This window comes from Citrobacter tructae (assembly GCF_004684345.1).
GTDB lineage: Bacteria > Pseudomonadota > Gammaproteobacteria > Enterobacterales > Enterobacteriaceae > Citrobacter > Citrobacter tructae.
Window position 1 is genome coordinate 2,812,557 of sequence record NZ_CP038469.1, and the last position, 115,343, is coordinate 2,927,899.

Here is a 115,343-nt window from a genome sequence, read left to right on the forward strand (position 1 = left end):
TGAAAAAGAGTTTTCGCATTATGTGGTGCTGGCCAACTAATTGGGGTTGGTAATGAATTCCCGGCTCCCTATAATGGCCAGAACATAAGGCTGCATCCCTTGATGAAATGATGCAGCCTATCTTACCGCTGTAATTCAGGAGAAATCATGAGCAAGACTATCGCGACGGAAAATGCACCAGCAGCAATCGGCCCATACGTTCAGGGTGTTGACCTGGGTAGCATGATTATCACTTCCGGTCAGATCCCGGTCGATCCAAAAACCGGTGCCGTATCGGAAGACGTGTCCGCTCAGGCGCGTCAGTCGCTGGAAAACGTTAAAGCTATCGTAGAAGCAGCAGGCCTGAAAGTGGGCGATATCGTAAAAACCACCGTCTTCGTTAAAGACCTGAACGATTTCGCAACCGTCAACGCCACCTACGAAGCGTTCTTCACCGAGCACAACGCCACCTTCCCTGCACGCTCTTGCGTGGAAGTGGCCCGTCTGCCGAAAGACGTGAAAATCGAGATTGAAGCGATCGCCGTTCGTCGCTAAGCAATAAAAAATCCGGGCGCAAAAGCCCGGATTTTTGTCACGGCATGGTAATCACAGCACACCAAACAGTTTCGGCAGAAACAGCGAAATCGCCGGAATATACGTCACCAGCATCAACACCAGGAACAGCACCGCATAGAACGGCAGCATCGCCTTCACCACCTGCTCAATCTTCTGCTTACTTACCGCACTGGCCACAAACAGCACCGATCCTACCGGCGGCGTAATCAGCCCGATCCCTAAGTTAACCAGTATGATCATGCCAAAATGGACCGGATCAATACCGAGCGCATTGGTCACCGGTAGCAGGACCGGCGTCAGGATCAGGATCAACGGCGCCATGTCCATCAACGTTCCGATCAGCAGCAGCATGATGTTAATGCACATCAGGATGACGTATTTGTTATCCGAGATGCTGGTGAAGGCTTCGGTGATGCGCATCGGCAACTGCATATAGGTCATCACCGCGCCGAACGCGGCGGCAAAGCCTATGAGAATCATCACGATGGTGACCGTTTTCACCGTACGGAACATCAGCTTTGGCAGCTCGGACCATTTATAGTCACGATAGATAAACATGGTGACAAAGAAGGCCCACAGGCAGGCAATCGCCGCAGATTCAGTCGCGGTGAAGATACCTGACAAAATCCCCCCCATGATGATGACGACCGTCATCAGGCCCCACAGCGTATCGACAAAAATCTTCAACGCCTGGCGAAATGGTACACGCACCCCTTTTGGATAACCGCGCTTATGTGCAAACGCCACACACATCACCATCAGGCTAAAACTTAACAGCAGGCCCGGCAGGATCCCGGCAATGAACAGCGCGGCGATAGATACCGTACCGCCGGTTGCCAGTGAGTAAATAACCGAGTTATGGCTGGGCGGCGTAAGAATCGCCTGTACCGATCCACTTGCGGTCACTGCCGCCGCAAAGTCACGCGGGTAGCCTTTTTTGTCCATCTCCGGGATCATCACCGAACCAATAGAAGCCGTGTCTGCCACAGACGATCCCGAAATCGCACCAAAAAAGGTAGAGGCCACAATGTTCACCAGCGATAATCCACCGCGAATAAAGCCCACGAAAATGTAGGCAAAATTCACCAGCCGACGCGCAATCCCCCCTTCGGCCATAATCGCCCCAGCCAGAATAAAGAACGGGATCGCCAGCAATGAAAATTTGTTCACCCCGCTGGTCAGTTGGATCATCACCGCTTCCAGCGGGATATCAATGTACCAGGCACCAATAATCGCGCTAATACCCACCGCGTACGCTACCGGGACCCCAATCGCCAGCATAATGCCGAGCGTAAAGACGAGAATAAATGCATCCATCTGCTTTCCTTTCTGAAATGGGGGCGGTAACTAGCTGGTCGAGCCCAGCATGACAACAGGACGTTGGTACTGCGGGCCACGGCAGATCTTCTCAACAATAAAAAGCAGCGTGATGGCAGAGCCAATCGGTAACGGCAGATAGTTTTGTCCGGCGCTTAACAGCGGGAATTCCGCCACCGGCTGTTCCCACAGCTCAAGGCACAGCGTGGTGCCGTACCAGAGAATGAACAGACTTATTGCCGTCAGCATGATATCGGCGACAATAAAGCAGTAACGGCGGGCGGTTTCACCCAGACGATCGGTCACCATGCTTACCGCGATATGTGAACCCGCACGGTAACTCACCGCTGCACCAATAAAGGTGAATGTCACCATACAGAGAATAGCGACGGGCTCAGGCCAGGACAGAGCATTATTCAGGACATAACGTGCAAATATCCCAATCGGGATAATGGCGACCATCACTAATAATGCCACACCGGCCACCCACATTGAGACCCGGTAAAAAAAATCCATTACCGATGAATAGTATTCACCCATAATCACCACCTCGAGTTAATCAAAAGGCTCAGGTAGATGGTGTGAACCATCCACCAGATGAACTACTTCACATCCTGAATACGTTTGATCAAGTCTTGGTGATCTTTACCGTAATTATCTCTTACTGACTGCGTAGCTTTATAGAAATAACCGGTATCGATATCGTGGAACTGAACACCATTGGCTTTCATGGTCTCCAGCGATTTCGCATTATAGGCTTCCCACAACTTACGCTGTTCTATCTGCGCTTCTTTCGCGAGTTTAATAATGAGATCCTGGTCTTCTTTTTTCAATTTATCCCATTTCGATTTCGAGAACAGGAATAACTCAGGAATAATAAAATGTTTGCTCCAGGTGTAGTTTTTAACCACCGGCAAATAGTTGTGCGCCACAAACGTTGGTGGGTTATTTTCCGTGCCATCAATAACGCCGGTCTGCATGCCGCTAAACACTTCGCTGACGCCCATCACAATGGAGTTAGCACCCATCGCTTTTAGGGTATCCAGCGCTATCGGACTCGCCTGAACGCGAATTTTCATGCCGTGTAAATCTTCCGGTTTCACCACCGGATTCTTGGTGATCAGGTTACGCGTTCCGGCATCCATCCAGCCGAGGAACACCAGTCGTGATTTGGTATTGGCCGTCAGACGGTCGCCAATCTCCTGACCGATCATACCGTCGAGAACCTTATGCATATGGTCCTCATCGCGGAAAATATATGGCAGGGTAAACACGTTAATTTCAGGGAGTATGGCTGCTACCGGAGTCATTGAAACACGGATAATATCGATGGCACCTAATTGTGCCTGCTCAATCATCTGTTTTTCGTCACCTAATACACCACCGGGAAAAGTTTTAATCTCCAGGCGTCCATCAGTCGCTGCACTGAGTTTTTCCCCCATGTGCTTCACGGCAACAACATTAGGATAATCAGCAGGATGCACATCGGCGGCGCGAAAGGTCTGGGCTAACGTAGCATGACTGGCCAGCAAGACTGACGCGCCAATACATAGACTTAACAGGTTCTTTGTCAGTTTCATTTGTCTTTCTCCAGAAGTTCATAATTTCCATTAATAGAAATGGCTTGCAGAGCAAATGACTGCCGGAAATAAAAATAGGCAGCGAGAAACTTTCTTAACGACGTTACCTGCGCAGACTAACTGGTGTAACAATTTATTTCGATGACTATCTTCACAAAAAGAAACCAACACCAATATTTTTTAGCACGCTGTTTCATTTTTGCAACAGAGATCGTTTTCCTGATAAAAAAACAACGCAAAGCAGGAGGTTTAGTACTAATACCCCCGGTTTGCATTTCAATAAAAATAAAACAGCAATAATACGAGGGAATATCTTCGAATGAAAAAGAGAAATGCAGGATGGTGCTAACACCATCCTGTTGAGGAGTTTACTGGTTATTGCCAGCCGTAACGGCGGCTATAAAAACCTTTCACTAATTGTGTCAATGTCATGTAACCCGCCAGAATCGCAATCAGCCACGGGAAGTAACTCAGCGGCAGTGCCTGCAATTGCAGGTAGCTGGCCAGCGGGGAGAATGGCAGCGCAATCCCCACCACCATCACCACCAGCGTCATCAGCATTAACGGCCATGCGGCGCGGCTCTGGATAAACGGCACGCGGCGGGTACGGATCATATGCACAATCAGCGTTTGCGACAGCAGGCCCACCACGAACCAGCCCGACTGGAACAACGTCTGATGCTCTGGCGTATTGGCATGGAAGACAAACCACATCAGGCAAAAGGTCAGAATGTCGAAGATCGAGCTAATCGGCCCAAAGAACAGCATAAAACGCCCCAGTTCGGTAGGGTTCCAGCGTTGTGGTTTTTTGATCTGCTCTTCATCGACGTTATCAAACGGAATCGCCACCTGGGATACATCGTACAGCAGGTTCTGGATCAGTAAGTGCAACGGCAGCATCGGCAAGAAAGGCAGAAATGCGCTCGCCACCAGCACGCTAAAAACGTTACCGAAGTTGGAACTGGCCGTCATTTTGATGTACTTCAGCATGTTCGAGAAGGTACGACGCCCCTCGATCACCCCTTCTTCCAGCACCATCAGGCTTTTTTCCAGCAGGATGATATCCGCCGCTTCACGGGCAATATCGACCGCGCCATCAACGGAGATACCAATGTCCGCCGCGCGCAATGCCGGAGCGTCATTGATGCCATCGCCCATAAAGCCCACCACATGGCCTTCGTGCTTGAGTAGCGTGACAATACGCTCTTTGTGCATTGGCGTCAGGCGGGCAAACAGCGTGGTGCGCTGGGCCAGTGTTGCCAGCTCATCGTCACTCAACCCTTCAATGTGGCTACCAATCACCACTTCACCTGCGTCCAGACCGACTTCATGACACACCTTCGCCGCCACCAGCTCACTATCGCCAGTGAGGATTTTTACCGTAATACCGCTAGCCTTCAGCGCCTTCAGCGCCGGTGCGGTGGTCTCTTTCGGCGGATCGAGGAACGCAATATACCCTTCGAGGATCAGGTCGGACTCATCAATACGCTGATAATCTCCCTCACGTGCGGGCAGGTATTTGGTCGCTACCGCCACCACGCGCAGCCCCTGACGGTTCAGCGTATCGGTAACGCGTTTAACCCGACGCAGCATATTGTCGTCCAGAGGAACAATCTCACCATTGTGGCGTACCTGGGTGCAGACGTTGAGGATTTCCTGCAACGCCCCTTTACACACCAGTTGATGCACATCAGTAGCTTCTGCCACTACCACGGACATGCGGCGGCGTTCGAAATCAAACGGGATCTCATCGATTTTCTGCCAGCGGGTCGAGAGCTGGCGCGCTGACTCTTCATCCACGCCTTCTAGCACCGCAGTATCCAGCAGGTTTTTCAGCCCAGTCTGGTAATGGCTGTTCAACCAGGCTGAATGCAGTACATGCTCGCTGGGCTTACCGGAGATATCAGTGTGATTCTCCAGCACTATTTTATCCTGGGTCAGCGTACCGGTTTTATCGGTGCACAGAATGTCCATCGCGCCAAAGTTCTGGATGGCATCGAGGTGCTTAACGATGACTTTTTGTTTCGACAGTTTCACCGCCCCGCGAGCCAGCGTTGAGGTGACGATCATCGGCAACATTTCCGGCGTTAAGCCTACCGCCACGGATAGGGCAAACAGAGCAGCTTCCCACCAGTCGCCTTTGGTATAGCCGTTGATGATCAGCACAATCGGCGCCATCACCAGCATAAAACGGATAAGCAGCATGCTGACGCGGCTGATCCCTTTCTGAAACGCATTCGGCTCGCTTTCCTGCTCGGACACACGACCTGCCAGCTGTCCAAACCAGGTGTTGGCACCGGTAGAAATGACGATCGCCTGCGCCGTACCGCTCACCACGTTGGTGCCCATAAAGCACAGGGTATCGCACTCCAGCGGGTTGTTTTGCTGCGGGTCGCGGCTGGTCGACACTTTCTCAACCGGCAGCGATTCACCGGTCAGCGACGCCTGCGCCACAAACAGATCGCGCGCCTGAACAATGCGTAAATCCGCCGGGATCATATCGCCTGCCGCCAGCTTGATGATGTCGCCGGGCACAAGTTGGTCGATTGGCAACTCAACCCAGCCATTTTCCCCGGTCTCATTGATGACTCTCAGGACCGTGGCGGTGTTACTGACCATCGCTTTTAGCGCATCCGCCGCTTTGGTTGAACGCGCCTCCTGGACAAAGTTCAGCAGCGTCGAGATGACGACCATCAGCGCAATCACGCCTGCGGCAAACAGATCCTCGGTGGCATAGGAAATCCCACCCAGAATGGTGAGCAGAATATTAAACGGGTTACGGTAACAAACCCACAGATGTACCCACCACGGCGACGGTTTCTGCGCCGGTAGCAGGTTTTCGCCATGCTTCTCACGGGCACTCTCCACTTCTGCGGCGTTCAAGCCCTCAGGGTGCGTACCAAAGGTTTTCCACAGCGCCTCTTCGTTCATTAGCGCCATCTTCAGGCAATGTTCGCTCAAAGAAGGTGGAATCGGCGTGCTGGCAACGGTCTGGGCGTTCGGCAGCGGATCGCGGTGCACCAGCCGATGTGGTAAATGGCGGTTTAGCCGGGCAAACAGCTGGCGAGTAATATTTTTGAACATAGGTAGTCCCTCTGCACCAGTATAAACAGGCGCAGTAAATCCTTCAGGCGTAGCAAATCCTTGCCTGATAGCAATAATAAAACCATAACAGGGACGTCAGAACGTCACTGTCTTACGTCTCCGGTAAGACAGTGAAAACAGGCTTACCGGAAAGAGTTATTTCTCCGTTTCGGGAGAGGGGTGGGATCGGGATCCATACAGCCTCCGGTAAGTGAATGAGTTGCGCGGCGCATTATACGCAGAAAACCATAAGGTTCGTGGCAATTATGGCGGTATGATACAGCACAGTAACTAAACAAAACATATACCAGACTTTGCCCATTGCACAGCGCTTGAGTAAAGTTACTCTCTTACATAAGACTGAATGTGCACGACGGGAAAACAGGATGCAAAATCGGCTGACTATTAAAGACATCGCCCGCTTAAGCGGCGTGGGAAAATCAACCGTTTCCCGCGTCCTCAATAACGAAAGCGGCGTCAGCGAACGCACCCGCGAACGGGTTGAAGCGGTGATGAATCAGCACGGTTTTTCCCCTTCCCGCTCTGCCCGTGCCATGCGTGGGCAAAGTGACAAAGTGGTCGCCATTATCGTCACGCGCCTGGACTCGCTTTCCGAGAATCTGGCCGTACAAACCATGCTACCCGCCTTCTACGATCAGGGTTACGATCCCATTATGATGGAAAGCCAGTTCTCGCCTGCGCTGGTAGAAGAACATTTGGGTATGCTCAAACGCCGCAATATTGACGGCGTGGTGCTGTTTGGTTTTACCGGTATTACCGAAGCGATGATCTCCTCCTGGCAGGACTCTCTGGTGCTACTGGCAAGAGATGCCAAAGGCTTTGCCTCCGTCTGTTATGACGATGAGGGCGCAATCCATACCCTGATGCAGCGTTTGTACGACCGTGAACACCGCCATATCAGTTTCCTTGGCGTTCCCCATAGCGACGTTACCACCGGCAAGCGCCGCCATGAAGCCTATCTGGCCTTCTGCAAGAAACACAAACTGCATCCTGTAGCCGCTCTGCCGGGCCTCGCCATGAAGCAGGGTTATGAGCATGCTGCCGATGTCATTACGCCGGAAACAACGGCCTTAGTCTGCGCGACGGATACCCTTGCCCTTGGGGTCAGCAAATATTTGCAGGAGCAGCGGATTGAACATCTGCAACTGGCGAGCGTCGGCAGCACACCACTGATGAAATTCCTCCATCCGGAAATTGTCACCGTCGATCCCGGTTATGCCGAAGCCGGTCGCCAAGCGGCTTTACAGCTGATCGAGCAGATTAATGGCCGCAGCGAACTCCGGCAAATCGTCATTCCTGCCACTTTGTCCTGATCGCTTTTTGCACGGTAATTTGTGATCTTCGCTGCGTTTCGGGAACGTTCCCATTTTTAAAAAATCTCCGAAGATATACTCTGGCGCCAGGTCAACAACAGGGCTTAATAATGAGCAAAATAAAACAAGCAGACATCGATCGGCTGATTGAGCTGGTGGGCGGGCGCGATAATATCGCCACGGTGAGTCATTGCATCACGCGCCTGCGTTTTGTGCTGAATCAGCCTGCGAACGCCAGGCCGAAAGAGATCGAACAGTTGCCGATGGTCAAAGGCTGCTTCACCAACGCCGGGCAGTTCCAGGTGGTGATTGGTACCGAGGTGGGCGATTACTACAAAGCGCTGCTGGCGACCACCGGGCAGGCCAGTGCCGACAAAGAGCAGGCGAAAAAAGCCGCGCGGCAGAACATGAAGTGGCACGAACAGCTGATCTCCCACTTCGCGGAGATCTTCTTCCCGCTGCTGCCTGCGCTGATTAGCGGCGGTTTGATCTTAGGGTTTCGTAACGTGATCGGCGATCTGCCGATGAGCAACGGCCAGACGCTGGCGCAGATGTATCCCTCACTGAAAACGCTTTATGACTTTCTGTGGCTGATTGGCGAGGCGATCTTCTTCTATCTGCCGGTCGGGATCTGTTGGTCGGCGGTGAAGAAAATGGGCGGTACGCCGATCCTCGGTATTGTACTCGGCGTCACGCTGGTTTCACCGCAGTTGATGAACGCCTACCTGCTGGGCCAGCAAGTGCCGGAAGTATGGAACTTCGGCCTGTTTACTATCGAAAAAGTGGGTTATCAGGCACAAGTCATTCCAGCTCTGCTGGCAGGTCTGGCGCTTGGATTGATTGAAACACGCCTGAAACGCATCGTCCCGGACTACCTGTATCTGGTGGTGGTTCCGGTATGCTCACTGATCCTCGCGGTGTTCCTCGCCCATGCGTTTATTGGTCCGTTTGGCCGCTGGATTGGCGACGGTGTCGCCTTTGCTGTGCGTCATCTGATGACCGGCAGCTTTGCTCCAATTGGTGCAGCGTTGTTTGGCTTCCTGTATGCCCCGCTGGTGATTACCGGCGTGCATCAGACCACGCTGGCTATCGACATGCAGATGATTCAGAGCATGGGCGGCACGCCGGTATGGCCGTTAATTGCACTGTCGAATATTGCCCAAGCCTCTGCGGTGGTCGGCATTATTATCTCCAGTCGCAAACACAACGAACGTGAAATCTCCGTTCCGGCGGCGATCTCCGCCTATCTCGGAGTCACTGAACCGGCAATGTACGGCATCAACCTGAAATACCGCTTCCCGATGCTGTGCGCGATGATCGGTTCCGGTCTCGCCGGGCTGCTGTGCGGACTGAACGGCGTAATGGCGAACGGGATTGGCGTCGGCGGTTTGCCGGGCATCCTCTCCATCCAGCCAACTTACTGGCAGGTATTTGGTATGGCGATGGTCATCGCGATTGTTATCCCGATGGTGCTGACCTCATTCGTCTACCAGCGTAAATACCGTCAGGGCACATTACAGATTGTCTGACTTTTTTCGGGGCGCAGTTGCGCCCCATCGCATTTGCAGGAAACCACAATGACTATTCCACACTGGTGGCAAAACGGCGTTATTTATCAGATTTACCCCAAGAGCTTTCAGGACACTACCGGCAGCGGCACCGGCGATTTACGCGGTGTAACAAAGCGCCTCGACTACCTGAAAAAATTGGGCGTCGATGCGATATGGCTGACCCCTTTCTACATTTCGCCACAGGTTGATAACGGCTACGACGTCGCTGATTACACGTCCGTAGACCCGGCCTACGGTACGCTGGAAGACTTCGACGAACTGGTGGCGCAGGCGAAAGCGCGCGGCATCCGTATTATTCTGGATATGGTGTTTAACCACACCTCAACCCAGCATGCCTGGTTTCGCGAGGCGCTGGATAAAGAGAGTCCGTATCGTCAGTTTTATCTCTGGCGCGACGGCACACCAGATACCAGCCCAAATAACTGGCGGTCCAAATTTGGCGGGAGCGCCTGGGGCTGGCACGCCGAAAGCGAGCAGTATTATCTGCACCTCTTTGCCCCGGAGCAGGCCGACCTGAACTGGGAAAATCCGGCGGTACGCGCCGAGCTGAAAAAAGTGTGCGAGTTCTGGGCCGATCGCGGCGTGGACGGCTTGCGCCTCGACGTGGTGAATCTTATCTCCAAGGATCAGGCGTTCCCGAACGATCCTGACGGCGATGGACGCTGTTTTTACACCGACGGTCCACGCGTGCATGAATTTTTGCGCGAGATGAACCGCGACGTATTCACCCCACGCAACCTGATGACGGTAGGCGAAATGTCTTCCACCACGCTGGAAAATTGCCAGCAGTACGCCGCGCTGGACGGCAGCGAACTGTCAATGACCTTTAATTTCCACCATTTGAAAGTCGATTACCCTAATGGTGAAAAGTGGTCGTTAGCCAAACCGGATTATGTGACGCTGAAAACCCTGTTCCGCCACTGGCAGCAGGGAATGCACAATCAGGCCTGGAACGCGCTGTTCTGGTGTAACCACGACCAGCCGCGCATCGTTTCACGCTTTGGCGATGAAGGACAATACCGCGCGCCTGCTGCCAAAATGCTGGCGATGGTGCTGCACGGGATGCAGGGTACGCCTTATATTTATCAGGGCGAAGAGATTGGCATGACCAACCCGCATTTCCGCCAAATCACCGATTATCGCGATGTTGAAAGTCATAACATGTTTGCCGAACTGAACGGTCAGGGGCGCGATGCCGACGAATTGCTGGCAATCCTCGCCAGTAAATCCCGCGATAACAGCCGCACCCCGATGCAGTGGGATGCCAGCAAACACGCGGGCTTCACCCAAGGTGAGCCGTGGATTAATCTGTGTGACAACGCGGCGGATATCAACGTGGCGGCAGCGCTGAGCGATGCCGACTCGGTGTTCTATACCTATCAGAAGCTGATCGCCTTACGCAAAACCGAACCGGTTATCACCTGGGGCGACTACCAGGATTTGCTACCGGACTGCCCGCATGTCTGGTGCTATCAGCGCGAGTGGCAAGGGCAGCGGCTGCTGGTCGTTGCCAACCTGAGCAACACCTTCCAGCCCTGGCAACCGACTCATACCGACGGCAGCTGGCAGGTGCTGATGCACAACTATGCCGAGGTCGCCAGACAACCGGGTGACATGACGTTGCGTCCATTTGAAGCAGTCTGGTGGCTGCAAAAATAGCTTGCAATTGGCGTCAGGCCCGGTGCGTGTAGCGTTGCCGGGCTTCACTGCTGACACTGCATTTACCCTACTGTTTTTGTTGAATAATTAATCAGAATTTTCTAACTACAATTTACAATCGCTGTACTGCCCGTCATCTGTACGCTCCAGTTTTTACTTTGCGCTACATCAATAAAATCGTAAACATCCTTGATGCAAATCACTACATATAGAACTTAAAATGCACGCCGACCCAACATGTTGTATTTATCGTCTACAATTGCTACAACATCATTTCCCTCGGTAACGGTGGAAATGTGGATAAATAGGGTCTGGATTACGGGAAGTCATTGGCCAGATAGATGAATAAACCAATGCGCGCTTCCCAACCTCTGTGGATAACCTGTTCTTATAAATATGGAGTGATCATGACACCGCATGTGATGAAACGAGATGGCTGTAAAGTGCCGTTTAAATCAGAGCGCATCAAAGAAGCCATTCTGCGTGCAGCTAAAGCAGCGGGAGTCGATGACGCAGATTACTGTGCCACCGTCGCAGAAGTCGTTAGCAGCCAGATGAATGAGCGCAGCAAGGTCGATATCAACGAGATTCAGACAGCTGTGGAAAACCAGCTGATGTCTGGTCCGTACAAACAACTCGCCCGCGCGTACATCGAATATCGCCACGACCGTGATATCCAGCGTGAAAAACGTGGCCGTCTGAACCAGGAAATTCGTGGTCTGGTTGAGCAAACCAACTCCGCGCTGCTGAACGAAAACGCCAACAAAGACAGCAAAGTGATCCCGACCCAGCGCGACCTGCTGGCCGGTATTGTCGCCAAGCACTATGCGCGCCAGCACCTGCTGCCGCGTGATGTGGTACAGGCGCACGAGCGCGGTGATATTCACTATCACGATCTCGATTACTCGCCGTTCTTCCCGATGTTCAACTGCATGCTGATCGACCTGAAAGGCATGCTGACGCAGGGCTTTAAGATGGGTAACGCGGAGATTGAGCCGCCAAAATCCATCTCCACCGCAACCGCCGTCACTGCACAAATCATCGCGCAGGTTGCCAGCCACATTTATGGCGGCACCACCATTAACCGTATTGACGAAGTTCTCGCGCCGTTCGTCACCGAGAGCTTTAACAAGCACCGTAAAACCGCTGAAGAGTGGCAGATCCCGGACGCCGACGGTTATGCGCATTCCCGTACCGAGAAAGAGTGCTACGACGCATTCCAGTCCCTCGAGTATGAAGTGAATACCCTGCATACCGCCAACGGTCAGACACCGTTCGTCACCTTCGGTTTTGGCTTGGGTACCAGTTGGGAATCGCGTTTGATCCAGCAGTCCATTCTGCGTAACCGTATTGCGGGTCTGGGTAAAAATCGTAAAACCGCAGTCTTCCCGAAACTGGTGTTCGCGATTCGTGACGGTCTTAACCACAAGTTTGGCGATCCGAACTACGACATCAAACAGCTGGCGCTGGAGTGCGCGAGCAAGCGTATGTATCCGGACATCCTGAACTACGATCAGGTGGTTAAAGTCACCGGCTCATTCAAAACGCCAATGGGCTGCCGCAGCTTCCTGGGTGTATGGGAAAACGAGAACGGCGAACAGGTTCACGATGGCCGTAACAACCTCGGTGTGATTAGCCTCAACCTGCCGCGCATCGCACTGGAAGCGCACGGCGATGAAGCCACCTTCTGGAAACTGCTCGACGATCGCCTGGTACTGGCGCGTAAAGCGCTGATGACCCGCATCGCGCGTCTGGAAGGTGTGAAAGCCCGCGTTGCACCGATCCTGTATATGGAAGGTGCCTGCGGCGTGCGTCTGAAAGCCGACGATGACGTGTCTGAAATCTTTAAAAATGGCCGCGCGTCAATTTCACTGGGTTACATCGGTATTCACGAGACCATCAATGCGCTATGTGGCGACAAGCACATGTACGACAGCGAACAGCTGCGCGCCAAAGGTATCGCCATTGTGGAACGTCTGCGTCAGGCTGTCGATCAGTGGAAAGACGAGACCGGCTACGGCTTTAGCCTGTACAGCACGCCGAGCGAAAACCTGTGCGACCGCTTCTGCCGTTTGGATACCGCCGAATTTGGCGTGGTACCGGGAGTAACCGACAAGGGTTACTACACCAACAGTTTCCACCTCGACGTGGAGAAAAAGGTTAACCCGTACGACAAAATCGATTTCGAAGCGCCGTACCCGCCACTGGCGAGCGGGGGTTTCATTTGCTATGGCGAATACCCGAACATTCAGCACAACTTGAAAGCGCTGGAAGACGTCTGGGATTACAGCTATCAGCATGTGCCGTATTACGGAACCAACACGCCAATCGATGAGTGCTACGAGTGCGGCTTTACCGGTGAGTTCGAGTGCACCAGCAAAGGCTTTACTTGCCCGAAATGCGGTAACCACGACGCCGCGCGCGTGTCAGTTACCCGTCGCGTATGCGGTTATTTAGGCAGCCCAGACGCACGTCCGTTTAACGCCGGTAAGCAGGAAGAAGTGAAGCGCCGCGTGAAGCATTTAGGTAATGGGCAGATAGGTTAATCACCTACCACGTTAACGCCCGGTGGCGCTACGCTTACCGGGCATGGTTACAAGCTATGAACTTTCACCAATACTACCCCGTCGATATCGTCAACGGCCCCGGCACTCGCTGCACCCTGTTTGTCTCCGGGTGTGTGCATGAATGCCCTGGCTGCTATAACAAAAGCACCTGGCGGCTGAATTCGGGCCAGCCATTTACCGCTGAGATGGAAGACAAGATCATTGCCGATCTGAACGACACGCGCATCCCTCGTCAGGGGATCTCGCTCTCCGGCGGCGATCCGCTGCATCCGCAAAACGTACCGGAAATATTGCAACTGGTGCAGCGAATTCATGCAGAGTGCCCAGGGAAAGACATCTGGGTATGGACCGGCTATAAGCTCGATGAACTCAACGCCGCGCAAATGCAGGTGGTGGATCTCATCAACGTGCTGGTCGATGGCAAATACGTGCAGGATCTCAAAGACCCTGCGCTCATCTGGCGCGGCAGCAGCAACCAAGTTGTGCATCACTTGCGTTAATTTCTCAGGCGGATGACGTTCTGTTTTCCGCCTCTCAAAAACGACTCACACACTCCATCGCAACCGTTTTGAACTCGGTAAAACTCTGACATGCGCAGAGCCGCGTCATGGCACGCTCGCGCAGGAAGGTGACAAAAATATCGTAGATCGCCATCGCTTCTTCATACTCGCTTTTACTGATGGCGAGCAGGAAGATCACGTGCGCCGTTTCATCTCCCCAGGCGATGCCCTGCGGGGCGAGCACCGTGTAGACCACCGTTTTTTTAGCCAGCAAACCGAGGGCGTGCGGCAGGGCGATGCTGTCACCCAGCATGGTGCTGACGATGGCCTCGCGCTCAACGACCGAGTCGAGAAATTCCGTATCGACAAAGCCTTCATCCTGTAACTGGTGGCATAGGGTGTTGAACAGCGTCTGTTGATCCATGTGTTCGTCGACAATTCGAAAATGCGCGGCATCGAAGAATTTGTTCAGCATCCATGGACGGGTTCTGTCCACAAGCACCAGCTTACCAATTTGCTCCAGTTGATAGTCGGTGGGAAACGGTGCAATCATCACCACGGGCTTATCTTTTTCATTAATCCGCGCGGTAGAAATCACGAAATCCTCGCTGATGGAATCACGTTGCTCGTAGTCGCGCAGCGTCACGGTGCCCACGATCTCAATCTGCGGATATTTACGCGCCAGCACTGCTTCAATCATTCGCACCATGGCGTTCCCCGCGTCGCAAACCAGTAATACGCGAGGCTGTCGCTGGTAACCGATGTTGTAACTACGTTCCAGCCCAACGCCAATGTGCAAAACGAGAAAACCGATCTCATTTTCGCTAATGGTATACGGCGTATATTTCCCCCATCCTGAAACGGCGGCCAGGGTCATATCCCACGCCATCGGGTAGTGCTGTTTAATATTTTCCAGCAGCGGATTGGGGATCATTATCTGGTAACGCACTCGGGTGATCATCGTCTTAATATGCGTCAGTAGGTCGGCATGTAACTGTTTGTCATTCAACAGGTTGTAGTTGTACTGGGTGTTGATAAAACGCAGAATGTAGTTGACCAGCGCTTCATCATCATCGGCATTGATGGCGCTGGGCGCAATCTCCTGCACCTGGCGGGCGGCAATATGCACCTTCAGCCAGTTTTCCTCGAAAACAGAAAGCGGTTTACCTGCCAGCCGGTGCAATACCGCCGCGATTTCCCGCGTGGCCTGGCACACCTCGCTCTCCACTTCTTCTGCGACGAACTCCGGCAGCGGGTAGCCCTCGCTAATCCGACGCACCGCCACCGCACAATATAAGCGCAGAAAGAGCTCGCCCTCATCGGTCAGGCTGATATGAAAACGGGAAAAAATATCCTGTAAAACAGGTTGCAACTGCTGCGGTACACCAGCATTGTGCGCCTCTTCCATTACCAGCGGATGGGAAGGATCTTGCTGCGCCAGCGTCCACAGCAGATCGGTCAGACAGGCGCGGATCGCCATTTCACTGCCAAACAGCTTCATTCCATGTCGGGGGCGAGTTTCCAGCGTCAGCCGATACCGTTGCAGGTGCTCACGCACTTCCGCCATGTCGTTTTGCAGCGTCGCGCGGCTGATGAACCATTCATCAGCTAAATCTTCCAGCTTCAGCGAAAAGGCCGATGTCAGAAAACGGACCACCAGCCAGTACACCCGCTCCTGGCTGGTACGCGGGATGCGCAGCAACCGCTCGGGCTGCTGCGTTTGCAAGGCGTGGTAACTTGCCGGGTCGTCAATTTTAAGCTGATAACCGTTGCCCCGGCTGAGGACAAACTGCGCGCCATACGGGGCGAGTAGCGCATTCAGCGCGGTAATATCCGCCCTGACCGTGCGTGTGGAAACCGACAACCGCTGCGCCAGCTCATCCTGCGGCAGCGCCTCGTTTTGCAGCATGTCAAACAGCTGTGCTAAACGTTGGTTGGGGAATCGCACGTCTTTTTCCTCATCAGTCAGTTAGCCTACACAGACTCGGGTCATCGCCATCAGTTGGCGTACGTCGTCCGGGCGAGTGTTACCATTCACCTTATCAATAATAGAACTATAAATGTGAGGAATGATTTTACTCACGCCGGCATCAAGGGCAATCTGCAAAATCTCAGCAAAGTTTTCCAGGTCAATGCCGCCCGTCGGCTCCAACCAGAAGTCATGACGCGCGCAGGCTTGCGCGACCGCGATGTATTCATCACGGCATTTTAGACCGCCCATCGGGAAGTATTTAATTGAGCTGCCCCCCATGTCTTTGAGCATCGCAATCGCAGTTTCTACCGGCACAATGCCGTCCGGCGTCTGGCTACTCAGCGGGCCAGTGGATATTTTCACCATGCCCGGCGTGCCGGTTGGCGAGACCAGACCATTGACCACCGTGTCCTGCTGGCCCAGCAACGCACGGCTGGTTGCCACGCCGGTAAACACCTGATTGACATGCTGTGGCTGCACCTGACGGGAGATTTCACTGACCATCGCCGACTGGTTCGGGTCGCCCGCCCCCAGCCCCACGGAGAGCGCGTTATCGATGAGCGCTGCGTATTCACGCATATCCGCCACCGCGCTTTCAACGCTCGCATAATTTTTGGAGAGCACGCCGACCAGCACGTGTCCTTCTGCCGCCGTGTAAATATCCCGGGCGTTCTCTTTTGTGCCAGCCAGCACGTTCAGGCAGACGCGATCGCGATAAAAATTAGGGGTCAGTTTCATGCTTTTTTCTCCTGTTGAGTCACTTCACCAATCCGACGCGCCACAATCTCCAACTGCGCGCGATCGACGCTACGCACATCCGCCTCGATAATGCCTTCGTTGGCTTTGTAACCACGGAAGTAAATCGCGTACTCCCCCTGTTTCAGTGCTTCGACCAGTTCACCCGTGGCGATACCGGTTACCGCTTCATCAAACTTAATTTCGGTACGCGCAATGTCACGTCCTGCGCTATCCCATACCACGCGAGCGCTGACGCCATTAAAGGTATTCAGTGCATTAATAAACGGCGTCATTTTCTCGACCATCTCCGCACCGCTTTCTTTCTGCGCACTCAGGTACAGTTCGATGGCGCAGGTCAGGCCAAGAATGCCTTCTTTACCAACCTTCATCGCCCGGCCAATGCCCGCCGTCTGGCGCTTCACCCACTCAACATATTGCGTTTTGCCAATCACCAGACCGCTGGTTGGCCCTTCAATCGCCTTGGCACCGCTATAAATCACCAGGTCCGCCCCCACGCGGTAGTAACACTGCAAATCTTCCTCCGCCGCTGCATCCACAATCAGCGGTAGATTATGCGTACGCGCGACCACCGCAGCCTGTTCCACGCTGAGCATGCTTTTCTGTACGCAATGGTGAGATTTGATATATAAAATGGCCGCCGTTCGCGGCGAAATGGCCGCAGCCAACTGTGCCGCAGAGCATTCGTTAGCGTAACCCGCTTCCACTAACTTGCCGCCGCCGAGCGCCACCATTGTGCCAACCGGTGCGCCAAAGTTGACGTTGTGACCTTTGGGTAGCACGATTTCGTTATTGTCGATTGGCGTTACATGCAGATTTTCCAGCAGCCAGTCGCTGTCTTTCACCAGCACTGCCGCCACCGACAGGGCAATCCCCGCCGAGGCACAGGAAACAACCGTTGCCCCTTCAACCTCAAGTAACTTCGCGATGTAGTCTCCGGTTTTATTGACCAGATCTTTCATTTCGAAGTACTGATTCATCCCCGCCATCGCGGCCTCAACGACTTCTGGTCGCGGCGTGGAAACGCCGAGCGCCGTCATGCGGCCTGATGTGTTAATTACCTGTTTTAAATCATATTTCTCAAAAATCGAAGGCATGTTCTGCGCTCCCTTGTTCGGTCATATAGCCCTTGCCCGCACGTATTGCGGCAAGCGGCACCAGCAGTTGTTCAGCCTGCAGGCTGTCGTTTTCTGCATCTACCAGCACGGTTGGCTGGCGCTTAAGCGTAAAGAGGGTCAGATCAGCATCCAGACCGACCTGTAGCCGGCCTTTATGTTTCAGGCGCAAACCGTCGGCGGCATTGGCGGTCACACACTCAATGACCTGTGGTAGCGACATGCCTATGGCGAGAAATTTCGACATCACGTTCGCCAGGGAATGCACCGGCCCGCTGATGCGGTTGCGGCAGTAAATGTCGGAGCTGATGGTGTGCGGCAAAATGCCCAGGCCGATAGCGCGTTTCGCCACCGCAAAGCTCAGGCTGGCAGTGCCATGCCCAACATCCAGACGCACGCCGCGAGCAAGTGCCCGTGTTACCGAGGCCCGCAACTCGCCTTCTGGCGTCAGAATGCGGTTCGGTTTGCCGTTGTAACAGTGGGTAATGATGTCGCCCGACGCCAGGCGTTCGGCGATCTCATCCAGATCCGGCGGGTTGTTACCAATGTGTACCATCAGCGGCAAATCACCATTCTCTGCTTGCATCGTTTTGGCACAATCCAGCGGTGTGATGCCGTTTTCACCGACCACGCTGCTGCTCATTCGCGCCTTCAGACCGACGATAAAATCAGGATGGCGTTGCACTGCCTGCCGCACCGCGTCGGCATCAATGTTGGCCATGTTGGCCAACTCGTTTTGCGCAATCAGCCCAACGCGGGAAATATTCAGCAGAGCATAAACATCAGTGGCCGCTTCGCGGGTTAAGGTATAGAAATCATCTATATCGTTCGCACCGGTGCTGCCGGCATCCACCACCGTAGTCACGCCGGTGGCAATGCCGATGCTGTCAGGCTGGTCATGATAAATCGGGGATTTCGGGTAGCAGTGGACGTGAGAATCAATCCACCCAGCGCTCACAAAACACTCACCGCGTAAATCGACGGTTTTCACCGCTGGAGCGGTAATCTCGCCCAGCGCCGCAATTTTGCCGTCCTTGACAGCAATATCGCTCACCGTATCGTCAACCAGACGCGCATGGCGCAGGAGTAAATCAAACATTTCTCTCTCCTTTTGCCGGATGGCTGCATAACCGCCTTATCCGGCCAACAAAGCAACGCTTAGTTAATCGCAATCGGGAAGATCGAACCGAGGATCATAGCGCCGAGGATCGCGCCGCCGGTGATCGGTTTCTGCCACAGGTAAAACAGCAGCGCACCCGCCAGAGAACCGATTCCGATAGGAATAGAAGCTGTCATCGCGCTGAGAATAATCAAGGGTCCGAGGAAGCGACCGGAGGCGTTACCGGCCCCCATCATTACGTCCGCACCGTAGGTCGAGTCGCTCTGATTGATGGTGAACTTACGCGCCAGGATGATGACGTAACCAATCGCCAGGCCAATCACCAGACCGGTAACCAGCGAGGCTGCGAAGTTAGCGACCGGGAAGATAATGCCCGCACCCAGCAGCAGCGCCGGAACGCCTAAGCCAACACCGGTCTGAATCGCCCCGCCAATATCCAAAATTCCCACCAGCGAACCTTCAATAATGCGGGCAAACAGGAAGCTTGCACCAAATGCCGCCACCGCCCCGTAGGAGCCGGTATCCATACCCGCCTTCAGCATCGCCACAAAAGCAACTTCGTTAAATGCGCCAATACCGTACAGGTAGTACATGTGCGTTCCGGCAAATACGCCGGAGGATAGCAGGCCAACGAAGATCGGAAACGACCAGTCGGCAAACCAAAAACCTTTATTCTGTTCCATGATGGCCTCCGTTATTTACCGCTGAGTGAGTTGTGGATCAGTTCCAGCCAGTTCGGCACGGTCAGATGGAAGGATTCGATCATCTTCATGTCGAAGCCGCGGAAGAAACCGCTCAGGACAAACAGCGCGACAATAGCCACCATCATCACTTTGGTGACGTGGTTCCAGCCGCTCTCTTCAACACCTTTGCCGATCAGAATACCGAGTACCAGACCCGGTACGGCGTTGCCCATAATCAACTGCGCTGCGCCGCCAAAGACGGTCGCCCAGAAGCCTGATTTCTTACCGGCATCGATCGCCGCCAACCAGAAGATCACCGGCATCACGGTGTTGACCAGCAGGTTTGCCGCTGGCACCAGCACTTTGACGGCGGTAACCTGCAGCGCAGCCGGTACGGATGAGGCGGTCAGGTTTAGGAAGGTGACGACAATCATGCCAATGACGCCACAGGCAATCGCCATGCGCTTAGGATCGTGCAGCGTTTCACCGACATTGCGATTTTTAATCATCAACGCGGCCGCGCCCCAGTTGGGGATGATGCGGTGGTCAACGTCCTGCGTGAACGCACCCGCCGCAACGGAGGAAGCCCAGGCGTTAAAGAAGAAGCCCAGGCCGAATGAGAAGTGAGAAGCCGGATCCCCTTCACAGGAATTCAGTTCCCCCAGGGTTCGAAACGCGCCCATCCCCTGAGAGGTAGGCGCATGAAACATGCGTGCAGCCCCAGCGCCGACACCTACGCCGACCAGGCCGCCGATGATGAGCGATTTTATTAATATTATCAGGAACATAATTATGCCTTTTAATAGAGAATCAGCGTTGCGTAACGAAATCCACCTTGTCGAGATTGATGGCAGTCACGTTGACGGTCACATCCAGCTCCACGCTAAAGGTGCGTCTTTCGCGGCGCAAAAAGAGGAATAAAAACGCCTCTTTACGCACCGTTTCACGCGCTTGAACAACCTGCACATCCTGTGGCTCAATACGCAGTAAGATGTGCGGCGATGCTTTCATCACCGCTGCCTGAACGTGGTTCAGGGCATCGGCAAAGGCGCGCGCTTTGGCGTCACCTTTGCCAGTGACTCTCACCGTGGTGGTGAATTGCTCTTTCATGCTTAAGCGCCGTGTTTCTTTTGCCACGCCTGCACCAGGCGCTCGCCGAGCTCTTCTTTGTCCATAAAGCCGAACCCCAGCACGTTGCAGCCTTCGTTGATGGCCGTCACGCCTTCATCAACCGAGCGCATGCCGTATTTGGCTTTGTAGCCATACTTGGTTTGCGCGGTGATGGCGCCTGCGCCGCCGCTGCCACAAAACGAGATACCAAAGGTGGCATTTTCCGCTTTCATCACGTCACCCAGTTTCATATCTGCCGCCACGCCCGGTACCACGACCGCACGTCCACCGGCTTTCTCGACGCCTGCAGCCACTTTCTGGCCTTTACCCAGACGATCGCCAATTACGACTGTAATCTGTTCCATCTTGTGCTCCTTAAAGGTTGTCTTTCGCGACTTCGAAATGCACCGACAGCAGCCAGGCCTCTTCCTCGGGAAGATTGCCAAACTGCGCTACGACGTCGCGGGCAAGCGCCATTGATTCGGCTGAAATTTCATCAAATAAGCTGGCATCGACTTCGGGTAATGGTTCGCCCGTCACCGAGCGGTGCGCCATAGCGCGAACATGCGATGTCAGCATTTGTTCCTGTACGGCATTGGGAATGATGTGGCGTGCGCGCAACAAGGCATACACCTGTGCCAGCATGCGTTCAGCCAGTTCACCAGACGGTGTCACCGGTTCCCCCATGTCATTCATTACAGCTCCGTTATTCACTCGTCTTACCCCACTAATGGCTCTGAGGGTAAATTAGCGGTGGAGGTTAAAAGTTTGTAGCGAGTTGTTTTCCACTTCGAAGTGGAAAGGGGCGCAGTGATAGTGATCTGTGCCGCAAAAAGGGGTGAATTGACGATTTTTCAGCGGAATAACGTGATGGGGATCGCACGAGATAGCAGGAGAACCGCAAGCGGCAGGAATAACAGGTTGGCGTTAAAAGTTAAAAAATGTGATGGGGATAGCGTTTGCTTATGGGAGGTTGCGGTACAGGATGGCGACGCTGGCGCATCATATGCGGCCTACGGACTACGCAGGCCGCATAAATAAATTAACGATACTTCTTATGGTAAGCGTTGCGCGTGGTTTTTAGCTCTTCCGCAGCGGCTTTCGCCTCTTTGACTTTACCTTCGTTCGCCAGTTTTAACGCACCATCGATCTGACCGATCAGCGTGTCAAAACCGTGGCGGAAATCCTTCATCTCCGGGCTGTCCGGGGATTTGCTTTCCAGCTTCGGTGGTGTGCCCTTTTGGGCGTCTAGCGCGGCTGCACGCATTTTGGTTAACGCGCCCTTCAGTTCAACTGCGTTATCCGTTTTTTCCACGATTTTCAGGTTGTCGTTGAGGATCCCCATATCGTCTTCGAGGTCGGTAGCAAAGACATTTGCCGAACACAGCACGAGAGAGGACACCGCCAGCATAGCGAGTAACTTTTTACGCATTGCTTACTTCCTTTTATTATTATCGACGTTTATGGCGCGGCAGGTCGCGCCACTTCAAATCTACTGCCCGGCGATTTTCATCTCCGGCAACAGTACGGAACCACACTGTATATTACTGCGCGTTTCAATATCGTTACCCACGGTGACAATATTGCGCCACATATCTTTCAAATTACCGGCGATGGTGATTTCACTCACCGGATACTGAATTTCACCATTTTCGACCCAGAAGCCAGCCGCGCCGCGCGAATAGTCGCCGGTAATACCACTCACGCCCTGCCCCATCAGCTCGGTCACTACCAGGCCTGTGCCCATCTCTTTGAGCAACTGCTCGAAGCTTAGACCTTGTCCCGGAATTCGCCAGTTGTGAATACCGCCAGCATGGCCGGTGCTCTTCAGCCCCAGCTTACGGGCAGAATAATTAGTCAGCAGCCACTGGGTCAGCACACCGTCTTTGATAATGTCGCGACGTTCAGTCCGTACGCCTTCGCTGTCGAACGGCGAAGACGCCAGTCCTTTCAGCAGGTGCGGATGTTCTTCAATGGTCAGCCATTCCGGCAGAATTTGTTTACCCAGCGAATCCAGCAGGAAAGTGGATTTGCGATACACCGATCCACCGGCAATCGCGCCAACCAGGTGTCCGAACAATCCGTTCGCCACTTCATTGGCGAAAATAACCGGCGCCTTCATGGTGGAAAGTTTACGCGGAGACAAGCGGGATAAGGTACGACGCGCACAGTCAGCGCCAACCCACTCCGGCGTTTGCAGATCGCCGATTGCGCGACCAATGGTGTAGGCGTAATCGCGTTCCATGTCGCCATTTTCTTCCGCGATAACACAACTGGAAAGCGAGTGACGCGTGGAGCAGTAGCCTTGCAGCATACCGTGGCTGTTACCAAATACTTTGATGCCATAGTGGCTGTTAAAGCTGCCGCCTTCGGTATTAGTAATGCGCTTATCGGCCTGCAACGCCGCTTGTTCTGCACGCGCCGCCAGTTCAATGGCTTCGTCAGGCGAGACTTCCGCCGGGTGGAATAGATCTAAATCTGGCGCATCAAAGGCCAGCAGTTCTTTATCCGCCACGCCTGCGCACGGGTCCGGCGAGGTGTAACGGGCAATATCCAGCGCGGCCTGCACGGTGCGGGCAATTGCCTGTGGACTTAAATCGGTGGACGATGCACTGCCCTTACGGTTCTGGTGATACACCGTAATACCCAGCGCGCCGTCACTGTTGAATTCGACGTTCTCCACTTCACCATAACGGGTGCTGACGCTAATACCCGTCGTCTTGCTTACGGCGACTTCTGCACCGTCCGACTGACCTGACGCTAATTCCAGTGCTGTCGAGACTGCTTCTTCCAGAATCTTACGCTGCGCTTCAACTTGTGAGATTACTTTCATCGCAAATGCCATAATGTAGAGAGAGTTTCTCTGAAGTCTAACAGAGAACCGTTTTTCAGTGCGCATCTTAACTGGTAACATTAGCCTCTTTTTTTAAGGAGCCTGACATGACTAAGCAGCCCGAAGACTGGCTCGACGACGTTCCCGGTGATGACATCGAAGACGAAGACGATGAAATTATCTGGGTCAGTAAAAGTGAAATAAAACGTGACGCCGAGGAGTTAAAACACCTGGGTGTGGAACTGGTAAAACTGGGGAAAAATGCGCTGGATAAAATCCCGCTCGATGCGGATTTACGTGCCGCCATTGAGCTGGCTCAGCGCATCAAGATGGAAGGCCGTCGCCGCCAGCTGCAGCTGATTGGTAAAATGCTGCGTCAGCGCGATGTTGATCCTATCCGTCAGGCGCTGGATAAGCTGAAAAACCGCCACAACCAGCAGGTTGTACTGTTTCACAAGCTTGAGCAGTTGCGCGACCGTTTAATCGTTGAAGGTGATGATGCGGTAGCGGAAGTATTAAAACTGTGGCCGAACGCCGATCGCCAACAGCTTCGTTCTCTGGTACGCAATGCGAAGAAAGAGCAAGAAGGCAATAAGCCGCCGAAATCAGCACGTCAGATTTTCCAGTATCTGCGTGAGCTGGCTGAAAACGAAGCGTAACATCGTCCCGGATGCCCCTGCTTTGCTGGGGCATTTTTGCTTACAGAGCCATTACGCGATGGCATAAATCCGCATTGAAACGCGCATAGTGCAACGCATCTATCGGTACCGGATAACTCAGTACCATTAGCTCATGTCCGGCCATACCTGAATGATAAGCCGGATGAGTGTGCGGCCAAGGATTCGCGAAAAACCCCATCGATTCGTAAAACCGCAGCCGTTTCCTGGCAATTTCCGTCGTCAGTGGATCAATCTCCAGAATCGTCATCGGCGACCGCGCAAGAATCTGCCCGAGTAGGATTTTGCCATAACCCTGCGATCGCAATGCCCCATCAATCGCCAGATGTTCAACGTAGACATAGTCGTCAAAGGTCCAGCATCCGCTCAGGCCAATAAACAGTTCCTCTTTAAACCACCCTTCAAGCGCGTAATGCGGGCTGGCAATTGCCTGCTGTTTCGCATGTATTTCCCGCTGTTCGTGCCAGGGGAAAGCCGCAGAATATAGCGCGTCCAAACGCTGAAAAAGCATCGAGTCTGTCGAGGTTATTTTTTTACAGGTCAGCATATAAGGTGATAAGCAGAGAAATGAAAACCCGCGCACCTCAGTGCGCGGGAGCGACGATTAATCAATCAGATGCGCGATTTCATCATAATCAACAGATGGGGGAGACTGGCGTAAACCACGCGTCATATACAGCAGCCAGGCGAACCCAACCGCTAACCACACGAGGCCTACTTTTAGCGCGTCCGGTGCCAGGTTTGTCCACAGCCACACCGACATACACACCCCGAGTAACGGCAGCAGTCCATAGTGAAACAGCGCGGAAATGCCGCGACGTCGCTCATTGATCAGGAAGTGTTTAATGACGCTGAGATTCACAAACGTAAAGGCAACGAGCGCCCCGAAACTTATCATCGAGACGACAAGATCCAGACTCAGTTCCAGTGCCGTCAGGGATACCAGCGCGACGAAAATAATGGCCCGGTATGGCGTATGGAATCGGGAATGCAGATGGAAAAAGATTTTTCTCGGCAATACACCCTCACGCCCCATCGCATAGAAGATGCGCGATACGCCGGTCTGAGCCGTCATTGCAGAGGCATACACGCCGGTCAGATAGGCCGCCATAAAGAAGTTGTACATCCATTTGCCGCCCACTTTTTCCGACACAACCAAGCTTGCGGTATCCTGAACCGGAATCAGCGATTGCCAGTCCGGGTAGACCAAATGTGCTGCATACGACACGGCGATAAAGATAACGCCAGCCAGAAGTACGGTAATGATAATCGCGCGAGGCAATGTCCGTTTCGCATCATAGGCTTCTTCAGCCATGGTCGCGATAGCGTCAAAACCCAAAAATGCCAGGCAAAGTACCGCCGCACCAGCCAGTAATCCGCCCAGATGCCCACTGTTGACTAACAGAGGACGCATCAGCGCATCCGGACTCAAATCAGCCTGGCTAAAAGAGAGGGTGATAAACAACACGATAAAAATTAACTGTGCCGCTATTAATGTGAAATTAACGGATGTCATCAGCCGTACACCAAGAATATTCAGCAGACTGACCGATAAAATAGATGCCAGAACAAAGACAGGAGCCGGAATCGCCGGGAATGCCTCATGCAGGAAAATGCCTAAAACAAGATAATTCAGAATTGGCAGGAATAAATAATCCAGGATCTGCGCCCATCCGACTAAAAATCCCGTTTTACCGCCAAAACTGCGCTGTACATAGGAATAAGCAGAACCAGCCAACGGCAGCGCGCTGGTCATACGACAGTAACTCAACGCAGTAAACAGAATCGTCGCAATCGTGACAAGATAGGCGACTGGCAGATGCCCTTCGCTGAGGACTGTCACCTGTCCATAGGTGGTAAATACGCCCAGCGGAACCATATACGCCAGACCAAACGCGACAAGGGCCGGTGTTTTAAGCACTCTTCGTAGCTGATGTTTTTGTGGCATTCCCGTATCATCTCCTGGCCCTGAAAAAGGTACCGTTGAAAGGTTCATTTATAATTAAAAAAAGACCGCGGATTCTTACATATGGGCCAGATTTTGAAAAGCATAATAAGCGCTCTGTCCATATAAAATCATTCACTTTAGTTTTCTTAACTTATTCCATATGTAAATATTGAGAGCAACGAAAACAGAATGGAATAGAGGGTATTTCTTCTGTTTAAATACAACCCTATAAATAGTTCAGCCTGTTTTTGTTACAAAAACAGGCTGTTTATTTCACAATATTAGGCGTCCTGCCAGACCACTTTGCCGCCGACAACCGTACACATCACCCGCGTTTTAAATAAGGTTTCGGGCGGGTTGCTGAAGATGTCATCTTTCAGCACGATCAGATCAGCAAGCTTACCGGGCTCCAGAGAACCGATCTCCTCGTCACGGGCTATCATGTATGCTGCATCGATTGTGGCGGAGCGCAGCACTTCTGTCAGGGTTAAATTGCGGTCATTATCCAGACGCGGCCCCGCAGGATTACCTTCCGCATCCCACGCCCGACGCGTCATGGCTATTTGCAGATTATACCACTCATCAAGACGGTCGATGGGCCAGTCGCTGCCATATGCCAGACGCGCACCGGCATCAAGGAATCGTCCTTGTGGTTCAAGATGGGGAAAACGCGCTTCACCCAGCATGGCGCGCTCTTCCTCAATCAACACCGCTGGCAGTCCTGCCCACTGATACGAGAGCACCGCCGTAACATCCAGCTCGGCAAAACGGGCATACTGATGCGCCGCCGCAAGTTCATTATGTGCAAGACCCGGTCGGACATCCTTCTGCGGCCAGGTCTGGCGCATCTCCTGCAACGCATCCAGCGCCATCTCTATTGCCCCTTCCGCCACCGTATGCATATGTGGATGAACGCCCGTGCGGCCGCATTCATTGATCAACGCATTAAAGACATCGGGTGTGAAGTAGAGATCGCCGTAATCTTCCGTCGGCTGCCAGTCAGGTTGCGCGTGCGTCCCTCTATTTTTGCGGTAAGGCTGCAGCAGCGATGCGGTCATGGTCGGCGGTTGTAACACACCATCGACAAAGAACTTCACATGGCTGACGCCAAAACCAGGTGCTGGCTGCCACACGGGGTCGTTCCAGCGTTGGTTAAAGGCAACAAGTTCATCCAGCGCGCGGGCGGCATCCTGTGGACCGGCCACGCTGTCTGGCGTAATTTCACGCGCGCCGCACATACGCAGGGTTAACTCGCCTCTATCACGCAAAACAGCGAACGCTTTCAGTTGCTCTTCGTAAACCCGGGTATCCATGACCGTTGTCACACCCTGCTGATTCAGAACCCGCTGAACATGACGGGCGATCAGCACACACTGTTCCGGCGTACCGGTCGGGATGCTGTCGAAAGCACGCATGGCTGGCGCATCTTCCAGGATCCCGTTTAAGCGACCCGTTTCATCCCGACCAATTTTGCCATCCGCCGGAACGGGGGTCTCTTCGGTGATGCCCAGCATCTCGAGCGCACGGCTGTTCGCCGCCAGGGTATGGCAGTCATTGGAAAAAAGCACCACCGGGCGGCGCGTGTTCAGGGTATCCAGTGATTTACGACACATGTCGGCACCGGCAGGGATCATCGCCTGACGCTGCCAGGCGCGGACGGAAAGCCAATCGTCCTCTTCCTTCAGCGGATCCTCATCAAGATGCTTCTGTATTAACGCCAGAGTTCCTTCTACCGTCAGTGCCGCATAATTCAGGTTACAGCCACGAAGCTGTTTACCTCCCCAGAATGGATGCATATGACTATCGATAAGCCCCGGCAGAATGACCCTTTTTTCAAGATCGATCACTTCCGTTTGGGTTCCCGCCAACGCCAGCAGTTCATGACTGCTGCCGACAGCGGCGATATAGCCTTGTTTGATAGCGATAGCTTCACAAAATTGATCGGACTTATCTGCCGTATAAATTTTACCGTTATGGTAAATCACATCTGGATTCAGGGAGTCAGTCATCATGAAGGGGGTTCCGGGATCCGTTATTCAACGTAAAAGAGTAAAAAAAGCCTTCGCAACCAGGGCGTAGGTATAAAAAAGGCCAGCAGAGTGTCCGCTGGCCATAGATAACATTACGTTCTGTCGATCACTGCTGTGCTTTCGCCGCAAGTTTGTCTAACAGTTTTTGATGGATGCCACCAAACCCGCCGTTGCTCATCACCAGAATGTGATCGCCTGGCTGTGCGGTTTTCACCACCATATCCGCCAGCGCGTCAACGTCACCGTTCCAGTGAGCAGGCTGAACGCAGGCTTCTGCAACTTCCGATACCAGCCACGGAATGTGTGGCGGTTGCAGCAGGAACACTTCGTCCGCACGACCTAACGACGGTGCCAGATCGTCTTTGCACAGCCCCATTTTCATGGTGTTCGAGCGCGGTTCCAGTACGGCAATAATACGCGCCGTGCCGCCGACTTTTCCGCGCAGCGCGGCAAGCGTCGCCAGAATGGCCGTCGGGTGATGGGCAAAATCGTCATATACCGTCACGCCATTGGCTTCACCGCGCAGTTCAAGACGACGACGTGCGTTGATGAATGAACCGAGCGCATTGGCCGCATCCGCAGGGGTAACACCAACATGGCGGGCAGCTGCAATCGCCATCAGGCCGTTGTGCATATTGTGTTCGCCGACCAGGCCCCACTTCACAACGCCGACACTTTCACCGTCCAGGAACACTTCCCACTCGGAGGCATCGGTGGTCAGTTTCTTCGCCAGCCAGTGGCCTTGCTCGCCAACCAGTTCCTGCTCGCTCCAGCAGCCCATCGCCATCGTCTGTTTCAGATTGATGTCGTTTTCCGGGTAGATGATACGTCCCTGGCCCGGCACGATACGCACCAGATGGTGGAACTGTTTCTGAATCGCTTTCAGATCGTCAAAGATGTCTGCGTGATCAAACTCAAGGTTGTTGAGGATCAGCGTACGCGGGCAGTAATGCACGAATTTAGAACGCTTATCGAAGAACGCACAGTCGTACTCGTCCGCTTCAATGACGAAAAAGTCACTTTCGCCCAGACGCGCAGAAACCTCGAAGTTACCCGGTACGCCGCCGATCACAAATCCAGGCTTATAGCCGCAGACTTCGAGGATCCAGGTCGCCATTCCGGCGGTAGTGGTTTTACCGTGTGTTCCCGCCACTGCCAGCACCCAGCGATCGCGAAGCACAAAGTCATGCAGCCACTGCGGGCCGGACATGTACGGGATATTCTTCTCCAGCACTGCTTCCACGCACGGATTACCACGTGTCATGGCATTGCCGATAATCACCAGATCCGGCTGGGGGTCGAGCTGACTGGCATCATAACCCTGAATCAGGGAGATGCCCTGCTTCTCAAGTAAGGTACTCATCGGCGGATACACATTGGCGTCCGAACCCGTTACTTCATGACCGAGCGAACGCGCTAGCATCGCCAGACCGCCCATGAAGGTGCCACAAATTCCCAAAATATGAATGCGCATACGTCACTATCCTTTTTTAATCTGGGGACCATTTTACGCATATGTCAGCCAAGTGAGAAACGCATTTCAGGATAATCCGTCGTTTGCTGGCGCGATTCACCTAAGCGCGAGGGTTGAAATATTTGTTAAGATTATTGCGGTCGCTTTACTCCATACAATTTGCAGGGAAAGTGTTATGAAAACGTTAGGTGAATTTATTGTCGAAAAGCAGCACGAGTTCTCTCATGCTACCGGTGAGCTGACTGCTTTGTTATCGGCAATAAAGCTGGGCGCCAAGATCATCCACCGCGATATCAACAAGGCCGGTCTGGTCGATATCCTGGGTGCCAGCGGTGCTGAGAACGTGCAGGGAGAGGTTCAACAGAAACTCGATCTGTTCGCGAACGAAAAACTGAAAGCTGCGCTGAAGGCACGCGATATTGTGGCGGGCATTGCCTCAGAAGAAGAAGATGAAATCGTCGTCTTCGAAGGTTGTGAACACGCAAAATACGTTGTACTCATGGATCCGCTGGATGGCTCATCCAACATCGATGTTAACGTCTCTGTTGGCACGATCTTCTCGATTTATCGCCGTGTCACCCCTGTCGGTACGCCGGTAACGGAAGAGGATTTCCTGCAGCCGGGCAACAAACAAGTTGCTGCGGGCTACGTTGTTTACGGCTCATCTACCATGCTGGTGTACACCACTGGCTGCGGCGTACACGCGTTCACCTACGATCCTTCTCTGGGCGTATTTTGCCTCAGCCAGGAGCGCATGCGCTTCCCGGAAAAAGGCAGTACTTACTCCATTAACGAAGGCAACTACATCAAATTCCCGAATGGCGTGAAGAAATACATTAAATTCTGCCAGGAAGAAGATAAAGCAACCCAGCGCCCGTATACCTCGCGCTACATCGGCTCTCTGGTTGCAGATTTCCACCGCAATCTTCTGAAAGGCGGGATCTACCTGTATCCGAGCACCGCCAGCCACCCGGAAGGGAAACTGCGTCTGCTGTACGAATGCAACCCAATGGCTCTCCTGGCCGAGCAAGCAGGCGGTAAGGCAAGCGATGGTAAAGACCGTATTCTGGATATCATCCCGGAAAGCCTGCACCAGCGCCGTTCATTCTTCGTCGGTAACGACCATATGGTTGAAGACGTTGAGCGTTTAATCCGCGAGTTCCCGGACGCGTAAGACTCAGACGCCGGAGCAATCCGGCGTCCTTAATACGCTTAATTCACAAAGGTCAATTTGACGCGCTTTGATACGCGGAAATACGGTATCCAAATGAGGATCTGGCCCGCACAAGAGACAAAGGCTTTTATATCGTCAGAACTCAGCCCCACGTCATAAAAGGTGGCACCCAGCCAGCTGTCCATAACGTAGTAAAACATGGTGCCTAAAATGAATGCGGTATAAAACTTGGGTAGCTGACGTTTCTTTTTGAAAAATAGAACCGTCGTGTAAATCACCAGTATCAAAAGAGCGGTCATGCAGACGAGCTCAAAAATGACCAGTGCGCTCACTTCCGCCTCAGTGTGCAACACAAACGCCGCGACGCCGAAAAATCCAACGACCCCAGAAATAACGGACAACACCAAGGTCACGGCCGGTAAATAGAGCCAGCCACCAATTCCCGTATATTTTTTGTTTTCGCAACGCGCGCAGTGGCTATCCGGAGGCAGTACTTTTTCCCCACAACTTGCACATGCTGTCGGTAGCCCTTCCCCTTCGATTCCTTTCATCTTTTTGATTCCATTAGCGTAAACATAGTCTGCCTAGTGTATACGCATTACCCGATATACGCTAAAAAACAGCCTACTCCGTCATTTCGATGCGATCGTGGTATTCACCCGCGTTACCGGCGAACTTTGGCGGTTTTCCCACAGCACCGTCAGGCCGCGTTGTAAGGCGATAAAAATAAACAGCAGAATACCGATGGCGATCTTCGTCCACCACGAGCTTAACGTGCCGTCAAAGTTAATATAGGTTTGAATCAGCCCCTGGATCGCCACGCCAAACAGCGTGCCCAGCACCGTTCCCACGCCACCGCTCAGCAAGGTGCCGCCAATCACCACCGAGGCAATGGCATCCAACTCTACGCCAACGCCAGCCAGCGCATAACCCGCTTGGGTATAAATGGAGAAGACAATCCCGGCCAGCGTAGCCAGTCCGGTAGAAAGCATATAGATGCGGATTGTCGTGCTACGGGTTGAGATCCCCATCAGGTTGGCTGACGTCGCACTGCCGCCAATGGCGTACACCTGGTTGCCAAAGCGCGTGCGGTGCGCGAGGAAGATGCCGATCACCACCACGCCCAGCATCAACAGCCCCATGGCGCTCAGACGCCCACCACCAGGGATCTTCCAGGCCAGGCTGGAAAGGGTGTCATAAATCGGGTGATTGATCGGGATCGACTCTTCGGAAACCAGATAGCTGACGCCCCGCAGAAAGAACATCCCCGCCAGAGTAATAATAAATGCCGGGATCTTCAGCGCATCGATCAGTAATCCCATAAATGCGCCAAACGCGCAGCCCATCACCAGAACCAGCGGGAACGCTAGCAGCGGCGAAATACCCCAGTAACCAATTGCTTTAGCCAGAAATACACCGGTAAAAGCAATTACCGAGCCGACGGACAGGTCGATCCCGCCGGAGAGGATCACGAAGGTCATGCCAACGGCGATAATCCCTAAGAAGGCGTTATCGGTCAGGATATTGCAGATCACGCGCGTCGAAGCAAAGGCAGGAAACTGTGTCAGGCAGTAAAGGTAGCCCAGCACAAAGACGCCGAGGGTGATCATCAGCGGTAAGTTACGTTTTATCATGACCACGTACTCCTTTTATCAGGCTGATAAAGCGTTGCGACTGTACGATCAGCACGCACAGCACCACCACTGCTTTGACCACCTGGTTCAGCTCCGGCTGGAAGCCAGACAGTAAAATCCCGGTGTTCATGCCCTGAATAATCAGGGCTCCGACCACCGACAGCAACAGGTTAAACCGTCCGCCCATCAACGAACCGCCACCGATAACTACCGCCAGAATGGCATCTAACTCCAGCCATAATCCGGCATTGTTGGCATCGGCCCCGCGAATATCCGCCGTGACGATAATCCCGGCAATCGCCGCACACAGGCCGCTCAACACATAGGTGAGCATGACGATGACGCGGGTATTCACCCCGGCATTTTTCGCCGCACGAATGTTAATGCCCACCGCTTCAATGAACATGCCCAGCGCCGTTTTACGTGTCAGCAACCAAAAGGCAACCAGCGTCAGCAACGCGATGATCACCGGCGTCGGGAACAGCAGCAGCGATCCGCTGCCGAACCACGACAGATCGGGCGAGTTGAAAGTGACGATCTGTCCGGAGGTGATCAACTGCGCGACACCGCGCCCGGCCACCATCAGGATCAGCGTGGCGACAAATGGTTGGATCTTGAGGATCGCCACCAGAATCCCGTTCCACAATCCCGCCAGAATGCCAGATCCCAACGCTGCAAGCAGAACAACCGGGAGGCTGTGCCCGGCGACCGTCATCGCAGCAGTCGTGGCACCCGCAATGGCCATCACCGCCCCCACGGAAAGATCGATGCCGCCGGTGGCAATCACCAGCGTCATGCCAATCGCCAGCAGCGCCACGGGCGCGGCGCGGTTGAGAATATCAATTGGGCTGCCGAACAAGCGGCCATCCTGCAAAATCACCTGATAGAAGTGCGGTGCCACCAGGCTGTCGACCAACAGCACCAGCAGCAACGCCACCAGCTGCGGCATGCCCTTCGGCCAACGAAACCGTCTTTTCGCAGTGTTGGATTGAGGGAGAGATTGAGGCATCACAGCAGTCTCCTTAAGCCGCAATTGCGTTCATGATTGCCGGTACGGACAGTTCAGCCAGTGGGATCTCGGCCACCTGTTTGCGATCGCGCATAATAATGACGCGATCGGCATAACCCACCAGTTCTTCCAGTTCGGAGGAAATCACCAGCAGCGCCAGACCGTCGGCGCACAGCGTTTCGATCAGGCGGATGATCTCGGCATGCGCCCCGACGTCGATCCCGCGCGTGGGTTCATCGAGGATCAGAAACTGCGGTTTGGTCAACAACCAGCGCGACAGCAATACTTTTTGCTGATTACCGCCGGAGAGAAATTCAATAGGTTGTTCGGCGCTAGGGGTACGAATACCGAGCTGACGGATAAAACGCTCGGCAATTTCATTTTGCTCTTTGCGCGGAATGGGCCGCAGCCAGCCTCGCTGCGCCTGCAGGGCCAGAATGATATTTTCCCGCACCGAGGCGGCGGCAATAATGCCGTCCGTTTTCCGATCCTCCGGGCAGAAGCCGATCCCCAGACATGAAGCCTGATGCGGCGATCGCAGGGTCTGCGGTTTACCTTTGATCAACGCACTGCCACTGTCGGCGGGTTTAATACCAAAGATCACTTCCGCCGTTTCCGTGCGCCCCGATCCGAGCAGCCCCGCCAGGCCGACGATCTCGCCGGGACGTACCTGCAGATCGAACGGTGTTATCGTGCCTTTTTTGCCAAAGTTGTTGAAAGCAGCCACCGGTTTTTCACTCAGCAAAGTACGACCTGCACGCTGCAATGCATGAGTATCCAGTTCGCGACCGAGCATCATTTTCACCAACTCGATCTGCGGCAGTTCGCGGGTTTCTCGGCAGCCGACGAAGCCGCCGTTACGCAGGACGGTGATCCGATCGCTAACCTGATAGACCTGATCGAGGAAATGGGTGACGAAGATCAGGCTGACGCCGCGATCGCGCAGGTGCCGCATCAGGCCAAACAGCATGTCAACTTCCTGGGTATCCAGACTGGCGGTGGGTTCGTCGAGGATCAACACTTTTGCCGACAGATCGATAGCCCGGCAGATGGCGACGATTTGCTGCATCGCCACCGAAAAGCGGTTTAACGGCTCACGTACATCGAGAGAAAAACCATAGGAGGCCATCAGCTCCGTGGCGCGTTTTTCCATTTGCTTGCGCTGCAACAGGCCAAAGCGTCGCGGCTCGCGACCAATAAACAGATTATCTGCCACCGACATATTGGGCAGCAGGTTCACTTCCTGGTACACGGTGCCAATCCCCAGTTGCTGGGCATGGGCGGTATTCTTTGGCGAGATAGTCTGGCCTTCGAGCCAGATAGTGCCGCGATCGGCATGGTAAACGCCGGTCAGCGCTTTGATCAGCGTCGATTTCCCGGCCCCGTTTTCACCGAGCAGCGCCATAATCTCACCATGGCGCAGGCTGAAATCCACGTTATCCAGCGCTGTGACGCCGGGGAAAAACTTGCTTAATCCTTCTGTGCGGAGGATTTCCGGGTGATGTTCTGTCGTCATGATTCCCCCTGCATCACGCCAGTTGGCGCTACGCTTAACCGGCCTACAAAAGAGCGTATCGTAGGCCGGGCAAGCGCAGCGTCACCCGGCATTTTCATGAGGGCTTAATAGCCCATATTTTTCTTCTTCTCTAACTCTTCTTTCGCGGTATCCGGCAGATAGAGGATAGATTTGGTAATGGTCAGCTTCTCAGGCATCGTGCCGTCTTTTTTGAATTTCTCCAGCGCGTCAAAAGCCGGGCCAGCCATATTCGGCGTCAGTTCAACGCTGGCGTTGGCTTCACCGTCAATCATCGCTTTGTAGATATCCGGCACGCCGTCGATGGAACCGGTCAGAATATCTTTGCCCGGTTTCAGGCCCGCTTCTTTAATCGCCTGAATCGCCCCGATCACCATGTCATCGTTGTGGGCATAAACCATGCAGATGTTCTTGCCGTTGTTTTCCGCTTTAATAAAGCTTTCCATGACTTCTTTGCCTTTACTGCGGGTAAAGTCGCCGGACTGGGAGCGGATAATTTTGATGTTAGGCGCACTGGCAATCGCTTCAGCAAAGCCTTTTTTACGGTCAATCGCCACGCTGGCACCAACGGTCCCTTGCAGCTCCACGACGTTACACGGCTTGCCATTCACTTCTTTGATCAGCCAGTCGCCAATCAATTTGCCTTCCAGCACGTTGTCGGCCGTAACGGTGGTCATATAGAGAGATTTGTCTTTGACATCGATGGAACGATCGAGCAAAAAGACTGGAATATCGGCATCTTTAGCTTCTTTTAATACCGGCTCCCAGCCCGTTGCCACCACCGGTGCAATAAAGATGGCATCCACGCCCTGCGCCACGAATGAACGTACCGCTTTAATCTGGTTTTCCTGTTTTTGCTGGCCGTCGGCGATTTTCAGCGTAATACCACGCTTCTCGGCCTCGCTTTTCGCCACGTTGGTTTCTGCTGCACGCCAACCGGATTCAGACCCGACCTGCGAAAATCCTACGGTTAAAGGGGCTGCCATCGCCATAGATGACATGGCTGCCGAAACTGCTGTGACTAAAAGTAAGCGCTTCCACATAAGTGCGTCCTCGTAGGGTGATTATTGTTGATTAATAAACAGTCGCGAAAAAACTATAGACAATCGAGCATGTAACGGATTGCGTTACATCACACTTCAAAAAAGTAAATAAAACGTTAATCACAAGTTTGTAATCGCTTTCATTACCCTATGAAAAATGCAGCTGAACTTATGGATTTTCCTGTCATCAATGCAGAGGAAAAAGGCCAAAATCCGAGGTGGGAAATCGAAAACAAGCGGAGACATTCAGCGCGAGTTGGCTATAATACCCGCCACTTGTTTGCCATAGCTTATTTAAAGGAAACAGACATGAGCTTACTCAACGTCCCTGCCGGTAAAGATCTGCCGGAAGATATCTACGTTGTTATCGAGATCCCTGCAAACGCAGATCCGATCAAATACGAAGTTGACAAAGAGAGCGGCGCCCTGTTCGTTGACCGCTTCATGTCCACTGCGATGTTCTATCCGTGCAACTACGGTTACATCAACCACACCCTGTCTCTGGATGGCGATCCGGTAGACGTTCTGGTCCCAACGCCGTACCCGCTGGAGCCAGGTTCAGTGATCCGCTGCCGTCCGGTTGGCGTACTGAAAATGACCGACGAATCCGGTGAAGATGCGAAACTGGTTGCCGTACCGCACACCAAGCTGAGCAAAGAATACGATCACATCAAAGATGTGAACGACCTGCCGGACTTGCTGAAAGCGCAGATCACCCACTTCTTCGAGCACTACAAAGACCTCGAAGCAGGCAAATGGGTAAAAGTTGACGGCTGGGACAACGCTGAAGCGGCTAAAGCTGAAATCGTTGCTTCCTTCGAGCGCGCGAAGAAGTAAGTTCACGTTCGCTTAAAACCCTGAACGCCAACCTCTGGTCAGTAAGGGTTTTTTATTTCTCTATTTCCCCCTTCGTTGTCCTTCACCTCGCTGTTTTCTTTTTGACCTACCAGATTGGGTAGTCACATTTAACTTATCTTATTTGCGAATGAGATTAGATCTCATTATCATTTGCAACACGTAAATAAATGTGAATAAACGTCAATGAACCTCCACACTGTGAAGTCCCTGAAACACTATTCCGCTGTGACCCTCGCCACCGCATTGTTATTTACCAGCCTACCCGGTGCGGCAAAGACGCTGCCTGAGAAAGATTTTCTGACCCACGACGTGGGTCACGGGGTGTATGAGCTGGCGGTTGATAGCCAGCAGAATGCGCTTTTTGCCGCCTCGTCGCCGTCGTTTGATAAAGACAAAACTCGTGGGATTATCTACAAACTCGATCTGGAAAAACTCACCACCACCGAAGTCATCGAAACCAGCCGCCGTGCCTTTGCGACTGCGATGGATGAAGAAAATCAGGTGCTGTATGTCGGCAATACGCTGGAAGGCTCGGTAACGCTTATTGATACCCGCAGCGGTAAGGAGCTGGCGATACTGCAACTGAGCGAAACAGGGAATCCAAAGGAAATCGTCCATACACGTGAAATGGTGCTCGATAAGCAGCATCACCGCCTGTACGTTTCCGGCGTAGCTGAAAAAGGCATTGTTTGGGTAGTGGATACGCAAAAACGTGAAAAGATTGCCACCCTTAAAAACATGGGCGAATACCCGACCGGCATGGCTGTTGATGCCGATAAAAATCGCCTGTATGTCGTTAATGGTAGAAACGAGTTAATTACTTTGGACACCACCAGCCAAAAAATTATTAACCGCTTTGCCATTGAACCTGCAAAAAAACATTTCTTCCTGAATATCGCCCTTGATACCAAAAATAACCGTGCATTCCTGACCGATCCGGATTTAGCGGATGTTCTGGTTGTCGATATTAATACCGGAAAGGTTATTTCGCCAATTAAGGTCATTAACTCTTTGGCAGTGATATATAACGAAAAACGCCAGGAAGTGTATATCACCCATCGCAATGCTAAACGAATCAGCATTGTCGACAGCAACACCTACCAGGTAAAACACAGCATTGAAACCCATGCGCTGCCCAACAGCCTTGCGCTTTCGCCGGATACTAATACCTTGTATGTCAGTATAAAACAGCCGGAAGAAATGATTGGTGTGAAACCCGACTACGTGCTGAAAATCGATCTGTCTAAATACTAATAATCAAAAACTATTTGCACCTTGTCGCCATGTTGAGCGGCAAGGTGACGATTTTATTTTTTACTTTTCAGGTGTCTTATATTATGAAAACGCGTCAACTTATTACGCTGACAGGGATCGTTGCACTCTCAGGCGGTGTTATTTTTCCCGCACAGGCCGAAGGAATAAGCGAAGACTCACGCAATAGCGAAGATGAAATGGTCATTACGGCGTCCGGTTTCTCGCAGCAAAAGCGTGAAGCACCGGCCACTATTTCGGTTATCGACCGTAAAACGCTGGATATTCAACCCGACCGTAACATCGGTGAAGCGATTAAAAATATTCCCGGCGTCTCAGTGTCTAACAGCAGCGGAATAAATGCAGGCAGCATTATGATCCGCGGCATGGACCCGTCCTATACCGCCTTTATGGTTAATAGCGTCAAACAAAACACCGGTGAATCACGTCCGTATGGTCACGACGTCGGCACCGAAGCCAACTTCTTACCACCGATGGAGGCCATTGAGCGTATCGAGGTCATTCGCGGGCCGATGTCATCGCTGTACGGATCAGACGCCATCGGCGGCGTGGTGAACGTCATCACCAAAAAACCTTACGGGGCAAAGGACTGGACGACGGCAATTGCCGCCAACACCTGGCTACAGGAACACCAGTATCTGGGCAATACCAGCCAGATGAATCTGTTCACCATGGGGCCCATAATCCCGGATGTTTTGGGTTTAAGCGTGGCTGCGGACTGGCTCGACCGTCGCGATGACGATCGCAATAACTATTTTGGCAAACACAACCGTAAATCCGTTGATATGACATTGGGCCTGGCCGCCAGCGACAATAACCTTTTTGATCTCAACGTGGTCACCGGTGAGCAGGAGAAAAACCGTACCCAGAAACGCGGCGCACCATGGTCATGGCTGTTCGATCGCAACGCTGCCACCCTGACCCATACCGGCTGGTATGCGGAAGACACTATCGCGACGACCAACTACATCAACTACGAAAAGGGCCGCTCAAAATACGTTTATGACGGGCAGTCACCGCAGTATGTGCAGATGGAAAACTACGTCACCAATTCGCAAACCACCTTCACGCTCAACAACCATAAGCTGACCGTCGGGGCGAATTTCACCCGCGAAGAGTTGAATGACCGTTTTGATGTCGCCAATAAAACGCTACCAGGATCGGATCCGATAACCAAAATCAGCCGCAACGGTTGGGCATTGTTCGTGGAAGACGGCTGGAGTATCGACGATTTCATCCTGACCACCTCAGCGCGTATGGACCAGGACGACAACTTTGGTACGCATATCACGCCGAAAATGTACGGCAACTGGGCATTCAGCGATGCATGGGCGCTGAAAGGCGGCGTCTCCGCGGGGTATAAAAAACCGGAGCTGCGGGCAACCTCCAGCGACTTTGTTACCCCTTACGGTTCAACCGTACCCTACCCCTTCCTGACGGTAGGCAATGACAATCTGAAACCGGAGAAAAGCGTTAACTCCGAGCTAGGTCTGTACTGGACGGGCGATGCGCTGTCGCTGGATAGCACCGTCTTCTATACGCAATTCAAAGACAAGATTGCGGAACAAACCATTTGCGAAACCACAGCGACCAACCAATGTTCGGTCAATGGTTATAACGCCGACTCCGTCAGTAAATACTTTAACGTCAGCGAAGCCGATGTGTACGGCGTTGAGCTTAATGCTGACTGGCAGATTAGTGCTGACCTCAAAGCCAACGCCAACTACACCTACAACCACAGCGAGCAGAAAAGCGGCGTCAACAAAGGCTACGCGCTGAACGATTATCCTCGTCATATGGCGAACCTGTCGCTGAACTGGGCGGCCACGCAAAGCCTGGACGTGTGGAGCACGGTGAATTATCGCAGCAGCAACCGCAACAGCGGCAATAACTATAAGTACGATGACTACACGATGGTGGACGTGGGTGTTCGCTACCAGCTTAATAAGCACACTCAGCTGATGGCAGGTGTCTACAACGTGCTGGATGAAGATCCGAAACTCACAACCGCATGGAATGAGTCCGCGCAGGTAGAAGGACGCCGCTACAACCTCGGCGCTCGTGTGGAATTTTAGTCCTGAAAATAGTGCAGGCGGTATTGCTGAGGGCACTGGTCATATTTTTTCCACCGGCACGCTATTTATCATGCTGCCGGTCTTCTGGTTCGTGGCGTTCAGCTGGCCAGGAACACTATTGAGAAGCGTGCTGGAGGTGCATTACACAGTGGAACAGCAGATGTCAGAAATGCTGGAAGGAAAGTCCGCTAGCTGGTGGGAGCGAAGCGAACATCCTCTTGCCACATGAATGGCATGTCTAGCGTCTGGTTAAAATATGGCGATTCTTCTGGAATCTTCATAATTTCATTCAATGCAGATCACGTTTTTTATCTACAAAGATTGAAATACGACAACGTCACTTAGATAATCCGCCGAAATAACCCATTTTTATGATGGCGTGCTACTGCGAAAGCAGGCAAGACCAAAATAGGAATGCTCTCCCGTTAAGGGGAGCGTCTCTGTTTTGGTCTTTTTTTTTGCCTCAACACCAGGGAACACTATGAACTATAACGAAACAGCGGACAAAATCCTCCACTCGGTGGGCGGTGCGGAGAATATCCGAATGCTCACCCACTGCGCGACCCGCTTGCGCATGGAGTTTAACGATCGCGCAAAGGTTAACGATACGCAGATTGGCACTATCCCCGGCGTGATAAGCGTAGTGGAGAAAGGCGGTCAGTTCCAGATTGTTATCGGCAATGAGGTGCAGCAGGTTTATCGCCTGCTCAATAAAGCGCTGCCGGAGAAGAAAAGCTCCGCAAGCGGCGACAAAAACGCGAAACCGAACGGTATTGTCGCACGCATTATCAGTGTGATTTCGACCACCTTCACCCCGGTGATCCCGGCGATTACCGGCGCGGGGATGATTAAGGCACTGCTGGCGATCCTTAAGCTAACGGGCCTGATCAACGAAACCAGTTCAACCTATCAGTTGCTTAATATTATTGCCGACGCGGCCTTTTTCTTCCTGCCAGTACTGCTGGCCTACGGGGCATCGCTGAAATTTGAATGCAACCCAATTCTGGCGATGACCCTTGCGGGCGTACTGCTGCATCCGGGCATCGGCCAGATGCTGGCGGCGGGGAAAGCGGTTGATTTTGTCGGTATCAACGTCCTGCTTTCCGATTACGCCGGGTCGGTGCTGCCGATTATTCTGACCGTCTGGCTGATGTCGTGGGTGGAGCGCTTCGCGGAGAAGGTTTCGCCGTCGATCATTAAGTTCTTTGTTAAGCCGATGCTGATCCTGTTGATCACCGCGCCACTGGCGCTGGTAGTTGTCGGCCCGGCGGGTATTTTGCTTAACGACCTGGTGGCGGCTGGCGCGGGCGCTATTGATCGCCACGCCAGTTGGTTAATTCCGATGCTGATGGGCGCTCTGCAACCCTTCCTGATTATTACCGGCACCGCCTGGGCGATGACGCCAATCGCTACCGGTCAGTTGAGTAAAAACGGTTTTGAGATGATTAACGGGCCGGGGATGCTGGCATCAAACGTGGCGATGGGTGCTGCAACGCTGTGCGTGGCGCTGAAAACCAAAAATAGCAACCTGCGCCAGTTGGCCTCATCATCGGGCTTTACCGCGCTGCTGGGGATCACCGAACCGGCACTGTACGGGGTGTTACTCAAGTTCCGCCGCGTACTGATTGCCGCGATGATCGGCGGCGGCTGCGCCGGAATGTACGCCGGGTTTAGCGGGCTGGTGCGCTACGCGTTTGTCTCTCCAGGACTTGCGGCGCTGCCGGCGTTTATCGGTGAAAACCCGATGAACATCGTCCATGCGCTGGTGACCTGTACGATTTCTATCGTGGTGACCTTTACCCTGACCTGGTTTATCGCTTTTAAAGATACGCCTGAGGATCAAGAAGAGATGACCGAAACGCCGCAGCCAGTCGTTAGCCCGAAAATTGAGGGTGAAATCGAAGTACTCAGCCCGCTGCGCGGCCAGGTGGTGGCTCTGAGCGAAGTGAATGATGATGTCTTTTCCGGTGGCCTGCTGGGTGAGGGCCTGGCGATTCGTCCACAGGAAGGAGTGCTGCGCGCGCCGTTTAGCGGCACGGTGATGATGTTCCTGCCATCGTGTCATGCCGTTGGCTTACAGAGCGAAAGCGGACTTGAGCTGCTGATCCATATTGGTATCGACACCGTTAATCTTAACGGCCAGCACTTTAGCTCATCGCTGAAAGTGGGCGATAAGGTGGAGGTCGGACAGGAGCTAATCCGCTTTGATATCTCTGCCATCGAACAGGCCGGATATGACCTGATTACTCCGGTAATTGTGGTCAATGGCGACGAGCAACACTCGCTGCGCCTTACTGCCGCCGCGCAGGTCGATTACGGCGAGCAACTGATGGTGCAATCGGCTAATGAGGCGCAGGCATGATTTATCAAAAGAAAGCGCAGTTCCCGGACGGTTTTCTGTGGGGCGCGTCCACTTCGGCCTATCAGGTTGAGGGCGCGTGGAATGAAGACGGTAAAGGACCGTCTGTGGTCGACATGCTCAGCCATCCGCCGGGAACGGCGGACTTCCGTATCGCCAGCGACCACTATCATTGCGTGGAGGAGGACGTCGCGCTGATGGCGCAGATGGGGCTAAAGGCCTACCGCTTTTCGGTGGCCTGGTCGCGGGTGATACCTGACGGTGATGGCCCGGTGAATCCGGACGGGCTGGCCTTTTATCACCGCCTGATCGACGCCCTGACGCGCCACGGGATCACCCCCATCGTGACGCTCTACCACTTCGACCTGCCGTGGGCGCTGGAGCTGAAAGGCGGCTGGCTGAACCGCAAAACCGGGGAGGCGTTCGTGCGCTATGCCCGGCTGCTGTTCAGCGAGTTTGCCGCCAAAGTCCCGCTCTGGCTGACCATTAACGAACAGAACACCATGATTCTGCATCCCGGCGCGATTGGCGTACCCGCCAATCGTGAACTGCCGGATAAGAAGGCGCTGTACCAGCAGAATCATCATATGATGCTGGCCCAGGCGCAGATCTTCGCCCTGTGCCACCGCGAATTCCCCAGGCTGCGCATCGGCCCGGCGATAAACACCACTTCGATGTACGCCGAAAGCTGCAAACCGGAAGACGCCATTGCCGCGCATAACTGGGAAACACTGCGCTGCTGGAGTTTTTTGGATGTGGCGGTGCATGGCCGCTACAACGCCCTGGCGTGGGCATATTTGCAGGATCGCGGCCTCACGCCGGAAATGCAGCCAGAAGATGCGCTGATTTTGCAGCAGGGGCGGCCGGATTTTATCGCCATTAACTACTACTCAACCGCGACGATTGCTGCCAGCCGGGGCGATGGTGCCGATGTTGCCCCGCGCGCGGGCGATCAGCAAATTATGCTGGGCGAAGAGGGGGTTTATCGGCCAGCGGAAAATCCGTGGCTCGGCAAAACGCCTTACGGCTGGGTGGTCGACCCGGTGGGGCTACGCCTGACGCTGCGCAAAGTGTGCGAGCGCTACGGCCTGCCGATTCTGATCAGCGAAAACGGCATAGGCGCGCCGGATAAGCTGGAGCATGACGGGACGGTAAATGATGATTACCGTATCGCTTTCCTTGAGTCGCACATTGAGCAAATGCGTCTGGCGATTGCTGACGGCGTCGAGCTGATGGGCTACTGCCCATGGGCAGCAATTGATGTAGTAAGCACTCACCAGGGATACGCCAAGCGCTACGGTTTTATTTATGTCGATCGCGGCGAGGATGATCTGAAGAGCTTGCAAAGGATCCGCAAACGCAGCTTCTGGTGGTATAAGGATGTCATCGCGCAAAACGGTAACCACATCGAGTCTCAGAGATGATTGTTCAAAAAGTGCTCAACAATAGTCTGGTGCTCTCCCTTGATGACGATAACAGGGAAGTTATCGTCATGGGGAAAGGCATTGGCTTCAACAGCAGACCCGGGGACGAGATTGCCCAAGAGCAGATAGAGAAGCTGTTTGTAACCCAGACGCTTGGCGAACGCAGCGGCTATCTTGAGGCGCTTTCTGCTATCCCGGATGAGGTCATCGAAATGGCTGCGATGATTATTTCCCGTGCCAACATGCAGCTTTCTAGCAAGGTTCGCGAGCAGATTTTCTTTACGCTCGCCGACCACCTGACATTTGCCATCGAACGCAGTCGCAAAGGGATCGCCATTCAAAACCGCCTGCTGCCAGAAGTCAGACGATTCTATCCACAGCAGTTTCGCATCGCCAGTGAGGCGGTGGCGAGTATTCGCCAGCAATACCATATTGAACTGCCGGAAGAGGAAGCCGGTAATATCGCTTTTCATCTGGTGAACGGGCAGAGCGAAGGCGACGACGTGGCACAAGCCATGCAGTCGGTGAAAATGCTGAAGGATATTTTTAATCTTGTGCAGTATCACTTTAAGCAGGAGATAGACACTGGGTCAATTAACTACTCGCGCTTTCTGATCCACATGCAGTTCTTCCTCCAGCGTTTACAGGAGGGGGAACTGGACAGCGCGCGGGACAGCTTTCTGCTGGTGCAGGTGATTAAGGAGTATCCTCACGCTTACCGCTGCGCGCTGCTGATTCGTGAGTATGTCAAGGCCCAGCTCGGTATCACCCTCTGCGGTAATGAGCTGCTGTGGCTCACCGTCCATTTGGTGAGGATCACGGGTCTTGAAGCATAAATTATCAATGGTTGTCGCCGTAGAATATTAAAAGAATCGCATAATTTTCATTATGGGTTACTGGAGGTAGGGATTATTTTGGCAACTCAAGAACTCACCCTGTTATGTAATTCCTGTGGCGTTTTTAACGTTCGCTTCTGGTACCGACCAGTCTGTCAGATTAGGCGTGTCTCTTAGACACAAAAGGGTCAGCTCAAATCCGAGCTAATACAACATTCACAATGCCCTCTTTTCCCCTGTATTCTGTAGTGTTACGACAGTACAGTCTGGCTATTCTGTTCCTCTACGCTGTTTCCGGTTGCAACAGTCCAATGTATTTCTATATGACTTCGATTTAATTGCCGCTATGTTCTCTCTGGTATAAAAGACAAACTATCTCGCATTCTGCAGTTGTGTTGCACATATCAAAATCAGTCAATTACACAATCTATGTACCGGCTCAGAATGTAAAAAACAACGCCACCCGAAGGTGGCGTTGTTCACATCAGTACTGGTCTCTGTCTAACCAGTTACCGCTTTCAATCAGCTTTAACCCATCGACCGGACGTTGATACACGTACATCCATGCACTTCCGTACGGCGTCTGAATTAACTGGCGAGCATACTCGCCGCCGCGCGAACGCAGCGCATCAAGCTCTGCCAGCGTGGCGTTATCAATACGATAAACTTCCCCGTGTACTGTTCCCTTTCCCGGAACGGCGCCTGGATAGTGGCCCAGGCTGTACAACTGGTAGTTATCAATACTGAAATTACCCAGCAACAGGGCGTTAGTCATCCAGTGACTGTTACCTTGCTTAGTGCGTAAACTACCATAAACAAATATTCGCATTGCTAAAACTCGAACTGATAGAGCAGATCAAGTGCCTGATCTACGCCAGACACGGCTTCCAGATATAGCTTAGGCATCAGACGATAACGTAGCGTGAGTGTCGCTAAAGAGTCAAATATACCCACACCATATTTCACCTGCAGACCTGGTAGTACATATCCACTGACAACCACTTGAGATGAATCGCCCACCCCTTGTGTGTCCAGTGCCAGATTGCTTACGCCAAACGTCTCCCCGATTTTACCCACAACCTGACCACTTTGTGCAACCCCTAAGCCAATAAGCATAGACGTCATCGCCGCACTATCGCTCTGTTCGCTGTCCAGTCCTTGTCCACGTAGCAGGTAAGAGAGTGCCATTTGCTGCGACATCGCCGGGTCGGAGAAGATTTCCGCTTTCGGTTCATCTGCCGTACCCGTCACGCGAACACCAGCGATCACGTCGTCTTCTGTAGCATCTGGGTTACGTATAGCCTCGATATTGAGCAACGGCTGATCCGGCGGGCCGGAGAATAACAGCTCACCTTTACGCACAATCAGATCCTGGCCATAAGCATGGAAGCGACCGCTCGGAATATTAATCTGTCCGTTCAGTCCCAGCCCCTGCTTATCCTGCGCCACTTTGAGATCGCCCGTCAAACGCGCTTTCAGACCAAAGGCATCGATGCGCACGTTGTTGCCAACGTGAATGTTCAGATTGCTGTTGATCGGAATTCCGGCAGTCTGGGGCTTCTCAGGCTGAAGATCGTTATTGAGCATGACCATATCGCTGGAAACCCCGACCGCGCTTTCCGGCAGGTCGTGGACCACGATACGCGCCCACGGCACATCCACGTTACCGTCCAGGGTAAACAGATTCGGCGTGGCTTCGAAGACTACGTCCGGCGACACATCCAGGCGCACCATTGGCGGCACGGTGATACGTACCCGGCTACCTTTGGCCGCAATACGCGCGCGCCAGTTGTCGATCTGACTCCAGTCGGCACCGCCGCTCAGGTTAATCTCCCCTTGTTGCGTGCGCACCACGCCTGAAATCGTCGAACGGGTCCCGGCAAAATTAACGGCCAGCTGGCTCGGCTGCATGTCGAACGGCATAAAGTTGCCGTCAACGTCCAGGCCGCTCAGCTGTAACTGTCCGAGCAATTGCGGACTTTGCACGTCGCCGCCGAGGCGCAGGTTAGCGTTTAGCATCCCTGCGGCTTTTTCACCGCGCGAGAAGATGGGGTTCACCATCGCCAGATTGAAATTACGGATGTTGACGTTGCCGCCCAGATTACGTCGTCCTTGCGGATCGCTTATCTGCACCTGGCCGTCAAACTGGCCGTTATTGGTCAGGCGGATCAGCCAGCCCAGCTCGGCACGGTTGTTATGCAGGTCGGCGGTGAGATTCAGTGTGTCAAACGCCACCGGCAGTGGCGCGTCATTCACGCTTTGCGTGACCTTCACGTTGCGTCCGCTTAGCGTGACCTGCCCCTGCGGCAGTCCTTCTTTGGTGGTGTCCCAGCTCACGTCGGCCTTACCCGTGAACACGCCGCTGGCCTGGGTTGTATCCGGCATAAACGGTTTCAGCATTGCCAGATCGAAGCGGTTCAGGTTCACCACCGCGCGCCCTTCTGCACCCGCATCAATGGGTTGCGGTACGCACAGTTCAGCATTCGGGTTGTTCCAGCAGTGCGGCCCAATGCTGATTTTCTGTTCCTGATTGCGGTAATCCAGCGCGATGGGGCGGTTGAGCGACCACGGACCAACCGGCGTCTGAAAACGCGTATTGCTCAGCGTGCCTTTCCAGCGCTGTTCTTTACGATCAAAGTTCCCCGCCAAATCAAGCTGCCCGGAAACCGGCTCACCCTGGATGCGCAACTGTAGCTCATGCTGCTTTTCGCTGCCTTTGGCATTGAGCGTCACCAGGCTGATATTGACGTCAGGCTGTACAATCCGCTCAACGCGCACGTTGAGATTACCGGCGATTTGCTCAGCCGATTTCACATCGCCTTCGACGCGCACCTGGGCCACGGAAAGCTCCTGCCAGCGCAGGCCGCGCGCGGTGATATCCGCCAGCAGCTGTGGTGCTTCTACCGTACCACGAACTTTAACCAGTCCCTTCGCCGTGCCGCCTAACCCCGGCAGCGCGTTATCCAGGCTCGGAGCATCAATGGTCGCATCAAGATTGAGATCTTTGACCCCCAATTCCCCTTTCACCTCCGCGCTGTTGCGCCCCAGTTCCAGATGCAGGCCCGGGATCGTCCACTGCAGGTAGCTGTTGCCCTTCAGTGAACCGTTCACATTGACTTTATTCTGCTTCACGTTCCCGGTTAGCTTCAGCTCCGGAACCTCCATCTGCCAGCTTCCGCCGTACAGACTGCCGCGGGTTTTAATCAAACCATTGAGTTTTGATGGCCAGTCAGGTATCTCTTTCGCCGTATTGATGCCATCCAGCGTGAGCTCCCCGCGCCAGCTAATGGCCTGCTGCCAGTCCACCAGCGCTTTCAGCTCGGTTTTCCCTTCCAGCGCAGCTATGCTGAGTTTGTCGAGATTGATCTGCTGTTCGTTGCCTTTGGCATCCAGCGTGATGGTGGCCGGAGGAATATCCTGGCCTTTCACAGCGGTATGCATCGACAACGTATAGTCGGTCATCTTGCCGGTCAGTTTGAGCTTGATGTCATCGGCCTGGAACTGCTTGTCGCCGGTAAACGGCCAGTAAATCTGCTTGCTGACCACTTCCAGATTGAGCGGTAATCCCGCTTCTGCCAGTCGCGTCTGCGCGCGCAGGTCCATATCCACCGGACCAGACAGATTTACGCCGACTTCCAGCTGTTCACGCAGCGCGCCGCCAACTTTCAGCTTCACCTTTTCGCCCTTTAACGGGTCGATATTCAGCGTGCTGTTCAGGGTTATATCGACCGGCCATGTATCGGTGAGTTGCGCCGTGCCGCTGGCTTTCACCGTACCCTGATTAGAGTCGATATCCAGCACGTCGAGCTTCATGTTGCCGTCAATGCTACTCACCTTCAGCAGCATGCTATGCACCGTTAAATCGGTATCCCCGGTCACACGCAGCTGCTCGCCGCGAAATTCTTCGATATTGAGATTCAGCGGCAGATGAACGTCGGTCATTTCCGGCAAAACAGGTTTTGAGAACAGGTCTTTCAGCGTTTCACCCAGCGGTTTCTCATCCGGCTGCGGATTCTGGATTTTCGGTTCCACCACCTCTTCCTGCGCCACGTCCGCCACTTTTGGCAGAGCAATCAACAGCCCCTGCAATGACGTGGGCTTCAGGGTCAGCGTTTTTTCCTGCCAGTTGAGGCCGGAGGTGAAATCCAGAACGGACACCGTGGTGTCATCGATTTTGATATTGATGTTGTTAAGCGCCACGCGAGAAAGCGTGATCGGATAAGGCGTGGAGAGGTTCAGCGGACCGCTTTCCTCTTCCTCAACCGGCGCGGAAGGCGGCATCTTTTTACTGTCGATCGCCACGTTGATGTCTTTCAACGACAGATCGTTGACGCACAGGCTGCTGTCCCACAGGCAGTTAAGGCCCACAGCCAGATGCACTTCACCGGCATTCACCGCCACACCAGGCTGGTCATAGCGGATATTTTTTAGCGAGAGATCCCGCCAGCCACCGGTTACCTGACCAATCTCCAGCCCCGGCACCCAACGATTAGCGGCCTTGAAGAGCAGATGCAGGCCCGAGGTCGTGCCAACAAGGAACGCCACAGTGCCTAATAACAGCAGGATAAAAATCAGCACGCCGAGGCTTATCTTCTTCCATAAACTCATAATTCAGGCCCCAGACCGATGTAAAACTGTAAACCATGCTCATCTTTGTCGCCGACAGGTACAGCAAAATCAAGCTTGATCGGCCCCACCGGTGACTGCCAACGCACGCCAACCCCGGCACCGGTTTTGAAATCACTCCGGCGGATATCACTCACCGCTTCGCCACTATCGACAAACATCGCGCCCCACCATTTTCCGGTCACGTTGTACTGGTATTCCAGCGAGCCAGTCGCCAGCTTCGAGGCCCCTTTCAGCTTGCCGTCACTGCCTTCGGGCGAAATAGATTTGTATTTGTAGCCGCGAATACTGCGATCGCCACCGGCGAAGAAACGCAGGTCCGGCGGAACTTTGTCGAAGTCACCGGTTTCAATCCAGCCGAGGTTGCCGCGCATCACAAAGCGATGACGATCGTACAGCGTGCGGATCCAGACGTTCTGCGCCTGGAAGACGGAGAAATCGACATCAGAGCCCCAGGCAGTATTGGAGTAATCAATGGAATAACGTTGGGAGTCGCCCCAGACAGGCATCAGGCCGCCGCGTGAACGCGTCCGGCTGATCATCACGCCCGGATAAAGCAGCATGGTGGTGTTAGTGACATTACCCTGGGTAAAGTGGTCGAGGCTCCAACGCAGATTAATCGCACGCTGCCAGCCGCTCGAGAGATCCCAGTAGCGGGAAACCGCAAGCGTGGTCGAGTCCTGCTCGGTATCGTTCAAATCGGTACGCTTAAAGCCCCCCTGCACCAGGTAATACTGCTCCAGCGGGTTTTTTAACAGCGGCATTTTATAGCTGAAATCAAGGACCTGCTCTGGCGCAGAGATACTGGCGCTGGTCGTCAGGCTGTGACCGTAGGAGTTCATCCACGGCTTTTTCCACGATGTTTTTAACCGCGGCCCTACGTCAGTGGAGTAACCAACCCCGGTTTCGATGGTATTCTCAGTACGCGGCGAGACCACGCCTTTCAACGGCAGTACTTTGGTTTTACGAGCTTTGTCGAATTCCGGTGCCACTACCACGGAATTAAACCATCCGGTTGCAGAAAGGCGACGGTTCAGCTCCGCCAGATCTTTTGATTCGTACTCTTCACCCTCTTTGAACGGCACCAGGTTTTGCAGGTACTCATCGCTAATTTGCGAGCCTTCAAAGGTGACATGGCCAAAGCGATAGCGCTCGCCGCTGTTATAGTCGATATCCCAGAATGCCTGGCGGCGATCGAGCACAATCCCCAACTGGCTTTTGTTAAATTCGCTGTCGAAGTAACCTTTGCGCAGCGCCACGCTGGTGAGTGACTTTTTAAAGCTGTCATAGTCTCCCTGATTGAGCACCGTGCCGATTGCCGGACGCGTTTTCAGCAAATCCAGGTAATCTTTATCCGTACGCGCGCCACCACGCAGAATCACCTCAGTGCCGCCAATCAGTACCGGTTCGCCGGGAGTCACTTTGGCAATCAGCACCTGGCGTCCTTTCGCCGGCGGCGGACGCAGTTCAAAATCAATAGTCGGCTCAAAGTAGCCCAGCGCTTTTAGCCCTTCGCGGATGGCATCATCAACGCGCGCACGAAAACGCCGGTCTGGTGTGACTTCATCACTTTGAATTGTGGACAGCTGCGCACGGACGTTTTTCTCCAGCGGCCCTGATAATCCTTCGACCTGTAAGCGAACATTCGCGGCGGCGGCGGAGCCACTTAAGCACAGTAATCCCACCCAACATAACTGACGGATATGTGGCACATTTTCTCCTGAATATCCTTTTTTCCCACCCCTGGAAAAAAATACTATGCCGTTCCTCGGCTTAACAAAAAATCAACAATAAGAGTTGAAAAACAGACGACAACCCAAATATTTCTTATGTTTAACTCTAGACGCATTCACGCCGTTTATTGTGGGCAAAGACGCGTCTCGTTACAACCTTAACCCAAATGACTGATTTCGGGAGAACGGCCATGAGTTTATTTGATAGAAAGCATCTCGTTACTCAAGCAGATGCGCTACCTGGACGCAACACCCCGATGCCAGTAGCGACGCTGCACGCGGTTAACCAACATTCGATGACCAACGTGCCCGACGGGATGGAGATCGCTCTGTTCGCCATGGGCTGTTTCTGGGGCGTTGAGCGCTTATTCTGGTCTTTGCCCGGCGTTTACAGCACTGCCGCAGGTTACACCGGTGGCTACACGCCGAACCCAACCTATCGGGAAGTCTGTTCAGGCGATACCGGACATGCCGAAGCAGTGCGCATCGTCTATGACCCGCATGTTATCAGCTACGAGCAACTGCTGCAGGTGTTCTGGGAGAATCACGACCCAGCGCAGGGCATGCGTCAGGGGAACGACCAGGGCACGCAATATCGTTCCGCCATTTACCCGCTCACGCCGGAGCAGCAAAGCGCCGCGCACGCCAGCCTGGAGCGTTTTCAGGCTGCCATGACCGCGGCGGGCGATGACCGCCACATCACGACGGAAATTAATACGGCAACGCCGTTCTACTATGCCGAGGACGATCACCAGCAATATCTGCACAAAAATCCGTATGGATATTGTGGCATTGGCGGGATTGGCATTTGTCTGCCGCCGCAAGGATAAATATCCGCCTCTGGCGACTTTACAGTCGCTTACGCTATACTAGCTTCTGAATTTACCGGCTCAATTCCACGAGCCGGTTTTCACTGAAAATTCCATTGGATTTATACTCTATGGATTTCGAGTTGCAGAAAGGCGGCAAACTCGTGAATCCCCAGGAACATAGATAACTATGTGACTGGGGTGAATGAGTGTAGCCAACGCATCTGCAGCTTGAAAGACGACGAGTATCAACTTCTCCCTTCCGAGGATCTGACCTTAACGGTCGGATAAGATATGTTAAACAGTATTTTAGTCATTCTCTGCCTGATCGCCGTGAGTGCGTTTTTCTCGATATCCGAGATCTCGCTTGCCGCATCCCGCAAAATCAAACTTAAGCTGCTTGCCGATGAAGGCAACATCAATGCACAACGCGTAATGAAGATGCAGGAAAACCCCGGCATGTTCTTCACCGTCGTACAAATTGGCCTTAACGCCGTCGCCATTCTTGGCGGCATCGTGGGTGATGCGGCATTTTCCCCGGTGTTTTACAGTCTTTTCTCAAAGTACTTTGCTCCAGAGCTGTCCGAACAACTGAGCTTTATTCTTTCGTTCTCACTAGTAACTGGCCTGTTCATCCTGTTCGCGGATTTAACCCCGAAACGCATCGGTATGATTGCGCCAGAAACTGTGGCTTTGCGCATCATCAACCCGATGCGCTTCTGTTTGATGGTATTTCGCCCATTAGTATGGTTCTTCAATGGGCTGGCTAACAGCATTTTCCGGCTGTTCAAGATCCCAATGGTACGCAAAGACGACATCACCTCTGATGATATCTATGCCGTATTTGAAGCCGGTGCGCTGGCAGGTGTTCTGCGTAAGCAGGAACATGAGCTGATTGAAAACGTGTTCGAACTGGAATCCCGTACCGTGCCGTCTTCCATGACATCACGTGAGAACGTTATCTGGTTCGATCTGCACGAAGACGAGCAGAGCCTGAAGAACAAAGTTGCGGAACATCCGCACTCCAAGTTTCTGGTGTGTAACGAAGATATCGATCACATCATCGGTTATGTGGACTCCAAAGATTTGCTGAACCGTGTGCTGGCAAACCAAAGCATGGCGCTGAACAGCGGCGTGCAGATCCGCAATACGCTGATTGTCCCGGATACGCTGACACTGTCTGAGGCGCTGGAGAGCTTCAAAACCGCAGGTGAAGACTTTGCCGTTATCATGAACGAGTATGCACTGGTGGTGGGTATTATCACGCTTAACGACGTGATGACCACGCTGATGGGTGACTTAGTCGGCCAGGGTCTGGAAGAACAGATTGTGGCGCGTGATGAAAACTCATGGTTAGTCGATGGCGGTACGCCAATTGATGACGTGATGCGCGTGCTGGATATCGACGAATTTCCGCAGTCCGGCAACTATGAAACCATCGGTGGTTTTATGATGTTCATGCTGCGTAAAATCCCGAAACGTACCGACTCGGTGAAGTACTCAGGCTATAAATTTGAAGTAGTGGACATCGATAACTACAAGATCGATCAGCTGCTGGTTACGCGTCTTGACAGCAAACCGACCGTTCTGGTGCCGAAGCTGCCGGATGCGAAAGAAGAAGGCGCTGCATAAGTTTGCGGGCCTGAAAACATCAACGGCTCCTGTTACAGGAGCCGTTTTTTTATATACCACTTAAACTACCGCATAGCACTTTGATCACGCCATCTCAGTTTGCAGACGCATGACCTGACGGTTAACTTCGGACATCACAGAAAAGTGCTGTTTGTCCTTCACTTTTGGGATAAGAATCTTACCCTTATCAAATTCAAAAGCGCCTACATCCTTGATATATAACCGTCCACGAAACAGGATCTTCACGTACTTCGCCACCTGCAGCGGGTTGTATCGTTGGAAAATTTTCATTGTTGTCTCCTGCTGAGCATTACGCCTTTGCGGTACCACAATCGGTCCGACAATACTCAGGCGCAAATTTTAATGCCCTATGACTATAGACTATCTCTACGACGTTTCCAGCGTGTATAAGTTTATTTACCTTCAGGTTACAATTATTCAGAATTATCTTTTCAACGGTTCACTGTCTTCAGTATAAGCCTTCATTTTTCGCAGGATTTGTGCGCCCGTCCGCAAACTGGCATCGCGCTTGCGGGAAAAAGCATCATTCGCACATATGATTAAATTCCAGACCCAAGTGGTCGGATCACCTGCAAAATAAAAATAGAAGGAAACACCATGACCTTACAAAAACTGCTGACGCTGTCGTGCCTGTTGCTGCCGATGATGGCCTCTGCACATAAGTTCGAAAACAACCAGCGCGTACCACCGGTCGGTATCGCCGATCGCGGCGAACTGATTCTCGATAACGATAAGTTTAGCTACAAAAGCTGGAATAGCGCGCAGCTGCCGGGGAAAGTTCGCATTGTGCAACACATCGCCGGGCGCACCTCAGCAAAAGAGAAAAACGCCACATTGATTGAGGCAATCAAAGCGGCCAACCTGCCGCACGACAAGTATCAGACCACCACCATCGTCAACACTGATGATGCTATTCCTGGCTCCGGCATGTTTGTGCGCAGCAGTTTAGAGAGCAATAAGAAACTCTATCCGTGGTCACAATTTATTGTCGACAGTGATGGGATTGCGCGTAAAACCTGGCAATTGGACGAAGAGAGTTCAGCCATCGCCGTACTCGACAAAGACGGCCGCGTTCAGTGGGCCAAAGACGGGGCATTAACGCAGGAAGAGGTGCAGCAGGTTATCGCCCTGCTGCACAAATTGCTCAATAAATAGAGACCCGGAAGCCGGGGTTGAGGAACGATTCACGCGGGGTGTAATCCAGGGGCTTTCCCTGCCAGTCGTGAACGTGGGCTCCGGCTGCTGCAGCTACAGCATGACCTGCGGCAGTATCCCAAATATTGGTTGGTCCAAAACGCGGATACAGTTGTGCCTGCCCTTCCGCAACGAGGCAGAACTTCAGCGACGAGCCAATCGACGTGGTTTGGTGCTCACCGAGTTGTTGCAGATACTCTTTTAGCTCATTGTCGGCATGTGAGCGGCTAATCACCACCAGCGGAGGACGCGCGTCGCGTACCTGGATTTGTTTGCGCGCACCGCACTCTTCTTTCCACGCTTTGCCTTCCGCCGCACTGTACATCACCTTCAATACCGGGGCATAAACCACACCCAGTACCGCCTTTCCTTTCTCGATAAGCGCAATATTAACGGTGAACTCACCGTTGCGTTTGATGAATTCTTTGGTGCCATCCAGCGGATCAACCAGCCAGTAGCGCTGCCAATGTTGGCGGACATCCCAACCTGGAGGATCCTCTTCTGATAACACCGGAATATCTGGCGTCAGCGCCTGCAACCCTTCGAGGATCACCGTGTGCGCGGCAATATCCGCCGCCGTGACCGGAGAATCATCCTGCTTGCTGGTGATTTCTATCGGTTTGATTCCATCGTAGACCTGCATAATGGCATCGCCCGCGTTCCGTGCAAGCTGGCATACATGTTCTAGCATTCTCCACCTCATTTATGGCAGCGGTGTTAACTCGTTGTTTTACTTATACCCGATCGTCAGAGGATCCGCCAACTGTGATAGCACCTGCGGTTTTAAACGTTATATTCATGTCATGATTCACAGTTCTGTAAGCAAGAAGATTTATATACATTTTCTTTTGTGGCCTAGTTCTAAAAAGGATGCCCCTGATGATTAAGTTTAGTGCAACGCTTCTGGCCACGCTGATAGCAGCCAGCGTGAATGCCTCAACCGTCGATCTGCGCATAATGGAAACCACTGATTTGCATAGCAACATGATGGATTTCGATTATTACAAAAATACGCCAACGGAAAAATTCGGCCTAGTACGTACGGCAAGTTTGATCAATGCTGCCCGCAGCGAAGTCAAAAACAGCGTACTGGTCGATAACGGCGATCTGATTCAGGGCAGTCCGCTCGGCGATTACATGGCGGCGAAAGGGCTAAAGGCTGGCGAAACACACCCGGTTTATAAGGCGCTGAATACACTGGATTACGCGGTCGGTAACCTCGGTAACCATGAGTTTAACTACGGCCTGGACTATCTGCATAAGGCACTCGCTGGCGCAAAATTCCCCTACGTTAATGCCAATATCATCGATGTTAAGACCCAAAAGCCGCTATTTACCCCTTATCTGATTAAAGACACCGAGGTTGTCGATAAAGAGGGTAACAAGCAAACGCTGAAAATTGGCTACATCGGCTTTGTGCCGCCGCAAATCATGACCTGGGATAAAGCCAACCTCAGCGGTAAAGTGACGGTAAATGACATCACCGAAACCGCACGCAAGTTCGTGCCGGAGATGCGGGCGAAAGGAGCGGATGTGGTGGTGGTGGTGGCTCACTCCGGTCTTTCTGCCGACCCGTATCAGGCCATGGCGGAAAACTCAGTTTATTATCTCAGCGAAGTACCGGGCGTGGATGCCATTATGTTTGGTCACGCTCACGCTGTGTTCCCGGGGAAAGACTTTGCCAATATCAAAGGCGCAGATATCACTAAAGGCACCCTGAACGGCGTTCCGGCGGTGATGCCAGGCATGTGGGGCGATCATCTGGGCGTGGTAGATCTGGTACTGAATAACGACAACGGGAAATGGCAGGTCACCCAGGCAAAAGCCGAAGCACGTCCGATTTATGACGCGGCGGCGAAAAAATCCCTGGCCGCTGAAGACCAGAAAATCGTTGAGATCCTGAAGGCCGATCACAACGCTACGCGCGAGTTCGTCAGCAAGCCAATCGGTAAATCTGCCGATAACATGTACAGCTATCTGGCGCTGGTGCAGGACGATCCGACCGTGCAGGTGGTGAATAATGCGCAGAAAGCGTATGTAGAGCGCTTTATTCAGGGCGATCCGGACCTGGCGAAGCTGCCGGTGCTTTCCGCCGCCGCGCCGTTTAAGGTCGGTGGACGCAAGAACGATCCGGCCAGCTTTGTGGAAGTCGAAAAAGGCCAGCTTACCTTCCGTAATGCCGCCGATCTGTACCTCTACCCCAACACCCTAGTGGTGGTAAAAGCCAGTGGCAAAGAGGTGAAAGAGTGGCTGGAATGTTCCGCCGGACAGTTTAATCAGATCGATGTTCACAGCAGCAAACCCCAATCGCTGATCAACTGGGATGGTTTCCGTACCTATAACTTCGATGTGATTGACGGCGTAGATTACCAGATTGATGTTTCGCAGCCTGCCCGCTACGACGGCGAGTGCCAAACTGTTAACGCCAACGCAGAGCGTATTAAAAATCTGACCTTTAACGGTAAACCGATCGACCCAAATGCCACCTTCCTGGTCGCAACCAATAACTATCGCGCCTACGGCGGCAAGTTTGCCGGTACCGGCGACAGCCATATAGCCTTTGCATCACCGGATGAAAACCGCTCGGTGCTGGCCGCGTGGATAAGTGCCGAGACGAAGCGCACCGGTGAAATTCACCCGGCGGCGGATAATAACTGGCGTCTGGCACCGATCCACAGCGATACGAAACTGGATATTCGCTTTGAAACGTCGCCGTCCGATAAAGCCGCCACGTTTATCAAAGAGAAAGGGCAGTATCCGCTGAAGAAAGTCGCCACCGACGATATCGGTTTTGCCATTTATCAGCTGGATTTGAGTAAGTAACGTTAATGCCGGATGACGCAGTTTACAGCGCCATCCGGCAACATCTTACGCCGCCCGCACTTCCCGCTGCGCCAGCACCTGCGGTAAATTCATTTCAATCCAGTCCGCCAGCGCGGCGACCTTATCACTCACCTGCTCACCCAACGGCGTCAGGCTGTACTCCACGTGCGGCGGCACCACCGGATACGACACCCGATTGATAAACCCGTCCTGTTCCAGCGCCTGTAAGGATTGCGCCAACATTTTTTCGCTGACCCCGCCCATCTTGCGACGCAAATCGCTAAAGCGGTGCGTGCCGTCGCGCAGCGCGACCAGAATCAATACCCCCCAACGGCTGGTGACGTGTTTTAACACCTCGCGAGAAGGGCACTGCTCGGCAAACAAATTACCGTCGCGTAATTGTTGGGAAAGGGTCTGCGTAATCATCTTCATACTTACCTTTTTGTACGTACTTACTAAAAGTAAGTTTAGGTGCTAGTTTTACTAAACACAAGACAAACACCAAGGAGTTCCCCATGATTGCGATCACCGGCGCCACCGGCCAACTGGGCCAATACGTTATTGAAGCCTTGCTGAAAACCGTACCCGCCAGCCAGATTGTGGCCATTGTGCGTAACCCAGCCAAAGCTACTGCACTCAGCCAGCAGGGTATTACCGTCCGTCAGGCGGATTACATCGACGAGGCCGCTTTCACCACCGCATTGCAGGGGATCGATAAGCTGCTGCTGATCTCGTCCAGTGAAGTTGGGCAACGTACCCCACAGCATCGCAACGTGATTAACGCGGCAAAGGCCGCTAATGTGAAATTTATTGCCTATACCAGTCTGCTGCATGCCGACAGCTCTCCGCTGGGGCTGGCAGTTGAACACGTAGAAACCGAGAAAATGCTGGCTGACTCCGGCATTGCTTATACCCTGCTGCGTAACGGCTGGTATACCGAAAACTATCTGGCCAGCGCGCCAGCCGCGCTGGAGCACGGCGTGTTTATTGGTGCAGCGGGCGAAGGCAAAATCGCCTCTGCGACCCGTGCCGACTATGCTGCCGCTGCCGCGCGCGTCATCAGTGAAGACGGTCACGCCGGTAAAATCTACGAGCTGGCGGGCGATGAGGGCTGGACCCTGAGCCAACTGGCTACCGAACTGGCAAAACAGAGCGGTAAAAAGGTGGTGTATCAGAACCTGAGCGAAGCTGATTTTGCCGCCGCGTTAAAAGGGTTTGGTCTGCCTGCCGGTCTGGCGGATATGCTGGCCGACTCTGACATCGGTGCTTCAAAAGGTGGCCTGTTTGACGACAGCCATACGCTGAGCAAACTGATTGAACGCCCGACCACATCGCTGGCGGACAGCGTCAACGGCATCGTTTAAATGTTAAAAATCGGTTAATTATGGTAGCATCTCCGCGCATCCTCTCTGATAATGACATGATGATGCGTGGGGAGAGAAAACGTGCAAGGTGTACCTGAGCAGTTCATTGATGAGAAAGACAGCGCCCGCTTTCGCCATCTGGCGCAGGTGCCGGGCGTTGAGCTGTATCATGCGCATATCTCGCGCTACGCTTTTGAGCCCCATACCCACGAAGCGTTTGGTATTGGCGCGATCGAGGCCGGTGCGGAACGTTTTCGCTATCGCGGTACCCAGTACGTGGCCCCTGCCCATTCCGTCGTCACCATGAATCCCGATGAGCTGCATACCGGCGAAGCCGCAACCGCCGACGGCTGGCGCTACCGGATGATCTATCTTGAACCCGATCTTCTGGAAGAAGTCACCGGGATCCGCCACTGGTGGTTTCATGATGTTACGCGCCACGATCCGCTGCGCTCGCGTCAGATCTGTTCACTGATCCACGGCCTGTGGAATATCGACGATCCGCTGGCACAAAAAGGATTGCTGCTCGATCTGATCGATACGTTCCAGCCACTGGCCCGTCATGCGCCGGTACAACTGGAAGGTGCACATCGCTTTGAGCGCGTGCGCGAATATCTGCACGACAACTACATGCACCCGGTGACGCTCGACGAACTGGCCCGCGTTGCCTCGCTGAGCCCTTGGCATTTTCAACGCCAGTTCAAACTGCATTTTCACGTTACGCCACACCAGATGCTGATGGCGATCCGTCTGTGGCGCGCCAAAGGTTTTCTCACACACGGCATGCCCGCCGCAGATGTTGCTGCCGCAACCGGTCTGACCGACCAGTCGCATCTCACCCGCTCATTTACCCATCGTTACGGCATTACGCCTGTGCGCTACCAGAAACAGGTTTTTTCGCGCTGATGCGCAATCTCATACAATACAGCGGTGCGTTCCCTGCCTACACTCTGCGCAATGTTCAATGATGTGGATATCAAAATGATTAGCGGTGTACTGTACGCCCTGCTGGCGGGGTTGATGTGGGGGCTTATTTTTGTCGGACCGCTGATCGTACCGGAGTACCCGGCGGTATTGCAGTCGATGGGGCGCTACCTGGCGCTGGGGCTAATTGCCCTGCCGCTGGCCTGGCTGGGTCGCGGGCGTCTGCGTCAGCTGGCGCGCAAGGACTGGGGAACCGCACTGGCGCTTACCATGATGGGTAACCTGATTTATTACGTTTGTCTGGCCAGCGCCATTCAGCGTACCGGCGCGCCGGTCTCAACGATGATCATCGGCACATTGCCGGTGGTCATTCCGGTCTTTGCTAACCTGCTCTATAGCCAACGTGACGGTAAATTATCATGGTGGCGTTTAGCCCCTGCGCTGGTGCTGATCGGCATTGGCCTGCTGTGTGTAAATATTTCTGAATTGAATCAGGGACTGCCTGATTTTAGCGGCTGGCGCTACGGTTCGGGTATCGCACTGGCGCTGGTTTCCGTGGTGTGCTGGGCGTGGTATGCGCTGCGTAATGCTCGCTGGCTGCGAGAAAACCCCGATAAGCATCCTATGATGTGGGCGACCGCCCAGGCTCTGGTGACGCTACCCGTTTCTCTGCTCGGCTACATTGCTGCCTGTCTGTGGCTGAATGAGCAAGCGCCTGACTTCACCCTGCCTTTTGGCCCGCGCCCGGACGTGTTTATCGGACTGATGGTGGCCATTGCGGTGCTTTGTTCGTGGGTGGGGGCATGGTGCTGGAACATCGCCAGCCAGAAGCTGCCGACGGTGATCCTTGGGCCGTTAATTGTCTTTGAAACGCTGGCGGGGCTGCTGTACACCTTTATACTGCGCCATGAAATGCCACCGGTGCTGACGGTAAGCGGAATTTTGCTGCTGATTGTTGGGGTAGTGATAGCTGTCAGAGCCAAGCCGCAAAAACCAAGCGTCGTCGTGGTTTCACCATCATAATGTGCCGGATAATACTGCGCTAATCCGGCCTACAGGATATTTTCTTGTAGGCCGGAGCAGACGTTAAACTTTAAACACCGCCACCGTCTGATTCAGGCGTGCAGCCTGCTCTTCGAGCGCGGCCGCCGCTGAAGCGGATTCTTCCACCAGTGAGGCGTTTTGCTGCGTCACGCGATCCATCTCGGCCACCGCCTGACCGACCTGATCGATACCCCGGCTCTGTTCATCAGAAGCTGAGGCAATCTCGCCCATGATATCCGTCACGCGGGTAACAGCGCTGACAATCTCCGCCATCGTTTCGCCCGCTTCATGCACCAGTGCGGTACCAGCGTTGACCCGATTACCGGAATCATCAATCAGCGCCTTAATCTCTTTCGCCGCCTGCGCACTGCGCTGCGCCAGGGTGCGCACTTCGCCTGCAACCACCGCAAAACCACGCCCCTGCTCACCGGCACGTGCCGCTTCTACCGCCGCGTTCAGCGCCAGAATATTGGTCTGGAAGGCAATACCGTCGATAACATTGGTGATTTGTGCAATTTTGCTGGAACTGGTGGCGATTTCATCCATCGTACGCACCACGCCATCGACGACCGTTCCGCCTTTCTGTGCCGTTTGCGAGGCATTTTTTGCCAGGCTGGTCGCCTGCCGTGCGTTATCCGCATTCTGCTTCACTGTGGCGGTAAGCTGCTCCATGCTGGCAGCGGTTTCTTCCAGCGAGGCAGCCTGCTGTTCGGTACGAGAAGAGAGATCGTTACTGCCCGCTGCGATTTCACCCGCCCCGGTGTAGATGGTATCAGCCCCGTCGCGTACCACGCTCACCGTGTTCGCCAGCGACTGCTGCATGTCGCGAACGTTACGCGCCAGCAACGCCATTTCATTACTGCCGTCAGCGCTGATGTTGTGGGTCAGATCACCTGCGGCGATATGCCGGATATGTTCCATCACCTCGCGCAGTGGCTTCAACAGCACGCGCTGCATAGCAATCCAGCTAACAACAATCACCGTTACCACGATCAGCATTACGGCGGACAGCAGCCAGATAATCTTCTGGTAGTCATTCTCGTTATCCTGCACGCCCGTACTTGCCAGCGCGGATTGCGCCGCACGCCATTCCTGATAGACGCTCTGCATTGCCGTCTGTTTTTGTTCGGCATTCTGTTTGAACATCTCTTCCAGCTTACCCTCAGCCAGCAGCGCGTTCATTTTGGCAAGGGTTGTCGAATAAATGCCGTACTGCTCTTCCAGTCGGTCGGCCAGATGTTCATCCAGACCCGGCGTTTCCGGCAGTGCGTAGTATTTATCGTAATGATCTTTCGCTTCCGCCAGCAGACGGTTCGCCGTGTTCACCAACTCTTTTAACTGGCCCCCGTTAACCTCGCTTGCCATCGTACCCTGCAACCGCAGCATGCCCCGGTTGAGCGTGACGCGCGTCTGGTTCAGGCTAATCCACGCATCGGTAAACTCGGCCACGTTCTGGCTGGAAAGCTGAGACACGTTAAAATTTTGCTTATCGTTGTTGAGTGCGCCAATAAAGACGCCTGCGGAGATGAGTTGCATCGCGCCCAGGGAAAGTAACACGGTGATAAGTAAGGTTATCACTTTGATTCGTTTGAACATCTGTTGCCTTTTAATTATGCAGGTATTGTCTGAGGTCTAACTATCGGCAGCCGCGCCCGCTTATTTAACCTTCTGACGCGGCTTTTTTCGCCGCTTTACCCCTTTTCAATAAGATTCAGCATGTTAACGACATAAGAAATTTTCGTGACAGTCATCACAAATTCCCCCACCTCGAAAGGGGTATATCCTTCGCCATAAGTTGCATTTAAAATACATCTTATATTATTGAGAATGAGGTAACGGCTATGTCTTATCGCGATCAACCTTTAGGTGAACTGGCGCTCTCTATTCCTCGCGCTTCGGCACTGTTTCGTAAGTACGATATGGATTACTGCTGCGGCGGTAAGCAAACGCTGGCACGTGCTGCCGCGCGTAAAGAGCTGGATGTCGAGGCCATCGAAGCCGAACTGGCAAAACTGGCTGAGCAGCCGCTGGAAAAAGACTGGCGCACTGTGGCACTGGCAGAAATCATTGACCATATCGTTGTGCGTTATCATGACCGTCATCGCGAACAGCTGCCAGAACTGATCCTGCAGGCCACCAAAGTTGAACGCGTACATGCAGACAAGCCAAACGTACCGCGCGGTCTGGCGAAAAACCTGACCATGCTGCACGATGAACTGTCCAGCCACATGATGAAAGAAGAGCAGATTCTGTTCCCGATGATTAAACAGGGAATGGGTAGCCAGGCGATGGGGCCAATCAGCGTGATGGAAAGCGAGCATGACGACGCCGGTGAACTGGTCGAAGTAATCAAGCACATCACCCAAAACGTGACGCCGCCGCCGGAAGCCTGCACCACCTGGAAAGCCATGTATAACGGCATCAACGAAATGATCGACGACCTGATGGAACACATCAGTCTGGAAAACAATGTGTTGTTCCCGCGTGCCCTCGCAGGTGAATAAAAAAGGCGCCTGAGAGCGCCCTTATTTATGAAATAGTAGAGCCGCATCGCGGCTCTTTTTTTATTAGCGTACGCCAGCCATACGTTTCTTACCGATAAACAACCAGCCCAGCCCCAGCGCGATGAACCACAGCGGCGTGACGATCAGCGCCTGACGGGTATCTTCTTCCAGCGTCAGCAGTACCAGTACGAAGACGAAGAACGCCATGCACACCCAGCACATCACTTTTCCTAACGGCATTTTGTAGATCGACTTCTCATGCAGTTGCGGACGCTGTTTGCGGTACACCAGGTACGAGCAAAGAATGATGGTCCAGACAAACATGAACAGAATCGCTGAAACGGTGGTGATCATGGTGAACGCGCCGATCACGCTCGGATTAACGTACAACATCACCACGCCGCCCAGCAGACAGATACAGGAGAAGGTTAAACCTTTCGCCGGTACTGCGCGTTTGGACAGCTTAGCAAATGCTTTCGGCGCCACGCCTTCCTGCGCCAGACCGAACAACATACGGCTGGTCGAGAACACGCCACTGTTCGCGGAAGAGGCCGCAGACGTCAGAACAACAAAGTTAATCAAGCTCGCCGCTGCCGGCAGACCGACCAGAACGAACAGTTCAACAAACGGGCTCTTGGTTGGAACCACCGAACCCCACGGCGTGACGGACATAATCACGATCAGCGCGAAAACGTAGAACATGATGATACGGATTGGAATCGAGTTAATGGCGCGCGGCAGGGATTTTTCCGGATCTTTGGTTTCCGCAGCCGTCGTCCCTACCAGTTCAATACCCACGAATGCGAATACCGCAATCTGGAAGCCGGCAAAGAAGCCGCTCAGACCTTTCGGGAACCAGCCGCCGTCATTCCACAGGTGGGTGAACGACGCCTGAACGCCAGTAGGCGACTGGAAGTGCGTCAGCACCATCACCAGGCCAACCACAATCAGGCCGACGATAGCGACGATTTTGATCATCGCAAACCAGAACTCCATCTCACCAAACATTTTCACGGTGGCGAGGTTGAGGCCCAGCAGCAGGACAATCACCGCCAGCGATGCCACCCAGTCAGATAACCCAGGGAACCAGAATTGCGCATACGCGGTAATGGCAACGACGTCCGCCATCCCGGTCACTACCCAGCAAAACCAGTAGGTCCAGCCGGTAAAATACCCAGCCCACGGGCCGAGCAGGTCGGAGGCGAAATCACTAAAAGATTTGTATTCGAGATTCGAGAGCAGCAATTCACCCATTGCGCGCATCACGAAAAACAGCATAAAACCGATGATCATATAAACGAAGATGATCGACGGCCCGGCGAGGCTGATGGTTTTCCCGGATCCCATAAACAGGCCGGTACCGATAGCGCCACCAATGGCAATAAGTTGAATATGACGGTTTGTGAGATTGCGCCGTAGCGACTGTTCAGACGAAGCTTCTTCAACAGCTTCGACTTTTACCTGATCTACCATGTTTTTTTCTTCCTGTACCTGTCTGTGTTGTTCAGGCTCTGCGGCCTTTAGTGTGTCTATGATACGACGATCCTGTTATCAGGACTCATCGATATTAGGTAAGAATTGGCGGGATGAATACTAAGATTTAGATATAATGTTAATTTTATGTTTAAAGTGAGTGTCATATCACTCTGATAGCGCGAATCAGCTCACAAAAATACGCGCAAGCACGAGATTTGCAAGATAAAATATCGACATCGGTGTAACTATAGCTTTTCACTCTATTTTTCTGTTCCCCCCAGCCCTGGAGGGAACAGAAATCACTGCTTACAGAATTTCGAGCAGCTCAACGTCGAATACCAGCGTGCTGAACGGAGGAATGGACGCACCAGCGCCACGCTCACCGTAGGCCAGTTCCTGAGGAATAGTCAGTTCCCATTTGGAACCTACCGGCATCAGGGTCAGCGCTTCAATCCAGCCAGGGATTACGCCGTTAACCGGGAATTCAGCCGGCTCGCCACGGGCAACGGAGCTGTCGAATACGGTACCGTCGATCAGTTTACCGGTGTAGTGCACGCGAACATGGTCGGTACGTGCCGGAATAGCACCTTCGCCCTGCGTCAGAACGCGGAACTGCAGACCAGATTCAGTGCTGTTCACACCGTCTTTCTCACGGTTTTCTTCCAGATATTTGACGCCATCAGCGGCCATAGCCTGGAAACGCTCGCGACGTACCGCATCGGCACGTTCGTGGATTTCACGCAGCGCACGGTGCACAACGTCAACCGGTACAGCCGGATGTTTGCCTTCCAGCGCATCAGCGATACCCGCTACCAGTGCTTCAGGCAACAGCCCTTCCAGACCGGATTCGCTCAGCTGCTGTCCTACCTGCAAACCAATGCCGTAGCTTGCTTGCGCTTCGATAGTGTCAAAAGTCGGGGTGGCCATCATATTTCCTTTCATCGGATGTAAAGTAGCGGGCAGCATAGCAGCCATGCCGTATCCGGTAAAACTTTGTCTCGGGAACAGATGACAAATCGCGAGGAAACATAAACAATAGGAATATCCCGCGTTGATGTCACGAAAGCGGGCACGAAGGCAAATATCATAGAATCAAGCATCTATACTCTATGATTCAGGAACGAGACGCGGAGCAGGAGGAAAGCCATGCCCGGGCGCTTTGAATTAAAACCAACCCTGGCGAAAATCTGGCATGCACCGGACAATTTTCGCATTATGGATCCGCTACCGCCTATGCACCGCCGCGGCATTATTATTGCTGCTATCGTGCTGGTGATAGGTTTCCTGCTCCCTTCCAGTGACACCAGCGATGCTCCTGTGGTTACACGTACTGCCCAGCTGGATTTACAGTCACAGTCACAGCCGCCCACCGAGGCTCAGCTTCAGGCACAGCTGGTCGCCCCACAAAACGATCCAGGCCAGGTGGCCCCGGTTGCACCGGAACCCATCCAGGAAGGCGATCCAGACGCGCAGCCGCAAGCACAACAGTCCCAGCCTCAGACACAGCCTTTCCAGCAGGATAGCGGGATTGACCAACAGTGGCGCACCTACCGCGTAGATTCCGGAAAAACGCTGGCCCAGGTATTCCGTGACCATAATCTTCCACCGACCGATGTGTATGCAATGGCGCAGGTAGAAGGTGCAGGAAAACCGCTGAGCAACCTGAAAGACGGTCAGATGATTCAGATCAGGCAAAATGCCAATGGCGTGGTAACGGGGTTAACCATTGATACCGGCAATGGTCAGCAGGTCCTGTTTACCCGCCAACCTAACGGCAGTTTTATTCGCGCGCGGTAGCGTTGTTATCGACCAGAAGCCAGTTCAGGATCGTCTCTTTGATGACTCTGCGTCTGGCTTCTAAAGCCTGTGGCGAAACCATACTGATATGATAAACCATCCCCAACGTGTACTGATTGATCAAATAATACCCCCCTAGCGCAGCAATATTAATATTGACCTGTAATGGATCGATGTCGGGTTTAAAAATATTTAATCTTTTTCCTTCTTCCAGTAAAGATTCCATTAACTGTAAATGAGTACAGTTAATTTCAGGAAGACGTTTGGATTTTGCATAATGCACCCCTTTGCTCTGGTTTTCACTATGAACAATTTTTAAAAACCAAGGGTTACCGATGTAATAATCCCAAGTAAAGTCGATAATTTTTTCAATGGCTTTTGCTGGGGAGAGATCTGAAACATCAAGAGATTTTTCTTTTTGCCGAATATCGTTCCAGGTATATTCTAGAACTTCAATAAACAAATTTTCTTTATTGCCAAAATGGTGATAAACCGTCTGTTTACTGCAATCAGCGGCCTTGACGATATTATCGACTCTGGCACCTTCGTAACCATATTCGGCAAATTCATTGACCGCACACAACAGCAGTCTTTCCTTCAGGTTTTGCGCGTGACTGGTATCAAGATACATTCCGTTTCCCCACGTCTTATTCATGATTACTATCATAACCCTATTTCAGCTCCAGCCAAAAGGCAAAAACATTTACTTTCATTGAGTTATCAAGTGCCCTGTGATCATTATCGCAGATCAACCAACTAGATGGTTGATCTTTTTACCTTCTGATTGCAAGCTAATCGCCACCAAGGGAACAATATTCAAATAAAGAGGTTATTGTATGAAATCCAATCGTCCTGTTGCCGTCATTACCGGCGCCGCACGCGGTATCGGTAAAGGATGTGCGCTTGAGCTTGCACGTGGCGGATTTAATCTGCTGATTAATGATCGTCCGGATGCGAGCAGCGTAGAAAAGTTGCAGGCAACACAACAGGAATGTATGGCGGAAGGCGTCGAAGTGATTTGCTTCCCCGCCGATGTTGGCGACCTCTCTCAGCATGAAGAAATGCTCGATGCGGCGCAAAACCAGTGGAGTCGTCTGGACTGCCTGCTCAATAACGCCGGGATCTCCGTTAAAAAACGTGGCGACATTCTTGATCTGCAACCAGATAGCTTCGATGACAATATCGCTATCAACACCCGTGCACCATTCTTCCTCGCCCAGGCATTTAGTAAGCGTTTGCTGGCGCAGCCGAAACCGGAAGCTGAATTACCACACCGTTCGATTATTTTTGTCAGCTCTATTAACGCCATCATGCTGGCGATGAATCGTGGCGAATACACTATTGCGAAAACGGCTGTTTCTGCCGCTGCCCGCCTGTTTGCCGCGCGTTTATGTAATGAGCAGATCGGGGTCTATGAAGTACGCCCAGGTCTTATCAAAACGGATATGACTATTCCCGCAACCGCCTATTACGACGAACTGATCGCCAAAGGACTGGTGCCATGGGGCCGCTGGGGATATCCGGCAGATATCGCTTCCACCGTACGAACCATGGCGGAAGGTAAGCTGATTTACACCTGTGGTCAGGCTGTCGATATCGACGGCGGGCTGAGCATGCCGCGTTTTTGAGGCTGAAACATGAGAGATCTGTTACAACGCCCGGATTTATTCAGCATCAATACCGCGACACTCGGCTATAAAATGCCGCTGCCCGCCATTATTGATGCCTGTGCCGCGCGTGGCATTGGCGCAATCGCCCCCTGGCGTAGAGAGTTACAGGGGGAAAATCTGCAGCAGATAGCCCGCCAACTCGCCGCCAACAATATGGGGGTTTCCGGTTTATGTCGCAGCACGTACTACACCGCGCCGACGCTGGCAGAGCGCATGATTGCGATTGACGATAACCGACAGGCGCTGGACGACGCCGCTGTACTCAACGCCGCCTGTTATATGCAGGTAGTGGGCGGCCTGCCACAGGGAACGAAAGATCTGTATGAGGCGCGGGAACAGGTGAAACAAGGTATCCGCCAGCTACTGCCGCATTCGAAAGAGGTCGGCGTGCCGATTGCGCTGGAGCCGCTACACCCTATGACCGCCGCCGATCGTTCTTGCCTGTGTACGTTACGCCAGGCACTGGACTGGTGCGATGAACTCGATCCCGACGGCGAGTTTGGTCTTGGTGTGGCGGTGGATGTCTACCACGTCTGGTGGGATCCGGATCTCGCCAGCCAAATTATGCGAGCTGGCAAGCGCATCCTCGCGTTTCATGTATCCGACTGGCTGGTGCCTACCTCCGATCTGGTAAATGACCGGGGAATGCCGGGAGATGGTGTTATCAATATTCCGTCTATTCGTCGGTGGGTGGAAAACGCTGGATTTAATGGTGCCGTCGAACTGGAAATTTTCTCACCGTACTGGTGGCAACAGGATATTAACAGCACACTGGATATTAGCGTCGATCGCATCGCGCATTATTGTTAAGGATAAATCATGAGTGACCAACCCGTTCTATTCAGCAGAGCGGCAGCTTCCTGCCGTCTAACGTTGAACCGTGAAGATAAATGTCACGCTATTAACGAAGATATGATTGAATCTCTCGACTATTATTTAAATGAAATTGAAAACGATGCAACTTTACGTTTAGTCGAATTAACCGCGACCGGCGATAAATTCTTTTGCGCAGGTGGCGATATTAAATCCTGGTCTGCCTATTCGCCGCTGGATATGGGTCGAAAATGGATCAAACGCGGTAATAACGTTTTTAACCGTCTGCGTAATTTACCCCAACTCACCATCGCCAATCTCAACGGCCATACCATCGGCGGCGGCATTGAACTCGCCCTGTGCTGTGATATTCGGATCGCTCGTCCCCACGCCAAATTCTCTAACCCGGAAGTAATGCTCGGCATGGTACCTGGCTGGATGGGGATTGAGCGCGTACTTAATCAGGTTGGCCCTGTGGTGGGTCGCCAGATGCTGATGCTGGGAAAACGCCTGACAGCGCAGGAAGCCCAAGCCGCAAATTTAATTGATGAAGTGGTGGAAAAAGAACAGGTGGAACACTGGATGGCGAATCAGTTATCCCAGCTGGAAAAATGCGGCCCGGTGGCGCTGGCGCATATTAAGCAACTGATTCTGGCGCTGGAAAATAAACACGCCGACTACTCGCACCAACTACTGGCGGGGCTTATGTCTGCTACGCAAGATTGCCAGCAGGCCACGCGCGCGTTTGCCGAAAAAGGCAGCGTCAGCTTCCATAATCAATAAGGACATTGTATGCGTAAGATAACAACCGCCGACGCGCTGGCGGCGCAGATTGAAGATGGCGCGACTATTGCCATCAGCGGTAACGGCGGCGGTATGGTAGAAGCAGACTATTTAATGGCGGCCATCGAAAAACGTTTTCTGGAAACCGGATACCCGCGCGACCTGACGCTGATCCACTCGCTGGGAATTGGCGATCGCGACTGTAAAGGCACCAACCGCTTTGCTCATGCTGAAATGCTCAAGCGCATCATTGCCGGGCATTTTACCTGGTCACCCAAAATGCAGGAACTGGTTAAAAACAACACTATTGAAGCGTACTGCTTTCCTGGCGGCGTAATTCAGGCGTTGCTGCGAGAAATCGGTGCTGGAAGGCCTGGTCTTTTCACCCATGTCGGGCTGGGATCGTTTGTTGATCCGCGAAATGGCGGTGGAAAATCGAACGACTGCACCACCGACGATCTGGTGGAACTGATTGAAATTGACGGTGAAACCAAACTTCGCTATCGCCCCTTTAAAGTGGATTACGCAATTTTGCGTGGTACCTATGCCGATCCGCGCGGCAACGTGAGTCTGGAAGAAGAAGCTATTGATATGGATAGCTATTCTATGGCGCTGGCAGCACACAATAGCGGCGGTAAAGTGTTTGTACAGGTGCGCGATGTGCTGGAAGCTGGCGCACTTGAACCACGTCGGATCAAATTACCGGGGATTCTGGTCGACGGCATTGTTGAACACCGCGAACAACCGCAGACTTATCTTGGCGGTTACGATCTGACTATCAGCGGTCAGCATCGCCGTCTTACCTCTAACGATGCTATCGAACTGGTCGGTCACCCGGTACGCCGCCTGATTGCACGTCGTGCGGCTCGCGAACTGGTGGCAGGTGCATCGACTAACTTTGGTTTTGGTATTCCGGGTGGTATTCCCGGCGTTGCGCTGCGGGAAGGTGTTCCTTATCAAAGCTTGTGGCTGAGCGTAGAACAAGGCGTACACAACGGCATGATGCTGGACGATGCACTGTTCGGCTGCGCCCGTAACGCGGATGCCATTATCCCCTCCCTCGATCAATTTGAGTTCTATAGTGGTGGCGGGATCGATATCACCTTCCTCGGCATGGGAGAAATGGACCAGCATGGCAACGTTAACGTTTCGCACCTGAACGGCAACCTGATCGGCCCAGGTGGTTTCCTCGAAATTGCACAAAATGCCCGCAAAGTGGTGTTCTGCGGCACGTTTGATGCCAAAGGCAGCAAGATCGACGTTACGCCAGACGGTCTGCATATCGCCCAGCCTGGGCAGATCCCCAAGTTGGTGTCACAGGTTGAAAGGATCACCTTCAGCGCCGCCTACGCGCAGCAAAGCGGTCAGGAAGTGTTGTACATCACTGAACGTGCAGTGTTTCAGCTAACAACTCAGGGCGTCGAACTGATTGAGGTAGCCCCAGGCGTGGATATTGAACGCGATATTCTGTCGCATATGGCCTTCCGCCCGATTATCAATCAACCGAGATTAATGGAAAGCGCCTTGTTTACGCCGATGGAGGACGCATGAGCCAGCTTGATGACGGCATCCTGGATGCACTGACTCACGTCTCTTTCCCAAAGGGTTTTGCACAGGCAGAACCCGCCAGGGTTATCACGGTGGACGGCGTTGATTATCCACTCTGGCAGGTCGATGCGCTGGTGGTAGGTAGCGGTGCCGCCGGGCTGAGAGCGGCAATTGAGCTTAAACGCCGCCAGCAAAATGTGCTGATCGCCACCGCCGGGTTATACATGGGGACTTCCGCCTGCTCTGGATCGGATAAACAGACGCTGTTTACCGCCGCAACCGCGGGTAATGGTGATAACTTCGCGAATCTGGCGAAAGCATTAGCCAGCGGTGGCGCGATGGACCACGACACGGCGTATGTCGAAGCGGTCGGTTCCCTGCATACCCTAGGCGGGTTACAGTATCTTGGTCTGGAATTACCAGAAGATCGTTACGGCGCAATCCTCCGCTACCAGACAGACCACGACGAAGCCGGACGCGCAACCTCCTGCGGGCCACGAACCTCACGGCTGATGGTGAAAGTACTGCTGGAGGAGGTAAAACGCCTTCATATCCCAGTGTTAACCAGCGCTACAGTTATCAAACTGCTCCGCCACAGCGACGACGAGGGTACAGAGCGAGTCATCGGCGCAGTCCTGGTGACCAACTCGCGCGCCCATAATGCGTGGGGATTGGCTATCGTCATGACACCTAATGTGGTGCTAGCGACTGGCGGTCCTGGTGAACTCTACCGTGACAGCGTCTATCCGAATAAGTGTTTCGGTTCATTGGGGCTGGCACTGGAAGAGGGGCTGACGCTCGCCAATATTACCGAGAGTCAGTTCGGTATTGGTACTCCGCGCAGTACTTTTCCATGGAATCTTTCCGGTACTTATGTGCAGGTCATCCCCTACATCTACTCCACCGACAACGGCGGTTCAGAATACAACTTTCTGGCCGATTACTACCGCACTACTAAGGAACTGGCATCGAAAATCTTCCGTAAAGGGTATCAGTGGCCTTTCCACGCATCACGGATTATGGACTTTGGTTCAAGCTTGCTGGACATGGCCATTGCGCACGAGCAGTCGTTAGGCCGAAAAGTGTTTATGGACTTTAACCGTAATCCCGAAGCTGTGCCTGGCGATCTCCCTTTTTCACTGGAACGGGTTGATGAGGACGTTCGAGCCTATCTCGAAAACAACCAGGCATTGAATACATTGCCGATTCAGCGACTTAAACAGATGAATCCGCTTTCCATTTCTCTCTACAAAATGCATGGGCACGATCTGACAAAGAAACCGCTGCAATTTACCATGAACAACCAGCACATGAATGGCGGCATTGAAGTAGATATCTGGGGACAAACTTCCCTGAAAGGCTGCTTTGCCGTGGGTGAAGTTGCAGGTACGCATGGTGTGACACGCCCTGGCGGCGCTGCACTGAATGCAGGACAGGTGTTTGCGGTTCGCCTGGCTCGCTATATTGGCGAAAGCGGCAGCACTCTCATGGGTCAGATGACACCAGATGTAGCGTCAGACTCCCTTCGTGATGTCACAGAGATCATCAATCATGCACTAGCAAATGATACTGGCATGAGTATTCCGATATTACGCTCACAGCTTCAGGCACGAATGTCCGATCACGCTGGTTTTATCTGTCATCCCGCAAGCACACACCAGGCGGCAGCAAGCGCCAGGATCACCGCAGAGTTTGTTTACCAGAATGGGCTAACCATTAATCATGCCGCCGAAATTGCTGGGTTGTTTATGTGGCGACAAATGGCGCTAACATCCGCAGCGATATTGACCACACTGGACCACTATCTTGCCAGCGGTGGCGGGAGTCGTGGTGCGCGCATTGTCCTTGATAATCTGGGGACATGTCTGCCTCTAACCCGATTAGGGCCAAAAGAATCGTGGCGTTTTCGCCCGGAAAAGGTCAGCGATAAGCAGCATAAGCTAACGGTAACGTTCCAGGATGCTGAATTTATTGTTCGCAGAAAACCACTGCGTAATTTTCCGGATATACATGATCATTATTTTGAAAAAAACTGGCCTGACTTTTTATCCGGAGAAATATACCGCATCAAAAATTAAAAAAACTTACCTCAACAATTAAGTCGGTAACATTCGGTGGCAAGGAGTACCCATTTGCGTTACCGCAATAATATTAAATTACACGTTTAATAAATTACTACCATCATAAATTAAAGGGTTTAATTATGAAAAAAATAAAAAACTATCGATGGCATATGATTGCACTCGTATGTTTTATTACTGTTATTAACTATCTGGATAGAACTGCTTTAGGGATTGCTGCACCTACAATTATGGAAACCACCGGCATAACGAAGGAACACTATTCCTGGATTGTCAGTGCCTTCCAGTTCGCTTATACGTTGGGTCAACCCGTGATGGGCTTCTTTATTGATACCGTCGGTTTAAAACTCAGCTTTGCCATTTGTGCCGCAATCTGGGGGCTCGCGACGATGGGGCATGCGCTTACTGGCAGTTGGCAGGGACTGGCATTTATGCGCGCACTCATGGGTTTCAGTGAAGCCTCTGCCATTCCTGCGGGTGTTAAGACGGCATCAATCTGGTTTCCAGCTAAAGAACGCGGAATTGCCACTGGTGTATTTAATATGGGGACGTCGCTTGGTGCGATGTTAGCACCGCCATTGATTGCCTGGTGTATTATTTTTCATAGCTGGCAATTTGCGTTTCTGGTCTCAGGTAGTCTGGCGCTAATAGCGGCATTGTTATGGTTCTTTTTATATAAAGACCCCAAAAATGCTTCGCGACTATCTAAGGAAGAGCGTGAATATATTGAATCAGGACAGGAGCAACATTTAAAAACGGATAAAAAAGAAAAAACATCTGTCAAAAACATTCTCAAACAACGTAATTTCTGGGGTATTGGTATTGCCCGTTTTCTGGCTGATCCGGCATGGGGCACAATCAACTTCTGGGTCCCTATATTTTTCGTTGAAACACTTCATTTTAGTTTAAAAGAGATTGCCATGTTCGTCTGGCTGCCTTTCTTACTCGGCGATCTTGGCTGTCTTGCCAGCGGCTTTGTCGCGAAGTTTTTCAATGACCGCGGTATAAACCTGATTAACTCCAGACGCATTACCTTCAGCATTGCGGCTGTCATGATGATGACCATAGGTCTAGTCAGTATCGTCGAGAACCCTTATATCGCGGTGTTACTGATTAGCATCGGCGCATTCTCTCATCAGATGCTTTCCACTGTGGCGGCCACGCTGGGTGGTGATCTCTTCAAGAAGGATGAAGTGGCTACCGCCGTTGGTATGGCGGGAGCCTGCGCATGGACAGGGCAGCTAATCTTTAACTTATTCATTGGCGCATTTGTCAGCATTATTGGGTTCGCACCGTTCTTCATTGCACTCGCTTTCTTTGACATTCTTGGCGCACTGGCATTATGGATTCTAATCCGGGAAAACGATGTCGCAAGTGAAGGCAAGCTAGCAGCCTGTTAAGGTATCTCCATGCAGACACTATAATTCAGTTTATAGCGTCTGCTATTGATTGTTTTTCACGCTCTTATTCACCCACCAAATCCCCGAACAGACCAGCACCAGCGCCACCGCGTATTTACACTCGAGGATATTCTCGCCAAGGAAAATCGACGACAGTACCGCGCCAGAGACAGGGATCAGGAAGTTAAACGGTGCAATCATTCCCACGCGGTTGTATTTGAGCAAAATGCTCCACAATGCAAAGGCCACCGATGAGAGCAGTGTCAGATAACCCAGAATCGCCACTGAAGAAGAACCGTGTACGGTAAGCGTCCCGCCGAAAGCATAGCCCCCAATGACCAATGCCAGACCGCCCATCCCCAACTGATAACCCGTCATCACCATCGGGTCCACCGTCTGAGAAATACGTTTACCGTATAGCGTGGCCGCTGAGAGAATAAAGGCCGCCATCACCACCGAACCGTCCCCTAACAGACTAAAGCTAAAATCCATTCCACTGCTAAAGTTAACCACCATCACGCCGGTAAAGCCCAGAATACAACCCAGAGTTTTGTTGTAACTCAGCTTGTCATTTTGATAGATAAAGTGGGCCAGCAACACGCTAAAGAACGTACCGCAGGCATTCATAATTGAGCCCTTTACGCCCGTCGTGAACGCCAGGCCGATATAAAAGAAGATGTATTGCAGTGAGGTTTGCGTCAGTCCCAGCAGCGTAAGCTGACCAATCTGGCGTGGGCTTAACCTGCCAACGGGTTTGCGCTGCGCCATCACCAGCAGCAACAGTAATAATCCGGCAAACAAGAAGCGGTATCCGGCAAAGACAATTTTTGAAGGAATATCATCGGTGGCTATCTGGAAGATCTCATATCCACTTTTTATCGCCGGATAGGCACTCCCCCACAGCAGGCAGCAGAATGCCGCGCTCAGGTAGACCACGTTTTTACGCGCAAACAGAGGTTGGTGCGTTGGTTCCATTCCATCACCACTTTGAAATTGTGTTTTATTTTTATGATTATCCCGAAAAGGATAAAGAATAGCCAGAGCGAAAAACAGGGGGAGTAGAAAAGCAAAACGCCGGCACAAGGCCGGCGCTTTTACGTGGTCATCAGAATAAAAACTTATTCTGCAACTACGTTTACAGTCAGCTTAGCAAACACTTCGCTGTGAACCTGGAAGCTCACTTCGTGCTCGCCAGTGGTACGCAGAACGCCGTTCGGCAGACGAACTTCGCTCTTAGCAACTTCAACGCCAGCTGCAGTTACAGCGTCAGCGATGTCGCGAGTACCGATGGAACCGAACAGTTTACCTTCGTCGCCTGCTTTAGACGCGATGGTTACGGTTTCCAGTGCATTGATTTTCTCAGCGCGAGCTTCAGCAGCAGACAGAACGTCAGCCAGTTTGGCTTCCAGTTCAGCGCGACGTGCTTCGAAGAATTCAACGTTTTTCTTGGTAGCAGGAACAGCTTTACCCTGTGGTACCAGGAAGTTACGAGCGTAGCCCGCTTTAACGTTAACCTGATCACCCAGGCTACCCAGGTTTGCTACTTTATCAAGCAGAATAACTTGCATTACCTTATCCTCTTAAAGTCGTTAATAGACAGCGGCCGATTACTGATGACGATCGGTATACGGCAGCAGGGACAGGTAGCGAGCGCGCTTGATGCAGCGAGCCAGCTGACGCTGGTATTTTGCACGAGTACCGGTGATACGGCTCGGGACAATTTTACCGCTTTCGGTAATGTAGTTTTTCAACGTTGCGATGTCTTTGTAATCAATCTCAACAACGCCTTCCGCGGTGAAACGGCAGAACTTGCGACGACGGAAATAACGTGCCATATGGCTAGTCTCCAGAATCTATCAATTCAATCTGCTCGGCATGCAGAACCATTTTGCTCAGGCCGTTCTTTGCCTTGTGGCAAGAAATGAACCCCTGAACAGTTACTGCGCTACCGACCGTTATACTGTGAGTAATGGCCTGGTTTTCGTGTCCGCTAATAATAACGGGCATTTGGCACCACGCCTGCCGGTGGAAACCGGCTTCCTCCTGCACAGAACGATGCTCAAGCACGAACTGGCAATGAGGAATTCCTGATGGGCTGACCTTGCGAAGCGGCGTCCTGCACACTGTGCCGGATAACACCAGACGGTTGGTCATCAGAAATTACTCTTCAGAATCCCCAGCTTCAGCATCATCTGCGGTTTCGTTTGCGAAATCATCGCGACGTTCACGACGCTCGTCTTTCGCTTTAACCATCGGAGATGCTTCGGTAACAGCGTGCTTAGTACGCATTACCATGCTACGGATAACGGCATCGTTGAAGCGGAAGCTTGTTTCCAGCTCATCGATAACTTCCTGCGGCGCTTCAACGTTCAGCAGAACGTAGTGAGCTTTGTGCAGTTTGTTGATCGGGTAAGCCAGCTGACGGCGGCCCCAGTCTTCCAGACGGTGGATCGTACCTTCTGCTGCAGTGATTGCACCAGTGTAGCGTTCGATCATACCCGGAACCTGTTCGCTCTGGTCAGGATGGACCATAAAAACGATTTCGTAATGACGCATCGAATTGCTCCTTACGGATTATTCAGCCTCCTGTCTGGGTCAGCCGAGGCCCATGGAGGCAAGGAACGTGTTAAAGGTCGGCTGAAAAATGACGCGTCATAATACTGGCGACAGCCGGTAAACTCAAGGTGATTGTATGAATATTTATGAAACCGTCATCAGTACATATCCAACAGCATTTTGACGCAGATGCAAATCGAGACAATCACAATCATCGGTCGGATGACTTTCTTTCCGCGCGTCAGCACCACCGTGGCGCCAAGGCGCGCACCGAGAGACTGCCCAGCGAACATCACCAACCCCAGCGACCAAATCATTTTGCCGCCAAAAATGAAGAACAGAATCGAAGCGATGTTCGACGCCAGGTTAATAAAGTTGGAGTGAATTTGCGCCTTATCGATGCTATAGCCCCAAAGCGTGATATAGCAGAGCGTATACAAGGAACCGGCCCCTGCGCCAAGAAACCCATCATAAAAACCCACGCATCCGCCGCCGATAAGTGAAAAGAGAAACAAAGACACCTGCTGCTTTCTTTTCGGTTCACTGAGGTTAGGAGCAAAAATAAAGTAGATGGCGACGGCAATAATCAGCACTGGCAGCATCTTTTTGAGCAAATCTGGCTCAATGAACTGAATCAGCGTGGTGCCCAGCGCAGAACCGATAAAGGCAGATAAAAATACATACTTGTGTTCCTGCACGTTGATATGCCCCCGGCGCAAAAAGTAAATTCCGGAGGTGAGTGAACTGCCCAATGCCTGAATTTTATTGGTCGCCAGCGCATTGGCTGGTGGTAACCCAGAAATCAGCAATGCGCCGATAGAGAGAAATCCACCGCCCCCCGAAACCACATTAATAAAACCCGCCACCAGCGCCACCATAAACATAATCACGAAGTAGCTGAAATCCATGAATGAAGTATCCATAAGTTTTTGCCTTATAATCATTAAGTTATATTATTTTTCAACTCACTATAAACGGCGTACTCATCCGGTTAAATTGACCATTTGGTAAGAGCTTATGCTTGGTAAACAGGAATTTTTAACCGCAGCGGAAGGTATCAGCTGATTGTTAATTAAAGAAAAGATGGCTTTGCGGTAATTTTTTGAACAACTGCATCAGAAATGGTCGCTATCGACTCTGTCGGTTGTGGTTAAAATTAAATCAGAAGTTATCTACTCACAGGAGAGAGCTAACCAGAGACCGCAGTCGAGGAGGTACATATGCGAGCCCGTGTTTTGACCCTTCTGGCTGTGCTTTTGCTTAGTGCAAATGCAATGGCAGCCATTGAAATTACCCATCGTCAGGCCAGGAATATGGATGATGTGCAGAGCTTAGGCGTGATTTACATAAACCATAACTTCGCCACTGAAAGTGAAGCAAATCAGGCCCTGAATGAAGAGACCGATGCGCAAGGCGCAACCTACTACCATGTGATCCTCACCAGGGAACCCGGTAGTAACGGAAATATGCACGCCAGCGCGGATATTTATCGCTAGCTACCAGAAATAACCAACGAGAACATTGTCACAGTTTGACTTGCCCCCTTGATTGGGGGCTTTTTTTTGCAGTAAAACACCCTCGGAGCCAGACCGATAACATCCCCTTAAAGATTTAGCTCCGGGGCATTTTTCTTACTTCTGTCCGTAATAGGCGTTTGGACCGTGCTTACGCATGAAGTGTTTATTCATCAGGTAGTCATCAATATGGTTGAGGCCAGGGTTAATGCCGCGCGCAATCCATGCCATCTTTGCGATCTCTTCCATCACCACGGCGTTATGCACCGCGTCATGGGCGTCTTTGCCCCATGCAAATGGACCGTGCTGATACACCACAATGCCCGGCGTATGCAGCGGCTCGGCGTCACCCAGCGTTTCGACGATCACTTTGCCGGTATTCAGCTCATATTCGCCCTGTACTTCTGCTTCTGTTAGTGCCCGGGTACAAGGGATATCGCCAAAGAAGTAGTCCGCGTGAGTGGTACCCAGTGCCGGGATCGCCAGCCCCGATTGCGCCCAAGCCGTAGCGTGGGTGGAGTGGGTATGCACCACACCGCCAAGCGATGGATAGCGGCGATACAGCGCCAGATGGGTAGCGGTATCGGAGGAAGGACGATAGCCGCCTTCTACCACCTTCCCTGACATATCGACCACAACCATATCGTCAACGGTCATGCGCTCGTAGGTGACGCCACTGGGCTTGATCACCACCAGCCCGCGTTCACGGTCCATCGCGCTGACGTTGCCCCAGGTAAAGGTTACGAGGCCATAACGCGGCAAATCCATGTTGGCGTCGAACACCTGTTGTTTGAGCTTTTGCATTATGCTGCCTCCACCAGACCGGCGCTGGCCATGCGCGCTTTCACCCAGTCACGCGCTTTCGCCACTTCTGCCGCCGGGTCGTCTGACGCTTCACTCCACATCTCAATCAGATATGGTCCGCAGTAACCGCTTTGCTTGAGGGTCTCAAAGCAGCGTTCAAAATCAACGACTCCATCGCCAAACGGCACGTTCTTGAACACGCCAGGTTTGGTGTCTTTCACATGCACGGCGACGATATGCCCGATTCCAGCTTGTAGTTCCATCTGCACGTCGTTATCCCACGCCGACAGGTTGCCGATATCCGGATAGAGCTGGAACCACGGGTTATTGAGATAGTGTGCGTAGCCCAGCGCTTTGCTTATCGAGTTCATCAGCGGGTAGTCCATGATCTCCATCGCCAGCGTTACCTGCGCACGGCTGGCCATCTCAACGCTTTCTTTCAGCCCATCGCGAAAACGGCGGCGCGTCTCGTTATTGGCTTCCTGATAGTAAACGTCGTAACCGGCGAGCTGGATGACACGAATACCAACGTCCTGGGCGAACTGGATCGCTTTACGCATAATCTCCAGACCCTGCTCACGAACCGCGTCATCTTCGCTGCCGAGGGGGAAACGGCGATGGGCGCTCAGGCACATCGACGGCACCCGCACACCGGTTTCGGCAATAGCACTTACCAGTGCCAGGCGCTGTTCGCGGCCCCAGTCGAGACGCGCCAGGCGGGCATCGGTTTCGTCCACCGACATTTCGACGAAGTCAAAACCCAGCGTTTTCGCCAGCTGTAACCGCGCCATCCAGTCCTCCCCGGCGGGGAGCGCTTTTTCATAGATGCCGAGCGGAATTTGTTTCGACAGCATAACCGCTCCTTAGCCCCACAGCTGGGCGATGGAACGTTTGAACTGACGCGCAGCTTCTACCGGCGAAGCAGCGTCACGAATGCTGCGACCGGCGATAAACACGTGAATTGGGATGCCTTTAAACAACGGCAGGTCTTCCAGTGCCAGGCCACCGGTTACGGTAACTTTAAAGCCCATATCAGACAGGCGTTTGATGGCGCTGATGTCCGCCTCACCCCACGCCACGCCTGCAGCCTGCGCGTCACGGCTGCGGTGATATACCACCTGCCCGATACCCGCATCGCGCCACTCGTGCGCCTGCTCCCAAGTCCAGTAACCGGTCAATTCGATCTGCACGTCGCCATTGAACTCTTTCGCCACGTCCAGTGCACCCTTGGTAGTGTTAATATCCGCACAGCAGATAACGGTCACCCAGTCAGCATTGGCTTCAAAGCACATGCGGGAGAGGATTTTTCCCGCGTCGGCAATTTTGGCATCCGCCAGCACGATTTTATACGGGTACAGCGCTTTCAGATCGCGAACTGCGCGCACGCCTTCTGCCACACAAAGAATGGTACCAACTTCTATAATGTCCACTTCATCGGCAATCAGGCGCGTCGTTTCATACGCGGAAGCCATGGATTGGTTATCTAGCGCAACCTGCAACATAGGTAATGACATTTTGGTGTTCCTTTTAAACAGTCGCCGCGTTGGCGTTATCAATTAAATCCAGTACTTCCTGCGCGGTGCGACAGGCACGTAAACGGTCGAAATTAGCTTCATCGTCGAACAGATTGACGATCTGCATGATGCCCACTTCCTGATGCGTATTGGCGTCGACCGCCGCCATCGTTATCAGGATATCGACCGGGTCGTTATCTTCGTGGTTGAAGACCAGCGGCGTTTTCAGCGTCACCAGCGCAAAACCAGTTTTCTTGACGCCCTCTTCCGGGCGACCGTGGGGCATTGCCAGCCCCGGCGCAATGACAAAGTACGGGCCAAACTGCTCAACGCCGTCGAGAATAGCCTGGTAGTAACGCGGCTCAACCACGTCCGCCTTAACCAGCAGGTCAACGCTCAGTTTTACCGCTTCCTGCCAAGTACTGGCATCGGCCTGTAAAAGAATGGAGTTATTTTCTGCCAGCGAATCACGTAATTTCATGGTGCGTCCTTACTTCACGTCCTTCGGGAAATGTTCTTTGATCACTTCCAGCAGCTTCGGACCAAAGTCAGCAGGTGACAGCATGTTGCGTACGCCCACCACGTATTTATTGCCAGTAACGGTAATCTCACCGGCGATATGGGTGGAGGCGATGATGATATCCGCACCGCTCAGCTCACTTTTGTATTCACCCACCGCACAACTGTTCACCGTGTGGTCGATATTTGACTGGGTTAAAAACTGATCCACCTTCATTTTCATGATCATGGAACTGCCTTGCCCATTTCCACATACAGCCAGAATACGTACGGTCATAATCGGAACTCCTTATTAAGCAGACTGTTCTGCCAGTTGTTTTTCTGCGTCTTCCTCAGCGCGCAATGAGCGTCCTGCGAAAAACATATAAGCCAGTGCAATCACAATAATGACGGCCATAAAAATCAGCCCAATGGAGGCAAAGCCCTGCATCATCGGCGGTGCCAGAATTGACCAGTCCGCCATACCCATCCAGGCGCTCATACCGGTCAGTTTTACCGCCCAAACGCAGCCGAAGATTTCAATCATGCCCATCACCAGGCAAATCTTGAGAGCCGCGCGCCAGCCGCCAAAGTGATTGGCAAACACACCGATGGTGGCGTTAGAGAAGAACATCGGGATAAAGCCCGGAATGATCAGAATGGAGGAGCCGAAGCCTACCAGGATGCCCACCGCAATCAGCTGGCCGATGGTGCCCCACATAAAGCCCCAGACCACAGCATTCGGCGCAAAGCTATATATTGCCGCACAGTCGATGGCCAGTACCGCACCAGGGATTAAGCGTTGGGAGATGCCGTTGAAGGCTTCGGAGAGCTCGGCGACAAACATACGCACGCCCTGAGTGATGATGAAAATAGCCACCGCGAACGAGAAGCCGGTTTGCAGGATATAAACCGTCCAGTGGGTTTTACCCGCCATTGCCTGCACCACATCAATACCAAAGGAGAGCAGAATCGCGCCGAAGAAAATGGTCATCACAATCGCCGTCGAGACGATGTTGTCGTGGAAGATATTTAACCAACCCGGCAGTTTGAGGTCTTCAACGCTCTCTTCTTTTTTACCCAGATACGGCGCGATTTTATAAGCAATCCACGAAGCAAACTGCTGCTGGTGACCGATGGAGAAACCGCAGCCATCGGTCACTTCCTGGGTGGGTTTGTACATCATGTTAGAAGTGATACCCCAGTAGAGCGACACCAGCACCGCTGTGCAGATAATGGTGGTCCACATGGAATAGCCGAAGATGTAGAAGGAAACCGCAATCAATCCCGCCTGCTGGAACATGATGTGCCCGGTCAGCATGATGGTGCGAATACCGGTAATCCGCCGCAGCAGCACGTAACAGATGTTCAGCGCCAGTGCTAACAGCACCGCATAACCAACCCAACTATAGGCATCACCCATGCGTTCGATGGTCGCCATCATCGAGGCGTAGGTATCGGAAATCGCACCGTTGATGCCGTAAACCTCGGACATCTTCGCCACTACCGGTTTGAACGTGCTGGTGAGAATGCCAGACCCCGCCTGCAGCAGCATAAAACCGATAATCGTTTTGATCGTGCCCTTGATAATAACGCTGACACTTTTACGCAACAGGATGTAACCGAGACAGGTCACAATACCCAACAGCAGCGGCGCGTTGGTCATGACCTGATTAAAGAACACGGTAAAGATGTTGTAGAGGATCTCCATAACGATCTCCAGTAGACGAAGTTGCTGAACATTCATTACAGATGCCCAGGATGTTGTGCCCTCACTCTAGTTTTCAAAAGTAATCACATCAAGATTGAATTTGATTAATTGTGATGCAGTACGCAAATAATTCACTCACCAATGGAGTGGTTTTTACCACATTCAGTTAAACAAAAATAAAATCAATAAAAACAATTAAATACAAATAACAATTGATTAAAAATCACTTTATCCCATTGTAAGCCTTGCTTATACCCTCTCTCTGCGTTGAAAAATCACGCATTGCCATTTTGATAAAACGGTGTCAGTATCAATCAAAACAAATCACCATATGATTCAAATTGAACAAACATGAAGGTAAATGCGATGAGTAAAGTAAAAAGTATCACGCGTGAATCATGGATCCTGAGCACGTTCCCGGAGTGGGGTAGCTGGCTAAACGAAGAGATCGAACAGGAACAGGTTGCGCCAGGCACCTTTGCTATGTGGTGGCTGGGCTGTACCGGAATTTGGCTAAAATCGGAAGGTGGGACGAACGTCTGCGTCGATTTCTGGTGCGGAACAGGCAAGCAGAGTCACGGTAATCCACTGATGAAAGCGGGCCATCAGATGCAGCGCATGGCAGGTGTGAAGAAGCTCCAACCAAACCTACGCACCACGCCGTTTGTTCTCGATCCTTTCGCCATTCGTCAGATCGACGTCGTTCTGGCCACTCACGATCATAACGATCACATTGACGTGAATGTTGCCGCCGCCGTCATGCAGAATTGCGCCGACGATGTCCCGTTTATCGGGCCGCAAACCTGCGTGGATCTGTGGGTTGGTTGGGGCGTACCAAAAGAACGCTGCATCGTAGTGAAACCGGGCGACGTTGTTAAAGTAAAAGATATTGAGATTCATGCGCTCGACGCGTTTGACCGTACTGCATTAATCACCTTGCCAGCGGATCAAAAAGCAGCGGGCGTTCTGCCTGACGGCATGGATGCACGTGCGGTTAACTACCTGTTCAAAACGCCGGGCGGTACGCTGTATCACAGCGGAGATTCCCACTACTCCAACTACTACGCGAAGCACGGCAACGAACATCACATCGACGTGGCGCTTGGCTCCTACGGTGAGAACCCACGTGGTATCACCGACAAGATGACCAGTTCCGATATGCTGCGTATGGCGGAAGCGCTGAACACCCAAGTGGTTATCCCCTTCCACCATGATATCTGGTCAAACTTCCAGGCCGATCCGCAGGAGATCCGCGTACTGTGGGAGATGAAAAAAGACCGGCTGAAATATGGCTTCAAGCCGTTTATCTGGCAGGTTGGCGGCAAGTTCACCTGGCCGCTGGATAAAGATAACTTTGAATATCACTATCCGCGCGGCTTTGACGACTGCTTCACCATGGAACCGGATTTACCGTTTAAATCCTTCCTGTGATTGCACTTAAAATGCCGGGTCTTCCCGGCATTTTTACCCATTTATCTTAGTATTTTCAGGCTATTTCAAATATCATCTTTTCAAATCAATTTGTATCGGAATAGCTCATGACTGAAGCACAAAGACATCAAATATTGCTGGATATGCTGGCGCAGTTGGGCTTTGTTACCGTTGAGAACGTAATCGAGCGTCTGGGGATTTCACCGGCAACGGCACGCCGGGATATCAATAAACTCGATGAAAGTGGCAAACTCAAGAAAGTCCGCAACGGTGCAGAAGCGATTACCCAGCAGCGTCCGCGCTGGACGCCTATGAATCTGCATCAGGCGCAAAACCACGACGAAAAAGTGCGGATTGCCAAAGCCGCTTCCCAGTTAGTGAACGCGGGTGAAAGCGTGGTGATCAACTGTGGTTCAACAGCGTTCCTGCTTGGGCGCGAAATGTGCGGCAAGCCGGTGCAGATCATCACCAACTACCTGCCGCTGGCGAATTTTCTGATCGACCAGGAGCATGAAAGCGTGATCATCATGGGGGGGCAATACAACAAGAGCCAGTCCATCACGCTGAGCCCGCAAGGCAGCGAAAATAGCCTGTATGCCGGACACTGGATGTTTACCAGCGGTAAAGGACTGACCGCTGACGGGTTGTATAAAACCGATATGTTAACCGCGATGGCAGAACAAAAGATGCTGAACGTGGTCGGCAAGCTGGTGGTGCTGGTTGATAGCAGTAAGGTGGGTGAGCGCGCGGGAATGCTGTTCAGCCGTGCCGATCAAATCGATATGCTGATAACCGGCAAAAACGCTAACCCTGAGATCCTGCAACAACTCGAAGCACAGGGCGTGAGTATTCTGCGCGTTTAGAGATGTTGGCGGAAAAATGTAACTGTCGCCGCCAGCGCTTCAGGCGTGATGCGGTGCCGTACGCCCGCTTCCCACAGGCAGGTCAGCGAGTTTTCCAGACCTGCCTGAATCAGCGCCTGCTGTAAGCGTAGAGTCTCCACTGCCGGCACAACGTCATCGTCCTGACCATGCCATAACAGCAGTGGTCTGTCGGCCAGACGTTCCAGTTGATGTGTCACATCCCACTCAGCCAGCGGCGCGATGATCGCATCAAACTCCGCCTGCTGCTCCGGCGTCTGCACCGATATCGGGGGAAAAAGCGTGTGAGCAAGCTGGGTAAAATATCCCGACCCCATCAGGCTGGCTGCACATTTCACATCGGGATGGCGCGCCGCAATTCCCAGCGTTGTCATACCGCCCATTGATGCCCCAGCCACTGCAAGGCGTTCATCCAGCAGCCAATTTTCCGCCGCCAGCGCCGCACGTAACGCCGTAAATTCCTGCATATTTTGCTGCAATATCTGCCAGAAGCGGTGCATTCTGTCCTGTGCATCGCCGTGGAACCGAGCACCATGATCGGGCGCATCGGGCATGATGACCCGGAACCCAGCCTGCGCCAACGCAACGGCAAAATAGCTGTAGACCAGACTGGAAGAGGTAAACCCGTGGTAGACGATAATACAAGGGAGTGAAAGGTCGCGGTAATCCGCAGGAAATGCGTGCAAGACAGGGATACCAGCCAGCTGTCGTGTTTCAATTTCTATCATTTGTCGCCTCTTTTTTTCTGGTATGCCATGGAGAAATACTTAACGCAAGTGAATGTGTGCGGCAATGATTCATAATGTTGAGAACTGGGTTACGCTTTCGCAACATTTTCATTCGAAAATCGCGTGAGAGATAACAATTCGGGAACATTCCCCTAAAGGGAAATTAATAAGGCACTACACTATGGCTATCAGGAAACGAGATAGAGTTATGCGTCGGTTTGCCTCTTTGATGCTGGTGATGTTGTTAAGCGCCTGTAGCGTGCTGCAGGGTACGCCACAACCGGCACCACCCGTCGCCGACCACCCGCAGGAGATCCGCCGTGACCAGAGTAATGGGTTACAGCGATTAGGGACGGTCAGCGCACTGGTTAGAGGTTCTCCGGATGATGCGCTGGCAGAGATCCGTGCCAAAGCCGTCGCGGCTAAAGCAGATTATTACGTTGTCTTATTAGTCGATGAGACCATCGTAACAGGCCAATGGTATTCACAAGCTATTTTGTATCGTAAATAACATTGGGTTGAAATTTAGTCAGCTTTACATTGCTTTGCGCCCCTATGCGTTTTCCTGTGCACAATAAACCAACAGCAGGGAGCTTGAGGTTTATTCTCGCGATGGAATGCCCTGCCACGTGTAGGGGTACGAATAATGGAGCTGACGATGAAACAATCACTTGCCTTATCCTCACTGCTGCTTTCTGCCGGACTGGTGGATACCACGGCACAGTCTGCCGAGTTCGCCAGTGCTGACTGCGTTACGGGCCTGAACGAAATTGGCCAGATATCCGTCAGTAACATTGCAGGAAATCCGCAGGATGTAGAGCGCGTAGTCGCGTTAAAAGCGGATGAACAAGGTGCCTCATGGTACCGGATCATTCAAATGTACGAAGAACAGCAGCCCGATAACTGGCGTGTACAGGCCATACTTTATGCATAATACCCTGCCAGATGGCGCTCGCTTATCCGGCCTACATCGAAAATAAGACTGTAGGCCAGATAAGATGCGCCAGTGTTACCATCAGGCAAGTCGCTAACGTAATCCCCCCGTTGCCCGCAGTAATAAATCATTCTGCACCTGTTCAGACAGCTTCAGCCCACCGCGCGTATCCAGCATCATCTGACACCAGGCCTGCGCCACAGGTGGAGAAGCATAACGCAATATCTGCGCCCCGCAGCCGAGCAGGAAAAGTTGCTGCGTGATTTCCCGTCCCAACTCCTCACTGGGTTTACGTAAATGCTGCTGCAGCTTACGCACCATCCGATCGTAATGTCTGTCCTGCCCTTTGACTTCAGCAAAAGCCTCGCTGAGCATGTCGACCATACCAGCTTGTTTCGCCAGCACCCGCAGCACATCAAGGCACATAATGTTGCCAGATCCTTCCCAGATACTGTTTACCGGCATTTCACGGTACAAGCGCGGCAGCTCACTCTCCTCGCAATAGCCTGCACCGCCGAGCACCTCCATTGCCTCTGCAACAAATGGCATACCGCTTTTGCAGATGGAAAATTTAGCCGCCGGGGTGAACAACCGAGCCCACAGCACTTCTTTCGCGTCAGTTCGCCGATCCCAAGCCCGCGCCAGGCGAAACATTAACGCGGTCTGACCTTCCAGTTGAAGCGCCATGCGGCTTAATACCTGTCGCATCATAGGCTGCTCAATCAGCGGCTTGCCAAACACCTGGCGCTGATGCGCATGGTAAATCGCGACGGAAAAGGCGCGCCGCATCATGCTGTGACTGCCCAGCGCACAGTCAAAACGCGTCATCCCGCCCATTTTCAGGATATGGCGAATACCTTCGCCCTCTTCTCCCAGCAACCAGCCCATCGCATCCTGAAACTCAACCTCACAACTGGCATTAGAGCGATTGCCTAACTTATCTTTCAGGCGCTCAAGACGGATGGCATTACGCTGACCATCAGGTAAAAATCGCGGCACAAAAAAGCAGGATAAGCCGCCTTTTGCCTGCGCCAGCACCAAATGGGCGTCACTTTGCGGTACCGAGAAAAACCACTTATGCCCCACCAGCCGATACGCGCCATCCGCCAGGCGTTCTGCCTGCGTGGTATTGCTCAAGACATCCGACCCTCCCTGTTTTTCCGTCATTCCCATGCCGATCAGCAGGCCGCGCTTTTGCCCACCGGGTAGAAGATGTGAATCGTAGCGATCGCTGCGCAGTGGCGTCAGCCAGTCATGAAATTGTGAGGGTAACATCTGCAGTAACAACGGTGTGGCAGCAAATGTCATGGTCACCGGGCACAAGGTTCCCGCTTCCACCTGCGCATGCAACATGAAGCGTGCGGCTCGGGCAACAAATGCCCCCTGCCTCGCCTCCTCTTCCCAGGCAAGATTATGTACGCGGTTGGCGCATAGCCCCTGCATCAGTAAATGCCAAGCAGGATGAAAGCGCACATCATCCAGTCGCTGCCCCTGCGGATCGTATCGCAACAGTTCAGGTGGATAAGCGTTGGCTAACCGACCCAGTTCGAGCGATTCCGCAGTACCTAACTGCTGACCAATACTGGCTAGGAGATCGCTGTCCCAGGCCGCGCCTTCACGATTGACTGCTTCGCACAGGGCCCCATCCGACAGGTACAAATTGCTGTTATTGAGCGGTACAGGTTGGTTAAAAACGGTATGCGTTTGCCAGTGCATTGTGTCTCCCTCCGTCAATGGCCGTCGCCTTAAGTATGGCCAGTACCACAGTATTCGCGACGGAGGAAGATCACAAAAGTACGGTTAGCCCGCAATATAGTGAGGAATAAAACGAGAAGTATCTTTAGTGATCAACGTATTATCTTCGCGGATCCCCATGCCACAGGCTTCATCATCCACAATCCAGCTACCGATCAACGTGTAGCTGTCGCCAAAGCGCGGTAATGGCTGAAATGCCTGATAGATCATCGGTTCTTCGGCGTAATCACCCTCGGCATGCTCAACGACCTGCTGCTGACCATCAAAAATGGTGACATTTCCCCCTTCACGGGAAAATATCGGTTTGCGTACATAGCTTTCACCAGCTGCAATTTGTGGTGTTTCACCGTCAAACCAGGCGGGCAGCAGGTTGGGATGGTTGGGAAAAAATCGCCACAGCAATGGCATCAGCCCTTTATTGCTGAGTACGCTCTTCCATAACGGCTCAACCCACTGTTCGCGGCGATGGCGCAGTAAGGGGCCATTTTCATCTCGCATCATCCACTCCAGGGGATAGAGCTTAAAGGCGCGACGAATGACGTTATCATCCAGGTCCGTGAGAACACCGCCAACGCCAAGCCCCAGATCTTCGACGTAAATAAACCGTGACTCTTGCCCCGCCTGCTGTGCGCAATCCTGTAAATACAGCACCGTGGTACGGTCTTCATCGGTATCTTCACAGCAGCAGAAATAGAAGGGATCCGGACTATAAAGCTCAGCAAAACGGGAGATCAACCGCTCCTGAATAGCGTTGTACTGATCGGCGTCGCGTGGAATCACCCCGCTACGACGCGCATCTTCCAGCCATAACCACTGGAAATACGCTGACTCATAGAGCGATGTTGGCGTATCCGCGTTGTACTCCAGCAGCTTGACTGGGGCGTTATTTCCGCACCAGACAAAATCCATTCGGCCGTACAGAGAGGGATCGCGATTGCGCCAGCTTTCGGCAATAACATCCCAGTACAGCGGCGGGATCGCCAGTTGCTGCATAATCTGTTCGTCGTTAACTGCTCGTTCGACGACATCCAGACACATCTGGTGCAGTTCCGCAGTGGGTTTTTCGATCTGCTCTTCCACTTGCCGGAGCGTAAAGCGGTATGCCCGGCTCTCATCCCAGTAAATCTCGTTATCGATAATATGAAAATCAAAGCCGTGATCGTAGGCGATCCGGTCCAAATCCTGACGAACAGGGACATCATGTCGCAGCATCGTTAACCTCCCCAGTGCCCACGCGCGCTGGACGAACGCCCGTAGCCGCCGCGTGAAACCGTCGAGACTTTCTTCGTCGTATAACTATGGCTGGTTGCAGTATCATGTTTTCCACTACCGGAACGCCAACTGTAATCCCCGGAAGTCGTACGCCAGACCGGGCGCGAAGCATAGGAAGAACCACCGCTGCTATAAACATATTGTTCGTCGCGATTTTTGCGAATGACGCGGCTGAGTAAAAAACCGGAGAATATCGGCACCCAGCTTTGATCGATGCTGTCGAGATAACAGTCGCCAAACTGTGTCTGACAGCTCTGCTTGCTCATTTGCTTTGGCAGGTTAGAGTAGAACTCTGTTTTCGCATTGTTCCAGCCATCGGCACAAACGGTGGCGCTATTGCCATCGTCAATACATTCACTCACCGCGGAGTAAAAGGTACCGTCACCATCGTTATCGGTATTGCCGTCATCAGCACATCCTTTGAGGACAAAAAATGCCGCTCCGCCCATAATGGCCAGCGTCAGGTACTTTCCGCTGTATCGGCTGCGTTTTTTTACAAAGGGATTCGCCGGGCGCCCAATTCGCGTGATAGCAGAATGCCCTGGCGCCCTGTTTTTGTTTCCTGATTTACGTTTTCTTGCCATGATCGTCCATTACCATGTCATGCAGGCGGCGTTAAAAATGCCACCCGCCAGCGCAGCGGTCCCCATAAATAATCCCGCTGCAGTATTATGATTAATAATTTTCTCACTCATTGTCGGCATATATAAACGCACGCCACCGTAAACGATGAGTTGTATCACCAGTGCGATACCGCCCCAGGAAAAATAATCCGGAATGCTAACGGCGTTAATTGCCGCGCTGGATAACGGAATAACGTAGCCCAGCAACGTACCGCTAAACGCCAGTGACGCTGCAGTATTATTATTTTTAATCAGTTGCCATTCGTTGTGCGGCGTGATTTTTGAGTAGATAAACAGAAAAACGATCACCATGGCTGCACCAATAAAAAAATAGGCGCAAAAAGCCAGTAATGAATCCAGTATGTGCATTGTGTAACCTTCCCTGAAATTAACCAATTACATTAAGTGATGTTAATGGAATATCCACACCCAGCGCCCTCGAGAATACCCACTCAGGCTCTCCCTGCTCATTAAACGACTCTTCACCGTTCAACAGCAGGTATTCCCATGTATCCTCTGTAACCTGGCGCTGATAACCCATGGTAAAATTATGTACATCCCATGTGGCATGCTGATGATTTTCTACTTTTTCCAGCATATAAACCGGCTCAATATTCCCGGGCTCTTCATCGTTAAAAAAGCGCTGCCAACGCTCTTCCTGCCAGTTCAGCGCCGGGGCCCCTATCGCAGAAGGGCTAATGGCAGACTGCCAGTGTTTTTTCTGCGAAATCCCGTAACTTTCTGCATAAACAAAGAATTTGATATCGTCGATATCATCAATGTCTGAGCCGCCCGTGGTATTGATTTGCAGAAACTCTTCTCCGGACGTGTAGTAGCGAAAAATCTGGCTTCCGCCACCTAAATCAATGTGGCTGGCGGCTGCAACGGTGTACTCCTCACCGGGCAACTCGATCAATAGAGATTCTTCAAGCAGGCGAAACGCCAGTGTGTTAAGCGTAAAACCGGAATTAAGATGTAGCCCCAACGGCCCGCGAGCTGGCGCAACAGCAGCGGCTTTACCAAATAAGCGCTGGAAAAAACTCATCATCATTTTCCCTTAATGATCTGCCAGCCTTCTTTCGAGGCTGGCGCATTTCACCGACGTTTACTCGCCTTGCTGACGCTGCAGTCGTGCCAGAACATCCTGAGCCGAACTTTTATTGCTCGCCCCAATGCCTGCTTCGGCCAGCTTCTCATCCAGGTCACGCCCATCCGCAACCTTTTCCAGCTGCGCAGCGGCATCCAAACGGGCCTGACGCTCTGCCTGGCGCGTTTGCAAACGCTTGAGCGACTCTGCGGCTGTAGATACACTCGAAGACGCGCCTACGGTCGAGATAGTCACTGCCTGCTGGGCGCGCTGCATAGCTTCCGTCGCCTTTACCACCTCAAGCTGCTGCTCGAACTGTGCAATCCGTTGTGCGGTTGCACTAACCGCCTTTTCAACGCCATCCCGCGACGCCTCTAAGTTAGTAAGTACTAGCTCCTCAGCTGCAATGGCATTCTCCAGACGGGCGATTTCTTCTGCAACTTCGTTAATCAGAGACGGATTAGCGTTTTTACTCAGTGCTTCCAGCACTCGTGTTTCCAGACTGGATTTACGCTCGCGCAGATCGCTCAACTTGTCATGGCTGAGTTTCACTCGCGCCAGCAGGTCTACCCGTGATTTTCCGGCTTTATCCAGTTCACCTTTCGCATCACGGATATGCTGCTCCAGCATGCGGACCCCCTGCGCTTCTTCAATTGACTCTTCCGCCTGAGAAAGTACGGACTTGCCGAGGGTAAACAGGCTTTTTAAAATTCCCATAAATAGCGTTCCTTGTTATTCGTGAGTGTATTCTTCAGTGATTTCAGCCAGATCCAGCGCGTTATCTGCGAGCGTAGTCATCTCCAGCACTACATCATCCAGTGATGAATTAAGCGAGAGTGCTCCAAATGCGATGTAATATTCATCCTGCTGAACGCGAGAAACCCCCACGGAAGACAGAGGAAGGAGTTTCTGATTACGTAATAAGAAAATATTGAATTCATCCTGCTGATTAATACTGCTGACAGGACAAATAACTGTTTCAATAATTATCTGGCGGGATGTGAATAAAATACCGAGTGATAAATCGCCATAATCATTCATTTTGATAATTAATGATTGTTCGTTATATTCAATATCTATATTTAATTCAGGAATAGTTTGTATTGCTTCAGCAAGCAACTGCGGAGTCCATGCCATATATTATCCATATATAATTTAATTATAAATAAATGAATATCATTTTCTACCCTTTATCATACTCGTTTATAATAAAAAAAAGCCACCCGAATCCGGGTGGCTTTGTCTGAAAAATAAGTTTAGCCGCGCTGGCGGACGGCTTCAAACAGGCAGATACCCGTCGCAACTGAAACGTTCAATGACGAAACGCTCCCTGCCATCGGGATGCTGATCAGTTCGTCACAGTGTTCGCGGGTCAGACGACGCATACCTTCACCTTCTGCGCCCATTACCAGCGCCATTCGGCCGGTCATTTTACTCTGGAACAGCGTATGGTCCGCTTCGCCTGCCGTTCCGACGATCCAGATATTCTCTTCCTGCAGCATGCGCATGGTGCGCGCCAGGTTGGTCACACGGATCAGCGGTACGTTTTCTGCGGCGCCGCAGGCCACTTTTTTTGCCGTAGCATTCAGCAGTGCAGAACGATCTTTCGGAACGATAACCGCATGCACCCCGGCAGCGTCTGCGCTACGCAGGCAAGCACCCAGGTTGTGCGGATCGGTAACGCCATCGAGGATCAAAAAGAATGGTTGATCGAGTGAGGCGATCAGATCGGGCAGATCGTTTTCCTGATACTGACGACCCGGTTTCACACGGGCGATAATCCCCTGATGAACTGCACCCTCGCTTTTCTCATCCAGGAACTGGCGGTTCGCCAGTTGGATGACGACACCCTGTGCTTCCAGGGCATGGATCAGCGGCAGCAGGCGTTTGTCTTCACGCCCTTTGAGAATAAAGACCTCCTGAAAGCGCTCAGGCGCGCGCTCAAGCAGAGCCTGCACCGCATGGATGCCGTAAATCATTTCACTCATGAATGTACTCGTTAATAGTTTAGGTGTAACGCCGGGCGGCTCGCAGCGCGCCCGGCTTACGGTTTATGGCTGTTATTGTGCGACGTTCTTTTTCGCCGCGCGTTTAGCTTTGGTGGCGGCCGCGATTTTAAGCGTTTTTGACGATGGCTTTTTCGCTTTTTTATCGCCTTTTTTCTCAGCCGTTTTTTTATCCGCCTGAGGTTTGGCTTTGCCTTTTTTCTCGCCACGGAATGCACTGTCCGGCTCGAAATTCACCTTTTTTCCTACCTGACGACGTCTGCCGGTATTTTTACCCGCATCGACTTTTTTGGCTTTTTCGCGCGCGGTTTTACCTTCGTTACGCGGCGCACGTTCGCTGGAGATCAGACTAAAGTCGATTTTACGCTCGTCCATGTTGACCGCTTCCACACGGACTTCAACGCGATCGCCCAGGCGATACATCTGACCGCTTGATTCACCGGTCAGGCGTTGCCCAACCTGATCGAAGCGATAGTAGTCGTTATCCAGCGAGGAGACATGCACCAGACCGTCGATAAACAGTTCGTCCAGGCGGACAAAGAAGCCAAAACCGGTAACGCTGGCAATCACACCTTTAAAGACATTACCGACCTGATCCAGCATGAAGTCACACTTCAGCCAGTCGGAGACATCACGCGTGGCTTCATCAGCACGGCGTTCGGCCATCGAACAGTGCTGACCCAGCTGCAGCATTTCTTCCATCGAATAATGGTAGCCACCGGTTTCCGTGGTGTTGCCTTTATGACCCTGCTCCTGAGCCAGCAGATACTTGATCGCACGGTGCAAGGAGAGATCCGGGTAACGACGGATCGGCGAGGTAAAGTGCGCATAAGACTGCAGCGCCAGGCCAAAGTGACCGCGGTTTTCCGGATCGTAAATCGCCTGCTTCATGGAACGCAGCAGCATAGTTTGCAGCATTTCTGCGTCAGGACGGTCGGCAATCGAATCCAGCAGTTCAGCGTAATCACGCGGCTCGGGTTTGTTACCACCCGACAGTTCCAGTCCCAACTCCGCCAGTACGGAACGGAAGGAGGTAATGGCTTCAGTCGTCGGCTTGTCGTGAATACGGAACAGCGCCGGCTCTTTGGCTTTCTCGACGAATCGTGCCGCTGAGATATTCGCCATGATCATGCACTCTTCAATCAGCTTGTGCGCATCATTACGCTGCGTCTGCTCGATACGTTCAATACGGCGCTCGGCATTGAAGATAAACTTCGCTTCTTCACTTTCAAACGAGATTCCGCCGCGCTCTTCACGGCCTTTATCCAGTACTTTGTAGAGATTGTGCAGCTCTTCAATGTGTTTTACCAACGGCGCATATTGCTCACGCAATTCCTCATCACCCTGCAGCATGTGCCAGACTTTGGTGTAGGTTAGGCGCGCGTGAGAGCTCATCACCGCCTCATAGAATTTGTAGCCCGTCAGACGCCCTTTCGTGGAAATGGTCATTTCACAGACCATGCACAGTCTGTCCACCTGCGGGTTCAGTGAACATAAACCGTTGGAAAGGACTTCCGGCAGCATTGGCACAACCTGCGACGGGAAGTAGACGGAAGTACCGCGACTGCGCGCTTCCTGATCCAGCGGAGTCGGCGGACGAACGTAATAGCTTACGTCAGCGATAGCCACCCACAAACGCCAGCCGCCTCCGCGTTTCTTCTCGCAGTAGACCGCATCATCAAAGTCACGCGCATCTTCGCCATCAATCGTCACCAACGGTAAATCACGCAGGTCAACACGACCGACTTTGGCTTCTTCCGGGACTTCTTCTTTCAGCCCAGCGACTTGTTTAACTACCGCATCAGGCCAGATATAAGGGATTTCATGCGTACGCAGGGCCATATCAACGGCCATGCTGGTGCCCATGTTGTCACCCAGCACTTCAACAATTTTACCTACTGCTTTGGTGCGACGGGTCGGGCGCTGGGTCAGTTCAACCACCACCACAAAGCCCATGCGAGCCCCCATCACTTCTTCAGGCGGGATCAGGATGTCGAAGCTGAGACGGCTGTCGTCAGGAACCACAAAGCCTACGCCCGCATCGGTGAAGTAACGTCCGACAATCTGGCTGGTTTTCGGCACCAGTACGCGCACAATCCGCGCTTCGCGGCGGCCTTTACGGTCCGCGCCCAGCGGTTGCGCCAGCACCTGATCGCCATGGATGCAGGTTTTCATCTGCTCACTGGAAAGGTACAGATCGTCTTTGCGGCCTTCGACGCGCAGAAAGCCGTAGCCATCACGGTGGCCAATAACGGTACCTTTCAGCAGGTCAAGACGCTCCGGCAATGCATAGCACTGGCGACGAGTGAAGACCAGTTGCCCATCACGCTCCATCGCGCGCAGGCGACGGCGAAGCGCTTCTTGCTGCTCTTCGCCTTCAATGTTGAGTTCAACGGCCAGCTCATCGCGGTTGGCCGGTTTTTCACGTTTGGTTAAATGTTCGAGGATAAATTCCCGGCTCGGGATGGGATTCGCGTATTTTTCTGCTTCGCGTTCCTGGAAAGGATCATGTGACATCTCGGTTCCTCCGTTGTCATCTCTGATGAAGATTTTCGTCACTCCACCAGCAATAATTTATAAAGTGGTTGATTCTTTTCAACCAAATCAGCAAGTGTGTAGTTATCCAGTTCCGTGAGAAAACTTTGCACTGCCTTAGAAAGTGCCTGTTTGAGTCGACAGGCAGGGGTAATGTGGCAAAACTCGCTGCTGCAGTTGACCAACGTCAACGGCTCCAACTCGCGGACCACATCACCAATACCAATATCCTTAGCCGCTTTGCCCAGGCGAATACCGCCATTTTTTCCACGAATAGCAGTAACAAAGCCCGCCCGGCTAAGTTGATTGATTATTTTGACCATATGATTACGGGACACGCCGTAGACGTCTGTCACCTCAGAAATACTGGTCATACGTCCTTCGGGTAGTGACGCCATATAAATTAGCGCGCGTAATCCGTAATCGGTGAAACTTGTTAACTGCACATCAACCTCAGGAAAAAAGGATAAAACGGATAAGCCTGGTAGTATTAATTATATTGATGATAAACCAGCCACCAGCCAGGTCGCTAATTTATTTCAGTTCGGGAAGGAAAAAAGCGAGGAACTTACGTAATTTTAAGCCAGATACCGATGCAAAGCATCTCATCCGGCCTACGATAAAGCAAGCGTAGCGCCATCTGACGCTACGCGATAACCCAAATTATGCGTCGAACGGATCGCGCAGAATCATGGTTTCAGTACGGTCTGGGCCAGTTGAGATGATATCAATCGGCACACCGGTCAGCTCTTCAATACGCTTGACGTAATTCAGCGCTGCCTGCGGCAGGCCACTACGCTCTTTCACACCGAAAGTGGATTCAGACCAGCCAGGCATAGTTTCGTAGATCGGCTCGATGCCTTTCCAGTCGTCAGCTGCCAGCGGGGTAGTCGTCACTTCACGACCATCCGGCATACGGTAAGCGACACAGATTTTCACCTCTTTCAAACCGTCCAGTACGTCCAGTTTGGTCAGGCAGAAGCCAGACAGGGAGTTAATCTGTACTGCACGACGCACAGCAACGGAGTCCAGCCAGCCGGTACGACGACGACGACCGGTAGTCGCGCCATATTCGTTACCCTGCTTGCACAGGAACTCGCCGACATCATCAAAAAGTTCGGTCGGGAACGGACCTGCTCCTACGCGAGTAGAATAGGCTTTGATGATACCCAGAACGTAGTCCACATAACGCGGGCCCAGGCCAGAGCCGGTTGCCACGCCACCTGCGGTGGTGTTGGAGGACGTTACATACGGATAGGTACCGTGGTCGATATCCAGCAGCGTACCCTGGGCACCTTCAAACATGACGAAATCGCCACGTTTACGTGCCTGGTCCAGCAGGTCGGAGACATCAACAACCATAGAGGTCAGGATGTCGGCAATCGCCATCACATCATCCAGCACTTTCTGGTAGTCAACAGCGTCGACTTTATAGAAATTCACCAGCTGGAAGTTGTGATATTCCATCACTTCTTTCAGTTTTTCAGCGAAGGTTGCTTTATCAAACAGATCGCCAACGCGCAGACCGCGACGTGCTACCTTGTCTTCATAAGCCGGCCCGATACCACGACCAGTGGTGCCGATCGCTTTCGCGCCACGCGCTTTCTCACGCGCATTATCTAACGCAACATGATAATCAAGGATCAGCGGACACGCTTCAGACAGCAGCAGGCGCTCACGGACAGGAATCCCGCGGTCTTCCAGCCCTTTCATCTCTTTCATCAACGCAGACGGAGACAGCACTACACCGTTACCGATGATGCTGATGACGTTTTCGCGAAGAATGCCTGATGGAATAAGATGGAGGACGGTTTTTTCACCGTTGATTACGAGAGTATGGCCTGCGTTGTGACCACCCTGGTAGCGCACAACATATTTAGCCCGTTCAGTCAGGAGATCGACGATCTTCCCTTTACCTTCGTCACCCCATTGGGTGCCCAGTACGACGACGTTGTTACCCATTTTTCAAAATCACCGTTTGCTTAAAAATGGATTCTACCACCGCTTTTTCAGATATACAGCACTTTTTGCATGCGAAAAACCGCAAATTAGTCTACTTATTGTTCAGCCAATCGTTTTCTTCAACATGTAGTAGACCACAACGCCCGCAACCACAAGACCTCCACCAAAACGACGTAAAATATTTTCAGGAAGTTGCGCCATCGCCGCGATCATTTTCTTCCAGGCACTGGGATAAAGCATCGGACCCAGACCTTCCAGCACCAAAACCAGCGCAAGTGCCAGCAAAATTGTCGAATTCATCCGTTGTCCTTATATAAAAAGAAAACCACCGCATCCCTGGGGACGCTGGTGGTTTTGCTGGTCTAAAACCGCAGGTGCGAGTTTAGCGTGTCGCGGTGTTCGGTGTCTTCATGTAGCGGAAGAAATCGCTGTCCGGACTCATGATCATCACGTCCTGATTACCTTCGAAGCTCTTCTCGTAAGCACGCAGGCTACGGATGAAAGCGTAGAAGTCAGGATCCTGACTGAATGCGTCAGCAAACAGTTTAGCGGCTTCTGCATCACCTTCACCGCGCATAATACGGCCCTGACGCTCAGATTCTGCCAGCGTTTTGGTGACTTCATAATCCGCTGTTGCACGCAGTTTTTCCGCCTCTTCCTGACCCTGTGAACGATGGCGACGCGCTACCGCTTCACGCTCAGCGCGCATACGGTTATAGATCGCCTCAGACACTTCAGCAGGCAGGTTGATTTGCTTAATCCGCACGTCAACCACTTCGATCCCCAACGCCGCCATACTGTTCGGGTTGATGACCGGGACTTTACCGTTGGTTTCAGCCTGAACACGTTCAGCCGCTTCGGCAATCGCGCTGTCCGCCGCTGGCGTCGCGACTTCGTCTTCTGTACCTGCAGAACCCGAGTTCAGCGCATCACGGACTTCCAGCGTTAAGCGACCACGAGAGTCGGTAACGATGTCTTTTACGTCCAGACGGCCGATTTCAGAACGCAGACGGTCAGAGAACTTACGTTTTAACAGGACTTCTGCCTGAGAAACATCGCCACCGCCCGTTGCCAGGTAGTAACGGCTGAAGTCGCTGATACGCCACTTGATGTAGGAGTCAACGATCAGGTCTTTCTTCTCTTTGGTAACAAAGCGATCGGCCTGGTTATCCATGGTCTGAATACGCGCATCAAGCATCTTCACGGATTCAATAAACGGAATCTTGAAGTGCAGACCCGGCGCAACAACCAGCGGTTTGTTGTCATCGTCACGTAGAACTTTGCCAAAGCGCAGGGTAATACCACGCTCGCCTTCTTTGACCACAAAGAGAGACATGAACAGCACTACCAGAACGATGATGATAATCGCAATAACTGACTTACGCATCGTTATTCCCCCTGACGCTGGTAGTCGTTACGCTGCGCGTTAACGCGGCGTTGGTCCATAATATCGCCCTGACTGGTGGACGAGGTGTTGCTTGCTCCCGTGCTGGAAGACGATGCTGGCGGCAGAGTCAGCAGGTTTGAACTGCTTTCACTCTTTGCTGCCGGGGCGTTGCCACCTTTTAGCATTTGGTCCAACGGCAGAACCATCAGATTGCCACCCTTGTCGTTAACCAACACTTTACGGGTATGGCTCAGCACTTTTTCCATAGTCTCGATATACAGACGCTCACGAGTAATTTGCGGTGCGGCTTTATATTCCGGCAGAATTTTTGCGAAACGTGCCACTTCACCCTGTGCTTCCAGGATGGTTCGTGTTTTGTATGCACGCGCTTCTTCAAGAATACGCTGCGCCTGACCGTTAGCACGCGGCTGTACTTCGTTGGTGTAGGCTTCTGCTTCACGAATGTACTGCTGCTCGTTTTCACGCGCCGCGATAGCATCGTCAAACGCCGCTTTCACCTCTTCCGGCGGACGTGCAGCCTGGAAGTTGACGTCCAGCAGGGTAATACCCATGTTGTATGGACGAATGGTCTCTTCCAGTTCACGCTGGGTATCGCTACGAATAACGGTACGCCCTTCGGTCAAGATACGGTCCATGGTGTACTTACCGATAACTCCACGCAGGGCACTGTCGGTTGCCTGACGCAGGCTGTCATCAGCACTGGTCACGCTAAACAGATACTTCTGCGGATCGGTTACACGGTACTGCACGTTCATCTCAACGCGCACGACGTTTTCGTCAGAGGTCAGCATCACACCGGAGGCTGCCAGTTCACGCACGGCTTCAACGTTCACCGGCGTGACGGTATCGACAAATGTCGGTTTCCAGTTCAGACCCGGCTCAACCAGATGGCTGAATTTACCGAAGCGTGTCACCACGCCGCGTTCCGCTTCTTTAATGGTGTAGAAACCGCTGGCTGCCCAGATAATGACAATAGCTGCTGCGGCAATAGTAAAGACTCGACCGCCCAGTTGCGGACGCGGGCCTTGCGATGAACTACCGCCACCAGAGCCTGTACCTTTTCCGCCACCCAGCCCGCCGAGTTTTTTACTCAGCTTGCGGAAGATATCATCAAGATCGGGAGGTCCCTGATCGCGACCACCTTTGTTTCCATTTCCCTCAGGGTTGCCGCCAGGTTTGCTGCTTCCCCAGGGGTCGCGGTCTTGTCCGTTATTACCGGGCTGATTCCACGCCATGTTTATGCTCCATATTTGTTATGCGATGCTATACCTGCGTCTTTTGCGCTGCAGATGCGTTGGCTACGTCCCTCAACCTCCAGTCACATAGTTGACTATGCTCCTGGGGATTTCAGGGCTTGCCGCCTTCCTGCCGCACAAAATCCACAAGGTATAGAGGCGAAAAAATCTTCAGGCTATATCCGTCTGGTCAGACAACATAGTCTTCCAGTGCCGGTTCTTGTTTACAGAGGCGACGCCAGTCAACGATTGGCATGCGAACTTGCAGACCTACGCTGCCGTCCTCCTCCATCCACTCTTTCTCTATTGCCTGAAGTTGGTAAAACCGGCTTCTCAGACGCCCTTCCTGCGGCGGCAAACGCAACGTATGCTGCGCAACCTCACCAGAAAGACGCTCTGTTAAAGCCTGAAAAAGCTGTGGTATGCCAATACCGGTTTGTGCTGAAACCCAAACGCGGATTGGTTTATTTTCTTCATCTCTGTCGATACGCGGCTCAAAGTCGTCCAGCATATCGATTTTATTCATCACCAGCAGGGTCGGGATCTCGTGCGCGTCGATCTCTTCGAGAACCGTGTCGACGGCCTCAATGTTTTCCAGCACACGAAAATCTGCCGCATCAATAACGTGCAGCAGCAATGTCGCCTGACGAGTCTCCTGCAAAGTGGCTTTAAACGCCGCCACCAGGTCGTGCGGCAAATGACGGATAAACCCTACGGTATCCGCCAACACGGTTTCGCCGACGTCCGCTACGTCAATACGCCGTAACGTCGGATCCAGGGTCGCAAAAAGTTGATCCGCTGCATAAACCCGGGCTTCGGTTATCTGGTTGAACAGGGTGGATTTTCCGGCGTTGGTATATCCCACCAGTGAGACGGTTGGAACATCCGCTTTCTTGCGCGACTGCCGCCCCTGCTCACGTTGCTTTTCAACTTTTTGCAGGCGCGACTGGATCTGCAAAATACGATTACGCAGCAAACGACGGTCGGTTTCGAGCTGGGTTTCACCCGGACCGCGCAAACCAATCCCGCCCTTTTGCCTTTCAAGGTGGGTCCAGCCACGGACCAGACGCGTAGCCATATGGCGCAACTGCGCCAGCTCAACCTGCAACTTACCCTCATGGGTACGCGCACGCTGGGCAAAAATATCTAAAATCAGACCGGTCCTGTCGATAACAAGACACTGACATAACTGTTCCAGGTTACGTTCCTGGGCAGGGCTCAAAGCATGATCAAAAATCACCACCGCAGCGCCAGTCGCTTTTACGGCTTCCGCAATTTCGATTGCCTTACCTTCACCAACAAAAAACTTCGGGTGCGGTGCTTTACGGCTCCCGGTAATCACCTGCATTGCTTCGACACCGGCGGAAGAAACCAGAGATTCAAACTCCTGGAGGTCTTCCATATCTTTGTCTTGCGAAAAATAGATGTGTACCAGTACCGCCTGCTCACCGGCATCATAACGGTCAAACAAGCGTCAACCCCTTAATATATATCAACGGGGAACGCAGGATCTCTGGCTCCCCGTGTGTAAAACAGCTAACAACCTTATTCGGTTTCTTCGCTGTCCTGTTGCGCAGAAGAACCCTGCGCGCTGCTACCGTGATGGTAGTTACTGCTACCAGTGCCGCCGGTGGCATTATTGCTGTGATGAGATACCGGACGAGACGGGACAACAGTAGAAATCGCGTGCTTATAAACCATCTGGCTGACCGTGTTTTTCAACAGGATCACGAACTGATCAAAAGACTCGATTTGACCTTGCAGCTTAATACCATTCACCAAATAAATAGAAACTGGAACACGTTCCCGACGCAGTGCGTTCAGGAACGGATCTTGTAAAGATTGCCCCTTAGCCATTCTCTCTTTTCCTTATATGCTTATTTGTACTTTGAACCTTTCGATTCTGAAAAATTGCGCACGATACGTTTCAATTGTACACATTCAATTCGCGATAGCACCAACAACCTGTAATACTTCGTTTCGCGCCTGGTCAGGCTTTTCACTGTCAAGCCAGTGCACCCCTTCCCAACCACGCAACCAGGTTACCTGCCGCTTCGCCAACTGCCTCGTGGCGCAAACACCTCTATAAACCATTTCATCGTATGAAATTTCGCCTTCAATGTATGACCACATCTGGCGATACCCTACACAACGAATGGAAGGCAAATCCGTATGCAAATCTCCTCGGGCAAAAAGCGCCCGGACTTCTGCTTCAAAACCTGAAGCTAACATCTGATGAAAACGCTGCTCAATTCGCTGATGGAGCAGTTCACGGCTCGCCGGGGCGATTGCAAACTGATGCACCTGATACGGCAAAGCATCTCCTGACGTTTGCGTCAGCTCCGTTAAAGTTTTACCCGAAATGAAAAAAACTTCCAGTGCCCGGGAAAGTCTTTGCGGATCATTTGGATGAATCCGCGCCGCAGCTACCGGATCGATCTCCTGAAGCTGTCGGTGTAACGCGTCCCATCCACGCTCTGCCGCCTGCTGCTCAATTCTGGCCCTGACCTCCGGGTCCGCCGACGGTAACGGCGACAACCCTTCGAGCAAGGCTTTGAAATATAACATTGTGCCGCCCACTAACAGCGGGATTCGTCCCGCCGCGGTGATATCAGCCATCTCGGCTAGCGCATCGCGACGAAAATCCGCAGCAGAATACGCCTGTGCCGGATCGCGAATATCCAGCAATCGATGCGGCGCGGCCTTTAACTCTTCAGCATCCGGCTTAGCGGTACCGATATCCATCCCCTTGTAGATAAGGGCGGAATCAACGCTTATCAACTCTACTGGCAAAACTTTACGCAATTCAATTGCTAATGCCGTTTTACCGGAGGCCGTCGGCCCCATTAAAAATAGTGCCTTTGGCAGGCTCGCCTTACTGATATCACTCATGTTTCAGGGCGTTCATTACCGAATGTAAATCAACAGGTTGCAACAGACCACCCGGCGGCGTCTTCACTAATTGTGGGCATAGCCGCTCAACATCCGTTAACAGCGTAATGGCCTGGGCCATGCTCCACTGCGGATGTTCACTCATGACGTTTCGAGCAATCCACTGTGCGATATCGCCAGGTTCGAATACGGACTGCAGCGCCAGGTAGCCTATCAGTTCAGGAATCAAGATTTGTAAATTTTGTTGGCGTAAGGGTAAAGGCACCGCTCGGATGGTCACATGCTGCACATCCAGTTGAAATTCAATGCCCAATTCAGCCAACTGACTCTGCGCTTTTTGCAGCGCCGCCTTCTCATCATTGGTCACTTTTAGACGCAATGGGATCAGCAACGGCTGGGAGCAAACGGGACCTTGCTCTGGCGTTAACTGCGCCTGACGCAGCCAGCGCTCAGCCACTGGCAACGCCAGCAAGCGAATATGACCGTCACATTCCAGTAATGCGCAGTCTGCCCCAACGATCGTCAATACACGACCAAAACTTTGGCTGTTTCCGGTAAGAGGCGCTGCGGGTGTTTCAGACACAGAGGGTTTGTGCATTGGCGCAGACGTTTGCAGCAGTTGCTGATAAATTTCACCCTGCTGCTTTTGATACCCAGGCTGAGCATGAGGCCAACTGGCGCTCGCCTGGCGGCCACCGCCTCCGCCCGCCGATACGGAATAACGTGGTGTAGCTGGTTCACGCGCTGGTGCGGGTTCGGCAAAGTGGTTTCGTCCCGCCGCTACCCGGTTTTCCGGGATATACCTTGGCGCAGGCTCTTCGTCATCAGCCAAGGGCAGCGGCGTTTCAAGTTGCTGTTGCAGAACGCTCAGCACGCCCTGATAGATAAAATCATGCACCAGTCGGGACTGGTGGAAACGGACTTCATGCTTGGCAGGATGCACGTTAACATCCACCTGATGCGGGTCGATCTCCAGGTACAGGACAAATGCAGGCTGCTGATCGGCCCCAAGTTTATCTTCGCAAGCCTGACGGATAGCGTGGTTAATCAGCCGATCGCGCATCATACGACCATTCACATAGCAGTACTGGATTTCCGCCAGCGCCGTCGTGGTGTGATTTGGGTCAGCCACCCATCCACGCAGCGTTAAATCACCATGCTGCCACTCAATTGCCAGCGCATGTTCCAAAAACGGTGTGCCGCAAATCGCGCCCAGACGACGCTCTTTCTGGCCATCGGCTGAGACTGCGCGGTACTGACGTACCATTTTACCGTTGTGCGATAAATTTATAGTCACATCAAAACGCGCCAGCGCAATGCGCCGGATAATCTCATCGATGTGGTTAAATTCGGTTTTCTCGGTGCGCATGAACTTACGCCGTGCTGGCGTGTTATAGAACAAATCTAACACCTCCAGAGTGGTTCCCACCGGATGTGCGGCGGGTTTAACCGTCACGTCCATGTCGCGCCCTTCGGCATAGGCCTGCCAGGCTTCAGGTTGTTCCTGCGTACGTGACGTCAGAGTTAAACGTGAAACCGAACTGATGCTAGCCAGCGCTTCCCCGCGAAACCCGAGGCTAACGATAGCTTCGAGATCGTCAAGCGAGGCAATTTTACTGGTCGCATGACGCGCCAGCGCCAGCGCCAGCTCGTCTTTTTTAATGCCACAGCCATTGTCACGAATGCGGATAAGCTTGGCACCACCTCGCTCGATATCAATATCAATGCGCGTTGCACCCGCATCGATGCTGTTTTCTACCAGCTCTTTAACCACTGAAGCAGGCCGTTCTACCACTTCACCTGCGGCAATTTGGTTCGCCAGCTGTGGCGGTAGAACCTGAATCGGCATGGCTAATCCTTAATTGGTTAACGTGTCACCCGGCGAGACAGCGCTGGCGGTTTGCGCCGGTGCGCCCTGCGGCCCGGTTTGCATCGGGTGCGCCTGGAAATAGTTACGCAGCCCTTTGTAAATCGCCTCAGCCAGTTGCTGCTGATAATCATCGCTCGCCAACAAACGCTCTTCGCTGTTGTTACTGATAAAGCCGGTTTCAACCAGCACTGACGGGATATCAGGCGAACGTAATACGCCCAGGCTGGCGTGTTCCGGACGACGCTTATGCATCGAGCCAATGCGCTCTAGCTGCCCGATCATGCTGGTCGCCACATCATACCCTACGCGCTGTGAATGACCGAACTGCAGGTCCAGTACCGCCTGGCTCAAATACGGATCGGACTGACTGTTTGCCAGCACATCACCTGCGCCTCCCAACAGCTCCGACTGCTTCTCGTGCTGTTCCAGCCAGCCGGCCATTTCAGTATTGGCCCGACGGTTTGACAGCACCCACACGGAAGCACCTGTGGCATCCCGGTTAGGTGCTGCATCCGCATGGATAGAGACCAAGAAATTGGCATTTTGTTTACGCGCGACGTCGGAACGCCCCATCACCGAGATAAAGTAATCTCCGTCACGGGTGAGGACGCCCTTAAACATCGGATCATCATTGAGCAGACTACGCAGCTTACGCGCGACGGCGATGGTGACGTTTTTCTCCCGCGTGCCACCAGGGCCAATTGCGCCAGGATCTTGTCCACCATGCCCAGCATCAATCGCAATGACCACTTTGTCGCCATTATTGCTGCTCGTCGCCCGAGCGGCAGGTCGCGTGGTCGTATTACTGTTAGTCACGACAGTTGTGCGATTGTTTTCCGTTTTAAACGGGTTTCGCGCAGGTTCTGCCGGGCGCGGAGCGACAACGGGTGCTTCAACACGCTTTACCACCACAGGAGGTGGGGGCGGCGGCGGAGGGGCATCAGCATTAATGGTAAACACGACGGTATAGTTGCCACCGTTTTGCCGTTTTACGGCGGCGGCTTTTCCGTTCTCAGTCAAATCGACGACCAGTCGCAAAGACTGTGGATCATTCGGTGTGCCCGCACGAATCGCCTTTACCAGGTTATTTCCGCTAAACAACAGCGGTAATCCCTGAATTACACCAGTTTGTTTAATATCCAGCGCAACGGTGCGCTTCCCATCCTGCGAAACGGCATATTCAGGTTCGCCAATAAAGCTGAGCGTAATCCGTGCCTGTTGTTCACCATTGGAAACCTGAAGATCGGAAAGGCTGGCAGCCCCTGCCTGCGCGCACAGCAGGACCAAGGTTGCCATCAGCCAGTTTCTGATGCGATAAATCATCCCGCCACCCTTAAGGTTAATCGGCTAAACGCGCCAGCAATGAATCACCCGATGAGGAGACGGCACTTACGCGCGCCTCTCGACCTTGCGCCTGGTATTCAATGTGTATTTCGACGTCCGGGTCTGGCAGTACACCTTTACCTTGTTGTGGCCATTCCACCAGGCAAATTGCATCATTGGCAAAATAATCGCGGATCCCCATAAATTCCAGCTCCTCCGGGTCCGCAAGTCGATACAAATCGAAGTGATACACCATCAAATTCTCGAGCGAATAGGGTTCAACCAGCGTATAGGTGGGGCTTTTTACATTGCCTTTATGACCTAACGCCTGCAGGAATCCCCGGCTGAAGGTGGTTTTACCCGCGCCCAAATCGCCGTACAAATAAATAACCGTCGCGCCGTCACAGGCCTTGGCTACCCGCAGTCCCAGGTCTAACGTCGCCTGTTCATCCGGTAGCGGAATTACTCGATTCATCATGATAAACGTCAATCACATCAGGGTTAACAATACGCTGTAGCGTGGTAAAGAGATCTGTCGCCAGCATGCCGCGCGTACCAAAACGCGCCGCCAGCACATCCGCAGCCGCACCGTGCGCCACACATCCCGCACACGCAGCATCATACGGGGTAAGCTTCTGTCCGAGCAATGCGCCAATGATACCGGAGAGCACATCGCCCATACCGCCGCTGGCCATTCCTGCATTACCGGCATCGATAATACCTAACGCATTGTGTTCAGAGGCCACAACCGTACCCGCGCCTTTCAGCACCACCACACCTCCGTACCGTTTTACCAGACGTTGTGCAGAAAGTAAGCGATCGTCTTCAATTTCTGTAATGGAACAGCCCAACAGACGCGCAGCCTCACCCGGATGCGGCGTGATCACGCGATTGTGACGTTTATCGGGATTGATTGCCAGCAGGTTAAGCGCATCAGCATCCCAGAGCATCGGTTTACGAAAATTCTCAACTTTTTGCAGCGCTTTTTTGCCCCACTCTTGCTGTCCAAGCCCTGGACCGATGACCACCACATCCGCCCACGCCAGACTTTCATCCACCGTGCGAGGCGTCAACTCGTCGACCATCAACTCCGGGCGGGCAGTCAGAATCGGCGCAATATTTTCACGGCGCGTTAGCACTTTAACCAACCCGGCACCAGCGCGCAGCGCCGCTTCACCGGCCATGCGTATTGCGCCTGCCGTACCGTAGTCACCGCCGATAATCACCAGCCTGCCATGCGACCCTTTATGAGAGGTTGGTTGGCGCGGTGGTAACCAGCCCGCAAGCTGCGAAGCATCAAAGCGCTGAATCGGCGCTTCCTGTTCTGCCAGCCAGGCATCCAGCCCGAGTGAGCTAAAATGTATACGCCCGGTAACATCACGCGCTTTGCCGGTGAACAGACCAGGTTTCAGTGCAATAAAAGTGACGGTATGAGTGGCGTTGATGACTGCACCAGGCGTCGCCCCCGTCTGCGCCAGCAGGCCGGAAGGAATATCGATCGCCACCGCTGGGGCTGTATGGGCATTCGCACGTTCGATTAATTTAACCAGAGGGTCGCGCGGCGCGTGTGTTAAGCCGGTACCTAACAGCGCATCGATAATGACATCAACACCGCCCGGCCAGGTGATATCTATAGAATGAATGACGCCCCCCGCATTCAGCCAGGCGTTACGTGCTTGTTCTGCCTCTTCCGGGAGAGGCTTGTCGCTCTCCTGCGCCAGTAGCGTGACGTGAATACCCGACGCGTTGGCAAGCCTCGCCACGACATAGCCATCGCCGCCGTTATTGCCATGACCGCAGAGCACCAACCAGTGCCGCGCGTCAGGATACGCATTGCGAACAACAAGGAACGCAGCCTCTCCCGCGCGTTGCATCAACTCATACAGCGTCAACCCAAGGCTGTCTGCCGCCTCACGTTCCATCCGTTTGATGTCATCGGCGTGCCAGACGGAGTGTGGTATACTTGCGGGGTTTTTCTTCATTGTATGGTCCGTCATGTCAGAGCCCCTCGATCTCAATCAGTTAGCACAAAAAATTAAGCAGTGGGGGCTGGAACTTGGCTTTCAGCAGGTCGGTATTACCGATACCGACCTTAGCGAAGCCGAGCCCAAACTGCAGGCCTGGCTGGATAAACAATACCACGGCGAAATGGACTGGATGGCCCGTCACGGCATGATGCGCGCCCGCCCCCACGAATTATTACCCGGCACTTTGCGCGTCATCAGCGTACGGATGAACTATCTTCCCGCCAAGGCAGCGTTTGCCAGCACGCTAAAAAATCCCTCTCTGGGTTATGTCAGCCGTTATGCACTGGGCCGTGACTACCATAAGCTACTACGTAACCGTTTAAAAAAACTGGGAGAGTTGATCCAGCAGCATTGCGCTTCGCTGAATTTTAGACCTTTTGTCGATTCTGCGCCCATTCTTGAGCGTCCACTGGCGGAAAAAGCTGGACTCGGCTGGATTGGTAAGCACTCACTAATTCTTAACCGCGAAGCCGGGTCATTTTTCTTCCTCGGCGAACTGCTGATCGATTTACCGCTACCTGTGGATCGACCCATAGAAGAAGGCTGCGGCAAATGCGTAGCCTGTATGACCATTTGCCCCACGGGTGCCATCGTTGAGCCGTACACAGTTGATGCCCGCCGCTGTATTTCCTATCTCACTATCGAGCTGGAAGGCGCTATCCCGGAAGAATTTCGCCCACTGTTGGGTAACCGAATCTATGGCTGCGATGACTGCCAGCTCATTTGTCCCTGGAATCGTTATTCACAGCTAACCGAAGAAGATGACTTTAGTCCACGCAAACAGCTACATGCCCCGGAACTGATTGAACTTTTTAGCTGGAGCGAAGCGTGGTTTTTAAAAGTGACGGAAGGTTCGGCTATTCGCCGCATTGGACACCTGCGCTGGTTGCGAAATATCGCCGTCGCGTTGGGAAATGCCCCCTGGGATGAAGCCGTGATTAATGCTCTGGAAAATCGCAGAGGTGAGCACCCACTTCTCGACGAACACATAGAATGGGCGATTGCGCAGCAGATTAAGAAACGAAATGCATGTGTGATTGAGGTGCAGTTACCGAAGAAACAACGTCTGGTCAGGGTTATTGAAAAGGGTCTGCCGCGTGACGCTTAAGTCATCCACAGCTTGTGTATAAAAATAAAAACACATTGATATTCAAGAGGGAAAAAATCGTCAAGTGATCGCTTTAACAATTTGAAATGATAATTAGTTTATTAATTTCAAATGGTTATAAGGATACTATTCACCAGACGAAGCTTTTTGCATTCCAGGAATATTACCCGACCCTGTGGATAAGTCTGTTTACAAGAGTATGTCAAAGACAAAAGAAAACAGCCCCAACGCGATTATTCGTTGTGGATATGTTTTTTGAGATAAGAATTTGGAGCGGGAAACGAGACTCGAACTCGCGACCCCGACCTTGGCAAGGTCGTGCTCTACCAACTGAGCTATTCCCGCTTGGGTGTGTCTGTGCTGTATAAGCACTTTTCAAATTTTGGAGCGGGAAACGAGACTCGAACTCGCGACCCCGACCTTGGCAAGGTCGTGCTCTACCAACTGAGCTATTCCCGCTTGGGCGTGTCTGTGCTGTATAAGCACCTTTCAAATTTTGGAGCGGGAAACGAGACTCGAACTCGCGACCCCGACCTTGGCAAGGTCGTGCTCTACCAACTGAGCTATTCCCGCAAATCTGTACTGCTTTTGTTGCTGTCGTAATTTGCATTTCTGCATCGTTACGGGAGGCGCATTATACGAGAAATCCGTTTAGCTGCAACCCCCATGAATACGTTTTTTTTGAAAATTCGTTCAAGTGATTACTTTGCAATCAAGATGAACAATTTAGCGTCAAAAAACCGGTGACGCAAGCCACCGGAGAACAAAATCAAAGCTTAATAAAATGTTCGCGATAGTAAGCAAGCTCGGCAACCGATTCACGAATGTCGTCCATCGCCTGATGCGTCCCCTGCTTCGTGAAGCCATCGAGGATTTCCGGCTTCCAGCGACGAACCAGTTCTTTCAGCGTGCTAACGTCCAGATAGCGATAATGGAAATAGGCCTCCAGTTCCGGCATGTATTTAAACAGGAAGCGACGATCCTGACCGATGCTGTTGCCGCAAATAGGTGATTTACCTTCAGGAACCCACTCTTTTAAAAACGCCAGCGTCGCCAGTTCTGCTTCACGATCGCCCATAGTGCTCGCTTTCACGCGCTCCACCAGCCCACTTCCGGTGTGTGTACGCACGTTCCAGTCATCCATCAACGCCAGCTGCTCGTCGGACTGGTGGACGGCAATCGTCGGCCCTTCAGCCAAAATATTCAGGTTGGCATCGGTCACCAGCGTAGCGATCTCAATAATGCGATCGCGCTCGGGATCCAGACCTGTCATCTCCAGATCGATCCAAATCAGGTTGTTTTCATTGCCACTCATGCTATTTTCCACCCTTCAGCGTCACATTCAGTGTGACTATATTCGTCTAAAATTGCGTGTATCATAAATGTTTTGCCCATAATGGGCGACCAGGAGCCAGTCCGATTGAGTAAGAATAAACTCTCCAAAGGCCAACAGCGCCGCGTGAACGCCAATCACCAGCGTCGTCTTAAAACGTCCACGGAGAAGCCAGACTACGACGACAACCTGTTTGGTGAGACCGCTGAAGGCATTGTTATCAGCCGTTTTGGCATGCATGCCGATGTGGAATCTGCCGATGGCGAAGTTCACCGTTGCAACATCCGCCGTACAATTCGTTCGCTGGTTACCGGCGATCGCGTCGTCTGGCGTCCGGGTAAAGCAGCGGCCGAAGGCGTGAACGTGAAAGGGATTGTTGAAGCGGTACACGAACGTACCTCGGTGCTTACGCGCCCAGACTTTTACGACGGCGTAAAACCCATTGCGGCCAACATCGACCAAATCGTCATTGTCTCAGCCATCTTACCCGAGCTGTCACTCAATATTATCGACCGATATCTGGTTGCCTGCGAAACATTGCAGGTTGAGCCCATTATCGTACTCAACAAGATCGATTTGCTCGACGATGAAGGCATGGCCTTCGTGAATGAGCAGATGGATATCTACCGTAATATTGGCTATCGCTTGTTGATGGTATCAAGCCATAAAAAAGACGGGCTGCAGCCACTTGAAGAAGCCTTGACCGATCGTATTAGCATTTTTGCCGGTCAGTCAGGCGTAGGCAAATCTAGCCTGCTCAATAACCTTCTCGGCCTGCAAAAAGAGATCCTGACCAACGATGTCTCCGATAACTCCGGTCTGGGACAACACACCACGACAGCCTCTCGCCTGTACCATTTCCCGCACGGCGGTGACGTCATTGACTCCCCCGGTGTACGTGAGTTTGGGCTGTGGCATCTTGAGCCGGAACAAATCACCCACGGTTTTGTCGAATTCCATGACTATTTAGGTCATTGCAAATATCGCGACTGCAAACATGATACGGACCCAGGCTGCGCTATCCGTGAGGCTGTAGAGAAAGGGGCAATAGCCGAAACTCGGTTTGAGAATTATCACCGTATCCTCGAAAGCATGGCGCAGGTAAAAACGCGTAAAAACTTTTCTGATACTGACAACTGACAACTAAGCTAAGCATCGCTAGAATCGTCCCCTTTTTTCAGGATCCGGCCCGTATGCCGGATCGGGAACAAATTATGGCCTGGAGGCTACCTTGTTAAACTCATTTAAGCTTTCGCTACAATACATTCTGCCGAAATTATGGCTCACTCGCCTGGCGGGTTGGGGTGCGAGCAAGCGAGCAGGATGGCTAACTAAACTGGTTATCGATCTGTTCGTGAAATACTACAAGGTCGATATGAAAGAGGCGCAGAAGCCGGATACCGCCAGCTATCGCACCTTCAATGACTTCTTCGTACGCCCACTGCGCGACGATGCTCGTCCGATTAATACCGACCCGAATGTTCTGGTTATGCCGGCAGACGGCGTGATTAACCAGTTGGGGAACATCGAAGAAGACAAACTGCTACAGGCCAAAGGGCACAGCTACAGCCTTGAAGCGCTGCTGGCGGGCAACTACCAGATGGCGGACAAATTCCGCAACGGAACATTTGTCACGACGTACCTCTCTCCGCGTGATTACCACCGTGTGCATATGCCATGTAACGGTATCCTGCGGGAAATGCTGTACGTACCCGGCGACCTCTTCTCGGTCAACATCCTGACCGCGCAAAACGTACCAAACCTGTTTGCCCGTAACGAACGCGTTATTTGCCTGTTTGATACCGAGTTTGGCCCGATGGTGCAGATTCTGGTCGGCGCAACCATCGTCGGTAGCATCGAAACCGTCTGGGCGGGCACCATTACCCCACCGCGTGAAGGCGTGATCAAACGCTGGACGTGGCCTGAAGGCGAAAGCGAAGGGTCGGTGGCGCTGCTGAAAGGCCAGGAAATGGGCCGCTTTAAGCTTGGTTCAACCGTCATCAACCTGTTTGCACCAGGCAAAGTTAATCTGGTCGAGCAGTTGCAGGATCTTTCGGTCACCAAAATCGGCCAACCGATGGCGATCTCTACCGAGACCTTCGTGATGCCAGAGGCCGAACTGGCCCCACTTGCGAAAGACGAAATCGAAGCAGAACACGACGCCAGCCCGCTGGTTGACGACAAAAAAGACGAAAGTTAAACATAGGAATCGCTGCTGTGCGCCTGATTATCACTTTTCTGATGGCCTGGTGCCTCAGCCAGGGGGCGTACGCTGCGACGGCCCCCGATACCAAACAAATCACCCAGGAACTGGAGCAGGCTAAAGCGGCAAAACCCGCTCAGCCAGAAGCCGTCGAGGCGCTCCAGTCCGCGCTGAATGCCCTTGAAGAGCGTAAAGGCTCTCTCGAGCGTGCCGAACAGTATCAGCAGGTTATTGATAACTTCCCCAAGCTGTCCGCGACGCTACGCGCGCAGCTTAACAACCTGCGCGATGAACCGCGCAGCATCCCAACAGCTCTCTCTACTGACACCTTAAACCAGGAGATCCTCCAGGTTAGCAGTCAATTGCTAGAAAAAAGTCGTCAGGCCCAGCAGGAACAGGATCGCGCCCGAGAGATCGCCGATTCATTAAGCCAGCTCCCCCAACAGCAAACCGATGCCCGCCGTCAGTTAAATGAGATTGAACGACGCCTTGGCACAGCTAATGGCAATACACCGCTCAATCAGTCGATGCAGGCTGAATCAGCCAGACTCAAAGCGCTGGTTGATGAACTGGAACTGGCGCAGCTTTCCGCTAACAACCGTCAGGAACTGGCGCGAATGCGCTCCGAACTGGCAGAAAAACAGAGCCAGCAGCTCGACGCTTATCTGCAGGCATTACGTAATCAGCTTAACAGCCAGCGTCAGCGTGAAGCGGAACGGGCGCTGGAAAGTACCGAACTGCTGGCAGAAAACAGTGCGGGACTGCCGGAGGGCATTGTCGACCAGTTC

Annotated in this window: 108 protein-coding genes, 3 tRNA genes and 1 pseudogene (2 of these 112 cut by a window edge); 39 read left to right on the forward strand and 73 right to left on the reverse strand. The window is 52.7% G+C overall.

Annotated elements, in window-relative coordinates; translation table 11 throughout:
* Together pyrI and ridA are read left to right on the forward strand one after the other, a co-directional pair.
* Positions 1-40 carry the end of an aspartate carbamoyltransferase regulatory subunit gene (pyrI, locus tag E4Z61_RS14190; protein WP_135323332.1) on the forward strand. 422 nt of this gene lie to the left of the window's left edge, so the window shows 40 of its 462 coding nt (coding positions 423-462); its start codon lies off the left edge, out of view; its stop codon occupies positions 38-40.
* Positions 41-147: 107 nt separating this feature from the next.
* The gene (ridA, locus tag E4Z61_RS14195) at positions 148-534 is read left to right on the forward strand and encodes a 2-iminobutanoate/2-iminopropanoate deaminase (protein WP_071696512.1); all 387 of its coding nucleotides are present in this window, start codon (positions 148-150) and stop codon (positions 532-534) included.
* 51 nt (positions 535-585) lie between these two features.
* On the opposite strand, the gene E4Z61_RS14200 is transcribed toward ridA, so the two are convergent.
* The 5 genes from E4Z61_RS14200 to mgtL form a co-directional block, all read right to left on the reverse strand.
* Positions 586-1,872 (reverse strand): TRAP transporter large permease, encoded by a 1,287-nt coding sequence (locus E4Z61_RS14200; RefSeq protein ID WP_135323333.1) that lies wholly within the window; start codon positions 1,870-1,872, stop codon positions 586-588.
* 30 nt (positions 1,873-1,902) lie between these two features.
* Positions 1,903-2,412, reverse strand: coding sequence for a TRAP transporter small permease (locus E4Z61_RS14205; RefSeq protein ID WP_135323334.1), 510 nt, complete (start codon positions 2,410-2,412; stop codon positions 1,903-1,905).
* 62 nt (positions 2,413-2,474) lie between these two features.
* Positions 2,475-3,452 (reverse strand): TRAP transporter substrate-binding protein, encoded by a 978-nt coding sequence (locus E4Z61_RS14210; protein WP_135323335.1) that lies wholly within the window; start codon positions 3,450-3,452, stop codon positions 2,475-2,477.
* A 375-nt stretch (positions 3,453-3,827) separates the two neighbouring features.
* On the reverse strand, positions 3,828-6,536 hold the full coding sequence (gene mgtA / locus E4Z61_RS14215; RefSeq protein WP_135323336.1) for a magnesium-translocating P-type ATPase: 2,709 nt from the start codon (positions 6,534-6,536) through the stop codon (positions 3,828-3,830).
* A gap of 143 nt (positions 6,537-6,679) precedes the next feature.
* Complete coding sequence (gene mgtL / locus E4Z61_RS24405; protein WP_420808688.1) at positions 6,680-6,769, reverse strand: mgtA regulatory leader peptide MgtL; 90 nt, start codon at positions 6,767-6,769, stop codon at positions 6,680-6,682.
* A 153-nt stretch (positions 6,770-6,922) separates the two neighbouring features.
* Here mgtL and treR point away from each other — a divergent pair, with 153 nt between their 5' ends.
* The 5 genes from treR (at position 6,923) to nrdG (ending at position 14,167) form a co-directional block, all read left to right on the forward strand.
* Positions 6,923-7,870 carry a trehalose operon repressor TreR gene (gene treR, locus E4Z61_RS14225; RefSeq protein ID WP_135323338.1) on the forward strand — a complete coding sequence of 316 codons (948 nt, stop codon included), beginning with the start codon at positions 6,923-6,925 and terminating at the stop codon, positions 7,868-7,870.
* Between the two features lie 110 nt (positions 7,871-7,980).
* On the forward strand, positions 7,981-9,399 hold the full coding sequence (gene treB / locus E4Z61_RS14230) for a PTS trehalose transporter subunit IIBC (protein WP_135323339.1): 1,419 nt from the start codon (positions 7,981-7,983) through the stop codon (positions 9,397-9,399).
* A gap of 48 nt (positions 9,400-9,447) precedes the next feature.
* Positions 9,448-11,100: an alpha,alpha-phosphotrehalase gene (gene treC, locus E4Z61_RS14235; protein WP_135323340.1), complete on the forward strand. Its 1,653-nt coding sequence runs from the start codon at positions 9,448-9,450 to the stop codon at positions 11,098-11,100.
* A gap of 407 nt (positions 11,101-11,507) precedes the next feature.
* The gene (nrdD, locus tag E4Z61_RS14240) at positions 11,508-13,646 is read left to right on the forward strand and encodes an anaerobic ribonucleoside-triphosphate reductase (RefSeq protein ID WP_135323341.1); all 2,139 of its coding nucleotides are present in this window, start codon (positions 11,508-11,510) and stop codon (positions 13,644-13,646) included.
* Between the two features lie 56 nt (positions 13,647-13,702).
* Positions 13,703-14,167 carry an anaerobic ribonucleoside-triphosphate reductase-activating protein gene (nrdG, locus tag E4Z61_RS14245; protein WP_135323342.1) on the forward strand — a complete coding sequence of 155 codons (465 nt, stop codon included), beginning with the start codon at positions 13,703-13,705 and terminating at the stop codon, positions 14,165-14,167.
* Between the two features lie 34 nt (positions 14,168-14,201).
* Here the strand turns inward: nrdG and E4Z61_RS14250 are convergent, their stop codons facing one another.
* The 11 genes from E4Z61_RS14250 to pmbA all read right to left on the reverse strand — a co-directional run bounded on the left by E4Z61_RS14250 (position 14,202) and on the right by pmbA (position 23,768).
* Complete coding sequence (locus E4Z61_RS14250; protein ID WP_135323343.1) at positions 14,202-16,115, reverse strand: BglG family transcription antiterminator; 1,914 nt, start codon at positions 16,113-16,115, stop codon at positions 14,202-14,204.
* A 21-nt stretch (positions 16,116-16,136) separates the two neighbouring features.
* Complete coding sequence (gene dagF / locus E4Z61_RS14255) at positions 16,137-16,877, reverse strand: 2-dehydro-3-deoxy-phosphogluconate aldolase (RefSeq protein WP_135323344.1); 741 nt, start codon at positions 16,875-16,877, stop codon at positions 16,137-16,139.
* Positions 16,874-17,992: a DgaE family pyridoxal phosphate-dependent ammonia lyase gene (locus E4Z61_RS14260; RefSeq protein WP_135323345.1), complete on the reverse strand. Its 1,119-nt coding sequence runs from the start codon at positions 17,990-17,992 to the stop codon at positions 16,874-16,876. Before E4Z61_RS14260 ends, dagF begins: the two co-directional genes overlap by 4 nt.
* On the reverse strand, positions 17,976-19,109 hold the full coding sequence (locus E4Z61_RS14265; RefSeq protein WP_135323346.1) for an amidohydrolase/deacetylase family metallohydrolase: 1,134 nt from the start codon (positions 19,107-19,109) through the stop codon (positions 17,976-17,978). The genes E4Z61_RS14260 and E4Z61_RS14265 overlap by 17 nt, the downstream gene beginning before the upstream one ends.
* Positions 19,110-19,168: 59 nt before the next feature.
* Positions 19,169-19,813 (reverse strand): DUF4310 family protein, encoded by a 645-nt coding sequence (locus E4Z61_RS14270; RefSeq protein WP_135323347.1) that lies wholly within the window; start codon positions 19,811-19,813, stop codon positions 19,169-19,171.
* An 11-nt stretch (positions 19,814-19,824) separates the two neighbouring features.
* Complete coding sequence (locus E4Z61_RS14275) at positions 19,825-20,601, reverse strand: DUF4311 domain-containing protein (protein ID WP_135323348.1); 777 nt, start codon at positions 20,599-20,601, stop codon at positions 19,825-19,827.
* Between the two features lie 22 nt (positions 20,602-20,623).
* Entirely contained in the window at positions 20,624-20,923 is a 300-nt protein-coding gene (locus E4Z61_RS14280) for a DUF4312 family protein (RefSeq protein WP_006686374.1), read from the reverse strand.
* A gap of 2 nt (positions 20,924-20,925) precedes the next feature.
* Positions 20,926-21,288: an SFCGS family glycine-rich protein gene (locus tag E4Z61_RS14285; RefSeq protein WP_003830384.1), complete on the reverse strand. Its 363-nt coding sequence runs from the start codon at positions 21,286-21,288 to the stop codon at positions 20,926-20,928.
* A gap of 10 nt (positions 21,289-21,298) precedes the next feature.
* Positions 21,299-21,619 (reverse strand): glycine dehydrogenase, encoded by a 321-nt coding sequence (locus E4Z61_RS14290; protein WP_135323349.1) that lies wholly within the window; start codon positions 21,617-21,619, stop codon positions 21,299-21,301.
* A 346-nt stretch (positions 21,620-21,965) separates the two neighbouring features.
* Complete coding sequence (gene cybC, locus E4Z61_RS14295; protein WP_135323350.1) at positions 21,966-22,355, reverse strand: cytochrome b562; 390 nt, start codon at positions 22,353-22,355, stop codon at positions 21,966-21,968.
* A gap of 60 nt (positions 22,356-22,415) precedes the next feature.
* Positions 22,416-23,768 (reverse strand): metalloprotease PmbA, encoded by a 1,353-nt coding sequence (pmbA, locus tag E4Z61_RS14300; protein WP_135323351.1) that lies wholly within the window; start codon positions 23,766-23,768, stop codon positions 22,416-22,418.
* A 95-nt stretch (positions 23,769-23,863) separates the two neighbouring features.
* Here pmbA and yjgA point away from each other — a divergent pair, with 95 nt between their 5' ends.
* The gene (yjgA, locus tag E4Z61_RS14305; RefSeq protein ID WP_135323352.1) at positions 23,864-24,415 is read left to right on the forward strand and encodes a ribosome biogenesis factor YjgA; all 552 of its coding nucleotides are present in this window, start codon (positions 23,864-23,866) and stop codon (positions 24,413-24,415) included.
* 40 nt (positions 24,416-24,455) lie between these two features.
* Here yjgA and E4Z61_RS14310 read toward each other — a convergent pair whose 3' ends face one another.
* The 4 genes from E4Z61_RS14310 to mpl form a co-directional block, all read right to left on the reverse strand.
* Complete coding sequence (locus E4Z61_RS14310) at positions 24,456-24,980, reverse strand: GNAT family N-acetyltransferase (RefSeq protein WP_135323353.1); 525 nt, start codon at positions 24,978-24,980, stop codon at positions 24,456-24,458.
* Between the two features lie 57 nt (positions 24,981-25,037).
* Positions 25,038-26,381, reverse strand: coding sequence for an APC family permease (locus E4Z61_RS14315; RefSeq protein ID WP_135323354.1), 1,344 nt, complete (start codon positions 26,379-26,381; stop codon positions 25,038-25,040).
* A 281-nt stretch (positions 26,382-26,662) separates the two neighbouring features.
* The gene (locus E4Z61_RS14320; RefSeq protein WP_135323355.1) at positions 26,663-28,393 is read right to left on the reverse strand and encodes an amidohydrolase; all 1,731 of its coding nucleotides are present in this window, start codon (positions 28,391-28,393) and stop codon (positions 26,663-26,665) included.
* Positions 28,394-28,517: 124 nt separating this feature from the next.
* A complete protein-coding gene (mpl, locus tag E4Z61_RS14325; RefSeq protein WP_135323356.1) occupies positions 28,518-29,885 on the reverse strand; it encodes a UDP-N-acetylmuramate:L-alanyl-gamma-D-glutamyl-meso-diaminopimelate ligase in 1,368 nt (455 codons plus the stop codon).
* Between the two features lie 175 nt (positions 29,886-30,060).
* Between mpl and fbp the strand changes: the two genes are divergently transcribed.
* The gene (fbp, locus tag E4Z61_RS14335; RefSeq protein ID WP_135323357.1) at positions 30,061-31,059 is read left to right on the forward strand and encodes a class 1 fructose-bisphosphatase; all 999 of its coding nucleotides are present in this window, start codon (positions 30,061-30,063) and stop codon (positions 31,057-31,059) included.
* Between the two features lie 38 nt (positions 31,060-31,097).
* Here the strand turns inward: fbp and E4Z61_RS14340 are convergent, their stop codons facing one another.
* The 5 genes from E4Z61_RS14340 to ytfQ form a co-directional block, all read right to left on the reverse strand.
* Positions 31,098-31,610 (reverse strand): DUF2569 domain-containing protein, encoded by a 513-nt coding sequence (locus tag E4Z61_RS14340; protein ID WP_135323358.1) that lies wholly within the window; start codon positions 31,608-31,610, stop codon positions 31,098-31,100.
* Between the two features lie 81 nt (positions 31,611-31,691).
* Positions 31,692-32,693 (reverse strand): galactofuranose ABC transporter, permease protein YjfF, encoded by a 1,002-nt coding sequence (gene yjfF, locus E4Z61_RS14345; RefSeq protein ID WP_135323359.1) that lies wholly within the window; start codon positions 32,691-32,693, stop codon positions 31,692-31,694.
* Positions 32,680-33,702 carry a galactofuranose ABC transporter, ATP-binding protein YtfT gene (gene ytfT, locus E4Z61_RS14350; RefSeq protein ID WP_135323360.1) on the reverse strand — a complete coding sequence of 341 codons (1,023 nt, stop codon included), beginning with the start codon at positions 33,700-33,702 and terminating at the stop codon, positions 32,680-32,682. The genes yjfF and ytfT overlap by 14 nt, the downstream gene beginning before the upstream one ends.
* A 13-nt stretch (positions 33,703-33,715) precedes the next feature.
* Positions 33,716-35,218: a galactofuranose ABC transporter, ATP-binding protein YtfR gene (gene ytfR / locus E4Z61_RS14355; RefSeq protein WP_135323361.1), complete on the reverse strand. Its 1,503-nt coding sequence runs from the start codon at positions 35,216-35,218 to the stop codon at positions 33,716-33,718.
* 104 nt (positions 35,219-35,322) lie between these two features.
* Complete coding sequence (gene ytfQ, locus E4Z61_RS14360) at positions 35,323-36,279, reverse strand: galactofuranose ABC transporter substrate-binding protein YtfQ (RefSeq protein ID WP_135323362.1); 957 nt, start codon at positions 36,277-36,279, stop codon at positions 35,323-35,325.
* Positions 36,280-36,588: 309 nt separating this feature from the next.
* On the opposite strand from ytfQ, the gene ppa reads away from it, so the two are divergent.
* The 6 genes from ppa to E4Z61_RS14390 all read left to right on the forward strand — a co-directional run bounded on the left by ppa (position 36,589) and on the right by E4Z61_RS14390 (position 45,103).
* Positions 36,589-37,116 (forward strand): inorganic diphosphatase, encoded by a 528-nt coding sequence (gene ppa / locus E4Z61_RS14365; protein WP_005134479.1) that lies wholly within the window; start codon positions 36,589-36,591, stop codon positions 37,114-37,116.
* 204 nt (positions 37,117-37,320) lie between these two features.
* The gene (gene yncE, locus E4Z61_RS14370; RefSeq protein WP_135323363.1) at positions 37,321-38,391 is read left to right on the forward strand and encodes a 7-bladed beta-propeller protein YncE; all 1,071 of its coding nucleotides are present in this window, start codon (positions 37,321-37,323) and stop codon (positions 38,389-38,391) included.
* 83 nt (positions 38,392-38,474) lie between these two features.
* Positions 38,475-40,484 carry a TonB-dependent receptor domain-containing protein gene (locus E4Z61_RS14375; protein ID WP_135323364.1) on the forward strand — a complete coding sequence of 670 codons (2,010 nt, stop codon included), beginning with the start codon at positions 38,475-38,477 and terminating at the stop codon, positions 40,482-40,484.
* Between the two features lie 481 nt (positions 40,485-40,965).
* Entirely contained in the window at positions 40,966-42,846 is a 1,881-nt protein-coding gene (locus E4Z61_RS14380; RefSeq protein ID WP_135323365.1) for a beta-glucoside-specific PTS transporter subunit IIABC, read from the forward strand.
* Positions 42,843-44,267 (forward strand): glycoside hydrolase family 1 protein, encoded by a 1,425-nt coding sequence (locus tag E4Z61_RS14385; protein WP_135323366.1) that lies wholly within the window; start codon positions 42,843-42,845, stop codon positions 44,265-44,267. Before E4Z61_RS14380 ends, E4Z61_RS14385 begins: the two co-directional genes overlap by 4 nt.
* A complete protein-coding gene (locus E4Z61_RS14390; protein WP_135323367.1) occupies positions 44,264-45,103 on the forward strand; it encodes a PRD domain-containing protein in 840 nt (279 codons plus the stop codon). Before E4Z61_RS14385 ends, E4Z61_RS14390 begins: the two co-directional genes overlap by 4 nt.
* Positions 45,104-45,587: 484 nt before the next feature.
* Here E4Z61_RS14390 and E4Z61_RS14395 read toward each other — a convergent pair whose 3' ends face one another.
* From E4Z61_RS14395 to tamA, 3 genes are read right to left on the reverse strand one after another with little or no spacing between them, the layout of a single operon-like run.
* A complete protein-coding gene (locus E4Z61_RS14395) occupies positions 45,588-45,932 on the reverse strand; it encodes a gamma-glutamylcyclotransferase family protein (RefSeq protein WP_135323368.1) in 345 nt (114 codons plus the stop codon).
* 2 nt (positions 45,933-45,934) lie between these two features.
* Complete coding sequence (gene tamB / locus E4Z61_RS14400) at positions 45,935-49,711, reverse strand: autotransporter assembly complex protein TamB (RefSeq protein WP_135323369.1); 3,777 nt, start codon at positions 49,709-49,711, stop codon at positions 45,935-45,937.
* Complete coding sequence (tamA, locus tag E4Z61_RS14405; RefSeq protein ID WP_135323370.1) at positions 49,708-51,441, reverse strand: autotransporter assembly complex protein TamA; 1,734 nt, start codon at positions 51,439-51,441, stop codon at positions 49,708-49,710. Before tamA ends, tamB begins: the two co-directional genes overlap by 4 nt.
* Before the next feature lie 212 nt (positions 51,442-51,653).
* Here tamA and msrA point away from each other — a divergent pair, with 212 nt between their 5' ends.
* A complete protein-coding gene (gene msrA, locus E4Z61_RS14410; RefSeq protein WP_135323371.1) occupies positions 51,654-52,292 on the forward strand; it encodes a peptide-methionine (S)-S-oxide reductase MsrA in 639 nt (212 codons plus the stop codon).
* A gap of 273 nt (positions 52,293-52,565) precedes the next feature.
* Positions 52,566-53,903, forward strand: a complete 1,338-nt coding sequence (gene paeA / locus E4Z61_RS14415) for a polyamine export protein PaeA (protein WP_135323372.1) — start codon at positions 52,566-52,568, stop codon at positions 53,901-53,903.
* 84 nt (positions 53,904-53,987) lie between these two features.
* Here paeA and E4Z61_RS14420 read toward each other — a convergent pair whose 3' ends face one another.
* Complete coding sequence (locus E4Z61_RS14420) at positions 53,988-54,194, reverse strand: DUF1107 domain-containing protein (protein ID WP_006179016.1); 207 nt, start codon at positions 54,192-54,194, stop codon at positions 53,988-53,990.
* A 327-nt stretch (positions 54,195-54,521) separates the two neighbouring features.
* Here E4Z61_RS14420 and E4Z61_RS14430 point away from each other — a divergent pair, with 327 nt between their 5' ends.
* A complete protein-coding gene (locus E4Z61_RS14430) occupies positions 54,522-55,079 on the forward strand; it encodes a YtfJ family protein (RefSeq protein WP_135323373.1) in 558 nt (185 codons plus the stop codon).
* Here E4Z61_RS14430 and cysQ read toward each other — a convergent pair.
* Positions 55,069-55,809 (reverse strand): 3'(2'),5'-bisphosphate nucleotidase CysQ, encoded by a 741-nt coding sequence (gene cysQ / locus E4Z61_RS14435; protein ID WP_135323374.1) that lies wholly within the window; start codon positions 55,807-55,809, stop codon positions 55,069-55,071. The two genes, E4Z61_RS14430 and cysQ, sit on opposite strands and share 11 nt — an antisense overlap.
* A gap of 188 nt (positions 55,810-55,997) precedes the next feature.
* Here cysQ and E4Z61_RS14440 point away from each other — a divergent pair, with 188 nt between their 5' ends.
* On the forward strand, positions 55,998-57,941 hold the full coding sequence (locus tag E4Z61_RS14440) for a bifunctional 2',3'-cyclic-nucleotide 2'-phosphodiesterase/3'-nucleotidase (RefSeq protein ID WP_135323375.1): 1,944 nt from the start codon (positions 55,998-56,000) through the stop codon (positions 57,939-57,941).
* A 45-nt stretch (positions 57,942-57,986) separates the two neighbouring features.
* Here E4Z61_RS14440 and E4Z61_RS14445 read toward each other — a convergent pair whose 3' ends face one another.
* Positions 57,987-58,367 carry a winged helix-turn-helix transcriptional regulator gene (locus E4Z61_RS14445; RefSeq protein ID WP_135323376.1) on the reverse strand — a complete coding sequence of 127 codons (381 nt, stop codon included), beginning with the start codon at positions 58,365-58,367 and terminating at the stop codon, positions 57,987-57,989.
* Between the two features lie 89 nt (positions 58,368-58,456).
* On the opposite strand from E4Z61_RS14445, the pseudogene E4Z61_RS14450 reads away from it, so the two are divergent.
* The 3 genes and pseudogenes from E4Z61_RS14450 to E4Z61_RS14460 all read left to right on the forward strand — a co-directional run.
* A pseudogene (locus E4Z61_RS14450) lies at positions 58,457-59,316 on the forward strand (SDR family oxidoreductase); the annotation flags it as partial.
* A gap of 70 nt (positions 59,317-59,386) precedes the next feature.
* Complete coding sequence (locus E4Z61_RS14455) at positions 59,387-60,211, forward strand: AraC family transcriptional regulator (RefSeq protein ID WP_135323378.1); 825 nt, start codon at positions 59,387-59,389, stop codon at positions 60,209-60,211.
* A 75-nt stretch (positions 60,212-60,286) separates the two neighbouring features.
* Positions 60,287-61,252 (forward strand): DMT family transporter, encoded by a 966-nt coding sequence (locus E4Z61_RS14460; RefSeq protein ID WP_135323379.1) that lies wholly within the window; start codon positions 60,287-60,289, stop codon positions 61,250-61,252.
* A gap of 63 nt (positions 61,253-61,315) precedes the next feature.
* Here E4Z61_RS14460 and E4Z61_RS14465 read toward each other — a convergent pair whose 3' ends face one another.
* Positions 61,316-62,869, reverse strand: coding sequence for a methyl-accepting chemotaxis protein (locus tag E4Z61_RS14465; RefSeq protein ID WP_135323380.1), 1,554 nt, complete (start codon positions 62,867-62,869; stop codon positions 61,316-61,318).
* Positions 62,870-63,114: 245 nt separating this feature from the next.
* Between E4Z61_RS14465 and ytfE the strand changes: the two genes are divergently transcribed.
* On the forward strand, positions 63,115-63,777 hold the full coding sequence (gene ytfE, locus E4Z61_RS14470) for an iron-sulfur cluster repair protein YtfE (RefSeq protein ID WP_135323381.1): 663 nt from the start codon (positions 63,115-63,117) through the stop codon (positions 63,775-63,777).
* A 63-nt stretch (positions 63,778-63,840) separates the two neighbouring features.
* Here the strand turns inward: ytfE and cycA are convergent, their stop codons facing one another.
* Both cycA and fklB read right to left on the reverse strand, forming a co-directional pair.
* The gene (cycA, locus tag E4Z61_RS14475; RefSeq protein ID WP_135323382.1) at positions 63,841-65,250 is read right to left on the reverse strand and encodes a D-serine/D-alanine/glycine transporter; all 1,410 of its coding nucleotides are present in this window, start codon (positions 65,248-65,250) and stop codon (positions 63,841-63,843) included.
* A gap of 309 nt (positions 65,251-65,559) precedes the next feature.
* The gene (fklB, locus tag E4Z61_RS14480; RefSeq protein ID WP_205746899.1) at positions 65,560-66,180 is read right to left on the reverse strand and encodes a BamJ family beta-barrel-assembly machinery protein; all 621 of its coding nucleotides are present in this window, start codon (positions 66,178-66,180) and stop codon (positions 65,560-65,562) included.
* 219 nt (positions 66,181-66,399) lie between these two features.
* Here fklB and E4Z61_RS14485 point away from each other — a divergent pair, with 219 nt between their 5' ends.
* Entirely contained in the window at positions 66,400-67,050 is a 651-nt protein-coding gene (locus E4Z61_RS14485; protein ID WP_135323383.1) for a LysM-like peptidoglycan-binding domain-containing protein, read from the forward strand.
* Here the strand turns inward: E4Z61_RS14485 and E4Z61_RS14490 are convergent.
* Positions 67,034-67,681, reverse strand: coding sequence for a TetR/AcrR family transcriptional regulator (locus E4Z61_RS14490; protein WP_135324946.1), 648 nt, complete (start codon positions 67,679-67,681; stop codon positions 67,034-67,036). The two genes, E4Z61_RS14485 and E4Z61_RS14490, sit on opposite strands and share 17 nt — an antisense overlap.
* Positions 67,682-67,886: 205 nt before the next feature.
* On the opposite strand from E4Z61_RS14490, the gene E4Z61_RS14495 reads away from it, so the two are divergent.
* The 6 genes from E4Z61_RS14495 to E4Z61_RS14520 all read left to right on the forward strand — a co-directional run bounded on the left by E4Z61_RS14495 (position 67,887) and on the right by E4Z61_RS14520 (position 75,345).
* On the forward strand, positions 67,887-68,678 hold the full coding sequence (locus E4Z61_RS14495; RefSeq protein ID WP_135323384.1) for a 3-ketoacyl-ACP reductase: 792 nt from the start codon (positions 67,887-67,889) through the stop codon (positions 68,676-68,678).
* Between the two features lie 9 nt (positions 68,679-68,687).
* Positions 68,688-69,530 (forward strand): sugar phosphate isomerase/epimerase family protein, encoded by an 843-nt coding sequence (locus E4Z61_RS14500; protein ID WP_135323385.1) that lies wholly within the window; start codon positions 68,688-68,690, stop codon positions 69,528-69,530.
* Positions 69,531-69,539: 9 nt separating this feature from the next.
* Positions 69,540-70,316: an enoyl-CoA hydratase/isomerase family protein gene (locus E4Z61_RS14505; protein ID WP_135323386.1), complete on the forward strand. Its 777-nt coding sequence runs from the start codon at positions 69,540-69,542 to the stop codon at positions 70,314-70,316.
* A gap of 9 nt (positions 70,317-70,325) precedes the next feature.
* A complete protein-coding gene (locus E4Z61_RS14510; RefSeq protein ID WP_135323387.1) occupies positions 70,326-71,867 on the forward strand; it encodes an acyl CoA:acetate/3-ketoacid CoA transferase in 1,542 nt (513 codons plus the stop codon).
* Positions 71,864-73,942 carry an FAD-dependent oxidoreductase gene (locus E4Z61_RS14515; RefSeq protein ID WP_135323388.1) on the forward strand — a complete coding sequence of 693 codons (2,079 nt, stop codon included), beginning with the start codon at positions 71,864-71,866 and terminating at the stop codon, positions 73,940-73,942. The genes E4Z61_RS14510 and E4Z61_RS14515 overlap by 4 nt, the downstream gene beginning before the upstream one ends.
* Before the next feature lie 125 nt (positions 73,943-74,067).
* Positions 74,068-75,345, forward strand: coding sequence for an MFS transporter (locus tag E4Z61_RS14520; protein ID WP_135323389.1), 1,278 nt, complete (start codon positions 74,068-74,070; stop codon positions 75,343-75,345).
* A 42-nt stretch (positions 75,346-75,387) separates the two neighbouring features.
* On the opposite strand, the gene E4Z61_RS14525 is transcribed toward E4Z61_RS14520, so the two are convergent.
* The 6 genes from E4Z61_RS14525 to E4Z61_RS14550 form a co-directional block, all read right to left on the reverse strand.
* On the reverse strand, positions 75,388-76,320 hold the full coding sequence (locus E4Z61_RS14525; RefSeq protein ID WP_135323390.1) for a DMT family transporter: 933 nt from the start codon (positions 76,318-76,320) through the stop codon (positions 75,388-75,390).
* A gap of 143 nt (positions 76,321-76,463) precedes the next feature.
* Positions 76,464-76,913: a 50S ribosomal protein L9 gene (rplI, locus tag E4Z61_RS14530; RefSeq protein WP_003025676.1), complete on the reverse strand. Its 450-nt coding sequence runs from the start codon at positions 76,911-76,913 to the stop codon at positions 76,464-76,466.
* Between the two features lie 39 nt (positions 76,914-76,952).
* Positions 76,953-77,180 (reverse strand): 30S ribosomal protein S18, encoded by a 228-nt coding sequence (gene rpsR / locus E4Z61_RS14535; protein ID WP_002210155.1) that lies wholly within the window; start codon positions 77,178-77,180, stop codon positions 76,953-76,955.
* 4 nt (positions 77,181-77,184) lie between these two features.
* Positions 77,185-77,499 (reverse strand): primosomal replication protein N, encoded by a 315-nt coding sequence (gene priB, locus E4Z61_RS14540; RefSeq protein WP_096758558.1) that lies wholly within the window; start codon positions 77,497-77,499, stop codon positions 77,185-77,187.
* Positions 77,500-77,505: 6 nt separating this feature from the next.
* Positions 77,506-77,901 carry a 30S ribosomal protein S6 gene (gene rpsF / locus E4Z61_RS14545; protein WP_135323391.1) on the reverse strand — a complete coding sequence of 132 codons (396 nt, stop codon included), beginning with the start codon at positions 77,899-77,901 and terminating at the stop codon, positions 77,506-77,508.
* 158 nt (positions 77,902-78,059) lie between these two features.
* The gene (locus tag E4Z61_RS14550; RefSeq protein ID WP_135323392.1) at positions 78,060-78,824 is read right to left on the reverse strand and encodes a TSUP family transporter; all 765 of its coding nucleotides are present in this window, start codon (positions 78,822-78,824) and stop codon (positions 78,060-78,062) included.
* A 297-nt stretch (positions 78,825-79,121) separates the two neighbouring features.
* Between E4Z61_RS14550 and yjfY the strand changes: the two genes are divergently transcribed.
* Positions 79,122-79,397 carry a DUF1471 family protein YjfY gene (gene yjfY, locus E4Z61_RS14555; protein ID WP_135323393.1) on the forward strand — a complete coding sequence of 92 codons (276 nt, stop codon included), beginning with the start codon at positions 79,122-79,124 and terminating at the stop codon, positions 79,395-79,397.
* A gap of 135 nt (positions 79,398-79,532) precedes the next feature.
* Here yjfY and E4Z61_RS14560 read toward each other — a convergent pair whose 3' ends face one another.
* The 6 genes from E4Z61_RS14560 to ulaA are packed head-to-tail and all read right to left on the reverse strand — an operon-like array spanning position 79,533 to position 83,942.
* Positions 79,533-80,219, reverse strand: coding sequence for an L-ribulose-5-phosphate 4-epimerase (locus E4Z61_RS14560; RefSeq protein ID WP_135323394.1), 687 nt, complete (start codon positions 80,217-80,219; stop codon positions 79,533-79,535).
* Positions 80,219-81,073 carry an L-ribulose-5-phosphate 3-epimerase UlaE gene (gene ulaE, locus E4Z61_RS14565; protein ID WP_135323395.1) on the reverse strand — a complete coding sequence of 285 codons (855 nt, stop codon included), beginning with the start codon at positions 81,071-81,073 and terminating at the stop codon, positions 80,219-80,221. The genes E4Z61_RS14560 and ulaE overlap by 1 nt, the downstream gene beginning before the upstream one ends.
* A 9-nt stretch (positions 81,074-81,082) precedes the next feature.
* A complete protein-coding gene (gene ulaD, locus E4Z61_RS14570) occupies positions 81,083-81,733 on the reverse strand; it encodes a 3-keto-L-gulonate-6-phosphate decarboxylase UlaD (protein WP_135323396.1) in 651 nt (216 codons plus the stop codon).
* A 13-nt stretch (positions 81,734-81,746) separates the two neighbouring features.
* Positions 81,747-82,214 (reverse strand): PTS ascorbate transporter subunit IIA, encoded by a 468-nt coding sequence (ulaC, locus tag E4Z61_RS14575; RefSeq protein WP_135323397.1) that lies wholly within the window; start codon positions 82,212-82,214, stop codon positions 81,747-81,749.
* A gap of 9 nt (positions 82,215-82,223) precedes the next feature.
* Positions 82,224-82,529, reverse strand: coding sequence for a PTS ascorbate transporter subunit IIB (ulaB, locus tag E4Z61_RS14580; protein WP_135323398.1), 306 nt, complete (start codon positions 82,527-82,529; stop codon positions 82,224-82,226).
* 15 nt (positions 82,530-82,544) lie between these two features.
* Positions 82,545-83,942 carry a PTS ascorbate transporter subunit IIC gene (ulaA, locus tag E4Z61_RS14585; RefSeq protein WP_135324947.1) on the reverse strand — a complete coding sequence of 466 codons (1,398 nt, stop codon included), beginning with the start codon at positions 83,940-83,942 and terminating at the stop codon, positions 82,545-82,547.
* Between the two features lie 366 nt (positions 83,943-84,308).
* Between ulaA and ulaG the strand changes: the two genes are divergently transcribed.
* On the forward strand, positions 84,309-85,373 hold the full coding sequence (gene ulaG / locus E4Z61_RS14590) for an L-ascorbate 6-phosphate lactonase (RefSeq protein ID WP_135323399.1): 1,065 nt from the start codon (positions 84,309-84,311) through the stop codon (positions 85,371-85,373).
* A 107-nt stretch (positions 85,374-85,480) separates the two neighbouring features.
* A complete protein-coding gene (gene ulaR / locus E4Z61_RS14595) occupies positions 85,481-86,236 on the forward strand; it encodes an HTH-type transcriptional regulator UlaR (RefSeq protein ID WP_135323400.1) in 756 nt (251 codons plus the stop codon).
* Here the strand turns inward: ulaR and yjfP are convergent.
* Complete coding sequence (gene yjfP, locus E4Z61_RS14600; protein WP_135323401.1) at positions 86,233-86,982, reverse strand: esterase; 750 nt, start codon at positions 86,980-86,982, stop codon at positions 86,233-86,235. The genes ulaR and yjfP overlap by 4 nt on opposite strands.
* 181 nt (positions 86,983-87,163) lie before the next feature.
* Between yjfP and bsmA the strand changes: the two genes are divergently transcribed.
* Positions 87,164-87,493: a biofilm peroxide resistance protein BsmA gene (gene bsmA, locus E4Z61_RS14605; protein ID WP_135323402.1), complete on the forward strand. Its 330-nt coding sequence runs from the start codon at positions 87,164-87,166 to the stop codon at positions 87,491-87,493.
* 147 nt (positions 87,494-87,640) lie between these two features.
* Positions 87,641-87,916, forward strand: a complete 276-nt coding sequence (gene yjfN / locus E4Z61_RS14610; RefSeq protein WP_135323403.1) for a DUF1471 family protease activator YjfN — start codon at positions 87,641-87,643, stop codon at positions 87,914-87,916.
* A gap of 93 nt (positions 87,917-88,009) precedes the next feature.
* On the opposite strand, the gene E4Z61_RS14615 is transcribed toward yjfN, so the two are convergent.
* The 21 genes from E4Z61_RS14615 to nnr form a co-directional block, all read right to left on the reverse strand.
* A complete protein-coding gene (locus E4Z61_RS14615; RefSeq protein ID WP_135323404.1) occupies positions 88,010-89,632 on the reverse strand; it encodes an isovaleryl-CoA dehydrogenase in 1,623 nt (540 codons plus the stop codon).
* A gap of 84 nt (positions 89,633-89,716) precedes the next feature.
* Positions 89,717-90,883 (reverse strand): glutathionylspermidine synthase family protein, encoded by a 1,167-nt coding sequence (locus E4Z61_RS14620; protein ID WP_135323405.1) that lies wholly within the window; start codon positions 90,881-90,883, stop codon positions 89,717-89,719.
* A gap of 2 nt (positions 90,884-90,885) precedes the next feature.
* Positions 90,886-91,527: a DUF1190 domain-containing protein gene (locus E4Z61_RS14625; RefSeq protein WP_135323406.1), complete on the reverse strand. Its 642-nt coding sequence runs from the start codon at positions 91,525-91,527 to the stop codon at positions 90,886-90,888.
* 9 nt (positions 91,528-91,536) lie between these two features.
* Positions 91,537-91,935, reverse strand: coding sequence for a DUF350 domain-containing protein (locus E4Z61_RS14630; protein WP_135323407.1), 399 nt, complete (start codon positions 91,933-91,935; stop codon positions 91,537-91,539).
* Positions 91,936-91,954: 19 nt separating this feature from the next.
* Positions 91,955-92,614, reverse strand: coding sequence for a YjfK family protein (locus tag E4Z61_RS14635; protein ID WP_135323408.1), 660 nt, complete (start codon positions 92,612-92,614; stop codon positions 91,955-91,957).
* Positions 92,615-92,671: 57 nt separating this feature from the next.
* Positions 92,672-93,370 carry a PspA/IM30 family protein gene (locus E4Z61_RS14640; RefSeq protein ID WP_135323409.1) on the reverse strand — a complete coding sequence of 233 codons (699 nt, stop codon included), beginning with the start codon at positions 93,368-93,370 and terminating at the stop codon, positions 92,672-92,674.
* Between the two features lie 15 nt (positions 93,371-93,385).
* Positions 93,386-93,790 (reverse strand): YjfI family protein, encoded by a 405-nt coding sequence (locus E4Z61_RS14645; protein ID WP_135323410.1) that lies wholly within the window; start codon positions 93,788-93,790, stop codon positions 93,386-93,388.
* Positions 93,791-93,909: 119 nt separating this feature from the next.
* The gene (gene rlmB / locus E4Z61_RS14650) at positions 93,910-94,641 is read right to left on the reverse strand and encodes a 23S rRNA (guanosine(2251)-2'-O)-methyltransferase RlmB (RefSeq protein WP_135323411.1); all 732 of its coding nucleotides are present in this window, start codon (positions 94,639-94,641) and stop codon (positions 93,910-93,912) included.
* 72 nt (positions 94,642-94,713) lie between these two features.
* Positions 94,714-97,176 (reverse strand): ribonuclease R, encoded by a 2,463-nt coding sequence (gene rnr, locus E4Z61_RS14655; protein WP_135323412.1) that lies wholly within the window; start codon positions 97,174-97,176, stop codon positions 94,714-94,716.
* Positions 97,177-97,214: 38 nt separating this feature from the next.
* Positions 97,215-97,640: a nitric oxide-sensing transcriptional repressor NsrR gene (gene nsrR, locus E4Z61_RS14660; RefSeq protein ID WP_135323413.1), complete on the reverse strand. Its 426-nt coding sequence runs from the start codon at positions 97,638-97,640 to the stop codon at positions 97,215-97,217.
* A gap of 217 nt (positions 97,641-97,857) precedes the next feature.
* Positions 97,858-99,156 (reverse strand): adenylosuccinate synthase, encoded by a 1,299-nt coding sequence (purA, locus tag E4Z61_RS14665; protein ID WP_135323414.1) that lies wholly within the window; start codon positions 99,154-99,156, stop codon positions 97,858-97,860.
* A 102-nt stretch (positions 99,157-99,258) separates the two neighbouring features.
* Complete coding sequence (locus E4Z61_RS14670) at positions 99,259-99,456, reverse strand: DUF2065 domain-containing protein (RefSeq protein WP_135323415.1); 198 nt, start codon at positions 99,454-99,456, stop codon at positions 99,259-99,261.
* 82 nt (positions 99,457-99,538) lie between these two features.
* Entirely contained in the window at positions 99,539-100,543 is a 1,005-nt protein-coding gene (hflC, locus tag E4Z61_RS14675; RefSeq protein ID WP_135323416.1) for a protease modulator HflC, read from the reverse strand.
* A 2-nt stretch (positions 100,544-100,545) separates the two neighbouring features.
* On the reverse strand, positions 100,546-101,799 hold the full coding sequence (hflK, locus tag E4Z61_RS14680) for an FtsH protease activity modulator HflK (protein ID WP_135323417.1): 1,254 nt from the start codon (positions 101,797-101,799) through the stop codon (positions 100,546-100,548).
* Between the two features lie 190 nt (positions 101,800-101,989).
* The gene (gene hflX, locus E4Z61_RS14685) at positions 101,990-103,270 is read right to left on the reverse strand and encodes a ribosome rescue GTPase HflX (protein WP_135323418.1); all 1,281 of its coding nucleotides are present in this window, start codon (positions 103,268-103,270) and stop codon (positions 101,990-101,992) included.
* 74 nt (positions 103,271-103,344) lie between these two features.
* Positions 103,345-103,656 (reverse strand): RNA chaperone Hfq, encoded by a 312-nt coding sequence (hfq, locus tag E4Z61_RS14690; protein WP_096758588.1) that lies wholly within the window; start codon positions 103,654-103,656, stop codon positions 103,345-103,347.
* Between the two features lie 84 nt (positions 103,657-103,740).
* Complete coding sequence (gene miaA, locus E4Z61_RS14695; protein WP_135323419.1) at positions 103,741-104,691, reverse strand: tRNA (adenosine(37)-N6)-dimethylallyltransferase MiaA; 951 nt, start codon at positions 104,689-104,691, stop codon at positions 103,741-103,743.
* A complete protein-coding gene (mutL, locus tag E4Z61_RS14700; RefSeq protein WP_135323420.1) occupies positions 104,684-106,540 on the reverse strand; it encodes a DNA mismatch repair endonuclease MutL in 1,857 nt (618 codons plus the stop codon). The genes miaA and mutL overlap by 8 nt, the downstream gene beginning before the upstream one ends.
* A 9-nt stretch (positions 106,541-106,549) precedes the next feature.
* Positions 106,550-107,884 carry an N-acetylmuramoyl-L-alanine amidase AmiB gene (gene amiB / locus E4Z61_RS14705; protein WP_135323421.1) on the reverse strand — a complete coding sequence of 445 codons (1,335 nt, stop codon included), beginning with the start codon at positions 107,882-107,884 and terminating at the stop codon, positions 106,550-106,552.
* 16 nt (positions 107,885-107,900) lie between these two features.
* Entirely contained in the window at positions 107,901-108,362 is a 462-nt protein-coding gene (gene tsaE / locus E4Z61_RS14710; protein ID WP_135323422.1) for a tRNA (adenosine(37)-N6)-threonylcarbamoyltransferase complex ATPase subunit type 1 TsaE, read from the reverse strand.
* Positions 108,331-109,881 carry a bifunctional ADP-dependent NAD(P)H-hydrate dehydratase/NAD(P)H-hydrate epimerase gene (gene nnr / locus E4Z61_RS14715; protein WP_135323423.1) on the reverse strand — a complete coding sequence of 517 codons (1,551 nt, stop codon included), beginning with the start codon at positions 109,879-109,881 and terminating at the stop codon, positions 108,331-108,333. Before nnr ends, tsaE begins: the two co-directional genes overlap by 32 nt.
* Between nnr and queG the strand changes: the two genes are divergently transcribed.
* The gene (gene queG, locus E4Z61_RS14720; protein ID WP_135323424.1) at positions 109,880-111,019 is read left to right on the forward strand and encodes a tRNA epoxyqueuosine(34) reductase QueG; all 1,140 of its coding nucleotides are present in this window, start codon (positions 109,880-109,882) and stop codon (positions 111,017-111,019) included. The genes nnr and queG overlap by 2 nt on opposite strands.
* A gap of 269 nt (positions 111,020-111,288) precedes the next feature.
* Here queG and E4Z61_RS14725 read toward each other — a convergent pair.
* The 4 genes from E4Z61_RS14725 to orn all read right to left on the reverse strand — a co-directional run bounded on the left by E4Z61_RS14725 (position 111,289) and on the right by orn (position 112,334).
* Positions 111,289-111,364: transfer RNA gene (locus E4Z61_RS14725), tRNA-Gly, on the reverse strand.
* 38 nt (positions 111,365-111,402) lie between these two features.
* A tRNA-Gly gene (locus E4Z61_RS14730) sits at positions 111,403-111,478 on the reverse strand.
* Positions 111,479-111,516: 38 nt separating this feature from the next.
* Positions 111,517-111,592, reverse strand: a tRNA-Gly gene (locus tag E4Z61_RS14735).
* A gap of 196 nt (positions 111,593-111,788) precedes the next feature.
* Entirely contained in the window at positions 111,789-112,334 is a 546-nt protein-coding gene (gene orn / locus E4Z61_RS14740) for an oligoribonuclease (protein WP_135323425.1), read from the reverse strand.
* Positions 112,335-112,439: 105 nt separating this feature from the next.
* On the opposite strand from orn, the gene rsgA reads away from it, so the two are divergent.
* From rsgA to mscM, 3 genes are all read left to right on the forward strand, one after another.
* Entirely contained in the window at positions 112,440-113,492 is a 1,053-nt protein-coding gene (gene rsgA, locus E4Z61_RS14745; protein WP_205746868.1) for a small ribosomal subunit biogenesis GTPase RsgA, read from the forward strand.
* A 91-nt stretch (positions 113,493-113,583) separates the two neighbouring features.
* Complete coding sequence (asd, locus tag E4Z61_RS14750) at positions 113,584-114,552, forward strand: archaetidylserine decarboxylase (RefSeq protein ID WP_135323427.1); 969 nt, start codon at positions 113,584-113,586, stop codon at positions 114,550-114,552.
* 17 nt (positions 114,553-114,569) lie between these two features.
* Positions 114,570-115,343 carry the 5' portion of a miniconductance mechanosensitive channel MscM gene (gene mscM / locus E4Z61_RS14755; RefSeq protein WP_135323428.1) on the forward strand. It continues 2,541 nt past the right edge of the window, so the window shows 774 of its 3,315 coding nt (coding positions 1-774); it begins with the start codon at positions 114,570-114,572; its stop codon lies beyond the right edge, outside the window.

Coding starts and splice junctions, on each gene's coding strand:
- E4Z61_RS14670 (WP_135323415.1), bottom strand. CDS start 99,456: ATGAATTCGACAATTTTGCTGGCACTTGCGCTGGTTTTGGTGCTGGAA.
- yjfF (WP_135323359.1), bottom strand. CDS start 32,693: ATGATAAAACGTAACTTACCGCTGATGATCACCCTCGGCGTCTTTGTG.
- E4Z61_RS14440 (WP_135323375.1), top strand. CDS start 55,998: ATGATTAAGTTTAGTGCAACGCTTCTGGCCACGCTGATAGCAGCCAGC.
- paeA (WP_135323372.1), top strand. CDS start 52,566: ATGTTAAACAGTATTTTAGTCATTCTCTGCCTGATCGCCGTGAGTGCG.
- E4Z61_RS14205 (WP_135323334.1), bottom strand. CDS start 2,412: ATGGGTGAATACTATTCATCGGTAATGGATTTTTTTTACCGGGTCTCA.
- ytfT (WP_135323360.1), bottom strand. CDS start 33,702: ATGCCTCAATCTCTCCCTCAATCCAACACTGCGAAAAGACGGTTTCGT.
- E4Z61_RS14515 (WP_135323388.1), top strand. CDS start 71,864: ATGAGCCAGCTTGATGACGGCATCCTGGATGCACTGACTCACGTCTCT.
- miaA (WP_135323419.1), bottom strand. CDS start 104,691: ATGAGTGATATCAGTAAGGCGAGCCTGCCAAAGGCACTATTTTTAATG.
- ulaA (WP_135324947.1), bottom strand. CDS start 83,942: ATGGAGATCCTCTACAACATCTTTACCGTGTTCTTTAATCAGGTCATG.
- E4Z61_RS14505 (WP_135323386.1), top strand. CDS start 69,540: ATGAGTGACCAACCCGTTCTATTCAGCAGAGCGGCAGCTTCCTGCCGT.
- E4Z61_RS14625 (WP_135323406.1), bottom strand. CDS start 91,527: ATGGCAAGAAAACGTAAATCAGGAAACAAAAACAGGGCGCCAGGGCAT.
- E4Z61_RS14320 (WP_135323355.1), bottom strand. CDS start 28,393: ATGATGACTGACTCCCTGAATCCAGATGTGATTTACCATAACGGTAAA.
- ulaR (WP_135323400.1), top strand. CDS start 85,481: ATGACTGAAGCACAAAGACATCAAATATTGCTGGATATGCTGGCGCAG.
- hflC (WP_135323416.1), bottom strand. CDS start 100,543: ATGCGTAAGTCAGTTATTGCGATTATCATCATCGTTCTGGTAGTGCTG.
- treR (WP_135323338.1), top strand. CDS start 6,923: ATGCAAAATCGGCTGACTATTAAAGACATCGCCCGCTTAAGCGGCGTG.
- ulaD (WP_135323396.1), bottom strand. CDS start 81,733: ATGTCATTACCTATGTTGCAGGTTGCGCTAGATAACCAATCCATGGCT.
- E4Z61_RS14490 (WP_135324946.1), bottom strand. CDS start 67,681: ATGTATCTTGATACCAGTCACGCGCAAAACCTGAAGGAAAGACTGCTG.
- nrdG (WP_135323342.1), top strand. CDS start 13,703: ATGAACTTTCACCAATACTACCCCGTCGATATCGTCAACGGCCCCGGC.
- E4Z61_RS14465 (WP_135323380.1), bottom strand. CDS start 62,869: ATGTTCAAACGAATCAAAGTGATAACCTTACTTATCACCGTGTTACTT.
- orn (WP_135323425.1), bottom strand. CDS start 112,334: ATGAGTGGCAATGAAAACAACCTGATTTGGATCGATCTGGAGATGACA.
- amiB (WP_135323421.1), bottom strand. CDS start 107,884: ATGATTTATCGCATCAGAAACTGGCTGATGGCAACCTTGGTCCTGCTG.
- yjfY (WP_135323393.1), top strand. CDS start 79,122: ATGCGAGCCCGTGTTTTGACCCTTCTGGCTGTGCTTTTGCTTAGTGCA.
- E4Z61_RS14510 (WP_135323387.1), top strand. CDS start 70,326: ATGCGTAAGATAACAACCGCCGACGCGCTGGCGGCGCAGATTGAAGAT.
- E4Z61_RS14420 (WP_006179016.1), bottom strand. CDS start 54,194: ATGAAAATTTTCCAACGATACAACCCGCTGCAGGTGGCGAAGTACGTG.
- E4Z61_RS14635 (WP_135323408.1), bottom strand. CDS start 92,614: ATGATGAGTTTTTTCCAGCGCTTATTTGGTAAAGCCGCTGCTGTTGCG.
- msrA (WP_135323371.1), top strand. CDS start 51,654: ATGAGTTTATTTGATAGAAAGCATCTCGTTACTCAAGCAGATGCGCTA.
- rpsR (WP_002210155.1), bottom strand. CDS start 77,180: ATGGCACGTTATTTCCGTCGTCGCAAGTTCTGCCGTTTCACCGCGGAA.
- E4Z61_RS14620 (WP_135323405.1), bottom strand. CDS start 90,883: ATGCTGCGACATGATGTCCCTGTTCGTCAGGATTTGGACCGGATCGCC.
- E4Z61_RS14485 (WP_135323383.1), top strand. CDS start 66,400: ATGCCCGGGCGCTTTGAATTAAAACCAACCCTGGCGAAAATCTGGCAT.
- treB (WP_135323339.1), top strand. CDS start 7,981: ATGAGCAAAATAAAACAAGCAGACATCGATCGGCTGATTGAGCTGGTG.
- treC (WP_135323340.1), top strand. CDS start 9,448: ATGACTATTCCACACTGGTGGCAAAACGGCGTTATTTATCAGATTTAC.
- E4Z61_RS14310 (WP_135323353.1), bottom strand. CDS start 24,980: ATGCTGACCTGTAAAAAAATAACCTCGACAGACTCGATGCTTTTTCAG.
- E4Z61_RS14525 (WP_135323390.1), bottom strand. CDS start 76,320: ATGGAACCAACGCACCAACCTCTGTTTGCGCGTAAAAACGTGGTCTAC.
- yjfN (WP_135323403.1), top strand. CDS start 87,641: ATGAAACAATCACTTGCCTTATCCTCACTGCTGCTTTCTGCCGGACTG.
- ridA (WP_071696512.1), top strand. CDS start 148: ATGAGCAAGACTATCGCGACGGAAAATGCACCAGCAGCAATCGGCCCA.
- queG (WP_135323424.1), top strand. CDS start 109,880: ATGTCAGAGCCCCTCGATCTCAATCAGTTAGCACAAAAAATTAAGCAG.
- E4Z61_RS14375 (WP_135323364.1), top strand. CDS start 38,475: ATGAAAACGCGTCAACTTATTACGCTGACAGGGATCGTTGCACTCTCA.
- E4Z61_RS14200 (WP_135323333.1), bottom strand. CDS start 1,872: ATGGATGCATTTATTCTCGTCTTTACGCTCGGCATTATGCTGGCGATT.
- tamB (WP_135323369.1), bottom strand. CDS start 49,711: ATGAGTTTATGGAAGAAGATAAGCCTCGGCGTGCTGATTTTTATCCTG.
- ppa (WP_005134479.1), top strand. CDS start 36,589: ATGAGCTTACTCAACGTCCCTGCCGGTAAAGATCTGCCGGAAGATATC.
- E4Z61_RS14290 (WP_135323349.1), bottom strand. CDS start 21,619: ATGAATGACATGGGGGAACCGGTGACACCGTCTGGTGAACTGGCTGAA.
- E4Z61_RS14340 (WP_135323358.1), bottom strand. CDS start 31,610: ATGAAAGGAATCGAAGGGGAAGGGCTACCGACAGCATGTGCAAGTTGT.
- cybC (WP_135323350.1), bottom strand. CDS start 22,355: ATGCGTAAAAAGTTACTCGCTATGCTGGCGGTGTCCTCTCTCGTGCTG.
- ytfQ (WP_135323362.1), bottom strand. CDS start 36,279: ATGTGGAAGCGCTTACTTTTAGTCACAGCAGTTTCGGCAGCCATGTCA.
- mpl (WP_135323356.1), bottom strand. CDS start 29,885: ATGCGCATTCATATTTTGGGAATTTGTGGCACCTTCATGGGCGGTCTG.
- E4Z61_RS14615 (WP_135323404.1), bottom strand. CDS start 89,632: ATGCACTGGCAAACGCATACCGTTTTTAACCAACCTGTACCGCTCAAT.
- E4Z61_RS14460 (WP_135323379.1), top strand. CDS start 60,287: ATGATTAGCGGTGTACTGTACGCCCTGCTGGCGGGGTTGATGTGGGGG.
- E4Z61_RS14315 (WP_135323354.1), bottom strand. CDS start 26,381: ATGCCACAAAAACATCAGCTACGAAGAGTGCTTAAAACACCGGCCCTT.
- nrdD (WP_135323341.1), top strand. CDS start 11,508: ATGACACCGCATGTGATGAAACGAGATGGCTGTAAAGTGCCGTTTAAA.
- bsmA (WP_135323402.1), top strand. CDS start 87,164: ATGGCTATCAGGAAACGAGATAGAGTTATGCGTCGGTTTGCCTCTTTG.
- ytfR (WP_135323361.1), bottom strand. CDS start 35,218: ATGACGACAGAACATCACCCGGAAATCCTCCGCACAGAAGGATTAAGC.
- rnr (WP_135323412.1), bottom strand. CDS start 97,176: ATGTCACATGATCCTTTCCAGGAACGCGAAGCAGAAAAATACGCGAAT.
- cycA (WP_135323382.1), bottom strand. CDS start 65,250: ATGGTAGATCAGGTAAAAGTCGAAGCTGTTGAAGAAGCTTCGTCTGAA.
- E4Z61_RS14265 (WP_135323346.1), bottom strand. CDS start 19,109: ATGTTTGATTTACTCCTGCGCCATGCGCGTCTGGTTGACGATACGGTG.
- E4Z61_RS14385 (WP_135323366.1), top strand. CDS start 42,843: ATGATTTATCAAAAGAAAGCGCAGTTCCCGGACGGTTTTCTGTGGGGC.
- hfq (WP_096758588.1), bottom strand. CDS start 103,656: ATGGCTAAGGGGCAATCTTTACAAGATCCGTTCCTGAACGCACTGCGT.
- E4Z61_RS14445 (WP_135323376.1), bottom strand. CDS start 58,367: ATGATTACGCAGACCCTTTCCCAACAATTACGCGACGGTAATTTGTTT.
- E4Z61_RS14285 (WP_003830384.1), bottom strand. CDS start 21,288: ATGGAACAGATTACAGTCGTAATTGGCGATCGTCTGGGTAAAGGCCAG.
- E4Z61_RS14275 (WP_135323348.1), bottom strand. CDS start 20,601: ATGTTCCTGATAATATTAATAAAATCGCTCATCATCGGCGGCCTGGTC.
- E4Z61_RS14430 (WP_135323373.1), top strand. CDS start 54,522: ATGACCTTACAAAAACTGCTGACGCTGTCGTGCCTGTTGCTGCCGATG.
- purA (WP_135323414.1), bottom strand. CDS start 99,156: ATGGGTAACAACGTCGTCGTACTGGGCACCCAATGGGGTGACGAAGGT.
- E4Z61_RS14260 (WP_135323345.1), bottom strand. CDS start 17,992: ATGCCTTCGATTTTTGAGAAATATGATTTAAAACAGGTAATTAACACA.
- ulaC (WP_135323397.1), bottom strand. CDS start 82,214: ATGAAATTACGTGATTCGCTGGCAGAAAATAACTCCATTCTTTTACAG.
- yjfP (WP_135323401.1), bottom strand. CDS start 86,982: ATGATAGAAATTGAAACACGACAGCTGGCTGGTATCCCTGTCTTGCAC.
- priB (WP_096758558.1), bottom strand. CDS start 77,499: ATGACCAACCGTCTGGTGTTATCCGGCACAGTGTGCAGGACGCCGCTT.
- E4Z61_RS14500 (WP_135323385.1), top strand. CDS start 68,688: ATGAGAGATCTGTTACAACGCCCGGATTTATTCAGCATCAATACCGCG.
- E4Z61_RS14270 (WP_135323347.1), bottom strand. CDS start 19,813: ATGGAACAGAATAAAGGTTTTTGGTTTGCCGACTGGTCGTTTCCGATC.
- tsaE (WP_135323422.1), bottom strand. CDS start 108,362: ATGATGAATCGAGTAATTCCGCTACCGGATGAACAGGCGACGTTAGAC.
- E4Z61_RS14550 (WP_135323392.1), bottom strand. CDS start 78,824: ATGGATACTTCATTCATGGATTTCAGCTACTTCGTGATTATGTTTATG.
- rlmB (WP_135323411.1), bottom strand. CDS start 94,641: ATGAGTGAAATGATTTACGGCATCCATGCGGTGCAGGCTCTGCTTGAG.
- fklB (WP_205746899.1), bottom strand. CDS start 66,180: ATGGCCACCCCGACTTTTGACACTATCGAAGCGCAAGCAAGCTACGGC.
- dagF (WP_135323344.1), bottom strand. CDS start 16,877: ATGAAACTGACCCCTAATTTTTATCGCGATCGCGTCTGCCTGAACGTG.
- ulaG (WP_135323399.1), top strand. CDS start 84,309: ATGAGTAAAGTAAAAAGTATCACGCGTGAATCATGGATCCTGAGCACG.
- pmbA (WP_135323351.1), bottom strand. CDS start 23,768: ATGGCATTTGCGATGAAAGTAATCTCACAAGTTGAAGCGCAGCGTAAG.
- nnr (WP_135323423.1), bottom strand. CDS start 109,881: ATGACGGACCATACAATGAAGAAAAACCCCGCAAGTATACCACACTCC.
- rpsF (WP_135323391.1), bottom strand. CDS start 77,901: ATGCGTCATTACGAAATCGTTTTTATGGTCCATCCTGACCAGAGCGAA.
- yncE (WP_135323363.1), top strand. CDS start 37,321: ATGAACCTCCACACTGTGAAGTCCCTGAAACACTATTCCGCTGTGACC.
- ulaB (WP_135323398.1), bottom strand. CDS start 82,529: ATGACCGTACGTATTCTGGCTGTATGTGGAAATGGGCAAGGCAGTTCC.
- E4Z61_RS14560 (WP_135323394.1), bottom strand. CDS start 80,219: ATGCAAAAGCTCAAACAACAGGTGTTCGACGCCAACATGGATTTGCCG.
- cysQ (WP_135323374.1), bottom strand. CDS start 55,809: ATGCTAGAACATGTATGCCAGCTTGCACGGAACGCGGGCGATGCCATT.
- fbp (WP_135323357.1), top strand. CDS start 30,061: ATGAAAACGTTAGGTGAATTTATTGTCGAAAAGCAGCACGAGTTCTCT.
- mgtA (WP_135323336.1), bottom strand. CDS start 6,536: ATGTTCAAAAATATTACTCGCCAGCTGTTTGCCCGGCTAAACCGCCAT.
- E4Z61_RS14280 (WP_006686374.1), bottom strand. CDS start 20,923: ATGAAAGAGCAATTCACCACCACGGTGAGAGTCACTGGCAAAGGTGAC.
- E4Z61_RS14520 (WP_135323389.1), top strand. CDS start 74,068: ATGAAAAAAATAAAAAACTATCGATGGCATATGATTGCACTCGTATGT.
- yjgA (WP_135323352.1), top strand. CDS start 23,864: ATGACTAAGCAGCCCGAAGACTGGCTCGACGACGTTCCCGGTGATGAC.
- E4Z61_RS14395 (WP_135323368.1), bottom strand. CDS start 45,932: ATGCGAATATTTGTTTATGGTAGTTTACGCACTAAGCAAGGTAACAGT.
- rplI (WP_003025676.1), bottom strand. CDS start 76,913: ATGCAAGTTATTCTGCTTGATAAAGTAGCAAACCTGGGTAGCCTGGGT.
- E4Z61_RS14210 (WP_135323335.1), bottom strand. CDS start 3,452: ATGAAACTGACAAAGAACCTGTTAAGTCTATGTATTGGCGCGTCAGTC.
- E4Z61_RS14380 (WP_135323365.1), top strand. CDS start 40,966: ATGAACTATAACGAAACAGCGGACAAAATCCTCCACTCGGTGGGCGGT.
- mutL (WP_135323420.1), bottom strand. CDS start 106,540: ATGCCGATTCAGGTTCTACCGCCACAGCTGGCGAACCAAATTGCCGCA.
- E4Z61_RS14390 (WP_135323367.1), top strand. CDS start 44,264: ATGATTGTTCAAAAAGTGCTCAACAATAGTCTGGTGCTCTCCCTTGAT.
- E4Z61_RS14630 (WP_135323407.1), bottom strand. CDS start 91,935: ATGCACATACTGGATTCATTACTGGCTTTTTGCGCCTATTTTTTTATT.
- hflK (WP_135323417.1), bottom strand. CDS start 101,799: ATGGCGTGGAATCAGCCCGGTAATAACGGACAAGACCGCGACCCCTGG.
- E4Z61_RS14640 (WP_135323409.1), bottom strand. CDS start 93,370: ATGGGAATTTTAAAAAGCCTGTTTACCCTCGGCAAGTCCGTACTTTCT.
- ulaE (WP_135323395.1), bottom strand. CDS start 81,073: ATGCTGTCGAAACAAATTCCGCTCGGCATCTATGAAAAAGCGCTCCCC.
- E4Z61_RS14645 (WP_135323410.1), bottom strand. CDS start 93,790: ATGGCATGGACTCCGCAGTTGCTTGCTGAAGCAATACAAACTATTCCT.
- ytfE (WP_135323381.1), top strand. CDS start 63,115: ATGTCTTATCGCGATCAACCTTTAGGTGAACTGGCGCTCTCTATTCCT.
- E4Z61_RS14495 (WP_135323384.1), top strand. CDS start 67,887: ATGAAATCCAATCGTCCTGTTGCCGTCATTACCGGCGCCGCACGCGGT.
- mgtL (WP_420808688.1), bottom strand. CDS start 6,769: ATGCGCCGCGCAACTCATTCACTTACCGGAGGCTGTATGGATCCCGAT.